We start from the raw sequence: 111,294 nt of genomic DNA, 5'->3' as shown, positions 1-111,294 counted from the left end.
AGCGACGGATGGCGCTCGGCCAGTTCGGGGAAGAGCCCGACGTCCTCGCGCACGTGGTGCCCGTCGAGGGCGGCGCAGAATCCCTTGCAGTAGAGCAGGAGATCTGCCCGCGCCGAGACCGTGTCCCCGGCTTCCAGGGCTTCGCGCGCGAGGCGCAGCGCCTCGCGCAGGCGGCGGTGTGCGGCCTGCAGTTCGATGTTCCAGGCCAGGAGCCTGTTCTTCGCGCTCTCACCCACGGGTGAGGAACGGGGAAAGGGTCATCATGACCACCTTCCGGGTCCGACGCCTCCATGCCTGACGCAGTCCGCCACCGGCACGCGACGCTGTCCGAGACTCTAGACCGCCACCCTCCGGAAGACCAACTCGGCCCGGGCCACGCCCGCGCCGACCCCACACCGGCCCGTCGCGCACTCGCCGGTGTGGCACCCGCTCTTCTCCATGAGGTGGCGAGGGACGCACCTGTCGAAGGCCGCGGCCCCGGCCCTGCGGTTCGCCTCCGACCTGGAGCCGAGGGTGAACGGCACGGCGCTGGTGGACGTCAGCGTCGACGGGCCGGCTGTCCGGGTGGTGGGGCATCGACGACGTGTTCCTCGGCCACCGCACCTGCGAGAAGAAGTAACGCCTCCGGGCCCTGACGCCCCTTCCGGGCGGTCGGAAGGGGCGTCAGGGCCCAGCCGTCACGTCGTTCACCGGGCTGCGCGGGGCCTGCCCGGTCAGGACCCGTACGGCCTCCTCGGCGGCGAAGCGCCGCACGGTCTCGATCGCCTGCTCGGAGTAGTAGGCGGCGTGCGGGGTGACGATCACGTTGGGCAGCGCGAACAGGGGGTTGTCCGGCCGCCAGTCGCGCTGCTTCGCGGGCTCCTCCTCCAGGTCGTCCAGGGCCGCGCCGGCGATCCAGCCCTCGGTGAGCGCCTCGTGGAGCGCCGCGTCCTCGACGATCGGGCCGCGCGCGGTGTTGACGAGAATCGCGGTCGGCTTCATCCTGCGCAGCGTCGCGCGGTCGAAGGTGTGGCGCGTCTCCGGGGTGAGCGGCGCCTGGATCACCAGGTAGTCGGCGCTCTCCACGAGCTCGTCGAACGACACCGGCCGCACGTGGCGGGCCAGCAGCTCGGAGTCGTCCAGGAAGGGGTCGTGAGCGCGGACCTCGACGCCGAAGGCCCGCGCGCGGGCGGCGACGAGCTGGGCGATGGCGCCGAAGGACAGCAGGCCGAAGATCCGTCCACGCAGCCGCGGGATCGGCTCGCCGGTCTGCCAGCGCCAAACGCCGCGGCGGGTGGCGCGGTCGTACTGGCAGATCTTGCGGGCGGCGGCCAGCCAGAGCGCGACGGCGTGGTCGGCGACCTCCTCGGCGCACCACTCGTTCGGCGCGTTGGTGACCTGGATGCCGTGCCGGGTCGCGGCCTCGACGTCGACGATGTCCACGCCGGTGCCGTAGCGGGCGATCACCCGGCACCGGGTGAGGGCGTCGATGGCGCGCGACCCTACCCGGGCGTACTGGGTCAGCACGCCGTCGGCGTCCCGGCCCTTCTCGATCACCTCGTCCTCGCTCTTGCACTGTTCGGCCTGGAGCTCGAACCCGGCGCCCTCCACGATCGCGCGTTCGATGTCCACGTCGCCGAAGTCGGAGTCGGCGATCATGATCGTGCCTCTGGCGTCAGTGCGAGTCACGGGGAATCCCCTTGGTGTGTACGAGGTCCTGGTACGACAGGGCCAGCTCCAGGCAGCCCCCGCTGTCGAGCTGCCCGACCGTGGCCCGGAAGATCTCCTGCCACGGGGTCTGGTTCTCCAGCGCCGGCGGGGTGTGGCGGGCCCACCGCTCGGCGATCTCCTCCTCGGTCAGCAGCACGTCGACGCGCGCGTTGTCCACGTCGACGCGGATGAGGTCGCCGGTGCGCAGGATGGCGAGGTTGCCGCCGGCGGCGGCCTCGGGGCTGGCGTTGAGGATGGACGGCGCGTCGGAGGTGCCGCTCTGGCGGCCGTCGCCCAGCGTGGGCAGCGTGGTGATGCCCAGCCGCAGCAGCGCGGACGGCACCTCCATGTTCACCACCTCGGCCGACCCCGGGTAGCCGATCGGCCCGGTGTAGCGGATGACGAGGATGCAGCTCTCGTCCACGCCGAGGGCGGGGTCCTGGATGCGGGCGTGGTAGTCCTCGGGCCCCTCGAAGACGATGGCCCGATAGTCCGACACCGCGCGGAACTCGTCGGTCAGGACCGAGGTCTTCATGACCGCGGAGTCGAACAGGTTGCCCGTCATGATGAGCAACCCGCCGTGCGCGTCCAGCGGATCGTCGTACGGGCGGATGACCACGGGGTCGGCGGGCGGGGCGTCGGCCAGGTTCTCGGCCACGGTGCGGCCCGTGACGGTCACGGCGTCGCCGTGCAGGCGCCCGGCCTCCAGCAGCGACCGCATGACGGCCGGGACGCCGCCGGCGCGGTAGAAGTCCTCGCCGAGGAACTCCCCGGCCGGGGCGACGTCGGCCAGCACCGGGACGTCGGCCCCGACGCGCTGCCAGTCGTGGATGGTCAGCGGCACCCCGGTGTGCCGGGCGATGGCGTTGATGTGGATGGGCACGTTGGTGGAGGCGGCGATGGCCGAGGCGACCACGATCGCGTTCTCGAAGGCCCGCATGGTCATGATCTTGCGTGGGGTGAGGTCCTCGCGCACCAGCTCCACCGCCCGCAGGCCGGTGTCGTAGGCCATCTGCGCCCTGCGGCGGTAGGGCGCGGGGATCGCCGCGCAGCACGGCAGCGACATGCCCAGCGCCTCGGCCAGGCTGTTCATCGACAGCGCGGTGCCCATCACGTTGCAGTGGCCGACGCTGGGCGCGGAGGCGGCCACGCGCGCCATGAACTCGTCGTAGTCGATCTCGCCGGTGGCCAGCAGCCGCTTCGACTGCCAGATCACCAGCCCCGACCCGGAGGCGGCCATCCGCTGCCCCTGGTGGTAGCCGTTGACCATCGGCCCGCCGGACAGGACGATCGCCGGCAGGTTCACCGTCGCCGCCGCGGCCAGGCACGCCGGTGTGGTCTTGTCGCAGCCCGTCGTCAGGACGACCCCGTCGAGCGGGTATCCGTAGAGCACCTCGACCAGCCCGAGGTAGGCGAGGTTGCGGTCCAGCGCGGCGGTCGGGCGTTTGCCGGTCTCCTGAAGCGGGTGGACGGGGAACTCGAACGGGATGCCGCCGCCGTCGCGGATGCCGTCCCTGACCCGGTCGGCGAGGGCCAGATGGTGGCGGTTGCAGGGCACGAGGTCGCTGCCCGTCTGGGCGATGCCGATGATCGGCCGGCCGGACTGGAGCTCCTTCGGGGTGAGCCCGAAGTTGAGGAAGCGTTCGAGGTAGAGCGCTGTCATCTCCGGATTGCCGGCGTTGTCCCACCACGCCTGGCTGCGCAGGCCGCCGTCCTCGGGGTGCCCGGTCGGACGCATCGGCCGCTCCTCACTCACGCGGGACCCCGCCGCATCCGGCCGGGTGACGTCGTACGGCGCGCCGCCCGGCGGACCGATCTCCTGGCGTGGCCTACCCCGCCATCGTCAGCGCGTAACGCCTCAGATCATCGCCGCCATCACCTGCTCGACGGTGGTGACCTCGGGAAACTCCACCAGCCACCAGGTGGCGCCGGCGTCCTCGTAGGGGCCGGGGTGCTGCCCCGGCGGGACGCCGACCGCGACCTCGAAGCCGGACAGCCCGCCGCGGTGCCGGGCGACGACCTCCAGCATCTCCCGGAGCCCGGCCGGGGTGGTCTCGGGGCAGAGCCCGTCGAAGCGGGCGGCGCGCCGCAGCGGGGCCTGCTTGACCGACTGGGCGGCGACCCAGACGGGGATGCGGGGCCGCTGCACGGGCTGGGGCTGGAAGGCCAGGCCGTCGACGCGGTAGTGGCGGCCCTGGTGGTGGACGGGCAGGCCGGTCCAGAGCCGGCAGATGACGTCGAGGCTCTCGTCGAGCATCTCCGCCCGGACGCGGGGGTCGCGGGTCTCGCCGAGTTTGCTCAGCTCCCCGCCGTTGTCGGAGCCCAGCCCGACGCCGAGCACCATCCGGCCGCCGCTGAGGTGGTCGAGGGCGGCGGCCTGCCTGGCCACGTCGTGCGGCCTGCGCCGCGACAGCGGCGTGACCCTGGTGCCGATGCGGACGCGGTCGGTGGCGGCGGCGATCGCGGCCAGCGCGGTCCAGGCGTCGCAGACGGGCAGGTCGGGGCTCTGCGGGCGCACGACGTGGTCCCACAGGAAGACGCCGTCGAACCCGGCGTCCTCGGCGCGGGCGGCCAGGTCGGCGAGCACGCGCGGGTCGGCCAGCTCCCCGAACGGCGGCAGGTAGAGCGCGCGGCGCATCACAGCAGGCCCTTCAGGTGCGGAGCGGTACGGCTGCGCGGGCTGGCGGCGACCTGCGCCGGCGTGCCCGCGGCCACCACCGTGCCCCCGGCCGCCCCGCCGCCGGGCCCCAGGTCGATGACGTGGCCGGCGGTCGCCACCACCCGCATGTCGTGCTCGGCGACCACGACCGTGCCGCCGCCGGCGACCAGGTCGTGGAGCCGGTCCATGAGGACGTCGGTGTCGTGCGGGTGCAGGCCGGTGGACGGCTCGTCGAGCAGGTAGATCGTGGACTCGGCGCGGCGGCCCTGCAACTCGGCGGACAGCTTGATGCGCTGGGCCTCGCCGCCCGACAGCTCGGTGGCGGGCTGCCCCAGCCGCAGGTAGCCGAGCCCGACCTCGTGCAGCGTCTCCAGCGGGCGGAGCACGGCGGGGACGTCGCCGAAGAAGGCGGTGGCCTCGTCGACCGTCAGGTCCAGGATCTGGGCGATCGTGCGGTCGCGGTAGGTCACCCGCAGCGTGTCCGGGTTGTAGCGGGCGCCGCCGCAGTCGGGGCAGGGCGCGTACGTGGTGGGCAGGAACAGCAGCTCGACGGCGACGTAGCCCTCGCCCTGGCAGGTCTCGCAGCGCCCGCCGGGCACGTTGAAGGAGAACCGCGCGGGGCCGTAGCCGTGGGCACGCGCGCCGTCGGTGGCGGCGAACAGCTTGCGCACGGTGTCGAACAGGCCGGTGTAGGTGGCCAGGTTGGAGCGCGGGGTGCGGCCGATGGGCTGCTGGTTCACCCAGACCACCCGGCGGTCACCGCCGGCCGCCTCGGCGACGGCCGCCAGCAGGCTGCTCTTGCCCGCGCCCGACACGCCCGTGACGGCGGTGAACGCGCCCAGCGGCACGTCGACGTCGACGCCGCGCAGGTTGTTGCGGGTGAGCCCGCGCAGCTCCAGCAGGCCCGCCGGCCGGTGGGCCGGACGCCGCGGCACGACGGACTCGAACAGGTAGCGGCGGGTCACCGACCCGGCGACCTCGCGCAGCCCCGGAACCGGCCCGCTGTACAGGACGCGCCCGCCGTCGCCGCCCGCGCCGGGGCCCACGTCGACCACCCAGTCGGCCTGGCGCACGACGTCCATGTCGTGCTCGACGAGGCAGACGGTGTTGCCGCTGTCGCGCAGGCGGCGCAGCAGCTCCGACAGCGCGGCGGAGTCGGCGGGGTGCAGGCCGGCCGACGGCTCGTCGAGGACGTAGACGACCCCGAACAGCCCGGCGCGGAGCTGGGTCGCCAGCCGGATGCGCTGCAACTCGCCGCCGGACAGGGTGGGCGCGGGCCGGGCCACGCTCAGGTAGCCCAGCCCGAGCTCGTCGAGGACCTCGATGCGGTCGAGGATGTCGCGGGTGAGCGCCCCCGCCGGGCCCGGCTCGCCCCGGTGCGGGCGCAGCACGCCGGCCAGCTCACCCATCGGCATCGCGGCCAGCTCGACCACGGTGCGGCCCGCGTACGTGACCGCCAGCGCCTCGGGACGCAGCCGCCGCCCCTCGCAGACCGGGCACGTGCGGGCGGTCATGAACCGCTCGGCGCGCTGCCGGCTCTTCTCGCTGGCCGACGACGCGTACGCCTTGAGCACCAGCCGCCGCGCGCTGGCGTACTTCCCCTGGTAGGGGCGGTGGATCCGGCCCGCCTCGCGTACGGGGTGCACGGTGACGACCGGCTCCTCGTCGGTGAACAGGATCCACTCGCGCTCCTCGCGCGGCAGGCTCTGCCAGGGCGCGTGGATGTCGTGGCCCAGCGTCGCCAGGATGTCGCGCTGGTTCTTGCCCTGCCAGGCGCCGGGCCAGGAGGCGATCGCCCCCTCGGCGATGGACAGCGACGGGTCGGGGACGAGCGAGTCCTCGGTGACCTCGTGCAACACCCCCTGCCCCTGGCACTCCGGGCACGCGCCGGCGACGGTGTTGGGCGAGAACGCGTCGGAGTCGAGCCGCTCGGCGCCCTCGGGGTAGGCGCCGGCGCGGGACATCAGCATCCGCAGCGAGTTGGACACCCGGCTCAGCGTGCCGACCGTGGACCGCGCGGACGGCACCGAGCGCCGCTGGCCGAGCGCGACCGCGGGCGGCAGGCCGGTGATGTCGTCGACGTCGGGCATGGGCAGTTGCTGCAGCAGCCGCCGCGCGTAGGGCGCGACCGACTCCAGGTAGCGGTGCTGCGACTCGGCGAAGATCGTGCCGAACGCCAGGGACGACTTGCCCGACCCCGAGATCCCCGTGAACGCGACGAGCGCGTCGCGCGGGATCGAGACGTCGACGTCGCGCAGGTTGTGCACCCGCGCGCCGCGCACCCGGATGCCGCTGCCCACCTCATCTTCCACTCTGCGCAATCTACCCGTCGCCCGCTGTGGACCCCCGCGCCGGGATCACGCCCTCAGCGGACGCAGCGCGGAGCCCCAGGCCAGGACCTGGTCGAGGACGGCGTTCAGCCGGTCCTCGTGGGTGGCGGCGGGCTTGAAGCCGTCGGCGAAGTCGGTGTGGATCGACAGCCCGACCTGGTTGGACACGGTGGCCACGCCGAGCAGGCCGAGGACGTGCCGCAGGTGCGAGATCGCCCGGGGCGCGCCGTCCACGCCGTAGCCGACGAACCCGGCCGCCTTGTTGGTCCATTCCGCGTACAGGAAGTCGAGGGCGTTCTTGAGCGCGCCCGGGTAGGAGTTGTTGTACTCCGGGGTCACGATCACGAACGCGTCCAGCGCCGAGACGGTGGCCGACCAGCGTCTGGTGTGCTCGTGCTGGTAGTTGCCCATGGCGGGGTGCTCGGGTTCGTCCAGGTTGCCCAGGTCGTAGTCCTTCAGGTCGACGAGCTGGTACTCGGCGTCGCCGCGCTTGGCCGCCAGGTCGCGGACCCAGTGCGCCACGGCCTCGCCGTTGCGGCCGGGACGGGTGCTGCCAAGGATGATGCCTACCTTCAGCATGTGCGTGCTCCCTCAGTTCGGTTACGGGAACCACCGTAGGAAGTACGGCTGAGATACTGAATGCGCTGCTATCCACCATTTATACGCCAGCGTCTCAGCGCTTAGACTCAATGCCCATGGACGTGCTGAGCGACGTGATGGCCTTCATGCGCTGCGGGCGCGCCACCTCCTCCCGCATCTCCTGGCGGGCGCCCTGGGGGGTGGCCTTCCACTCGGTGCCGGGGTCGGCGGGCTTCCAGGTGGTGCTGCGCGGGTCGTGCTGGCTCATCCCGCCGGACGGCGAGCCCGTCCCGCTGAGCGTGGGCGACGTGGTGTTCCTTCCGCACGGCGACCGTTTCGGGCTGGCCGACGACCCCGCCCGGCCGCTGGTCGAGTCGGACTGCGAGCCGCACTCCGAGCTGTTCGCCTCGGCCGGGTTCGGCGGAACGGGGGCCGAGACGGTCGTCCTGTCCTGCGGCTACCGTCTCGACCTCGACCGCACCCACCCGATCCTGGGCTCGCTGCCCGGCGTGATCCACCTGCCCGCGACGCTGGGCAGCCACCCGGAGCTGCGGGCCGCCGTCGAGCTGCTGGCCGCCGAGATCGACAGCCTGCGGCCCGGCACCGACACCGTCGTGTCGTCCCTGCTCGACATGTTGCAGCTGTACGTCCTGCGGGCCTACTTCGAGACCCAGGACGAGCCCTGCACGGTGTCCGGCTGGGCCTCCGCGCTGGCCGACCCCGTCGTCGGCCGCGCGCTGGACGCCATCCATCGCGACCCGGCCCGCCGCTGGACCGTCGAGTCACTGGGCGCCCACGCGGGCATGTCCAGGGCCGGGTTCGCCCGCCGCTTCACCGGGCTGGTGGGGCAGCCGCCGCTGGCGTACCTGACGTGGTGGCGGCTGATGAGCGCGGCCCGCCTGCTGCGCGAGTCCGACGCGTCGGTGGCGCGGGTGGCCGAGCAGGTGGGGTACGGGTCGGAATTCGCCTTCGGCAACGCCTTCAAGCGCGAGTTCGGCGTCGCCCCCGGCCGCTACCGCCGCCGGACGACGGCGGCCTGACCCCGCGACCCCGCGGCGGCGGTCAGGGGCCCGCCACTCCTGGGCGTACGGGCGGCGGTCAGGGGCCCCAGCGTTCCTGGGCGTACGGGCGGCGGACCCCGGCCGACTCGCCGATCCGGGTCCAGGAGCGGCCGTCCTTGCGGGCCGCGCGCACCGCGGCGTCCAGGTGCCCCTGGGCCCGGCGCACGGCCTCGGCGGCCTGGCGGACCGCGACGAGGCTCGGCGGGTCGAGGTGGGTCTCCCACTCGGCGCGGATCGCGACGGCCACGTCGTCCGGGGCGGCGCCGGACAGCAGGCACTCGCTCAGCGCGTAGATGCGCCGGGACGCGAAGTCGTGGCGCATCTGGGCCACGCGTTCCCACAGCGGCCCCTGCCATCCGCAGGCGCAGTGGCCGCGCCAGCCGATCGCGGTCCGGCCGTCCACGACGTCGCCACGGTCGTAGCCGATGCGGCCGTCCGCGCCGATCGGGTGCACTCTGGCCCCGCCGTCGGCCGGGCCGGTGGAGACCCGCCCGTCCGGGAAGACGGCGGCGTCCCAGCCTTCGTGGCGCCTGTCGTCGCCCTCCCACCACCTCATGGCCCGCCCTTCCAGAGATCGTCCGGATCACCTGGCGCTTCCATGGTGGCAGGCGATCCCGGCCCTTGCGAGGGCCCGATTACGGTGCCGCGCCGGCGGGATATCGGACCCGGCGCGGCCGGCCGACTGGATCGGTCCACGGGCTGACCAGGTCGTGCCTTCCGTCGGGCCCGCTCGTCCCGCCAGGCTGAGGGGCGTGACCAGCGCCCTCGTCGTCATCGACGTCCAGAACTCCTTCCTGCACATTCCCGACTGGCGGTACACGTCGAGGCCGGACATCGTCCCGCAGGTCAACCGCCTGGTCGACGCCGCCAGGGACGCCGGGGACGCGGTGGTGTGGGTGCTGGCGACGCGCCCCGGAGCGGGCACGGTCTTCGACCCGGCCCTCGGGTACGTCCAGTTGATGGACGGCCTGGAGCCCCTGACCGGCGAGCCCGTCATCACCAAGACCGCGCACAACGCCTTCACCACCACCAACCTTCAGCAGTACCTCACCCGGCACGGCGTCAGGCGGCTGACCGTGTGCGGGATCAGGACCGAGCAGTGCTGCGAGACCACCGCGCGCCTCGCCTCCGACCTGGGCTTCGAGGTCGACTTCGCCATCGACGCCACCGCCACCACGCCGGTCCCGCACCGCGACGCCCCGGACGACGTCCCGTTCGACGAGCTCGTGCGGGACCCGCGCACGCTCGGCGTGGACGAGATCCTCGCCCGTACCGAATACGCTTTGTCCGGCCGTTTCGCCACGATCAGGACCGTGGACGAACTCACCGGGAACTAGGAGGCGCCGGCCGTGTCCCGTGTCGTCTTCCTGCTCGTCCCGCGGGTGCACCTGCTCGACGTAGCCGGGCCCGCCCAGGTGTTCTCCACCGCCACCGACCTCGGGCGGCCGTACATCCTGCACTACGTCGCCGAGGACCGCGAGGTCGCCAGCGTGCAGGGGCTGCCCCTGCGCGCGGAGATCGGGTGGCCGTCCCTGACGCCCGACGATCTGATCGTCGTGCCGGGCTGGCGGGGGCCGGCCCGGCCGTTGAGCGCGGGGACGTTGCACCGGCTGCGCGAACACCACGCCTCGGGCGGCACGGTGGCCGGCGTGTGCGCCGGGGCCGACGCGCTGGGCCGCGCCGGGCTGCTCGACGGGCGCCGGTGCACCACCCACCACTCCGTCCAGGACGAGCTGGCCCGTCTCTATCCGCGGGCGAAGGTCGCCAGGGACGTGCTGTACGTCGAGGACGACCGGATCGTCACCTCGGCGGGCGTGGCCGGCGGCATCGACGTGGCGCTGCACCTGGTGACCACCCGGCACGGCCCGTACGCCGGGGGGCTGGTGGCCCGCGCGATGCTCGTCCAGGGCCGTCGCGACGGCACGGCGGAGCAGGTCAGCCCGCTGTTGCGGCGGCGCTCGCACGTGGACGAGACGGTTCACCGCCTCCAGGACCTGATCGAGACCCGGTTCACCGAGCGGCTGCCGCTGAGCCTGCTGGCCGGGACCGCCGGATGCAGCGAGCGGACGGTGACCCGGCTGTTCCGGCGCGCGACCGGGCTCACCCCGCTGGCCTACCAGTCCGCCCTGCGGCTGGAGCGCGCCGAGCACCTCCTGGGCCGCGGCGCGACCGCCGAGGTCGCCGCGCGCGAGGTGGGCTTCGCCGACGCGCGGATGTTGCGCCGGCTGCGCGCCCACGCGACGGGGTCGTGACCGAGGGCGCGGGCCGGGGTCGTGTCAGGCATTCTGCCACCCGGCGGAAAACGGGCCCGTCACCCCTACAGGGACCCCCGAAAGTGGATAATCCGGGTCATGGGAAAGACCTATGACCGGATCGACGGCCGGTTGCGCACGTTCATCGAGTCACAGCCGGTCTTCTTCACGGCGACCGCTCCCCTGTCCGGCGACGGCACGGTCAACCTCTCGCCCAAGGGGCTGAAGGGCTCCTTCGCCGTCCTGGACGACCACACCGTGGCCTACCTCGACTTCGCCGGCAGCAACGCCGAGACGATCGCCCACCTGCGCGAGAACGGCCGGGTCACGCTGATGTGGTGCGCCTTCGACGGCCCGCCGAACATCGTGCGCGTGCACGGCACCGGCGAGCCGGTCTTCCGCGACGACCCCCGCTGGGCCGGGCTGATGCGGCACTTCCCGGACATCGACCCCACCCTGCACGGCCTGCGCGCGATCATCGTCGTGACCGCCCGGCTGATCCGCGACACCTGCGGGTACGCCGTCCCGTTCATGACCTACGACGCCGACCGCCCGCTGCACGCCTCCCGCTTCGCCCGCGAGGACGACGACTCGCTCGACGCGTACTTCCACAAGAAGGAGCACGTCGCGTCCAGCATCGACGGCCTTCCGGGGCTGCCGCTCCCGCTGCCCCCGCTCCCCCGCGACGCCTGACGGGACGAACCGCCGTTCAGGGGACGGCGAGGGCCTTGGCGATGTTCCACTCGGCCAGTTCCAGCATCCAGTCGCGGCCGGGGAAGTCGGTGCCGGCGATCCGCAGCGGCCCCTCGATCAGCGAGAGCACCTGCGCGTACCGGTAGAGCTCCAGCCTGTGGGGGTCGAGGTCGACCGGGCACAGCGCGGGGTAGGCGTCCTCGAAGCGCATCCGCAGCCAGGCGTGCTCCCACTCGACGTCGAAGTACGTCAGGCCCTCGAAGTCGATCAGGACGGGTTCGCCCTCCGGCGTGACGAGCACGTGGTCCGGCCCGAGTTCGCCGTGCACGAGCCCGTACCGGCGGCGTGGGGCGACCTCGGCGCGCAGGCGGCGCACGTGGGCGGCGACGCGGTCGTGGGCCCGGCCCATCCGGGCGTCGCGGGTGGCGACGGCGGCGAGATGGGCGAGCGCCCGGTCGGTGACGACGTCCTCGGCGGGCCGGGGCCGGTCCCGGCCGCCGGACAGGTCGGCGAGCCGGCCGTAGGAGGGGCCGAGGGTGGTGTGCATGCGGCGCAGGGCGTCGCCGAGCGCGGACAGCGGCCGGTCGGCGGCGGCCGGGTCGCGCTCCATCAGCGCCTCCAGGGTCGTGGCGCCCGCGTCCTCGACCAGGGCGAGGTCGGCGCCGAGGTGACGGCCGTCGCGGTCGAGCATCAGCAGCCGGGGGACGCGCACGCCCGCCGCGGTCAGGGCCGCGTGGTTCACGGCGAACAGGCCGGCCCCGGAGGCGTCGGTGAAGGGATCGTCCTCGACCGCCGGGGACGGCGGCCAGTAGTTCTCGGCGGTGGCCCAGACGTAGAGGATCACGCTGGTCGCGTCGTCCAGCCGGAGCCGGTAGACGCCCTTCTTGCTGCCGCCGGTCAGCCGGTCGAGCGCGGCCGGCCGCCGGTCGGCGCCGAACTGCTCGGCGACCAGGTCGCGGACGTCGTCGGGTCGCAGGAACGCTCGGGTCATGATCGCTTTCTACCACCCGCCCCGGGGGTGGAGAAAACTACAGGAAGAGTCGAGAGTCAGCCGCAATGGCCGCCGCCGCGCGATCCGCGAGGCTCCTGGGCATGGCAAACACCTACCTCGCCGGCGGCCGGCGAAGATACGGCTGGCTGGCCGCGGGGATCGCACTCGGGCTGGTCGGCACGAACAGCGAATGGGCGGTCCCGCTCGCCGGATGGTTGTTCTCCATCGGACTCATGCGGTTCACCCGCAGCTCGGGCGTGCCGGCCGGGCTCGCGTGCGTGGGCCTGTCGGCCACCGCGACGACGGTGGTCCATGTCGCGGCGGCGGGGCAGCTCGGCGTCCCGCCGATCCTGCTCGGCTGCCTGCTGCTGAGCCTGGTCCTGAGCCTTCCGCTGCTGGCCGACCGGCTGCTCTTCCGGCGGCTGAGCCCGTTCCTGGGCACGCTGGTCTTCCCGGCCGCCCGGGTGACGGTCGAGTTCCTGGTCGCCGCGATCAGCCCGCTCGGCACGATCTTCGGCCCCCTGGCCGCGACGCAGTCGGCGAACCTGCCGCTGCTCCAGACGGCGTCCGTCACCGGCATCTACGGGATCAGCTTCCTGATGGCGTGGGCGGCGCCCGTCGTCAACCTCGCGCTGGAACACCGGCCGGCCTGGCCGCCGGTGCGGGCCGTCACGCTGGCGTACGTCTCGGTGCTCGTCTCGGTCCTGCTCGGCGGCGGCCTGCGGCTGGCGACCGCGGCGACCGCGCCGGAGCTGGTGCGCGTCGCCGGGATCAGCGCGTCGCTGGCGGCCGAGCAGCGCATGCGGGAGATCGACAACTTCCACACGCCGCAGGTCCTGCCCGAGCAGAAGCCGACGCTGCGCAAGGCGTTCGCGGTGCTGGACGACGACCTGTTCGCCCGTACCAGGACCGAGGCCGACGGCGGCGCGAGGATCGTGGCGTGGGCGGAGACCGCCGCGGTCGTGCTCGGCGAGGACTACCCCGCCTTCCTGCGCAAGGCCCAGGAACTGGCCAAGGAGAAGCGCATCTATCTGGACATGGGCGTCGCCGTCGTCCTCGACGGGCGGCCGCGCTCCCGCGACCTCGCCGTGCTGGTGACCCCCGAGGGCCGGGTGGCGTCGGTCTTCGACAAGGCCCATCCCGTGCCCGGCATGGAGGACCTGCGGCCGGGCGACGGGGTCGTGCCGGTGACGGGCACGCCGTACGGGCGGCTGGCCCACGTCATCTGCTTCGACGCCGACTTCCCCGCGACGCTGCGCACGCGCGCCGACATCATGTTCGTCCCGGCCAACGACTGGAAGGGCATCGAGCGCACGCACGCCGCCAACGCGGTGTTCCGCGCCGTCGAGAACGGCTACAGCCTCGTCCGGCAGACCAGCAACGGCCTGGCGATCACCGTCGACCCCTACGGCACGCCCCTGGCCAGGACGAACTACTTCAGCACGGCGCAGCAGAGCATGATCGTCTCCGTGCCGACGCGCGGCACCTGGACGCTGTACGGCCTGGTCGGCGACCTGTTCGCCGGGCTGTGCGCCGCGGCGGTCGCCGCCCTGGCCGGGGTCGCCGTGCTCCGGCGTGCCCCGTACCGGGGCTGACCATGGGATTTCCGGAGGAAGGTGCGATGATGCCACGGGCGCGGAACAGGAAGACGAGCACGACGGGGAGACGCGGAGTGAAGGCGAGACTGGCGACGCCGGTGCTGGCGCCGGCCATGATCGGCCTGTCGGTGGCCGGGGTCGTGGCGGCCGTCCTGGTCGTGATCAGCGCGGTGCCGGCGGTGGCCGGCGTCGGCCGGTGGGTGTTCCCGCCGGCGGTGTCGCTGCTGCGGACGGTCGCGGACGCGGCCCGGCGGCTGGCGGGCCGGGTCGGCGTACGCGTCGAACGTCCCTACGGCCCCGGGACGGACCAGGCCGCGCTGCTGAGGGACCCGGCGACCTGGCGGGACGTCCTCTGGGGGGTCCTCGACCCGCTCATGGGCACGTGGGCGTCGGCGCTGGCGCTCGGCATGCCGCTCTACGGGCTGTACGGCGTGGCCGTGCAGCCGTTCGTGTGGGAGGCCAACCTGCGGGCCGGCGGCGCCAACGCCTACGGCCTCATCCACGTCACCTCGACGGCCGCCGCGCTGGCGGCGATCCCCGTCGGGCTCGCGCTCATCGCGCTCGGCCTGTACATCGGTCCGCCGCTGCTGCGCCTGCGCGCCCGGTGGGCCGGCGCGCTGCTCGGGCCGTCGCGGACGTCGGCGCTGGAGCAGCGGGTCGAGACGCTGGTGGAGACGCGCGCGGGCAGCGTGGACGCGCAGGCCGCCGAGCTGCGCCGGATCGAGCGCGACCTGCACGACGGCGCGCAGGCCCGGCTGGTCGCCCTGGGCATGGGGCTGGGCAACGCCGAGCGGCTGTTCGACGAGGACCCGGAGGCGGCCCGCGCCCTGCTGGCCACGGCCCGCGAGTCCTCCTCCAAGGCCCTGGACGAGCTGCGCGACCTGGTGCGCGGCGTGCATCCGCCGGTCCTGGCCGACCGCGGCCTCGCCGACGCGATCCGGGCCCTGGCGCTGGACTGCCTGCTCGACGTCGAGGTGTCGTCCGACCTGGCCGGGCGGCCCGCGCCGCCGGTGGAGTCGGCCGTCTACTTCGCCGTCAACGAGCTGCTGGCGAACACGACCAAGCACGCCGGCGCGGCGACCGTGCAGATCACGCTCGGCTACCGGCACGGGATCCTGAGCTGCGACGTCGTGGACGACGGCGGCGGCGGCGTCGATCCGGCCGACGGCACCGGGCTGCGCGGCATCCAGAGCCGGCTGGCCGTCTTCGACGGGACGATCGCCGTCGACAGCCCGCCCGGCGGGCCCACCCGGGTGCATCTGGAGGTGCCGTGCGCGATCAGGTCCGAGTAGTCGTCGCCGAGGACCTGTTCCTCATCCGGGACGCGCTGGTCCGCATGCTGACCGAGCACGGCTTCACCGTCGTGGCCGCCGTCGACAACGGGCCGTCGCTGCGCAAGGCGCTGGCCGACGAGCGGCCGGACGTGGCGGTCGTCGACGTGCGGCTGCCACCGTCGTTCACCGACGAGGGGTTGCAGGCTGCGATCCAGGCGCGGCGCGAACGGCCCGGCTTCCCGGTGCTCGTGCTGTCGCAGTACGTGGAGCAGCTCTACGCCCGCGAGCTGCTGGCCGACGGCGCCGGGGCGGTCGGCTACCTGCTGAAGGACAGGGTGGCCAACTCCGGGCAGTTCATCGACGCGGTCACCTCGGTGACCAGGGGCGGCACGGCGATGGACGCGCAGGTCATCGCCAAGCTGCTGACCCGGGGGGACGCGCGCGGCCGTACCGGCGAGCTGAGCCCTCGCGAGCGGGAGGTGCTGAGCCTGATCGCCGCCGGGCGTTCCAACACGGCGATCGCGCACCAGCTCGTGATCTCCGCCAGCGCGGTCAACAAGCACATCTCCAGCATCTTCGGCAAGCTCCAGCTGCCCGAGTCGGAGGACGACAACCGCCGGGTCCTGGCCGTCCTCGCCTACCTCAACCGCTGATCCGGCCGCCCGGCCTCACAAACCGGGCGGCTGTCCTGTCGATCACTGTGAGGGCGCCGGCTTTCCCGCCGGGCGTCCCGTCACGAGTGAGGAGACACGACATGCCGTCGACCGAGGAAGCCCGCAACAGGGAGACGTACCGGCGCTTCCACGACGCCGTCAACAGCGGCGACCTGGAGGTGATCGTCAAGGCCGCCGAGGAGTTCATCCACCCGGACGCGCGGTTCCACGTGACGGGCGGCGCCCTGCCCGCCGTGCAGGCCCAGAGACGGGTCTGGGACGTGCTGCTGCGGGCCTTCCCCGACATTCACGTGTCGGTCGAGGACCTGCTCGTCTCGGAGGACAAGATCGTCGTCCGGCAGAGGGTCACGGGGACCCACACCGGCGAGTACCGGGGCAGGCCCGCGACCGGCCGGGCGGTGACGTACGACGAGATCTTCATCGCCCGGTTCGCCGACGGCCTGATCATCGACCTCTGGGGGGTCGTGGACCTCCACGCCCAGCTCCGGCAGCTCGGCTTCGTCGAGGAGTAGGCGCCGGGCCGGGCGCCACGGCGCCCGGCCCGGCGCGGGTCAGCGGCGGGCGTAGTCGCCGATGGCGGGAACCAGCAGGTCGTAGGCCTGCCGAGCGGTACGGCCGAGGGCCGCGAAGATCTGCTCGGACTCCTCGCCGGCCAGGACCCGGCGCTGGCCCTCGTCGAACAGCAGCCGTTCCACCCCGGCGAGGGCGGCGGCCACCACGCGGGGCGTGATGCCGGGATCGCCGGTCTCCTCCGCCAGCAGGGCGGCGAGCCCGGCCTCGGCCTGGTCGTGGAGCTGGCGCAGGCGGGCCCGCAGCACCGGCGTGTCGCGGACCATGCGCTGCCAGTCGGCGCCCGCGTCGGGGATCCCGCTGTCGCGGCGGCGCAGCCGTTCGTCGTAGTCGCGGCGCGCCGCGTCGAGCGCCGACTCGCCGGGGCCGCGCTGCGACACGGCCCTGGCCAGGCCGTTGACCATCTCCTCGTGCCGGTCGAGGATGAGGTCCTCCTTCAGCGGGAAGTGGTTGGTGACGGTCATCTTGGCCACGCCCGCGGCGGCCGCGACGTCGGCGATGGTGACGTCGTCGTAGCCGCGTTCGAGGAACAGGCCGGTCGCGACGTCGGAGATGAGCTGCCGGGTCTGGTGTTTCTGGCGCTCCCGCAAGCCCTTGGATCGTTCGGTCACGAGCTCTGCCCTTCCGCACGCTGATTAGGTTTGACCTAATGATTAGGTCGGACCTAGTGTTTGGAGTCGTCCCAGTCGATCGATCCTAAGGGTGTGCGATGACCGTCACCTCTCCGTCGGGGGCCGCCCGCGACCGGCTCGACCCGCGACTGCTGCGCATGGGGATCGTCCTGATCGCGGCCCCGATCCTGGCCACGATCGACGCCACCGCCGTGGGCATCGCGGCCGACGCCATGGCGGCGCACTTCCGCACGTCGCTGACCGACGTGCAGTGGGTGGCGGCCGGCTACCTGCTCGCGATCGCGGTGGTCATGCCCCTGTCGGGGTGGCTGAGCCGGCGGTACGGGGCCAGGCGCATGTGGATGGCCGCCGTCGCGGTCTTCACGGCCGGTTCGGCCCTGTGCGGGCTGGCCTGGTCGTTGCCGGCCCTCATCGCCTTCCGGCTCGTGCAGGCCGTCGGCGGCGGTCTGATGAACCCCATCGGGCAGACGATCCTGGCCCAGGCGGCCGGGCCGTCCCGGATCGGGCGGGCCATGAGCGTGCTGACGATCCCCGTCATGTTCGCCCCGGTGCTCGGCCCGATCGTGGGCGGGCTGGTCGTCCAGCAGCTCGACTGGCGCTGGATCTTCTACCTCAACCTGCCCATCTGCCTGGTCGTCCTGCCGGTGGCCACCCGCGTCCTGACCGGGGACGAGACCGCTCCGGGCACGTCCCGGCTCGACCTGCTCGGCCTGGTGCTGCTCTCCCCCGGCCTGGCGGCGGTGGTCTACGGGCTGACCATGGCCGGCGGCCGCGAGGGGGCGGGCGCGCCGGCCGTCCTGGCCACCGTGGGCGCCGGGCTGGCGCTGGTCGCCGGCTACCTCGTGCACGCGCTGCGCACCCGCCGCGAGCCGCTGATCGACGTGCGCCTGTTCGCCCGGGGCCGCTTCGCCGCCGCCTGCGTGGCGTTGTTCCTGCTCGGGGCCTCGCTCTACAGCTCCATGATCCTGCTGCCGCTGTTCTTCCAGCACGACCGGCAGGCGAGCACCCTCTGGACCGGCCTGCTGCTCACCCCGCAGGCGCTCGGGGCCGCCGTGGGCTCGTTCGCCGCCGGACGGCTGGCCGACCGGCACGGCCCGCGCGCCGTCGTAACCGCCGGGCTCGTGCTCTCGCTCGCCGGGCTGCTCGTCTTCACCCAGGCGCCCGCCCGTCCGGGCACCTGGCTGCTGGCCGCCTGCCTGGTCCTTTACGGCCTGGGCATCGGCGGCGTCTCGGCGCCCACCATGGCGGCGGCGTACGGGGCCGTGGACAAGCACCAGACGCCGGGCGCCGCGGGCGCGCTGAACGTCGTCAACCGGCTCGGCGGCTCGCTGGGCACCGCCATCCTCACGACCGTCCTGGACAGCCGGCTGCGCCAGGGCGCCGACCCGGCGCACGCCTACGGCACCGCCTTCTGGTGGGCCCTCGGGTTGTGCCTGATCACGCTGGTCCCGGTGGCGCTCTTCCGGTCGGCGCGACGACCGCGGACCTCGCCCGCGTGACTCGGCCGCCCGCCTCGTCGACACCGTCGGGGCCGGGTCACACGGGGTGGCCGCCGTGGTGCTCGGCCAGGCGGGTGAGCAGGTCGATCAACTGGCGGCGGTCGGCGGGGGGCAGCGGGGCGAGGAACTCGTCCTGGGCGCGGGCCAGCAGGCGGTCGAGCTCGTCCAGCCGTTCGCGGCCCTCCGCCGTGATGGTGACGACGTTGCGTCGGCGGTCCTCGGGGTCGGGCGCGCGTTCGACGAGGTCGCGTCCGGCCAGGTCGTTGACGGTCGCCACCACGTCGCTGCGGTCGATGCCGGTACGCCGGCCGAGGTCGGCCTGGCTGGCCGGGCCGTACTCCTCCAGAGCGGCCAGCAGCGCGTAGTGGTAGCGCCGGAGATGGGCCTGGGCGAACGCCTGGTCCACGATCCGGTTGGCGGTCAGCGCCGCATGGTTGGTCAGCCTGCTCGGCAGCGCGCGCAGCCGCTCCGGCGGCCTCGTCTCCGGGGTGTTCACAGAGGCAATCTAACAAGTCGTTGGCACAACCCACGATTGTCTGTATTGTTGGCCGCGCCAACGTTGGCACGACCAACTATCAAGGGAGACGGAACCGACATGCCGAACACCCCGACCGACGACCGGACGACCCCCGTCACGACCGTGTCCGCCCCCGGCGGCGCGGACGCGCACGACCTGACGGGCCTGGACGCGCGGATCCGGGGCCGCACACTCCACCCGGGCGACGACGGCTTCGAGGACGCCTGCTCGGGCTGGCTGCTGACGGTCGAGCACCGGCCCGCGGTCGTCGTGCTCGCCGCCGACGCCGACGACGTGGCCACCGCCGTCCGGTACGCGGCCCGGACCGGACGGCCGGTCGCGGTGCAGTCCACCGGGCACGGCAAGTCGGTGCCGGCCGACGGAGCCGTGTTCATCGCCACCGGCGGGCTGCGCGAGCTGTCGGTGGACCCGGACGCCGCCACCGCGCGGATCGGCGCGGGGCTGCGCTGGAGCGAGGTGATCACCGCGGCGGCCGGGCACGGGCTCGCGCCGCTGTGCGGATCGTCCGGCGAGGTCGGCGTGATGGGCTTCCTGACCGGCGGCGGCCTCCCGCTGGCCGCCCGCACGTACGGCTTCGCCGCCGACCGCGTCCGCTCGCTCGACGTCGTCACCGCCGACGGCCTGCTGCGGACCGTCTCGCCCGACCGGGAGCCCGACCTGTTCTGGGCGGTGCGGGGCGGCAAGAGCAACTTCGGCGTCGTCGTCGCGGCCGAGATCGAGCTGCTGCCGCTGCGCACCGTCCACGGCGGCGAGCTGTACTACCCGGGCGAGGACCCCGTGCACACCGCCCGCCTGCTCCGCTCCTACTTTGCCTGGGCCAGGGAGCAGCCGGAGGAGATGTCGTCCTCCGTGACGCTCGTGCGCTTCCCCGACGTGCCGCAGTTGCCGGAGGCGTTCCGGGGCCGCTCGATGGTGCAGGTGCGGACGCTCTGCGTCGGGGGCGAGGAGCTGGGCGCCCGCCTGGTGGCGCCGTTGCGCGCGCTCGGCCCGGAGAAGGACACCTGCGCGGCCATGCCGTACCCGAGCGTCACCGGGATCTACCAGGACCCCCGGCACCCGGTCTCGGCTCACCTGCGCAGCGCGTTGCTGCGCGACCTGGACGACGACGCCGCGGCGGAGCTGGCCTCGTTCATCGACCCCGCGCGGGCGGACGGCCCGTCCCCCGGCATCCAGCTCCGTCACCTGGGCGGGGCACTCGATCGTCCGCCGGGCCGTCCGCACCCGGTCGGCACCCGGGGCGCGGCCTATCTGCTGTGGATGCGGCTGCCGGCCCCGCCCGGACAGGCCGGGGCCGCGCGCGAGGCCGCCGACGAGGTGCTGGACCGGCTGCGGCCCTGGGACACCGGCGCCATGCTGCCGGGGTTCCTGTTCGACCACGACTCGGCCCCGGAGCGGGTCAGGCGGGCCTACTCCGAGGAGGACCACCGGCGGCTGGCCGCGCTCAAGGCCCGGTACGACCCGGCCCAGCTCTTCCGCGTCAACCACAACATCCCGCCGGCCACGTCCGGACGCGAGGCCGGCCGGACGGCCCCGGGGCGGCCTCGCGGACGCCCGGCCCGGTCACACGGGCCGGAAGTACCACAACTGCTGGCCGGCGTATTCGTCGCAGGTCCACTGCTGGATGTTGGCGCCGTTGTGGGTCCAGCCGTGGTCGACGTCGAGGCACTTGCCGCTCTTCTGGTTCTCCAGGAAGTAGAAGGTGTTCCACCACGCGTCGGTGTAGGCGTACTTCCAGCGCCACAACTGCTGCGGGACGTCGACGCACTGCCACTGCTTCACGTTGGCGCCGTCGAAGGTGTAGCCGTTGTCGACGTCGAGGCACTTGCCGCTGTGCTGGGCGCGCAGGAAGAACCACTCGCTCCCGGGCGCCGCCCGCTGGTACTGCCAGTGCTGCTGCGGGACGTCGACGCACTCCCACTGCTTCACGTTGGCGCCGTCGAAGGTGTAGCCGTTGTCGACGTCCACGCATTTCTCCGGCGCGGGGAAGCGCCGGCGGATCTCGAACAGGTAGGACCAGGGCTCGGCGAGCGTCCGCTCGCGTGCCGCCACGGCTCCGGAGGCCGGCGCCGCCGCCGACCACACGGGCACGGCGACCGACACGACCATGATCACCGCCAGCAGCGCCCTGCGGCCGATCCGCCGATGATGTACGCCCTCACGCATCGCCTGCTCCCTTCCGTCGTGCGTTCCGTCCCTTGAAGGCTGCGCCCTGGGCGGCGGGAGGGCATGAGTACCGCCCTACTCAGACGGGACGGGTTGCGGAATCCCGCAACGGGCTGGCCCGCGAGGGGTGCGAGCGTCCATGATCGGTTCATGCTCAGCACCAGTGAAAGCACGCCCGCGAGCGCCTACCTGACCCGCCGGCCACTGCTCGCCGGGGCCAACCCGTACGTCACCCTGTACGACGGCGACACCCCCACCGGGTACGCCTCCCTGTGGCAGGTGGACTGGTCCACGCACGGCGCCGGGGCCGTCCTGGTGGTGTGGACGCCCGCCGGGCTGCGCGTCGTCGGCGACGACCTCCGGCTGGGGACGTGGATCGAGGAGCACTTCGTCCGGCACTTCGACGAGGCCACGGCGCTGCCGTCCTGGCCCGTCGCGCGGGTGGAACGGGCGGACGTGGAGCTGCGCGTCGACCCCGCCACGGGCGCGCACGCCACGGCGGCCGGGCTGGCGGTCGCCATCACCGGGCCGCTGGACGCCAGGCCGTTCGCGATGGCCGACTTCCCGCTGCTGGGCGTCAGCCACGGGCTGTCGATGCAGATCATCCCCTGCGAGCACGCCTCGATCACCGTCGACGGCGTGCCCGTGCCGGGCGCTCCGGCCGTCACGCGGCCCGGCGGGCGGCCCGTCTCCTCGGCCGTCACCACGATCCACGAGGCGTGGAGCATGTGAGAATGAGCCCGTGCTCGTTCCGGCCGGACCTCAGGTGCGGCGCGTCCCCGCCGGTCAGGTGGCCGCGCGGGAGCGCGAGCTGCCGGCGCGGGCCCGCGCCCGTCCCCCCGCCCGACGGCGCCCGGATCCGCCTGTCCCCCGATCCGAGCCACGCCGCGTGGGCCAAGCACGCGCCGGTGGAGGCGTTCGGAGAGCTGATCGCGGGCCGGGGCCCCAACCACGCGCCGGGCGACGACGCGGCGGCGGCGGCGGTCGCCCTGGTCGAAGCCGCCTACGAGTCAGCCCGGACGGGACGACCCGTCACCGTCCCTCCGCGCCCCCGCTTCCGGTAGACCGGCGGGCCAGCAGGGCGAAGCGGTGGGCGTACGCCGTCAGGGGGCGGCCGTCTGCCATCCGCTCGTGCAGGGCGCGCAGGCGGTGGCCGTACCGGACGGCGTCGAAGCCGGGGACCTGCCAGGGCACCATCCGCAGGAACAGCACGAGCGCCCCGACGTCGTGGAACACCGTCCGCACCCGCGCCTGCGCGCTCCACGTCACGGTGAGCCCCGCCTCGGCCAGACCGGCGGCGGCACGGGCGAGGCCCCACCCGCGGTACGCGAGCGGCGGCGCGTCCAGGGCCCGGTTGAGGTCTTCGAGGTCGCGGCCGCCCACCTGCTGGGTGACGAAGACCCCGTCCTCGGCCAGTACGCGGCGGACCTCGCGCGGGTCGTACGACTCGTGCCGGTTCGCCACCACGTCGAACGCCCGGCCGGGGAACGGCAGCACGTCGTCCTCCCGGACCACGGCCACCTCGACGCCCAGCGGCTCCAGACGGCGGCGGGCGACCGGCAGGTTGGGCGGGTGGCCCTCCGTGGCCGCGGTGCGCGGCGGCAGCGGCCCGAGCCCGGACAGGAACTCGCCGCCGCCGGTCCCCAGGTCCAGCAGCGAGCCCGCGCCGGGCAGCCGTTCCCGCAGCAGCCGCTCGTAGCTCCAGGGCAGCGGCTCCTCGACGACCCGGCCGCGCAGGGAGGCGAAGTCCCAGCCCTCGATCGCCGCCGACGACGCCTCCGCCACCAGCTCGTCATACCCCATGACCATGATCGTCCCCGACGCCGACGGCGCCCGTCACGTGGTTTTCCCGACGGAGGGCCTGGCCGATGCGGGACTTTCGGCCCTGACCGGGGCGGCGTCCCGCCGGGAAGGGTGGAGGCCAGGGCGGCCTGAGGAGCAGGACGCGCAGGTGTGCGCTCCGGCTGTCGTCCTCGGCAAGCAACCCTCCTGTAAGGACGTGACCATGTGCAATTACTGCGGCTGCCGGGAGTTTCCGCTGATCGGCCGCCTGTCCCAGGAGCATTGGGACATCCAGGAGTGCGCTGGGGCGCTGCGCCGCGCCATCGGGGAGCTGCGTCACGGCCAGGCCGTGTCACTGCTGGAGGAGCTGATGGCCGGGCTCGTCCCGCACACCGACGCCGAGGAGAGCGGGCTGTTCGCCGAGCTGCGCGCCGAAGGGTCGCTGGCCGAGGAGGTGGAGCGGCTGTGCGCCGAGCACGCCGACATCCACGGCATCCTCGGCGCGGTCGACCCGGCCGCGCCCGACTGGCCCGCCGTGCTGGACGCCCTCGACCGTCTCCACTGGCACATCGACCACGAGGAGCACGGCCTGTTCCCGGCGGCCGTCATCATGCTGCCGATGGCCGCCTGGGACCGCATCACGCCCGGCCCGTCGCCCGCGACGACCGGCTGACCGGCGCGCGCCTCCGGAGCGGGTCAGTCCCGCTGCCGGCCGTGCCGCCGTCAGGGACCAAAGTCCCTTTCCGTACGTCCGATCGGCCATGATCAGGTGGCGGGCAGCGCGGCGGCCAGCAGGACCACGCCGATCGACCCCGCCAGCGCGCTGACAGCCATCGCGCGGGCCAGGCGGGGGCGGGCGTGGGCCGCGGCCCAGCCGTGCAGCGCGGCGGCGGCCATGACGGCGCAGAAGAGCAGCAGTTTGGCGGCCAGGACGCGGCCGTAGCCGGGTTCGGTGAGCGAGGCCCAGGTGACGCCCTTGTGCCAGGCGATGGCCAGGCCGGTGGCGAGCTGGAGGGGCAGGAACAGGGCGGCGGTGAGCAGGCCGAAACGGCGTCCGACGGCGTCGAGCATCCGGGCGCGGCGCTCCTCGTCGAGCAGGCGGCGGGCCAGGGGCAGCAGCACGAGGGAGACCGCGAGCTGGCCGCCGACCCACAGCGCGGCCCCGAGCACGTGCAGGAAACGCACCACCGACCACCAGGTCATCGCGCGCCCACCCGCTCTCCGGCGGCCTGGCGGCGGGGGATGCCGGTCGCGCCGAGGTGGAGGCGGGCGTAGAAGTCCTCCAGGGCGGCCAGGGTGCTGTTGATCGTGCTGGCGGCGTAGCGGCCGTCCAGCTCGCCGTGGTAGGCGTGCGCGGTGCGGACGGCCTCGGTCGTGTCGGCCAGCGGCTCGCCCGCCAGCAGGCCGCGGGCCGAGGCGGCGGCGACCCACGTCAGGTAGCGGCCGACCCGGCGCAGGTAGCTGGCCCGGCTGGAGGCGGCCAGCGGCGAGCCGGCCAGCGCGGCGGCGTACGCGGCCAGCATCGTGTCGTAGGGCGCGGCCAGCCCGCCGGCCCTTCTCCTCTCAAACATGGGCGGCCGGTTCCTTCTGGCAGGGGAAGCTGCCCGGCTCGTAGGCGCACCACGGCTCCTCGCCGAGCACGTCGCCGGAGCAGGCGTAGGCGCGTGAGCGGGAGCCGCCGCAGATCGTGCGGAACTCGCACGCCCCGCACCGCCCGCCCAGCCGGTCGGGGTCGCGCAGCGCGGTGAACGGCGGCGGGGGCGCGCCGAAGTCCGCCACCTGGCGCACGAGCCGGTACGCCTCCTCCGTGCCCAGCTCCGCCGGGTTCCGGTCGGGCACGGCCTCGGCGCGGCAGTGCAGGCAGGCCGGCGCGCAGGCGCGGGTGGCCTCCCAGATCACGATGAACGGGCTCGCGGCGACGTCGCGCCGGACCCGGCGCAGCGGCCCGCGGCCGGGTGGGGCGGTCATGCGGGTGCTCCTCGCAGGAGGTGGTCCACGACGTCGGCGGCCGAGTGGTCGTCGGGCAGGCCGTCCAGGAAGCCGAGGTCCTGGCCCAGGGTGAGCAGGGCGGGCTCGTGGTAGCCGTCGGCGCGGCGCTGGCCCAGGCCGATGGCGGCGGTCAGCCCGTTGCACAGGCACTGGCGGCCCTCGGCCTCCTCGGCGGGCCGGCCCTTGCGGACGTAGGCGTCCACGGGTTCGGCGGGGCAGCGGTAGCCGATCGCGCCGCCGGGCCTGGCGTACGGGGTGCGCAGGTAGCCCAGGTCGCACAGCCGCGGACGCCGGTCGTGCACCTCGGGCTCCGACAGGGTGCCGGGCAGGCTCGCGACCTTGAACGGGAAGCCGGTGGGCGAGGCACGCGGGTCGTTGCGGACCTCCAGCGCGCCCCGGCGTGCCCGGCTGAGCATGCGCCGCCGCAGGCCGTCGTCCAGGCCCGATTCCCGGCACAGGGCGAACGCCGTCCCGACCTGGATGCCGGTGGCCCCGGTGGCCCGCGCTCCGGCCGCGCCGCCGGGGACGGCGTACCCGCCGGCCAGCCAGAACGGCAGCCCGAGCGCGGCGACCTTGGCGGTGTCGGCCTCGTCGCGCGGCCCGTAGACGGGTTCGCCGCGCTCGTCCAGCAGCAGCCGGCCGCGCGGCGGCGCGCTGTGCCCGCCGGCCACCGGCGACTCCAGGACGAACCCGTCGGGCCTGGTCACGGGCGAGCGGGCCAGGTAGAGGGCCAGCACGTGGGAGGAGACGATCGCCAGCAGTTTGGGGCGCCGCAGCGGCTCGGCGGGCGCGGGCCACAGCGCGGCCGGGTCGAGTCCGGTCGTGTGGCGGGCCTCTCCCGCCTCGGCGACCGTGACGGTGATCTCGGCCGGGCGGTGCGCGGCGAAGGCGTCGAGCAGCGCGGGGATCTCCGCCGGGATGCCGGCGCCCATCAGCACGTAGTCGACGCCGGCCAGCATCGCGCCGTACGCGGCGGCGGGCGTGGCGAGCTGGATCTTCTCCAGGTAGTTGACGCCGACCGGCCCGTCGTGGCCCTGCTTGGCCAGGAAGACCTCGGCGAAGTTGGCGACCACGGCCAGCTCGTCGCGGGCCCTGCTGGGCCGCAGCCCGAGCCGGGGCACCGGCCGGTACGGAGTGCCGGGCGCGATCCCGCCGGGCACGAAGTAGCGTCCGAGCACCCGTTCGGCGATCCCGGGGATGGGGAAGCAGGCCAGCGCCCGGCGCAGGTGGCCGCCGGGGTCGCCGCGCTGCAAATGGCGGGCCAGGGTGACGTCCAGGGCGGTGCCCGACACCACGCCGAGCTGCCCGGTACGGGCCACCGCGCGCGCCAGCCGCCATCCGGACACCCCGACGCCCATGCCGCCCTGGATCAGGACGGGGAGCGCGGCCTCGGTCACGGCCTCGGTCACGGCCTCAGACACGTCGCGCCCGCAGCGTCCCGGCCCAGGTGAGCACGTCGGCGTTGATCTCCCTGGCCACCTCGCGGGTCGCCAGGATGTGCACGACGTCGTCCTCGGGCAGCGTCTCGACCATGAGGGACAGGCCGTCGCAGTCGCCGACGTGCGGCAGGATCTCCCGGACCAGGGCGATGCCCCAGGCGGCCTGGTTCTCGTCGAGCTCGCCCAGGCCGTCGATCGCGGCCAGGTCGGCCAGCTCGGTCAGCTCGCGGATGTTGCGGATCGTGTCGTCGTGATCGCTGAGCAGTTTGTCCACGTAGTGCGCGCCGAAGACGGATCTCAGGCCGGGATACATGGCTTCTTCCTCGTAGCGGAAGTGCGGCCCGACGGCCGCCGACAGGGCCTCCACCAGCTCCCCGACCCGCGCCGCCGCGCCGGTCCGGAAGGCGTCGATCAGCGCGAGCAGCAGGTCCCTGACCTCGCGGTGCTCGGCGTGGAAGGTCTCGGTGAAGTGATGGCCGATGGACAGCACACAGTCCTCCAGCTGTGTCGTTCCGGACGTCGCCGGTCGCATGGTCCGCCTCCCCCTCACTCGTCGCCGGCGAGGGTGGCGCCGGTGGCCAGCAGGGCGGCGCCGGTGACGGTCAGCAGCCCGCCCAGGCCGATGACCAGGTTGCCGAGCTGCCAGGCCTGGTAGGCGTTGAGCAGGGAGGCGCGCAACATCTGGCCGGTGAAGGCGGTCTGCCGCAGGCTCTCCAGCTCGGCGTCCTCGTCGCCCGCCGCGAACAGCTCGGCGCTGACCTGCGCGTACGTCCGGCCGCCGGTGGCGGTCAGCACGTTGCGGCCGATCACCTGGGCGTAGGCCCTGGCCTGCGGGCCGGTCAGCACGTCGCGGCCCTGGTGGGCGGCGAGCTCGGCGGGCAGTCCCTTGCCGGGGAAGCTGATGGCCTGGCGGCGCAGCTCGTCCCGGATCTCGCCGCGTGCCTGGAGGCCCCGGGCGGCCATGACGGGCCCGGCGGCCACCATCGCGGCGCCGGCGGCGCCCAGCAGCGCCCTCGCCGCGCCTCGGACAGCGCTCATGTCAATGCTCCTCACGTGGATCGAGGGTGGATCGAGGGTGGATCGCGGGTTGATCGCCGGGGGCGTCAGCCGGCGGCCAGCCACAGGTCGGGGCCGAAGACCTCGTAGCGCACGTCGCGCGCCGCCACGCCCGCCCTCAGCAGCGCGGCGCGCGCCTCGCGCATGAACGGCAGCGGCCCGCACAGGTAGGCCACCGCGCCCTGCGGGATCGGGACGTCGCCGAGGTCCATCAGGCCGTCGCGGTCGGCGACCTGGGCGCCGTGCTCGTACCAGAAGACGTGCTCGGGGGCCAGGCGGGCCATGTCCTCGCGCAGCGCGTGCCGGTCGGGCGAGCGGTCGGCGTGCAGGGTCAGGACGCGGCGGCGCGAGCCGGTGGCGGCCAGGTGGTCGAGCATGGCCACCATGGGGGTGCAGCCGATGCCTGCGCTCACCAGGACCAGGGGCGCCTCGGAGTCGTCCAGCGTCACGTCGCCGAAGGGCGCCGACAGGGTGAGCTCGTCGCCCTGGCGCACGGTGGCGTGCAGCAGGGTGGACACCTCGCCCGCGGGGTCGTCGTCCACGCGCTTGACGGTGATCCTGCGCAGGCCGTCGCCGGCGTTGGACAGCGTGTACTGGCGGAGCTGGCGCACGCCGTCGGGCATCTCGACCTGGACGCTGACGTACTGGCCGGGGCGGGCGGGCGGCGGCGGCTCCTCGCCGATCGGGCTGAGCAGGAAGGAGGCGACGTCGGGCGTCTCCTCGCGGCGACCGGCCACCCGCCAGCGCCGCCACGTGCGGCCTTCGACGGCGCCGGCCTCGGCGTAGATGCGGGCCTCCATCGCGATCAGGGCGCCGACCATCAGCCAGTAGACCTCGTCCCAGGCGGCGGCGACCTGCGGGGTGACGGCCTCGCCCAGCACCTCGGCGATCGCGCCGAACAGGTACTTGTGGACGATCACGTACTGGTCGTCGGTGACGCCGACCGCGGTGTGCTTGTGCGCGATGCGCGCGAGCAGGTGGTCGGGGCGCTGGCCGGGGTGGTCCAGGAGCATGGTGGCGAAGGCGGCGACGGAGGCCGCCAGCGCCTTGCGCTGCTCGCCGCTGGCCTGGTTGCCGCGGTTGAACAGGCCGTCCAGCAGTTCGGGCCGGTCGGCGAACATCGTCGCGTAGAACCGCTCGGTGATGGCGTCGAGCGAGGCGCCGACGACGGGCAGCGTGGCGCGGACGACGGCGGCGGATTCCGGGGACAACATGTGACCTCCACAGTCCCAGGGGGAACGTACCCGCGATCGCGGGCCGGATCTCAGGCTAGGAGCGCGGCCGGGCCGTTCACCGGGGCGAACGTCCGCAGTTGAAGGGCCGAAGGTCCCGGACGGGACATCCGGGCGCGTGCGGCCGAGGGCCGGCCTGCGGTGGAAGATGGGACTTTCGTCCCTGCCGGGGGCGGGGGCCGGACCGGGATCCTGGAGACCATGCGGCTCGACTCGTCCGGACTTCAGGTGCTCTCCGAGGAGGAGTGCTTCCTGCTGCCGTCCTCGGTGCCCATCGGGCGGATCGTGTTCACCGAGCGCGCCCTGCCCGCCGTCCAGCCGGTGAACTTCTGTCTCGACGGGCGGTCCATCGTGATCCGTACCGCGACCGGGTCGAAACTGGCGGCGGCGACCCGGCGGGCCGTGGTGGCCTTCGAGGCCGACGACTTCGACGCCGCCCGCGCGGCCGCCCGCTGAGGCGGTCCGCGCCGCCCCCGATCCAGGGCGGCGCGGTCCGGGGGCGGCGCGGTGGTCAGCCTTCGTGCGCCGTGGTGACCAGGCCGTGGTCGCCGTCGTCACGGCGGTAGAGCAGGCAGCCCGCTCCGGTTCCGGCGTCGGCGTAGAAGACGAACGGGAAGCCGGTCAGCTCCAGCCGGTCGAGGGCCTGCCCGGTGGTGAGGCGGGGGGCGGGCAGCGGGCTGACCGAGATCGCCGCGCAGGTCGGCGTCGGCAGGCCGGGCCCGGGGTCGAGCTGGGCGAGCCGGTAGCCGTCCTCGGTGCGGTAGATCACGCTGTCCTGGCCGGTCGCGGTCTCGGTGAACAGCAGGAAGTCGTAGTCGAGGTCCTCCATGTCCACCGCCGCCTCGTCGGGCACGGCGCGGGCGGCCGTGAAAGTGCGCACGATCCGGCGTTCCCCGGCGGGCGGGGCGGGGTGAGGCGGCCGGGGGTGGCGTCCGCGCCGGTTCTCCCAGTCCCTGCTGGTCTCCAGCAGCCGCGTCCGCAGCCGGTCGCCCAGCAGGTGGATGGCCGCGCGGGTGGAGTCGGCGCCGGCCCGGGCCCTGACGAGCCGGCCCTGGACGTCCACCACGGCCTCGGCGGTACGCCGCTCACCCGCGACCTCCGTTGTGGCGGCGAGCTTGACCGTCGCCCCGAGCACCGGCTCGTGGGCGAGCCGGGTCAGGTCGGCCACGGTGTGCCGGGCACGCCGCACGTCGGCCGCGCGCACGCCGCCGCCGCGGATCCTGACCTGAACGTCGTCGGCGTCAAGGGCGATGGGCCTGTGCCTCATTCGTGAACACCTTCTTCGCATCCGGTGGTGATGCACCCAGCCTCCGGCCTGCGCGGATGCGGCTGCCAGAGCCGTAGGTCCCATCGCGCGGGGACCTACGGCCCGCCACGGGCCGGGGCGGGCGTCAGGAGCGGCGGTAGCCGGGGTGCACGCCGGGGGTCAGGCCCTGGTCGGCGGCGATCAGCTCCAGCAGGGCGAGCAGCTGCCCGCGCTGGTCGGGGCTGAGGGCGGAGGTCACGTCGGCCTCGTGCGCCATCGCGGTCCTCTTGATGTCCTCCATGACCCGCGCGCCCTGCTCGGTCAGGTGCAGCTCGTGGTTGCGACGGTCGCCGGCCGACCGGCGCCGCTCCACCAGGCCCGCCCGGTCCAGCGGGTCGAGCAGCGCGGTGACCCGGCTCGGCACGACGCCGAGATCGGCGGCGAGCGACTGCTGGCTGCGGCCGGGCTGGAAGGCGATCATCCGCAGCAGCCCGACGTCGGACGGCGACAGGCCGAGCTCGGCGACCCGTGCGGCGAAGCGGCCGGCGGCGTGCGCGCCGAGCTGCGCGAGCAGGAAGGCGACGCCCATCGGGCGGTTGCGGGACGCGGACACAGCGCATACTGTACTCCGCACAGAACCTTTCACAAGAGTGAACCTTTCTCTAGAGAGAAGCAATATGCGATGGCTACCGAGATGACCACCGATCGGACCGACTGGCCCAGGCATCCAGGACTGGAGGGCAAGGTCGCCCTCGTCACCGGCGGTTCGCGCGGCATCGGCGCGGCCACGTGCCACGCGCTGGCCGCCAACGGCGTCAAGGTCGCGGTCACCGGCCGCGACACCGAGGCGGTGGCCCACGTCGTCGCCTCGATCACCGGCGAGGGCGGCCAGGCGCTGGCCGCGCCCGGCGACGTGACCGACACCGCCGTCCTGGCCCGCATCCGCGCCGAGGTCGAGGCCGCGCTGGGGCCGGTGGAGATCCTCGCGCCGTTCGCCGGAGGGCAGGGCGCGCCCGCGCCGACCGCCGGGCTCGACCCGGGCCGCTGGCGCGCCGTCCTGGAGTCCGACCTGACCTCGGTGTTCCTCACCGTCCACGAGTTCCTGCCGGGCATGCTGGAGCGGCGCGCCGGGTCGATCATCCTGATGTCGTCCACCGCGGGCCGCCGGCCCGGGGGCGCCAACGCCGCCTACGCGGCGGCCAAGGCGGGCGTCGTCATGTTCGCCCGGCATCTGGCCGCCGAGGTGGGCGGCGACGGCGTCCGGGTCAACTGCCTGGCGCCCTCGGCCGTGCTCAACGACAAGCTCGCCGCCCTGCCCGCCGAGCGGCTCGCCCAGCTCGCCGCGACGTTCCCGCTCGGCCGCGTCGGCCACCCCGCCGACGTCGCCCAGGCCGTCCTCTACCTCGCCTCGCCCGCCGCCGCCTGGGTGACCGGTGCGACCCTCGACCTCACCGGCGGACGGGTCTCCGGATGAACGCCGCGCTCCTCCCGTCCCTCGCACCCACCGTCCAGACGGAGGCCATGTCATGATCGACCCGATGACCGAGCGGCTCGTCCGGTTCCAGCGGCCCGGCGCCCTGCCCTACCTGATCGGCGCGGACGAGGCCCGCGTCGCCGCCCTGTTCGGCCTGGACGCCGACGCCTACCGCTCCCTGCTGGACGGCTTCGACCGCCAGGCCCGGCAGGCCGCCGCGACGCTGCTGGCCCGGCCCGGCCTCGCCGACGCCGTCGACCGGCTGCCCCTGCACGCCGAGGGCGCCGACGGCCCCCGGGACGCCTTCCACGTCGTCGCCATCGGCGAGAGCACCACCGCCGACCGCCTGTCCTGGTTCGAGATCCTGGGCCGGCTCGTCGCGCTGTGCCGCCCCGGCGACGCCGTCCGCTTCACCAATCTGGCGATCACCGGCAGCACCACCACCCAGGCGCTCACCCAGCTCCCCGCCCTCGGCTTCCAGCGGCCCGACCTGGTGCTGTGCATGATCGGCGCCAACGACGCCCAGCACCTGGCCCCCGGCGCGCCGACCCTGGTCAGCGCCGCCGAGACCGAACGCAACCTGGCCATGCTGCACGACCTGGCCCAGGAGCGGGGGCCCGTCCGCTGGGTCTGGCTCACCCCCAGCCCCGTCGACGAGCCGCGCGCCGCCGCCTACCCGCACTTCCGGCGGGCCGGCATCAGCTGGGCCGCCAAGGATCTCGACGTCACCTCCGACCACCTGCTGGGCCGTCCCGAGCTCACCGTGGACACCAGGCTCGCCGTCTCCGAGGACCACCACTTCCTCGACGACGGCGTGCACCTGAGCATCGAGGGCCAGCGCGAGATCACCGCGGCGGTCGTACGGGCGCTGGCCGGTGCGGCATGAAGCTCATGGTCCTCGGCGCGACCGGCGGCACCGGACGCCAGGTGGTCGAGCAGGCGGTCGCCGCCGGGCACGACGTCACCGTCCTGGCCCGTGACCCCGCCCGCGTCCCTTCGGCCGATCGGGTGCGGGTGATCGGCGGCGACGTGCTCGCCCCCGGCCCCTGGCGGGCGGCCGTCGCCGGGAACGAGGCCGTGCTGTCGTGCCTGGGCAGCACCGACCGCGGCAATCCCACCACCGTCTACTCCCAGGGCACCGCCAACGTCGTCGCCGCCATGCGCGAGGGCGGGGTGCGCCGTCTGCTGTGCCTGTCGTCGGCGGGCCTGGAGATCCCGCCGGGCACGCCGCTGGGCCGCCGCCTGGTCACCCGCTTCGTCATCCAGCGCCTCTACCGGCACGGCTACGCCGACATGGAACGCATGGAGGCCGCCGTCACCGCCGCCCACGACATCGACTGGACGATCGTGCGCCCGCCGATGCTCACCGACGGCCCCCTGACCGGCCGCTACCGAACCGCCCTGAACGGCCCCTTGGCCAAGGCGAGCTCGATCTCCCGCGCCGACCTGGCCCACTACCTGCTCACCCACGTCACCGACGAACACCACCGCCACGCCGTCGTGGAGATCGCCGGCGGCCCCTGACCCACCCTTCCCACGCCGCAGAACGACACGCCGAGGTCCCGGCGGGCCGGGAGCAACGATCACCAGGCCGCAACGGGATTCGGGGGCCGCCCGGCGGACGGCCTCCCGTCGTACGGAGGCTCAGCGCAGCCGGTCGGCGAGGAAGCGCAGGGCGTCGTCGAGCTCGAAGTCCGGTACGTCGCCGTGCCCGCCGGGGTTGGCGTGCAGCGTCTTCTCGGCCGAGGACAGCGCGTCGAACAGGGCCAGGGCCTCGGCCCGGGGCACCCGTTCGTCGTCCCACTGGAGGAGGAACCGCACCGGGACGGTGATCCCGGCGGCGGCCTCGGCCGAGGCAAGCGAGGTGCCGCTCAGGCCCAGCACCGCCGCGCCGATCCGCGGCTCGGCGGCCACCAGCGGCATCCCCAGGGCGCAGCCCAGCGACAAGCCCCAGTAACCCACCGGCCCCTGGTCGCCGAGCGCGTCCAGGACCGAGCGCCACTCCGGGACGGTCTGGGCGGCCAGCGACGTGTGGAGCTCGGCCAGCAGCGGGGTGGGGTCGCCCCCGCCGGCCATCCGGTCCCGCATCGCGGTGATGACGCGCTCGTGCTCGGCGCTCCTGGGCCTGTCGCCGTGGGCCGGCGCGTCGATGGCCGCCGCCGCGAAGCCGCGTTCGGCCGCCAGCCGGTGGGCGCGTCCGACGACGCCCGGGGCCTGCTTGTGCTGCCCGCCACCGTGCCCGATCAGGACCAGGCCGCGGGGTTCGGCGTGCCGCGGGGTCCACAGCACGCCGGGGATCTCGCCGAGGGTGAAGGATCGTGCGGTGACGCCGTCGGACGACGTCTGAGAGGTGAAACGCATGCGCGTCGAAAGCCTTTCGGGGGGCCTCGTGCGGGCGCTCCCTAGGCGATGCGCGCGAGGGAGCCCCGACCTGTCACAACGTTGATCGGTCTCACCTCCTCGGGTCGATGCGCCAGAAAACGTACCACACCAGCAGATCGCGGTCAGCCGTGCAGCAGATCGAGGATGTGCGGCCAGGCGTCGGCGCCGAGCCGGGCGTCGGCGGCCGGGTCGCCGCCGTAGAGGAAGTCGGGTGACTCGGGAGCGGGCCCCTCCCCCGGCAGGCGCGGACGGTGACCGGCCTCGGCCCGGCTGACCAGCCGGACCGTACGACCGGCGGCACGACGGCGGGCGGCCAGCCGCCCGGCGAACGGCACGGACGGCCACATGGCGTCATCGCCGCCCGCCACCAGCAGCACGTCGGCCGCCGCCTCCTCGATCGGGATCGCCGCGGCCGGCAGCAGGCCGGCGAACGTGCGCTCGCTGAGCTCGTACAGGGCGCGCAGGGCCAGCGGGCCGTGCTCCGGCTCGACCTCGGCCCAGTCGTCGTCGTACGGGACGAACGGCAGCGGGCTCCCCCGCCACGTCCAGGACGACCGGTAGGGACGCTTCTCCCCGTCGGACCCCGGCCCGACGTTCCCCCACACGACCGAGGTCGGCGACAGCGCCACCACCCCGCCGACCCGCCGGTCCCGGACGGCGGTCAGCAGCGCGGCCTCGGCCCCCTTCGACATGCCCAGCACGCAGATCCGCCGGACCCCGGTGGATTCCAGCAGATCGACGGCCGACACGAACGTCTCCAGCGGGATCTCGCAGATGCCGGGCGACTGCCCCGGGCCCCCGAACCACCGGATCGACAGCGCGGTCATCCCCTCCCCGGCGAGGAGGCGGGCCCGGTCACGCTCGATCCGCCCGCTCGACCCCGCCAGCACGAGGACGCCCGTACGGCCGGCCGAACCCGGAGTGACCAGGACCCCTTCCCAAGGGGAGCTCAGTTCGCGCTCGTCCATCTGCACTCCTCGACACTACTGAGAACAGCCCCCGCACTGGAACGGCGAACCGCCATCAATGGGACACTAAGGCCGCAACGTGCCACGACGGAGGGAGAACGCCATGTCGTTCCAGGCGTATCTGGACAACATCGAAGAGAAGACCGGGCTGACGCCCCGCCAGTTCATCGCGCTGGCCCAGGAACGTGGCTTCGACGCCCCCTCCACCAAGGCCGGGACGATCATCGACTGGCTCAAGCAGGACTACGACCTCGGCCGCGGCCACGCCATGGCCCTCGTCCACGTGATCAAGAAGGGCCCGAAGATCGACGCCAAGCACGTCGGCACCGACGGCTCCCACCGCGACGAGTCCGACACCCTCTGGCTGGACGGCAAGGCCACCCGCCCCGAGACCACCTAACCCCGGGCGGCTTTGGACCGCGTCAGCCACAGGCCGGTGAACACCGCGCAGACCACTGTGACGACGCCGGCCACGACGAAGGCGCCGCCGAGCCCGGCCTCGAACGACGCGCCGCCGGACTCCCGCGTGCGGACGACCGCGCCCAGCACCGCCACGCCGAGCACCGCGCCGATCTGCCGGGTGGTGCTGCTGACGCCCGAGGCCAGGCCGCCCTCCTGCGGGCCGACCGCCTGGATGGCGGCCCCGGTCAGCGGGGACATGGTCAGGGCGAACCCGACGCCGGCGACGGCCAGCCGCCACCACACGTTGCCGTAGCCGGTGTCGGCGTGCACGAAGCCCAGCGCCACCAGCCCGAGCCCGGCCAGCGCCAGGCCGGTGGTGACCACGATCCGGAAGCCGTACCTGGCGGCGAGCCGGCCCGCGTACGGGCTGACGACCACCATGGCCAGGGTCGCGGGCAGGGTCTGCACGCCGGCGCGCAGGATCGAACTGCCCTGGACGTGGACGAAGAACTGGGAGAAGAAGAAGGACGAGCCCATGAGCGCGAACCCCACCACGGCCATCGCCGTGTTGGAGACCGTGAACAGCCGCTGACGGAACAGCCGCAGCGGCAACATCGGCGCCGGACCGCGTCCTTCGACGACGACGAACGCGGCCAGCAGCACCACCGCGACGGCGAAGCCGCCCAGGATCACCGGCGAGGTCCAGCCGCGGGAGCCGCCCTCGATGAGCGCGAAGGTCAGCGCCCCCACACCGAGGACGGACAGGACCGTGCCCGGGACGTCGATCCCCGGCGCGGCCGGGTTGCGCGACTCGTCCAGCACCCGCAGCCCGGCGACCAGCAGCACCGCGCCGACGGGCACGTTGACGAGGAAGATCGACGGCCAGCCGAAGGCGTCCACCAGGACGCCGCCGGCCAGCGGTCCGGCGGCCAGGCCGATGCCGCTGAACCCGGCCCACATGCCGATCGCCCGCACCCGTTCCTGCGGGACCGGGTACGCGGCGCCGATCAGGGCCAGCGAGGCGGGGCTCAGCGCCGCGGCCCCGACGCCCTGCAGCACCCGTCCGGCGATCAGCCAGCCGAGCGAGGGCGCGACGGAGCACACCACGGACGCGGCGGTGAACACCACGACGCCGGTCAGGAACAGCCGCCTGCGGCCGAACCGGTCGGCGAACACGCCGCCGGACAGCAGCAGCATGGCCACCAGCAGCACGTAGGCGTCGACGATCCACTGCAACCCGCTGAGCTGGGTGTGCAGGCGAATCTGCATGTCGGGCAGCGCCGCCCCGACGATCGTGCTGTCGAGCAGCACCATGAACTGGCCCAGACAGGCCACCGCGAGCAACACGGTCCGGTTCGGTGGGACGCCCGCGGCGCCGGGCGTCATCGTGCTTTCGGGTGCGGTCACCGCAGTGCTCCCTCTCGTCAGGCCGTCGTGAAGCGACGCTGATCGCACACCATAGTTCGATATTTCGGAAAAGTCGAAGTATTGGTAGTATGGAGGCATGCGACCGCTTCCCGAACCGGCCCGCGAGTCCCTGACCCTCGCGCCGCTGCTCCACGCGCTCGGCGACCCGGTCCGCCTGGAGCTCGTGCGCCGCGCCTGGGCCACCTCCGAGTCCACCTGCTCCGCGCTCGCCGACGGCATGGGCGTGCCGGTGTCGACGTTGTCCAACCACTTCCGGATCATGCGGGAGGCCGGGCTGATCAGCATGACCGTCGACGGCCGTCACCGGCGGGTCCGGGCACGCGCCCGCGACCTGAGCGACCGCTTCCCCGGCCTGCTCGACCCGATCCTGCGGTTCGCCTCCGCCGTCGAGGACGCGCAGGCCCGGCGGGGGTGAACCCCCGCCGGGCCTGCGCACCACGTGGAGCCGTCAGAAGTCGGCGTCGAAGCTGACCGAGCCGGTCACCCCCACCTGGTACGCCGACACCCGCCGCTCGAAGAAGTTCGACAGCTCCTGCACGTCCTGCAGCTCCATGAACGCGAACGGGTTCTTCGACCCGTACAGCGGCTCGATGCCGAGCTGGGCCAGCCGCCGGTCGGCCACGTGCTCCAGGTAGGACCGCATGTCAGCGGTCGACATGCCCGGCACGCCCTGCCCGAGCAGGTCCTCGGCGAACTGGGCCTCGCACTCCACCGCCTCGGCCAGCATCTCCCTGACCTGACGGGCCATCTCCTCGTCGAAGAGGTCCGGCTCCTCCTGCCGTACGACGTCGACCACGTCGAAGGCGAAGGCCATGTGCATGGACTCGTCGCGGAACACCCAGTTGGTGCCCGAGGCCAGCCCGTTCAGCAGGCCGCGCGAGCGCAGGAAGTAGACGTAGGCGAAGGCGCCGTAGAAGAACAGGCCCTCGATGCAGGCGGCGAAGCAGATCAGGTTGAGCAGGAACGCCCGCCGGTCGTCGCGGGTCTCCAGCCGCTGGAGGCTGCCGATGGAGTCGATCCAGCGGAAGCAGAACTCGGCCTTGCGCCGGATGGACGGGATGTTCTCCACCGCCGCGAACGCCGCGAACCGCTCCTCCTCGTCCGGCACGTAGGTGTCCAGCAGGTTCAGGTAGAACTGGACGTGCACCGCCTCCTCGAACAGCTGCCTGCTCAGGTAGAGGCGCGCCTCGGGCGCGTTGACGTGCTGGTAGAGGTTGAGCACCAGGTTGTTGGCCACGATCGTGTCGCCGGTGGCGAAGAAGGCGACCAGCCGGCTGACCAGGTGGCGCTCGGCCGCCGACAACCTGGCCAGGTCCTTCAGGTCGGAGTGCAGGTCCACCTCCTCGACGGTCCAGGTGTTCTTGATCGCGTCGCGGTAGCGGTCGAAGAAGAGGGGGTAGCGCATGGGCCGCAGGGTCAGGCTCATGCCCGGGTCGAGCAACATCACGTTCTCCTCGGGGGTCACTGGCAGGCTTCGCACGACTCGGGGTTCTCCAGGGAGCACACCAGGGCCTCCTCGGACTTGTTCATGAGGGGCGCGGGGGGCGCGGGGGGCGCGAGGGGCACGGTGGCCTGCTGGATCCGGGTGGCCGGGCGCGAGCGCAGGTAGTAGGTGGTCTTCAGGCCGGACTTCCAGGCGTACAGGTACATCGAGGAGAGCTTGTCGATCGTCGGGGCGCTCATGAACAGGTTGAGCGACTGGCTCTGGTCGATGTACGGCGAGCGCGCGGCGGCCATGTCGATCAGCGCGCGCTGGGGCAGCTCCCAGGCGGTGCGGAACAGCCGGCGCACGTCCTCCGGCAGCTCGGCGATGCCCTGCACCGACCCCTCGGCCTGCTTGATGGCGGCCCGGACGCGCTCGTTCCACAGCCCGCGCGACTTGAGCTCGGCCACCAGCGCGTTGTTGATCTGGAGGAACTCGCCGCTCAGCGTCTCGCGCTTGAACAGGTTGGACACCTGCGGCTCGACGCACTCGTAGCAGCCGACGATCGAGGCGATGGTGGCGGTCGGCGCGATCGCGATCAGCAGCGAGTTGCGCAGGCCGTGGGCGGCGATCCGCGCGCGCACCGCGTCCCAGCGCTCGGCCTGGGTGCCGCTCTCCCCCCACAGGTCGTGCTGGAGCCTGCCGCGTGCCGCCCACGTCTGGTCGTAGGCCGGGTGGGCGCCGAAGCGCTCGGCCAGGCCGGCGGAGGTCTCCAGCGCCGACAGGTAGATCTCCTCGGCGAGCCGGGTGGACAGCTCCTTGGCCTCGGCCGAGTCGAACGGCAGCCGCAGGGCGAAGAAGACGTCCTGAAGGCCCATCACGCCCAGGCCGACCGGACGCCAGCGCGGGTTGCTGGCCGCGGCCTGCTCGCTCGGGTAGTAGTTGATGTCGATCACGCGGTCGAGGAACGTGACCGCCGTGCGGACGGTGGCGCGCAGCCGCTCCCAGTCGATGCCGTCGCCGGTCAGGTGGGCGGCGAGGTTGACCGAGCCCAGGTTGCAGACCGCGGTCTCGGCGTCGCTGGACACCTCGATGATCTCGGTGCACAGGTTGGACAGGTGCACCACGTTGCCGGGCTCGGCGGCCTGGTTGCACAGGCGGTTGGCGGCGTCCTTGAAGGTCATCCAGCCGTTGCCGGTCTGGGCGAGGGTGCGCATCATCTTGGCGTACAGGTCGCGGGCCTTGATCTGCCGGACGTACCGCCCGGCGCGCTCGGCGGCGCGGTAGGCGTCCTCGAACGCCTCCCCCCACAGGTCGGGCAGCTCCGGGACCTCGTCGGGGTCGAACAACGACCACGGCTCGTCGGCCTCGACGCGGCGCATGAACTCGTCGGGGATCCAGTTGGCCAGGTTGAGGTTGTGGGTGCGGCGGGCGTCCTCGCCAGTGTTGTCGCGCAGCTCCAGGAACTCCTCGACGTCCGGATGCCAGGGCTCCAGGTAGACGCAGGCCGCGCCCTTGCGGCGGCCGCCCTGGTTGACGGCGGCCACGGACGCGTCGAGCGTGCGCAGCCACGGGACGATGCCGTTGGAGTGCCCGTTCGTGCCGCGGATCAGCGCGCCGCGCGAGCGCACCCGCGACCAGGAGATGCCGATCCCGCCGGCGAACTTCGACAGCTGCGCCACCTGGGCGTAGCGGTCGTAGATGGAGCCGATCTCGTCCCGGGGCGAGTCGACCAGGTAGCAGGAGGACATCTGGGTGTGCCGGGTTCCGGAGTTGAACAGCGTCGGCGAGCTGGGCAGGTAGGCCAGCGACGACATGAGCCGGTAGAACCCGACGGCCTCGGCGGGCGTCTCGGCCAGCCCGCAGGCCACGCGCAGCAGCCAGTACTGCGGCGTCTCCACCACCAGCCGGGTGGACGGGTGGCGCAGCAGGTAGCGGTCGTAGACCGTGCGCAGCCCGAAGTACTCGAACCGCAGGTCGGCGGTGACGTCGATGGCGTCGTCGAGCTTGCGGGCGTTGGCGTTGACGAACTCGGCGGTCTCGTCGCCGACGAGCCCCTCGGCGTGGCCCAGCCGGATCGCCTGGCTGAAGGAGGCCACGCCCTGCCCGCGGACCTCCTTGTCGATGTAGCCCGACAGCAGCCGCGCGGCCAGGCGCGAGTACTGCGGCTCCTCGCCGATCATCTCGGCGGCCGTCTGGATGGACAGCCGGTCCAGCTCGGCGGTGGTGGCCCCGTCGTAGAGCCCGCTGATCGTCTTGGTGGCCACCCGCATCGGGTCGATGTCCGTCAGATCGGTCGCCCAGTGCTCCACCGCGCGTACGATCTTGTTGACGTCGACCGGCTCGGCGGTGCCGTTGCGCTTGCGCACCTGCATCTGGACGCGCCGCGGCGCGGGCCTCCCGTCGTCCGCCCCCGCCGCCTCGGCCAGGTCCGTCATCGGGTCCCCTGTGACCGTCACTTCGCTCTCCCCTCGTGAACTCGGTCAGGTGCCGAGAACACGCGCAGGAGGCAGACGGCGAGGCGCCACAGCCCTCTCGCCGGTACCGTCCGCCGTCCCGCGCGGCCTCGGAGCAGCCACGCACGCATGATCGTGCGCGGCGCGCCGGCAGGTCTTCGGACTCGTGGGCATGCTGTCGCTGCCTACTGGCCGTCGCTTCCCGGGCCCATGGCCCAGTGCGTCTGACGGCGGTCGTTCCCACTCACCGCTGCGGGGCAGTCCCGGATTTCCACCAGGTTCCCTCTTGCCTCGGCCACCCTGGCTGGGCGGGCCGAACCGGCTGCGGGAGACACCATATATAGGGCGGATCAAAAAGTCACACCCAACATGTCGTGTTGCAAAGAGGAAGGCGCCCGCCCGGGGCGGGCTAGCCGGCGCGTTCGACGATGCCGTGGGCCAGGCGGGTCAGGGCGGCGGTGATCTGTTCCGGGGTGAGCCCCCGCCTGCGCTGCTCGGCATAGACGTCGGGCCCCAGCGGGGCGAGGAGGATGTCGGCCAGCGCGTCGGGCTCCGGGATCGCCGCCTCGGTCAGCAGCACCCGTACGTGCGCCCGCCAGAACCCGTAGGCGCCGGTGGCGTACCGCGTCGCGCCCTGCTCGGCGCCCAGGACGAGCGAGATGTGCTCGTCCAGCAGCTCGACCATCGCGGCGTAGAAGGCGGCGAGCCGGTCGGCGGGAGGCGCGCCGGGGCCGAGCGGCGGGTCGCCGCGCAGGAGGCGTTCCTGCAACACGCGCTCGTGCTCGTCGAGCAGGGCCTGCGCGATCGAGACGGTGTCGGGGTAGCGGCGGTAGAGCGTGCCCCGGCCCACGCCGGCGGCCTTGGCGATGTCGTCCATCGTCACGCCGCGCGGGTCTCGGGCGGCGAACAGCTCGGCCGCCGCGGCGAGCACCTTGGCGCGGTTACGTGCGGCGTCGGCGCGCTCGCGCGGGCGGCCCGCCTCCTCCACGGGACGTCCGGTCAGCAACTCGGTACGGGACTCCATGGCGGCGACTCTAACCCACACTCCGATAAGTGGACAACGTGCCCGCTTAGTTGCTACGGTCGTACCGACCCCCAAAGCGGACGCAATGTCCACTTATTTCGAGGAGCCCCTCATGACCGTTCTGCTCCACCTGGACGCCAGCGCCCGACGCCGCTCGATCAGCCGCGAGCTCGGCGACGCCTTCGCCGAGGCGTGGCGGTCCGCCCACCCCGAGGGCACCTACGTCCACCGCGACCTGGCGGCCGAGCCCGTGCCGCACATCGGGGAGGCCTGGACGGAGCTGTGCGACTACGTCATGGCCAACCGGATCACCGACATCGGCCGCTACCACGAGGCCGCCCGCACCCCGGAGCAGGCCGCGGCCTGGGCGGTCATCGAGCCGCTGCTGGCCGAACTGGTGGCCGCGGACGTGGTGCTGATCGCCACCCCGATGTACAACTACTCGATCCCGTCGGCGCTGAAGGCGTGGCTCGACCAGGTGACCTTCCCCAAGATGTCCCTCGCCGGGCGGCGTTTCGTGGTCACCACGGCGCGCGGCGGGGCCTACTCGCCCGGCGCCCCCAAGGCCAAGTTCGACTACCAGGAGCGCTACCTGCGGGACTTCTTCGCCGGCCACTTCGCCGTCGAGGACACCACCGTGGTCACCGCCGAGCTGGCCAACTCCCGCGTCGACCCCGACCTGGCCCACCTGCGCTCCCGGCACGACGAGCTGTACGCCGCCGCGCTGCGCGGCGCCCGCGACCTGGGCAAGGAGTTCTGACGATGAGCTGGCTCGTCCTCGGGCTGGCCGGGCTGGTCGAGATCGCCTGGGCGCAGAGCATCAAGCCCACCCAGGGGTTCACCAGGCCGCTGCCCACCCTGCTCTGCTTCGTCCTCATGGTGGCGGCGGTCTGGCTGCTGTCGTACTCGATGAAGACCCTGCCGGTCGGCACCGCGTACGCGGTCTTCACCGGCATCGGGGCGGTCGGCGCGATCGCGCTGGGCGTCGTCGTCCACAAGGACCCGATGTCGATCGGGCGGATGGCCGCGCTGGCGCTGATCGTCGGCGGCATCGTCCTGGCGCGGATCACCAGCCCGGAGTGACCTCGTCAGGCGGGGGTCGCGGCCCGTCGAGGACGATCCCCGAACCAGCGGGTGAGGGCCGCCTCCAGGCCGTCGGGGTCGGCGCCCGCCCAGGCGACGTAACCGTCCGGCCGGACGAGCAGCGCAGGGGCGGGGGCGCCGGCGGCGGTCGCGGCCACGTGGCGCACCCGGTCGAGCCAGGGCGCGGCGGTGGCGGCGAGGGCGTCGCGTCCGGTCAGGTCCAGGAGCAGGGGGCGGGCGTCACGCAGCAGCTCGGCCAGGCGCCCCGGCCGCCCGTCGCCGGCGGTCAGGGCGAAAGACGGCGCGAACCACCCGGTGGGCGCGGCGGGCCGCTCCTCCCCCATGTCGTACCGGACGTCGCTGCCCGCCATCAGGCCGGCGACCAGGCGCAGGTTCTCCGTACGGCCCAGGAGCTCGCCGAACAGCCGGCGCAGCGCCGTGACCTCGGCCCCGGGCGCCAGCAGGGCGGTCGCGGCCAGGGTGTGGGTGACCACGCGCTCGGCGCACGCGCGGCGCTCGGCCTCGTAGCTGTCCAGGAGCCCTTCGGGGGCCTGTCCGCGCAGCGCGGCGGCGAGCTTCCAGGCCAGGTTGGCGGCGTCCTGGAGCGCCAGGTTCAGGGTGGGCCCGTGGCTGACCTGGGCGGCGTCGCCGGCGATGAAGACCCGTCCGGCGCGGTAGCGGTCGGCGAGCCGGGTGTTGCGCCCGCACAGGCGGCGCAACATCGACGGTGCGCCCTCGGGCGGCGGGCTCAGGGGCAGGCGCACGCCGAGGACGCGTTCGACGCTCTTCTCCATCTCGGCCAGCGTCATCGGCGCGCCCGGCCCCGGGAAGCTGCCCGCCGGGTGGTCCTCCCACTCGGCCGTGTTGATCAGCGGCCGTCTCGGGTCGTGGGCCAGGAGGGTGAAGACGCCGCGATCGGTGCGGTGGAAGTGCGCGGGGATCTCGCCGAGGCCGTCGATCAGGACGCGCCCTCCGGGCAGCATCCGGAAGTGCTCGCCCGGCCCGACGAGGGCCGAGCGGTCGACGACGTGGTCGTCGCTGACGCCGGGGAAGGCGATGCCCGCCGCCTTCCTGACCATGCTGTGGCCGCCGTCGCAGCCGACCAGGTAGCGGGCCGTGAGGGTCGTCGCGACGCCGCCGGGGCCGCGGGTCACGACCTCGACCCGGTCGTCGTCCTGGGCGAGGGAGAGCACCTCCCAGCCGCGCCGCACGTCCGCGCCGAGTTCGGCCGCGCGTTCGCCGAGCACCCGTTCGAGGTCGCGCTGGTCGCAGGGCAGGAGGTGCATCGGGTTCTCCGCGCCGAGCTCGTGCAGCGGCAACGGCATCCCGCCGAAGAAGAAGCCCGGCGCGGGCGCCGGGACGCCCCGGCCGCCGCAGCGTTCGTACAGGCCGCGGTGGTCCAGGAGCCGGACGACCTGACCGGCCAGGCCGTGGGCCTTGTCCGACAGGTCCGGCTCCGGACGCCGTTCCAGGACCAGCGGCCGGGCGCCCGCCAGGCGCAGCTCGCAGGCGAGGAAGAGGCCGGCCGGGCCGCCGCCGACGACGATGACGTCGAACATCATGTGACGTTCCTTAAAGTACAGGGCTGTATCTAATTCAGGTCACCGTAGGGCGCCGCGATAAGATACGCAAGTGAATCTCAAGCACCGTGCCCCCGGCGGCGCCTCCCGCCGGCGCGGCTCCGCGCTGGCGGACGCGATCCTCGACGCCGCCTGGGACGTGCTGGTCGAGCACGGCTATCACGGCTTCACCTACGAAGCCGTCGCCGCCCGCGCCGGCACCAGCCGCCCGGTGCTCTACCGGCGCTGGCCGCGGCGCGACGACCTGCTGCTGGCCACCCTCGCCAAGTTCTGGCGGCTGATCGACGTGCCCGACACCGGCAGCCTGCGCGACGACGCGATCGGGTTCCTGCGCAACGCCGGCGCCGACCGCGCGGGCATGCTGACGCTGATGAGCGTGCAGCTCGCCGACTACTTCCGCGACAGCGGCACCAGCCTGACCGAGCTGCGCGACACCCTGCTCCCGCCCGGCCACGCGACCGCCTTCGAGACGATCGTGGGCCGCGCGGTCGAGCGCGGCGAGCTGCCCGGCGTGCCGCGCTCGTCCAGGGTGGTGAACCTGCCGCTGGACCTGCTGCGGCACGACATGCTGGTGACGATGCGCGGGGTGCCCGAGGAGTCGATCATCGAGATCGTGGACGAGGTCTGGCTGCCCCTCCTGGGCACGTCCACCGCCTGACCGGCGGCCACCAGGGGACGGCCTCCCCGCGCGGGCGGCCGCCCGGGTCAGCTCACGTAGTAGTCGCGGATCTCCCAGAACCGGGAGGGGTGGCCGTCGCAGGTGAACTGGACGGCCTCCAGGTTGTTGGCGGGGCTCACCCCTCCGGCGATCGTCAGGCACTTGCCGGTCTGGACGTTGCGGAACTCGACGTACTGGCCGACGCGGTTGCCGAGCGCCCAGTAGCGCGAGGGGTGGGTGTCGCAGTTGTACTGGAGGGCGACGACGTTGTTCTCGGTGCTGACGCCCCCGGCGATGGTCAGGCACTTGCCGGTCTGGCGGTTCCTGACCTGCAGGGCCGCGCTGGAGTAGCCCCAGACGTCCCAGCGGCGGGAGGGGTGGCTGTCGCAGTCGTACTGGACGGCGTGGACGTTGTTCTCGGTGCTGACGCCCCCGGCGATGGTCAGGCACTTGCCGGTCTGCCGGTTCACGAGCTGGACGTTGGACGCGGCCCACACGGCCGAGGCCGACGCGGGCGCCGGGGCGGTGACGAGACCGAGGGCGAGGAGCGGGGCGACGACGGCCGCCGGGCGAAGGATGTGTGTCTTCATGCGACCAAGCCTGCGGTCGCCGGGCCCGTTGGGCCTGAGTAGCGCGTACTCAATGTGCGCCGCCGGGGTTGCCACCCCGGACGATCATGAATCAGGATCGGTTCCATGACATCACCACGGATACAAGGAAGGGTCTTCGGCGAGGTCGCCGACGAGTACGACAGGGTCCGGCCCGGCTACCCGGCGCAGCTGGCGGCCGACGTGCTGGCCTACGCCGGGGCCCCGGCGCTGGAGGTGGGCGCGGGCACCGGGAAGGCCACGGAGCTGTTCGCGGCGAGCGGCGTCGACATCGTGGCCACCGAGCCCGATCCGGCGATGGCCGCCGTGCTGGCCCGGCGGTCCGCCGGGCTGCCGAACGTGACGGTCACCGTCTCCACGTTCGAGGAGTACGTCCCGGAGCGGGCCTTCGGCCTGCTGTACTGCGCCCAGGCGTGGCACTGGGTCGACAAGGAGGTGCGCTGGCAGCGCGCCGCCGCGGCGCTCGCCCCCGGCGGCGGGCTCGCCCTGTTCTGGAACATCGACTGGCCCGCCGACGACGGGGTGACCGCGAGGCTGCTGGCCGCGCACGAGAGGTTCGCCCCGCACATCAGGCCCAACACCGGCCCGATCGCCAGGCCGATCGGCGAGGAGGCCGGGGCCCGCGAGTGGGCCGCGGAGATGGGGCTGCCGCCCGAGTTCGGGGACCTCGGCACCCGGCTCTACCGGTCGGAACGCACGCTCCCGGTGGCCGACTACGTCACCCTGCTGTCCACCCAGTCGTCCTACCGCATCCTGGACGCGGACGTGCGAGAGAGGCTGTTCGGCACGCTCCTCGACACGCTCGGCGCGCACGTGACGGTGAACGTCGAGACGGCCCTCTACCTGGCCCGCCACCTCCCCTGACCGGCGGCACGGCACGGACGGGCACACCCCGTCACGGCTGGGCCCTGCCGGTCGCCCACGCCCAGGCCGCGATCATGACCCGGTTCCTGGCGCCGATCTTGCGCTGGACCGCGGCGATGTGGTTCTTCACCGTCCCGGGCGACAGGAAGAGCTCGGCGGCGATCTCGGCGTTGGTCCGCCCCTGAGCCACCAGGACCACGATCTCGTCCTCCCTCTCGGTGAGCACCACGTCCGAGACCTCCCGTCGCGGGCCGCTCCCGCGCAGCAGCCGGACGGTGAGCTGCGGGCTGATGAGCATGTCGCCGTTCATGGCCGCCCGGACGGCCTCCACGAGCAGCGCGGGGCCCGAGCGTTTGAGCACGAAACCGGCCGCGCCGTGCCGCAGGGCCGCCTGGACGTACTCCTCCAGCCCGAACGTGGTGACGACCACGACCTGGATGCCGGTGCCGGACAGGGCGCGGGTCACCTCGATGCCGTCGGCGCCGGGCATGCGGATGTCGGCGAGCACGACGTCCGGCCGGACGGCGAGGGCGGTGTCGATCGCGGTGCGCCCGTCGGCCGCCTCGGCCACCACGGTCATGTCGGGCTGGGCGTCGAGGATCAGGCGGAAGGCGTCGCGAATGCCCTCCTGGTCGTCGGCGACGAGAATGCGGGTGCTCACCCGGGAGATTGTCGCAGCGGCAGCCGCGCCGTCAGCGACCACCCGTCCGGTACGGCCCGCGCGGCCAGCTCGCCCCCCTGCTCCGCCAGGAGCGCGGCCAGCGCGGGCAGCCCCGATCCGCCGCGGCGGCGGCGGGCCGCGCCGGTCACCCCGTCGTTGGTCAGGGTGATCTCCAGGACGTCGCCCGGCGTCGTGACGGACAGCTCGACGCGCCCGGCGCGCGGCGCGTGCCGCCGGATGTTGGTCAGCCCTTCGATGACGATCCGGTAGGCCAGCGCCGCCGTCTCCGCCGGGACGGCCGCGACGGGGTCGATCCGCACGCCGATCCGCGCCGGCCCGGCGGCGGAGAAGCGGTCGGCGGCCTCGGCGATGCCGCCCAGGTCGCCGACGGGACCCAGGGGCCGGTCGTGGTGGAGCGTGTCGAGCGTGCGGTCGAGCGTGGACAGCGCCCGCAGGCCCGCCGCCTCGACGCGTTCCAGCGCCCGCAGCGGATCGCCCGCGACGGTGCCCGCCTGGGCGTGCGCGACCATCTCGCTGATGTCGTGGGCCAGGAAGTCGTGCAGGTCGCCGGCCAGCCGCAGCCGCAGGACGGTCCGGGTGTCGGCCACCGCCCGGTCCTTCCGTACGTCGAGCAGGCGCAGGTAGCCGCCCACGGCGGCGGCCGCCAGCACGCCCGTCCCCCAGAACGCGCACGCCCCCAGCGCCTCCAGCGGCGAGGCCGGCGCGAAGACGCGCAGCAGCCAGGTGGCCGCGGCGAGCCCCGCCAGGATCGCCGCCGGCGCGGCCCGGCGGACGGGCGCGTACCGGATGACCAGGCCGGTCGTGACCGCCAGCGCCACGCTCTCGATCATGCCCAGCGCGCCGCCGGCCGGGGTGGACGGCCCTCCGGCGGCCGGCCACCCGGCCGTGACCGCCAGGGACAGGCCCGCGGCCGGCAGCGTCAGCACGGGCAGCCACCCGGCCCTGCCTCCGGCCAGGAACAACCCGATGGCCGCCACGGCGACGGCGACCGCCGCCGGCACGGTGGCGGCGACCATCCACAACACGTTCACCCGGGAAACGATATGCGCCCGCGCCGGCCCGCCCCACGTGCCGAACGGCACCGCCGCGGCCTCCAGGAGGTGCCGAACGGCATCTGCCCGCCGTGCGCCCGCGCTGGAAGGCTCGTCGGCATGACGATCTTCACTTCCGTCCGGTACGGACACGCGGCGGCGCTGTGGGCGGTCGCCTACGGCCTGCTCGGCGCGGCCTGGGCGCTCGGGGCGCCCGGTTACCCCTGGGGATCGAACGATCCCGACCCCGACGGCGCGCTGTCGATCCTGGCCGGCACCGCGCCGGCCTTCGGCTGGTGGATCGCGGCCTTCTCGGCCCTCACGGCGGCGACCGCGCTGCTCCTGACCCGCCCCGGCGACGCCCGTGGCGGGGGGCGGCGGCCGGGCGGGCCGCTGGGGCGGGTGGCCGTTCTGGTGGCGTGGCCGGTCGCGGCGCTGCTGGTGCTGGTGGTGCCCGACTCGCGGCTGATGATGGGCGTCGCCTACACGCCGCTGCTGCTGGTCGCCCCCGTCTTCGGCTGGGGGCTGGGCGGCGCGACGTTCGCCGACGCCTGGCCGTGGCCGGTGCTCAACCAGCTCGTGTGCGTGCTGGGCGGCCTGCTGCTGGCCGCCGCCGCCCGGGAGCACGGACGCGGCCGGGCGAGCTGGTTCACCCCGGCGCGCGGCCGGATCGCGGTGTACGTGGCGGTCGCGGTGCCGCTGGTCTACTGCGCCACCCGGTGGGCCTGGGCACTGGGCATCCCGCTCGGCGTGAGCGCGGAGTTCCTGGCCGAGGGCGAGGACGGGCTGTGGCTGGCGGGGGCGTACCTGGCGACGTTCGGGGCGTTGGGCGGCGTGCTCACCCTCGGGCTGGTCCAGCGGTGGGGCGAGGTCTTCCCGCGCTGGATCCCGGGGCTGCGCGGCCGGCGGGTGCCGCCGCTGCTGGCGGTCGTCCCGGCCGCGTTCGTCTCGATCATCGTCACGGTGGCCGGGCTCACCTACATCCGCTGGACCGTGGCCGGCCGGTTCACCCTGGAGGAGTGGGGCGCCTGGCTGCCGGAGTGCTTCTGGCCGGTCTGGGGCGCCGCGCTGGCCACCGCCGCCGCCTGCTACCACCGGCGCCGCCGGGAGACGCCGTCCGGGACGGCGCGGCTCAGCCCGCGCTCTGCCGGTCGGGCTCGATGACCAGCACCACGCGCTCCTCCTCGCGCGAGTAGGGCCCGCCGATGTACTTCTCCGCGATCCGGTCGACGATCTCCCAGCCCGCCTCGCCCTCGATCCACTCCACGACCCGGCCCCTGATGAGCACCGGCTGGAACGGGTTGCCCACCGGGGTCAGCGAGAGCGCTACCCGGGGGTCGCGCCGCAGGTTGAGGGCCTTGCGGGAGCGCGGGCCGGTGAGGATCACGACGCGGTCGCCGTGCGTGCCGATCCAGACCGGGACGGAGTGGGGTGCGCCGTCGGGGAGGAGGGTGGCGAGGTGGGCGATGGGGGTGCCGTCGAGCACGCCGCGCACGTCGGGGTCGAGCTTCATGGTTCTCTCCGGTCTGACGAAGTTCCTTGAGGAGACTCTGTTACCGTAGCACCTGAAGTTCCCTCAGGGAACCCCGAAGAGGTAGACTGCCGCCATGCAACGCACGAACTTCGCGGAGATGGCCTGCTCCATCGCACGCACCCTCGACGTGATCGGGGAGCCGTGGTCGCCGCTGATCCTGCGGGACGTATGGGCCGGGGTGCGACGGTTCGACCAGCTCCAGGCCGACCTGGGCATCTCCCGCAAGGTGCTGACCGAGCGGCTCAATCACCTCGTCGACCAGGGCGTGCTCGAACGCCGCCCCTATGATCAGCGGCCACGTCACGAGTACCACCTGACGGCCAAGGGCGCCGAGCTGGTCGACCTGCTCATGGTCATGGCCGGCTGGGGGGACAAATGGCTCGCCGGGGAGGCCGGGCCGCCCGTGCTCTACCGCCATCACGCCTGCGGCGAGATCAGCGCGGTGGACCTGCGCTGCGCCCACTGCGGCGCCCCGATGCACGCGGGCGACGTCGAGCTGCTGCCCGGCCCCGGCGCGGCCGATCGGCCGAACGGCGCGGAGGATCACACTTTCGGCTGATCCCGGCCCCCGGCGCCGATCAAGAAGATCTCCCGTGACCATCGACGTCACGCAGGGAGTTCGACATGAGATCGACCGGATGGCGGCGGGCGCTGGCGCCCGCCGCCGCCTTTTGCCTGATCCTGACCGCCGCGGCCCAGCCCGCGGCGGCGGCGGCGGGAACACGCGCCGACGCCGGGAGCTGGACGGCGACCTGGGGCAGCGCGATGCAGCGTCCCACCAAGGGCACCGCCGACACCGGCCCGAACTGGTCGCTGTCCGGGTTCGGCGACCACACGCTCCGGCAGGTGATCAGGGTGACGGCGGCGGCCCCCGAACTGCGGGTACGCCTGTCCAACCGGTACGGCACCAAGCCGCTCAAGCTCTCCGGCGCCACGGTCGGCAGGTCGGCCGGCGGCGCGGCGGTGTGGCCGGGCACCTCGCGCGCGCTGCGCTTCGGCGGCCGGACGCGGACCGAGATCCCGCCCGGCGGCCAGGCCGTCAGCGACCCGGTCGCGCTGCCCACCTCGCCGCTGGAACGATTGGCCGTGACGCTGCGCCTGCCCGAGGCGACCGGCCCGGCCACCTTCCACCGGTTCACCACCGCGACCTCCTACCGGGCCGCCGGCGACCGGCTGTCGGATCTGGGCGGCAGGGCGTTCACCGAGTCCACCGCCGCCTGGTACTACCTGACCGGGGTGGAGGTCGCCGCCGCCGCACCCGCCGTGGTGGTCTTCGGCGACTCCCTCGTCGACGGCGTCGGCTCCACTCCGGGCGCCGAGACCAGGTTCACCGACCAGCTCGCCGAACGTCTCGTCGCCGCGGGCGGCCCGGCCTCGGTCGTCAACGCCGGGATCGCCGGCGGCAGGCTGCTGAACGACTCCCCCTGCTTCGGCGACCGGGCCCTGGACCGTCTGGGACGTGACGTGCTGGACCGTCCGGGCGTCAAGGCCGTGGTCGTCCACCTGGGCGCGAACGACCTGGCCTATCCGGGGCTCGACGACCCGTGCGCCAAGCCCGATCCGAAGGTGGGCGTGGAGGAGCTCATCGCGGGCCACCGGCGGCTCATCGCCGCCGCCCGCGCCCGCGGGATCAGGACGGTCGGCGTCACGGTCATCCCGCTGCGAGGGGCGCTGTTCCCGTTCTGGACGAAGGAGATCGAGGCGGCCCGGGCGGCGCTCAACCACTGGATCCGGACGAGCGGCGCCTATGACGTCGTCCTGGACGCCGACCGCGCGATGTCCGACCCGGCCGCGCCGGACCGGCCCAGACCCGGCTACGTCTTCATGGACGGCCTCCACCCGGACGACGCGGGCGCCCACGCCATCGCCGCCGCCCTCGACCTGCGCCGCCTGCTCTGACGGACGGTGATCCAATGGCCGGCGCCACGGACGCCCTGCCAACCTGAACCATGCCCCCCACGGAACCGACCACGTACCGAGCCGGCTGATCGCCGCCCATGCGGCGTTCGACGTGCGGTTCGCCGGATGCGGCAGGTTCCCCGGCGTGCTCTACCTCGCGCCCGGGCCGGAGCGGCCGTTCCGGGAGCTGACGGAGGCGGTCGCCGCCCGGTGGCCCGAGGCCCCGCCTTACGAAGGCCGGTTCGCCTCGATCGTCCCCCACCTCACGGTCGCCGACCGGCAGGAGCCGGAGCTGCTCGACCACGTGGAGGCCGAACCGGCCGCCGGGCTGCCTCTGACGGCCCGGGTGCGGGAGGTGCGCCTGCTGGTCAGCGACGGCCGCCGCCGGCGCTAAGAGCGGGCCTTCCCGCTCGGAAAGGTTCGTCACTGACCGTGATTTTGTCATTCCTTGGCGTTACGATCCGGGGAGGTCGTCCTCCCCTGATCGATCATGGAGTGCCGCATGGAGCGAACGGTTCTGGCCGCCGTCACCGAACACCCCGACGCCGACTCGGCGCTCGCCGAGCAGATCCGCCGGGTGTGCGCCGAGATGGGCGAGCTCGGGCTGCAGGTGCGCTGGACCCACCGCACGGCCGACGCCCTGGCGGTGGTCGGGTCCGACGCCTCGCTCACGGCGATCCTGGCGGCCTGGGACGCCCCCGGCGCCGACGACCTGCTGACCGCGGTGGCCAGGCGCTTCCGCGGCCTGCCGGTCTTCCTGATCACCCAGGACCAGGAGCTCCCCCTGTGGGTGTACGAGGTCATCCAGGGCTACGTCTTCCCGCTGGAGGACACCCCGCAGTTCATCGCCGGGCGCATCGCGCACGCCGCCGACCAGTACGCCGAGCAGCTCCTGCCGCCGTTCTTCCGCGCGCTGCTGCACCTGGAGGACCACCACCCCTACTCCTGGCACACCCCGGCCCACGCGGGCGGCGTGGCGTTTCTGAAGTCGCCCGTGGGCCGGGCGTTCTTCGACTTCTACGGCGAGCGGCTGCTTCGCACCGACCTGTCGATCTCCGTCACCGAGCTGGGGTCGCCGCTCGACCACACCGGGCCGATCGGCGAGGCCGAGCACAACGCCGCCCGCGTCTTCGGCGCCGAGCGCACGTTCTTCGTGGTCAACGGCAACTCCACCGCCAACCGCATCGTCGGGCACCACGCGATCGCCCGCGGCGACACCGTCCTGGTCGACCGCAACTGCCACAAGTCGATCCAGCACGCGCTGGCGATCAGCGGCGCGCGGCCGGTCCACCTGGTTCCCGAGCGCAACGGGCTGGGGCTGGCCGGGCCGATCCCGGCCGCCGCGCTGGAGGCGTCCGCCGTCCGGGCGCGGCTGGCCGCCCATCCTCTCGCGGCGGGCGACCCGTCGTACGCGGTCGTCACGAACTCCACCTACGACGGCGTCTGCCACGACGCGGTCCGGGTCGCCGAGCTGCTGGGCGCCAGCGTGCCGCGGCTGCACTTCGACGAGGCGTGGTTCGCCTACGGCCGGTTCAACCCGCTCTACGCCCGCCGGTACGCCATGTCGGTCGACGAGCGCACGCTGCCCGGCCCGGAGCGTCCCACGGTGTTCGCCACGCAGTCCACGCACAAGCTGCTGGCGGCACTTTCCCAGTCGGCGATGTTGCACGTCCGGCCCTCGCCGCGGGCGCCGGTCGACTACGACGCGTTCAACGAGACGTACCTCATGCACGCCTCGACCTCGCCGCTGTACCCGATGATCGCGTCGCTCGACGTGGCCGCGGCGATGATGGACGGCCCGTCGGGGGCCTTCCTGACCGGGGAGGCGATCGTCGAGGCGGTCCGGTTCCGGCAGGCGATGACCCGGCTGGCCGCCCGCGTCCGCGAGGACGGCCGGCGGCCCGAGTGGTTCTTCGGCCTCTGGCAGCCGTCGTCGGTGATCGACCCGCGCACCGGCACGGCCGTGCCGTTCGCCGACGCCGACCCGGCGCTGCTGTGCGCCGAGCCGCGCTGCTGGGTGCTGGAGCCCGGGGCCGCCTGGCACGGGTTCGACGGGATGACCGACTCCTACGCCATGCTCGACCCGGTCAAGGTGACGATCACCTGCCCCGGCGCCGACGCGGCCAGGGGCACCCTGGAGTGGGGCATCCCGGCCAAGGTCGTGGCCGCCTACCTCCAGCGGCGCGGCATCGTGGTGGAGAAGACCGGCGACCACACGCTGCTGGTGCTGTTCTCGATGGGGATCACCAAGGGCAAGTGGGGCACGTTGATCGACGCGCTCACCGACTTCAAGAACGCCTACGACGACGACAAACCGCTGGCGGACGTGCTGCCCGGGTTCGGGCCGTCCGGGGTGTCGTTGCGCGCGTTCTGCGCCGAGGTCCACGCCAGGCTGCGTGACTCGGAGGTGGGCGCGCTGCTCGACCAGGTCTTCACCGCGCTGCCGGTGCCGGTCTCGACGCCCGCCGACGTCTACCAGGCCATGATCCGCTCCCGTACCGAGCGGGTCCCGCTGGCCCGGCTCGCCGGGCGGGTCGTGGCGGCGACCGTGGTGGTCACCCCGCCCGGGATCCCCATGCTGATGCCCGGCGAGGCGACCGGCGAGGCCGACGGGCCGCTGATGAGGTACCTGCGGGCCCTGGAGGACTTCGACCGGGCCTTCCCCGACCTGGCCACCGACATCCACGGCGCCCACCGCGACGGCGAGGGCCGCTACTGGGTGGAGGTCGTCCGCGACTGACGGCCGGCCCCGGGCCGAGCCCCTGAGCCGGGGCTCCGAGCCGAGTCCCCGTGCCGGGCCCCCGCGCCGGCTCGGGGCAGGGTCAGGCAGGGTCAGGGCAGGGCTGGTACGGCGGGCCGGGAGTCGGTCCAGCCGACCTCGGCCAGGGTCGTGACGTACGCCTTCCCCGGCTGCTTGCCGCCACGCCGCTCCTCCGACAGCAGGGCCATCCTGCCGGTGTCGACGATCAGCCGGGTGGTCTCCGGCACGGCCGCCTTGCCCGTCCCGTTCACCGTGTCGATCACGACGGCGGCGCCCGACCGGCCCAGCTCGTCCTTGGCGACGCCGTCTGCGCGCACGCCCGGCATGGTGAGCATCCCCTCGTAGGCGGCGTTGCGCACCTCCTTCGGCGCGGGCAGGACGTGCAGGAGCTGGGGCAACGTCTGGGCGACCCAGCCGGGCAGGGCGGTCTCGGGGATCTGGGCGACCCGGCCCGCCCTGGTGAGCCAGTCCTTCAGCAGGGCGGGGTCGGCGGGCAGGCGCTGGATCTCGTCGTAGGTCAGCCACTGCCCGGCCAGCTCGAACTGGTTGCGCTCGCGCACACTCCCCAGGTGGCCCTTGGTCGGCTCGGTGGACAACCGCACGGTCTGCCCGTCGATCGACTTGCCCCACCTGCTGGGTGAGCCGTCACGCTGCCACGCCTTCTTGTCGGCCGCGCTGCCCGGTGTCGTCCCGAGTTCGCGGTAGGCGTACCAGGCCCGGCCGTCGGGGGTGGTCCACCGTTCGATGATCTGCCGTTTGACCAGCGAGTACGAGTGGGAGCTGGTGCCGAACAGGCGGGGCTGCGGCATGGTGAGCAGTTCCTTGACGTGCCAGTAGGCGCCCTCCGGCGGGGCCGCCGCGACGGGCGCGGGCGTGCCCAGGGCGGCGCCCACGGCCAGGCCGGCGCCCAAGATGATCAGTCGGCGGAACGTCACCGTCCCTGCCCGTGAATGCGAAGTCATGCCCCTCCATACGCCTGAGCCCCCCGAACGGTTGCCCGCCGCATTCTCCTGCCCCCGTGGGCAACCGCCGCGAAAGCCCAGGCGTATAAGGAAGCGTGAATTCGGACAGACAGCCATGAGCGCCTCGGAACACGACTTCGGCGCCTTCGTGGCCGCACGTGCCACGAGCCTGCTGCGGGTCGCCTACCTCGCCTGCGGCGACGAGGCCGAGGCCGAGGACCTGCTGCAGACCGCGCTGGAGCGCACCTACCGGAACTGGGACCGGGTCCGCCACGACAGCCTCGAACCGTACGTGCGCCGGGTCATCGTCAACGCCGCCATCAGCCGGGCCCGCCGCCGGGCGATCCTGCGGATCATCCCGATGCACAGCCCGCCGGACACACCGGATCGCGCGACGGACACCGACCTGCGCCAGGTGCTCATGGACGCGTTGCGCGCCCTGCCGCCACGGCAGCGGGCGGTGATCGTCCTGCGGTACTGGGAGGACCTCAGCGAGGCGCAGACCGCCGAGGTCCTCGGTTGCTCGACCGGCACGGTCAAGAGTCAGGCGTCCAAGGCGATGGCCAAGCTTCGGTCGGCCCTCGGACGGGAGACAGTGGAAGGAGTGATCAGGAATGCCCACGCTTGAGGAGGAGCTCCTCCGGCTCATGACGGAGGAGACCGCGCGCCTGCACGCCGCGCCCGACCTGGTGGAGCGGGTGGTGCGCGGGTCCCGGCGCAGGAGGACGCGGAGCCGGATCGCGGCGTTGTCGGCGTCCGTGGCCGTCGTGGCCGCGCCGGTCGCGTACCTGGGGATGGGCGCGGCCACGACGACGGGTGGCGAGGTCACGATCTCCGCGACGCCGGAGCCGCCCGCCATCGACGACGTCCCGCCCCAGTCGTCCGAACCGCCGACCCTCGGCGACCTGGGCGACGGCAAGGCGTTCGGGCACGTCAAGGTGGGGTACCTGCCCGAGCGGCTGATCTGGTCCCGCTGGTCGGTGAACTTCGGCGACAAGTACTCGACTGCCTACGGTTACGAGGGCGACGACTCGGGCTTCTACCGCGTGCAGATCTACATGTACGAGCAGGCGACCGTCGAGGAGGTCGCCGACCGCATCGCGGCCCACCGCGACGAGGGGGAGGGCGAGGAGGTGACCGTCGGCGACCGCACCGGATACCTGGTCGTCCAGGACGTCGGCGAGGACGGCATGAAGGGCACGCCGACGCTGTTCCTCAAGATGGGCGAGCGGCAGTGGGCGGAGATCATGATCAGCCCGGTGTACGCCGGTGACCTGGGCGACGCCGATGCCGTCACCGCCGAGCTGAGGAGGATCGCCGAAGGGCTCACCTCCACCCTGTGACCGCCTCCGTCCCGCCGGCGGCCGGGCGTGCGCGGCACAATACCTCGGGGGGTATATTGGCGGTGGAGGTGGAGCGAGTGGACATGGACGCGGCCGTCCTGGCCGACGCGCTCACCCGGCTCAAGCGGGCCCACGGCCAGCTCGGCGGGGTGATCGCCATGATCGAGAACGGCGACGACTGCGAGCGGGTGCTGACCCAGCTCGCGGCGGTCTCCAAGGCCCTGGACAGGGCGGGATTCAAGATCATCTCAACCGGCCTGCAGCAGTGTCAGATGGCGCGTGAGCGCGGCGAGGAGCCGTCGATCACGCCGGAGCGGTTGGAGAAGCTGTTCCTGGCCCTGTCCTGATCCCACCCAAGGGCATCCGAAGGCGACGGCGGGGGCCGTACGCCGGAGTATGCCCTTTTTTTGCCTGACGCATACCCCCTAGGGTATCGCCGGTTAGAAACGTCCCCGACCGGGAACCGACCGTGACGACACGAAGGCGGCGAAGACGATGAGCACGATCCACATCGAGGTGGTGGCGACCTCCTCCCTGGGCGACCGCAGCTACCTGGCCCACGACGGAGACGTCGCCCTGGTCGTGGACCCGCAGCGCGACATCGACCGGATCCTCGCCCTGGCCGGACGTCTCGGCGTGCGCATCACCCACGTGGCCGAGACCCACCTGCACAACGACTACGTCTCGGGCGGCCTGGCCCTGGCCAGGGTGACCGGCGCCGCCTATCTGGTGGCCGCCGACGAGAGCGTGCGGTTCGACCGCCGACCGATCTCCGACGGCGAGGAGGTCACGCTGTCCGGCGCGATGACCGTCCGGGCGGTGGCCACCCCCGGTCACACCTTCCACCACCTGTCGTACATCCTGACCGGCCCGGACGGGCCCGAGGGCGTCTTCACCGGCGGCTCGCTGCTCTTCGGCACCACCGGGCGCACCGACCTGCTCGGCGCCGAGCACGCCCACACCCTGGCCCACAGCCAGCACAGCTCCGCGCGCCGCCTGGCCGACCTGCTGCCCGACGGCGCCCAGGTGTGGCCCACCCACGGCTTCGGCAGCTTCTGCTCGGCGACGCAGGCCGACGCCCCGGCCTCCACGATCGGCCGTGAAAGGCAGGCCAACCCGGCGCTGCGCCTGGAGGCCGACGACTTCGTCGCCCAGACCCTCGCCGGTCTCGACGCCTACCCCGCGTACTACGCCCACATGGGCCCGCGCAACTCCGAGGGCGGCGACCCGATCGACCTCACGCCCGTCCGGGCCGCCGACCCCGAGGAGCTCAGGAAGCGCATCGAGGCCGGCGAATGGGTGGTCGACCTGCGCTCCCGCAAGGCGTTCGCCAGCCGCCACCTGACCGGCACCCTCAGCTTCGGCCTGGACGGCCCCATGTCCACCTGGCTCGCCTGGATGGCTCCCTGGGGCGCGCCGATCACCCTCCTGGGCGAGGACGCCGGGCAGGTCGCCGCCGCCCAGCGCGAGCTGGCCCGCATCGGCGTCGACCGCCCGGCAGCCGCCGCGACCGGCGACCCGGATCAGTGGGCCGGCGGCCACGACGACCGGCTGGGCGAGCTGGCGGTGGCCACGTTCGCCGATCTGGCCGCCGTCCGGGCCGGGCGCGCCCCCGCGCACCTGCCCGCCCCGGACGTCGTGCTGGACGTGCGCATGACCAACGAATGGCGGGCCGGCCACGTCGAGGGCGCCATCCACATCCCCCTGCCCGACCTGCCGCACCGCCTCGCCGACGTGCCCGCCGGCACGGTGTGGACGCACTGCGGCTCCGGCTACCGGGCCGCCGCCGCGACCAGCCTGCTCGCCCGCGCCGGACACCGCGTCGTGCACATCGACGACGCCTACGCGGCGGCCGCCGAAGCGGGCCTGACCATCACCGAGGCCGACGACTGACCAGGCACCGGCACGTCCGGCGCGGCGGTCAGGAGTGGGCGTGGCGGTCGATGCCGAGGGTGGCGATCAGGTCCTCGTGCAGCTCGAACCAGACGCGGTGGCAGGAGTCGACGTCGGTGCGGTCGACCCAGGCGCCCTCCCCGTTGCGGGCCCGGGCCAGGGCGGCGGCGAAGCGGGTATCGTACCCGCCGAACCGGGTCAGGACGCCGGTGAGCCGTTCGGCGAGCGGCTGGAGCGCGCGGCCGACGACGGAGAGCTCGTGCAGGATCCGGGCGTCCCAGGCGGGGTCGGAGTGGTCGTTGGCGGCGAGCCGGTCGCGGCCGTCCGGGCGCAGCTGCCAGTCGGTGCACGCCTTCAGCAGGAGGGCGTTCAGCGGGAGGAACTCGCGGTAGACGCCGTGGACCTCCTCGGCGCCGCCGACGAGTTCGAGCTCGGCGGCGAGCCGCCGCTCACCCTCGGCCCGGCCGGACTCGGTCAGCGACCAGCCGCCGGTGCCGGCGAACGCGGTGTGGCTCACCCAGCCGCGCGCCTCGGCGTCGCGCAGCTCCTCTTCGGTCTCGGCCACGCCGAGCGCGTACCGCCGGGCGAGCACGGGGGTGTCGGCGAAGCCGGTGACGCGTACGGCGTGCAGCACCAGCAGGTCGGGCGCGGAGTTCCTGGTCATGCGCCGGCCTCCGTACGGGCGGTCAGGCGGGTGTAGTGCTGCTGGCACGCCTGCGGCGAGTTGAACCCCATCGCCTCGGCCATCTGCGCCCAGGTCAGCCCGGCGCTGCGGGCGGTGAACAGCAGGGCGGACTCGATCGCCTCGACCTCGGCGCGCGCGGCGGGCAGCAGGGCGAGCGCGCTCAGGGCGTCCTGCTGGTCCAGGTCGGCGTTGCGCCAGACGGCGAACCGGGCCAGGTCGACCGCCGACGGCGGGACGGGCGGCGGTTGCCAGGGACGGGGTTCGAGCCGGTCGGCGCCCAGGTCCAGGAGACGCCGGCGCGCCTCCCTCTCCCTCTGGGCCTGGAGATGGTCGGCCCGCGTGGTGTGAGCCTGGTCGTGGTTGCGTTCCATGCGGGACATGATTCACAATCGGCAGGACATCGTCAACATTTTGTTGAAAGGCGGGGCGGATGACCGTACCCCTCAAGGAGGCCGTGGCCGACACCTGCGGGGGCAAGGGCGGCGCGCTCGGCGCGCTGATCCGGGCCGGGCTGCCGGTTCCCGGCGGCTTCGTGCTCCCGTTCGCCGCCTACCTCGCCGCGGTCGGCGACCTGGACCTCGCGCGGCACGCCGCCGGACCGGACGGGCTCGCCGCGGCGCGGCAGGCGATCGAGGGCCGGCCGGTCCCCGCCGGGGTGGTGGCGGCGCTGGCGGACGGGCTGCGCGCGCTCGGCGACCCGCCGGTGGCCGTGCGGTCGTCGGCGGCCGACGAGGACACCGGCCTGACCTCCGCGGCCGGCAGGTACGAGAGCTTCCTCGCCGTACGGGGGGTCGCCGGGGTCACCGAGGCCGTGCGCGCCTGCTGGGCCTCGCTGTTCTCGCCCCGCGCCGCCGTCGGCGACCGGTCGGGCGGCGACCCGATGATGGCCGTCGTCGTCCAGCGGCACCTGGACGCCGAGGTGTCCGGGGTGATGTTCACCCCCGGCGGGCCGGACGAGCCCACCAGGATCGAGGCCTCCTGGGGGCTCGGGCCCAGCGTCGTGGGCGGCACGGTCACCCCCGACTCCTACCGCGTCGCCGGGGACGGATCGGTCGAACGCGCCGTCGCCGACAAACGCACCCGGCTCGACCGGGAGGGCGCGCGGCTCGTCGTCCGTGACGTGCCGGCCGGCGTCCGGGGGCGGGCGGCGATCGACGACGCGACCGCCGTCCGGCTCGCCGGGCTGGGCGCGGAGATCGCCGCCCTGCGCGGCGGGCCGCAGGACGTCGAGTGGGCCGTCGCCGACGGCCGCGTCTGGATCCTCCAGGCCCGCCCGGTCACCGCCGCTCCCCCGCTCGCCGACCCGCTCACCCGCGCCGCGGACGGACCGGCCGGGGCGCTCGTCGGGACGCCGGGCAGCCGGGGCGCCGTGACCGGCATCGCGCGGATCGTGCGCGGACCGGCCGACTTCGCCCGCGTGCTGCCGGGCGACGTGCTCGTCTGCCCCTTCACCGACCCCGCCTGGACGCCGCTGCTGCGCATGGCCGCCGGCGTCGTCACCGAGACCGGCGGCGTGCTCTCCCACGCCGCGATCGTGGCCCGGGAGCACGCCATCCCGGCCGTCCTGGGCGTCCCGGACGCGACCGGCAGGCTCCTGGACGGCACGCTCATCACCGTCGACGGCACCGCCGGCACCGTCACCGCCGCCTGACCGAACACCTGAGAGGAGAGGGGAGCCGGCCCCGCGGGGCGCGCTTCCCGGACATCGATGACGACGCGACACCTCTACCTGGCCCGCCACGGCGCGGCCGACGCGTTCGGGCAGCTCACCGACGCGGGACGGCGGCAGTCGGCCCTGCTGGGCGACCGGCTGGCGGGCATGCCGATCGACGCCGTGTGGCACTCACCGCTGGCGCGCGCCGCCGAGAGCACGCGCGAGCTGGCCCGGCGCCTTCCGGACGTCCCCGTGGCCGAGGCCGCCGAGCTCGTCGACCACGTGCCGTACGTCCCCGCGCCCGCCGAGACGCCCGCTTCCTGGGCCGGCTACTTCGACGGCTTCGACCGGGCGGAGGCGGCCTCGGGGCGGGCGCTCGCCGACGCCCTGGTCGCCCGCTTCGCCCACGCCCCCGACGGGCCCGCCTCCGACGTGCACGAGGTGCTGGTGACGCACGCCGGTCAGATCGCGTGGCTGGTACGGCACGCGCTGGACGCGCCGTTGCCCCGCTGGCTCGGCCTGAACAGCGCCAACACCGGGCTGACGATCATCGAGTACCGCACCGGACTGCCGCCCACGATGGTGATGTACAACGACCTGAGCCACCTGCCGGCCGACCTCCGCTGGACCGACTTCCCCCAGGACATGTGGCCCTGACCCCTCCGGTTCCGCCGGTCGGCCCACCTCCGGACGCGGACCGGCCCGCCGCGGCGACGTGCGACGGGCCGGTCCGGTGGCCGATGGGCCGATGGGCGTCAGGAGATGCTGCGGCCTTCCACGGCGTCCAGCACCAGCGGGCTGGAGCCGGGGTCGCCGCGGACGCCGAAGCCGTAGCGGTAACCGGCCCTGACCTCCGGGTCCGACAGCGCCGGCAGGTGTTCCAGCGTGGCCGCGGTCACCAGCTCCCAGCCGGAGCCGGTGTCGGCGTACATGGCGGCCCGCTCGCCCACCAGCGACAGCGCGAAGCGGCCGCCGTCGGGGACGGTCACGCCCTGCTTGACGCCGAAGACCGCGAGCCCGCCCGGCACCTGCGGGCCGCGCACCTCGAAACCGGCGAACTTCTGGCTGTTGACGTAGAACGCCACCACGTCCGTCTTGCCGTCCTTGACCAGGCCCGTGTAGACGGTGTCCATGTCGGCGGAGTCGCCCTGGAACTTCCTGATCGTGATCGCCGTGGCGAACGCCGGGTTGCGCGGCGAGACGCCCGACGACATCAGCCCGAACCAGGACGCTGACGGGTGCCCGGCCGACAGCGCGCCGTCCGCGTACGTCACCTGCGGCAGCTCCTTGTCCTCCGGCAGCACCCGGTGCGCCTGGTAGTCGCCCGCCCGGTCGAAGCCGTCGGCCAGCTCCTGGTTGGCGAAGGCGTCGGGGGCCGGCGGCACGTACGCGGCCTGCGGCGGCAGCCGGAACGTCACCCGGTCCGTGTGCCCGAGGTAGGACGCGCACACGACCGGATACTCCTGGTTCGCGGGCGTGTACGCCGTCAGCGCGGTCTCGAACGTGCGGCTCTCGCCGGTGCGCAGGCCGGTCACCCGCAGCGCGGCCGGATCGACGCCCACGCCGTCGCAGGCCGACAGCGTGACCCGTCCGGCCATCGGCAGCACGTCCCGGTTGGTGACGGTGAAGGTGACCTTGGAGCCGGTCCTGCCGCGTTCGGCGGTGGACGCGCTCACCTCGACGTTGCGCCGGGCGAGACCGGGCACCGCGGCCGCGGCGAGGCTCAGCCGGTCGATGTCGTACGAGCCCGCCCAGTCGGAGCCGACCGAGCCGCGTACCCACACCTTGACGCGGGAGATCGCGGCGCGCGGGGCCCAGCGGGACAGGTCCAGCGTGAGCCGGTTCCAGCCGAGCGCGGGGTCGATCGTGCCGACGCCCTCCGCCACCGCGCCGCCGCGCCCGTACGCGCGGACCTTGGCGGTGAAGACGTTGCCCGGCTTGAAGCCGTCGTCGGCCTCGGCCGGCACCCGGATCGACACCGACAGCGACGGCGTGCGCGAGGCGTCGAGCGGCTTGTCGAACAGCACGTCGGCGCCCTTGTACGACTTGGCGTACCGCGACCAGCCGGGCAGGTCGCGGTCGAAGCGCACGCGCAGCGCGTGCCCGCCGTCCACGGCCGTGCGCTCGACGGCGGCGGCGTTGTCCGAGGGCCGCCAGCCGCCGGTGTCGGTCTCGAAGCCGGAGATCACCCGCTCGGCCACCGGCTTGGCGTCGAGCTGCGTGCCGGCCACGGCGGGCGGCTTCCTGACGGCCAGCTCGGCGGGGTCGAAGCCGGGGATGACGTCCTTCCAGTCGGAGATGCCGATGATCTTCTTGGCGAACTCGGTCACCTCCAGCGACCGGTCGGTGTCGATGCCGGCGAACACCTCGTGCAGCGGCTTGCGCTCGCCCGCGTTGGAGGGCGCGCTGTGCTCCTCGTCCCACGTCCACAGGCCGAGCCGGAGGCCGCCCTCCTGCTTGTGGTCGACGTGCCGGTGCAGGATGAAGGAGTCGATGCCGTCGGCGAAGGCGATCTTGTAGTAGGCGTAGGCGTAGGCCGCGGCCTGCAGCTCCAGCTCCTTGGCGGAGTAGTCCTGGGAGTTCAGGCCCTGTTCGGAGAGGATCACCCGCCGCCGTTGCCCGTTGTAGGTCAGCTGGTCCTGGGCGAGGTAGCGCGGCAGCAGCTCGATGTTCTTGAACGTGATCCGCAGGGTGTCGAAGCTGTCGGTGGCGGTCTTGTCGTTCCAGAACGCCGGGTTGAACAGGTTCTCCGGGTAGGGGTGGTAGGCGATGTTCCAGTCGAAGTCGCCCTGGCGCTTGGTGAGGGCGTTGAGCCCGTCCACCACGTCGCGGCCCTTGTAGGTGTACTTGGGGTCGTCGTTGGCGGCGCCCGTCCAGAAGTGCGTCAGCGACGTGTAGACGCGGGCGGCGGCGTCGGCCTTGCGCACGGCCTGCCAGGTCAGCCGCATGGCGCGGGCGTACTGGTCGAGGAACACGTCGCGGTCCTGGCGGCCCATGTTGTACCAGAACTGCTGGGCGTCGATCTCGTTGCCGACGATCCAGCCCCACGCCCGGCCGTAGCGGCCGTCGGCCTGGCTGTAGCGCTGGGCGAAGAACTCCATCGCGGCGGTGAAGTGCGCCTCGCCCTCGGCCGTCTTGGTGTTGAACGCGTACACCGTGCCCTTGCCCAGCTCGGCGTCGGGGTGGATGAGCGTGCGGGCGGCGGAGTTGGGGGCGCCGCTGTTGTAGACCAGCACGATCATGTTGACCAGGACGCCGTTGTCCGACAGCGGCTTGACCTGGGCGTCGAGCCCGGCGACGGCGCCGCGGTCGAAGTAGTACGTCTTGCCCTGCGAGACGAACTCGATGGTGTTGCCCGGGGCGCCCGGCCCGGCCATCATGACCGAGTCGAGGGCCAGGTTGATGCCGGCGTGCTGGACGCCGATCTCCTCGGCGTCGTCGGTCATCTGAACCTGCAACCCCTTTTTGCCCGACATTTCGGGATAAGGGGTTTGGTTGGCCGACGCGAAGCTCAGTTCGTCGGCGTAGTGCACCTCTCCCAGTGGGCCGTCCGCGCCCACCGCGAGGAACTTGTCGTAGAGCCGGTCCTGGTCCCCGTCCATCCGGGGCACCTCGACGCGGAACGGGCCCGCCTCGACGGTCGCGACCGGCCGCTCCCCCGTGGTCGAGTCCTGCCAGGTGTCCAGCGCGTACAGCTCGGCCGGGCCCGGGGCGACCCCGGTGACGGTGATCGTGCTCCCGCCGACCTCGACGCCGCTCACCCCACCGGCCGCCGCCGCACGCGCGGGCAGGGCCTGCGCCGGGACGGCCAGCATCGGGACGGCCAGCGCCAGAGCCATCAACAATCGCATGTCATCTCCTCCTACTTGGCCCAGTCCTCGTCGCCCCAGGCGTTCTTCTTGATCCCGGCCTCGATGCCGCGCTTCCACCACTTGTCCAGGTCGGCCAGCTCCTCCTCCAGGGACCGCCGGCCGAGCAGGTAGCCGTCGAAGACGTCGCGGAAGGAGGTGCCCTCCGGGCCGCCCGGCAGCGCCACCACCCGGAACGGCTTGCCCCACTCGCCCTCCAGCAGCCCGGCGGTCTCGGCCGACGGCTGCACGCCCTCGACGGCGGGCAGGCCGCCGGTCGCGTCCAGCCAGGGCTTGATCGCCGGCGAGCTCATGTACTGCAGGAACTTCACCGCCGCCGCGTACTTCTCGCCCTTGACGGTCGAGGGGATCATGTAGCTGGTGCCGCCGATCGAGGCGCCGTAACGGGCCGGGGCCTCCGACGACAGCGGCGTGCTGTCCTTGGTGATCGTCGGGAACGGCATCGTGCCGAGCGCGAACTTGGCGTCCGTCTTCAGCGCCTCGACGGCGAAGTCGGTGCCCCACGACATGGCGGCCTTGCCCGAGACGAAGTCGCGGTAGCCCACGGTCGCGCCGCCGTCGGCCACGCCCGTCCAGTTGGGGGTGCCGCAGTCGAAGAACTCCTTGTAGATCTTCAGGGACTCGGCGACCTCCGGCGTCTTGGTGGTGAGCGTGCCTTCCTTGATGGCCTTGCTCATCGACTTCTCGGTCACGGTCGGCGCCGTGCCCGGCTTGCCGGTGGCGTCGAAGAAGTTCCAGTCGTCGTGGTACTTGTCGATGAGCTGGGTGCTGACCGCCTCCCACGTCCAGCCGGTGGCCAGGCCGCCCTTGTCGAGGGCGACGGGGTCGAAGCCGGCCGCCTTGAGCTTGGCGCAGGCGCCCTTGAAGTCCGCCCAGGTGGCCGGGGGTTTGTCGAGGCCCGCCTTGGCGAAGGCGTCCTTGTTGTAGAACAGGCCGATGGCGACCAGGTTGAAGGGAATGTACTCCAGCTTGCCGCTCTCCTTGCTCAACGCCTTGGAGACGGCGGGGCCGTAGTACTCCTTCCTGAACACGTCGATCCAGCGCTGGTTGCCCGGCACGTACGGGTTGGGCTTCTGCAACTCGTCGTCGAGCGCGTGCACCTCGTGGGCCTTGTGCGGCGGCTGGTTGAAGACCAGTTCGGGCGCGGTGCCGGCGGCGAGCTGGGTGGTGATCGTCTGCATGAAGCCGTCGAGGGGCAGGACCTGCGTCTTGACCTCGATGCCGGGCTCGCGCTTCTCGAAGGCGTCGACCAGCGCCTCCCAGGCAGGTCCGAAGCTGCTGCCGCTGGCGTTCCACTGGTTGGGGCCGGCCAGGGTGATCGTCACCTTGCCGCCGCCGTCCTGGGCGGACGTGCCGCCGGTGCCGAGCAGGCCGCAGCCTGTCAGCGCGAGCAGCATGGCCGAGGCCGCCAGCCCGCTCTTGGGGGGTGTTCTCATCGGGGTAGGGGTCCTTTCCTTATTGATACGTTTCAATCGCGGCGGCGGCTCACTTGCCGGACACGATGCCGCCCTGGATGCCCGCCAGGAACCACTTGGACAGGAACGTGAACAGCACCACCAAGGGGAGACTGGCCAGGACGTAACCGGCGAACAGCGGGCCCCACTGCTGCACGTTCTGGTTGGCGAAGAAGGCCAGCCCCGCCGGGATCGTCCGGTAGGCATCGGTCTGCACGGTGAGCAGCGGCCAGAAGTAGTCGTTCCACACGCCCAGCACCGTCATCAGCGCCACCGTGCCGATCACCGGCCGGGCCAGCGGCAGCATGAAGCCCGCGAACAGCCGGACGCCGCCGGCCCCGTCCACCCGCGCCGCCTCGAAGATCTCCTCGGGGATCTGCGCCATGTACGTGCGCATGACGACGATCCCGAAGACCGTGTTCGCGGTGACGTGCGGGACGATCAGCACCAGCCGGCTGTCCAGGATGCCGAGGTCGCGCATCAGCACGAACAGCGGGATCAGGCTGGTGATCGAGGGCACCATGAGCAGCGCCGCGACCAGCCCGAACAGCGCGTTGCGCCCCGGGAAGCGGTAGCGGGCGAACACGAACGCCGCCGCCGGGGCCAGCAGCATCGTGCCGGCGATGGCCAGCGCCGCCACCACGAACGAGGTGAACAGGTACGGGCTGACCTGCTCCCAGGCCGCCGCGTAGTTGTCCAGGTGGACCGGCCAGGCCGGAGACCAGTAGCTGGCGAAGAACTGCTCGTTGTCCTTGAGCGACGCGGCGAGCATGAACAGGTACGGGAACAGCCCGGCGAAGGCCAGCACCGCCAGCACGCCGCCGGCCACGAGATCGGTCCTGCGGGTCCGGTTCACGACGCCGACCTCCTGCCGAGCGCCAGCGCGACCAGGCTCACCCCGAGGGTCAGCGCGAACAGCACGGTGCCGAGCGCGGCCGCGTACCCCCAGCTGGTGTCCACGAAGGCGGCGTCCAGCATGCGCAGCACCGGCACCTGCGTGGCGTTGTCGGGGCCGCCCTTGGTCATGATGTGGGCCTGCATGCCGTACTGGAGCACCGAGATCACCGCCAGCACGAACAGCAGCTTGACGTCGCGGAACATCATCGGCAGGTCGATGCTCCAGAAGCGGCGCAGCCGGCCGGCGCCGTCCACCTCGGCGGCCTGGTAGATCTCGGCCGGCACGTTCTGCAGCGCCGACAGGAAGACCAGGAACGGCAGGCTCGCCACCCACGGGAAGCCGATCGTCATCAGCGCGGCCAGCGCCGTGGCGGGGTCGCCGATCCAGTTGCCCGCCAGCCCGTCCAGGCCGAGCGCGCGCAGCAGGCTGTTGACGACGCCGTCGCGCGGGTCGTACATGAACTGCCACAGCAGCACGTTGACCACGGCAGGGAAGGCCAGCGGCAGGATGAGCAGGGTGCGGAAGACGAACCGCAGCCGCTCGCTGGACAGCGACATCACCAGCTCGGCGGCCAGCAGCGGGAAGACCCACATGAGCGTGACGGCCCAGACGAAGATGATCCCGGCGTTGCGGAAGGAGGCCCACCACAGGTCGTCGCCGAGCATCGTGAGGTAGTTCTCCAGGCCGACGAACGGCGACTGGAAGCCCGGCCGCCACTCGTAGAGCGAGTGCAGCATGCCGTTGAGCGCGGGGTAGTAGGCGAACGCCGCGAGCAGGGCGAAGGTGGGAAGGAGGACGAGGTAGACGCCCCACGGGATCCGGCGGCGCGCTTTTGTGCTGGTCACGATCGTCAATGCCTCTCAGCCGTCACAGGGTGCGGAACGCGTACGAGCCCGAGCCGACCCGGTAGACCGCGGCCCCGTCGTCGAGGCGGTCGAAGGTTACGCCCTCCGCCTCGCCCGCCGGCCGGCCGCCCTCGGTCACCCGCTCCGGCGGCGCGGGCACGTGCACCTCGGCGCGGGTGTTGGGCGGCACGACGACGTCCAGGGCGAAGCCGCCGTCGGCGAGCCGCCAGGAGATCTCCACCTGGCCGTGCCGGGTGCGGTGGGCGGTCCGCGCCCAGCCGATCCCGCCGCCGGGGCGGGGGCGCACGACGATGTCGGCGTAGCCGGGCGAGCCGGGGGCCAGCCCGCCGACCGTCCGGTACATCCAGTCGCCGACGGCGCCGTAGGCGTAGTGGTTGAAGGAGTTCATGCCGGGGTCGTGCAGCCCGCGGTGGTGGCTCCAGGAGTCCCAGCGCTCCCACATGGTCGTCGCGTCGCCGTGCACGACCGGGTAGAGCCAGGACGGGAAGGTGTCCTGGGTCAGCAGCCGGTAGGCCACGTCCAGCCGTCCGGTCGAGGTGAGCGCGTCCAGCAGGTACGGCGTGCCGAGGAACCCGGTCGACAGGTGGCCGCCGCGCGCCTCGACGTCCCCGGCCAGCCGGGCCGCGGCCCTGGGCAGCTCGTGCTCCTCCAGCAGCCCGGCCGTCACGGCCAGCACGTACGCGGTCTGCGTGCCGCTCGCCACCACGCCGGGACCCTCGACGAAGGCCGCGCGGAAGGCCCGGCGCACGCGTTCGTACAGCTCCAGGCAGGTGCGTTCGTCGGCGTCGCGGCCGAGCGCGGCGGCGAGCCCGGCGAGCTGCCGGGCCGACAGCGCGAAGATCGCCGTGCCGACGAGCCGCTTGGGGGTCTCGGCGCCGATCGACAGCCAGTCGCCGAACCCCTCCTCGGGGAAGATGCCGCCGTCGGAGCGCTGGTCCAGGTAGGCCAGCCAGCGCAGCATCGGCTCGAAGCAGGCCGCGACCACGCCGGCGTCGCCGCGCAGCCGGTGCAGCGCCCACGGCAGCATGATCAGCGCGTCGCCCCAGCCGGGCGAGCCGGCCTCCTTGGGGTTGGGCGACAGGCCGCGGCCCGACAGCACGTCGGGCACCACGTGGGTGACCGCGCCGTCGTCGCCCTGGGCGTCGACCACGTCGGTCAGCCAGCTCCGCAGGAACGCGGCGGCGTCGTAGTTGAACAGCGCGGTCGGGGCGAAGGCCCAGATGTCGCCGGTCCAGCCGAGCCGCTCGTCCCGCTGCGGGCAGTCGGTGGGGACGGCCAGGAAGTTGCCGCGCTGCCCCCACACGATGTTGCGCTGCAACCGGTCGAGCCGCTCGTCGGAGCAGGTGAACTCGCCGGCCGGCTCCATCGCGGCGTGGGCCACCCTGGCCGTGATCGACTCCGGGGCGGCGCGCAGGCCCGACACCTCGGCGTACCGGAAGCCGTGGAAGGTGAACCTGGGCTCGAACGTCTCTGCCTGCTCGCCGCGCGGCAGGAACTCGTCCGTGGCGCGGGCCGAGCGCAGGTTGGCCAGGTGCAGGCCGCCCTCGTGGTCGAGGACCTCGGCGTGCCGCAGCACCACCGGGCGGTCGCGGCCGGCGCGGCCGGTGAGCCGGACCCAGCCGACCAGGTTCTGGCCGAAGTCGGCGATCCACACGCCGGGCCGGGACTCCCACACCGCCACCGGCTCCACCTCCTCGTGCACCCGGATCGGCGGCGCGACGGAGGCGGTCACCCGGCCCGCCGGGGGGCTCACCGGCACCGCGGGCGCCCATCCCGAGTCGTCGAACCCGGCGGCCGTCCAGCCGAGCGGCTCGGCGGCCAGGTCCTGGCGTTCGCCGTTCTGCAGGTCGGCGTAGCGGATCGCGCCGGAGCCCGCGCGCCAGTCGGCGTCGGTGCGCAGCCGGGTGCGGGAGCCGTCCTCGTGCAGGATCTCCAGCTCGGCGCGGAAGGCCAGGCGGCGGCCGTACTGGAAGGAGCCGAACCAGCTGATGTTGCCGGCGTACCAGCCGTCGGCGAGGACCGCGCCGATCGCGTTGCGCCCCTCCGACACCAGCGCCGTCACGTCATAGGTCTGGTACGCGACGCGGTGACGGTAGTCGGTCCAGCCGGGCGCCAGATGGTCGGCGCCGACCCGCGCGCCGTTGAGGTGGATCTCGTAGACGCCGAGCGCGGTGGCGTACAGCCTGGCCCGGCGCACCGGCGACGGCACGCCGAACTCGCGCCGCAGGTACGGGCTCGGCCGGTCGCCGACCGGCTCGCGGCCCAGCGGCGGGTCACCGTGCAGCCCGACCTCCTCGGCCAGCCGCCAGCCCGCGTCGTCGTGGCCGGGCTGCTCGAAGCCCTCGACCGGCCCGTCCTCGGCCCGCCACCGGCCGCCGGAGGTGACGGTCACCGTGCCCTCGCCCGCCACGGGGACGAGCTGCGGCAGCGCGGGCCGTCCCTCGACCACGACCTCCAGCCGCACGCACAGCCCGGACCCGGCGGCCCTGATCGCGAGCACGTTCTCCCCCGAGGCCACCAGGTCGCCCGCGTCGGCCACGAACGCCCCCTCCCGGAGCTCCCCGGCGACCCGCACCCCGTTGACGTACGCCTCGACCCCGTCGCCGCCGCCGATCACCAGCCACGCCGACAGCGGCCTGGCCCCGCCCGGCACCGAGAACCGCGTCCGGAACGCGCCCACCGGCGACGCCGACGGGCCGAGCGGGCCGGCGACCCAGATGCGCGGCACGTTCTCCAGGGACGGCAACCGCTCGGAGCCGGGCACCACGGGGGTGCCGATCCAGCCCGCCATCCATCCGCCGGCCTCGCCGAGCCCGGTCTCGAACCAGTGCGCGGGGCTCCAACCGGACCACTGGCCGCTCTCGTCGGCCACCTTGACCCGCCACTGGTAGCGCGTCCGGGGCCGCAGCCCGGCGCCGCCGTAGGGGACGTCGAAGGTCGCCGCGGAGGGGACCACGCCGCTGTCCCAGACCAGCTCGGCCTCGTCACCGGCCGGATCGCACTCCCGGGCCACGACCAGCCGGTACGCGCTCTGCGACCGTCCTCGCCCGGCACCGGTGATCCGCCAGGAGAACTCCGGCGCGCTCACGTCGAGGCCCAGCGGTTCGGCCAGTCCTTCGACACGCAGGTCGGTCACGGCGAGATGCATCAAGGGGGCTCCAAGCTAGTTGAAACATTTCAAGCAATGCGCACGGTAGGCACCCCGAGGTACTTCCGTCAATGCCTCTGTTCCAGATGTGCAGGCCAGGGTCGTTTGGCTGAAACATTTCAACCAGTAGACTGGCTCTCTCTGCCAGGTGACCAGAAGGGCTGCCCACCGGTGACCGACATCCACAAGCCGGCCGAGCGCCGGCGGCTCAGCATGGTCGACGTCGCGGCCCATGCCGGCGTGTCCGTGGGAACGGTCTCCAACGTGCTCAACCGGCCCGAACTGGTGGCCGAGCGCACGTTGCGCCGGGTGCGCGCCTCGATCAAGGCGCTCGGCTTCGTGCCCAGCGCGCCCGCCCGGCAGCTTCGCGGCGGCTCCGGCCGCTCGGTGGGCGTCCTGGTGCGCGACATCGGCAACCCGTTCTTCACCGAGGTGCTGCCGGGCATCGAGAACCGGCTGTCGCAGGAGCAGCTGCTGCTGGTGTTGTGCAGCTCCGGCGACTCGGCCGAGAAGGAGGCCCACTACCTGCAGATCCTGGAGCAGCACCGGGTGCCCGGCATCCTCATCACGCCCGCCGGGCCCGACATCTCCCATCTGGTGGAGCTGCGCAGGCGCGGGGTCGGCATGGTGCTGCTCGACCGGCCGGGCGCCGACGCCCAGCTCTGCGCGGTGGCGGTCGACAACGTCAGGGGCGGCGAGCTGGCCGGCGCCCACCTGCTGGGGCTCGGCCACCGGCGCATCGCCTTCCTCAACGGGCCGCACATCGTGCGCCAGTGCGCCGACCGGCGGGAGGGGCTGACCAGGGCGGTACGGGCCGCCGGGCTCGACCCCGACGAGGTGATCACCGAGGTCACGCTGCCCGCGCTGACCCCGCGCGAGGGCGAGGCGGCGCTGGGGCGGCTGCCCGCGCGCAAGGGGCCGACGGCGCTGTTCTGCGTCAACGACACGGTGGCGCTGGGCGCGCTGCGCGGGCTGGAGCGGCGCGGTGTGCGCGTCCCGCACGACATGGCGGTGATGGGCTACGACGACGTCGAGTTCGCCGAGCTGCTGTCGCCGTCGCTGACCTCGGTCCGCCAGCCCAAGCACCAGCTCGGCCAGGCGGCCGCGGAGCTGCTGCTCACCGACGCCCGGGGCGACGTCAACCACTGGCACCAGGAGATCGTCTTTCAGCCGGAGCTCATGGTCAGGGCGTCGACCGTCCCTCAGTGACGTTTCAATTGGGCCTACCGCAGGAAATCGGGTCTTGCCTGGCCGCCTTCTGGGCCTCATTGTTGAGACGTTTAAATCCCAGGAGGTCCCATGCGTTGGGTTGCCCGTCTCACCACCGTCCTGTTACTTCTCCTCCCAGCCGCGCCGGCCGTCGCCGCCGCGGCGGCCGCTCTGCCGTACCCGGTCAGGTCCGACTACCGCATCAAGGGCCTGCAACCGGACTTCTGGCCCGACAAGAACGAGATCGCCGGCAACAACGCCGGCGGCGTCGCCATGAACCTCATCTGGGCCGAGTGGGAGCCCAGCGTGAAGACGCCGCCGTGCGCGGCGGGCGCGCAGGAGTTCGACGGCCACTGCTTCACCGTCGGCTCCGCCGTCGACGCCGCCATCAAGGACTGGACCGCCCGCGGTCTCGTCGTCACCGCCGTCGTCTACGGCACCCCGGCCTGGGCCCGCGGCGCCCGTCCCTGCACGCCCGCCGCCGCCGGGTTCGAGAAGTTCTGCGTCCCCGACAACCCCGCCGACTACGGCCGCTTCGCCGGCATGCTGGCCCAGCGCTACGACGGGCAGCACGGCAACGGCCGCATCGCCGACTTCGTCGTCATGAACGAGGTCAACAGCAACACCTGGTTCGACATCGGCTGCGGCCAGGGCACGGCGTGCGGCACGACCGCCTGGCTGGACGCGATCGCCGCCAACTACAACGCCGCCTACGACGCGGTCACGGCCCAGCAGCCCACCGCGAAGGTGCTCACCTCGCTCGACCACCACTTCGGCACCGCCTACGACCAGCCGGCCGCCTCCGACGCGATGTTGTCGGGCATGACCGTGCTCAAGGGCCTGGCGGCGCGGGCCGGCAACCGGGCCTGGCGGGTGGCCTATCACCCCTACCCGCCGAACCTGCTGGCGCCGCAGTTCTCCGCCGACGACTTCCCGAAGGTCACCTACGGCAACATCGGCGTGCTGGTCGGGTGGCTGCGCCAGCAGTTCCCGAACACGCCGTCGGCCTGGCAGGTGCAGCTCACCGAGAGCGGCGTGAACTCGTTGTCGCCCTCGTCCGAGGCCGCGCAGGCGTCGCAGTTGTGCAACTCCTTCCGCAACGTCCTCGGCACGCCGGGCATCGAGAGCTACGTCTGGCACCGCATGAGCGACCACCCGGACGAGACGGCCGCCGGTCTCGGCGTGGGGCTGCGCCGTACCGACGGCTCGGCCAAGCCGGCCTGGTCGACGTGGGCGCTGGCCAACCGCAACGACCTGTCGCCCCCGCAGTTGTCGTGCGGCTTCGAGCTGCTGCCCCACACCCAGCTCCGGCGCGGCTACCAGGCGAGCAAGGGGCACGTGGCCAGCTCCCGGCTGCTGCCGCCCGGCTTCACCCAGGAACGCGTCTGGAAGCTGCTGCGCAACCAGGCGTCCGGCACCGTGCCCCTGTACGAGTGCAAGGTCGGCGCGCACACCTTGCTCACCCGCGACCCGGGCTGCGAGGGGCAGTTCCCGATGGGCCCGGTCGGCCACATCTACACCAGCCAGGTGCCCGGCTCGGTCGCGCTGCACCGGTGCCGCGCCGCGAGCGGCGACCACCTCGTCACGGACCAGGCCGGCTGCGAGGGCCTGATCCACGAGCAGGTCCTCGGCTACGCGCTGACCTGACCCCGGCCTGAACTGACCTGACCGGGCCGGTGGCCGTCCCCCATGGTGGCCACCGGCCCGGCGGCTATCCGGCGGCCCGTCCGGTCTTCTTCCCGGCCGGGCCGCGGACCAGGGTGAAGTCGTCGACGTCGAAGTTCGCGCCGGTGAACACCAGGTACAGCCGGGCCGCGCCGGAGGGGACGCCCGTCAGCGCCGTGGAGACGTCGGCGTAGGACTCCCAGCCGCCGGTGTTCGGGACGGTGACCGCGCCGAGCACCGGCCCGGTCGGCGAACCGGAACGGACCTCGAAGCCGCCCGACGGCCCCGGCGAGGCGACCCGGGCTTTGAACGCGGTGACCCCGGTGAGGTCCACGTCGTAGGCCGCCCAGTCGCCCGGGTTGACGTAGCCGAGCACGGTGCCGCCGTGCGCGGGGGTGTGCGGGTAGGTGGCCACGCCGGACGCCTGCGTCCAGGTCTCCGCCTGGACGACGGAGTCCCCGGTGGGCGGCCCGAGGTCCTTGACGCGGATGTTGCGGAAGGACACCTCGTCGCCGTCGCTGTGGTTCTGGAGGCCGATGTGCCCGTTCTTCAGCGAGCGGGCGGGGTCGGTGTTGGTGAAGTCGTTGATCTTCACGCCGTTGAGGAAGACCTGCAGGCGTTCGCCCTCGACCCGGATCTCGTAGGTGTTCCACTCCCCCGGCGGGTTCAGCGCGGCGTCGCGGGCGGCGGTGTCGGCGGCCTTGAAGCCGTAGACCGAGCCGGTGGTCTTCTCCGGGGCGTCGGTGGCGTCGATCTGGATCTCGTAGCCGTTGTTCACCGCCGAGGACGGGTCGGTCGAGGGCGGGAAGCCGACGAAGACGCCGGAGTTGTCGTCGCCGGCCAGCTTCCAGTCGAGCTTGAGCGAGTAGGAGGAGGTGTACTCCTTGGCCTTGTACCAGAACAGGCCCATGCCGCCCTGCGAGGTCAGCGTGCCGCCGGAGTTGGCGAACCCGCCCGGCCCGGCCTGCTCCCAGCCGGTGGTCGAGCCGTTGTAGAGGGTGGTGTAGCCGGTCTCGGGGCGGCAGTCGGCCTTGGCCTGGCCCGTGGCGTAGGCGAGGCCGCCGCGCAGGTGCTGCCGGAAGGCGGGCTCGGCGAAGGACTCCGCGGTGTGCCCGCCACCGGTGTAGAAGGAGCGTCCCCCGTCGTACGGCTTGCACCAGGCGATCGGGTGGTCGGCGCCCATCGTGCCGCCCGAGTACGTCGACTCGTCCAGGGTCGCCAGGACGTGGGCGCCGGTCCTGGCGTTGGTCCGGTAGTCGTACCACTCGTCGGTGCGCGGCCAGGAGGTGTCCAGGTGGGCGGTGGCCGGGTGCGCCCGGTCCTCGACCTTGACCGTGGCCTTCTGCACCGCCGGGTGGGCGGCGAACCAGGCGCCGACGAGGCCGCCGTACCAGGGCCAGTCGTACTCGGTGTCGGCCGCCGCGTGGATGCCGGCGTAGCCGCCGCCCGCCTTGACGTACGCCTCGAACGCGGCCTGCTGCGTGGCGTCGAGCACGTCGCCGGTGGTGTTGAGGAAGACGACCGCCTTGTAGGCGGCCAGGTTCGCCGCGGTGAACGCCGCCGGGTCCTCGGTGGCGGTCACGGCGAACCCGAGGTCCCTGATCGCCTGGACGCCCGCCGCGATCGAGTCGTGCCGGAACCCGGCCGTCCGGGAGAAGACCAGGACGGCGGAGCCGCCGGCGGCCGGGGTGGCCGTGGTGAACCTCTGCGCCGCGCCGCCGTTGCACGTCCGGATGACGAGCTGGGCCGGGTCGGTGGCGTCGAGGCACTTGCCGAGCGCCTTCAGCGCGCCGCCCTCGGCGGTCCACTTCTGCGCGCCGGTGCCGTTGCAGGTGTAGATCTGCACCTTGGTGCCGTCCGCGCTGTCGGCCCCGGCCACGTCCAGGCACTTGCCGAGCGCCTTGACGGTCTGGCCGTCGATGGTCCAGTTCTGGGCGTTCGTACCGTTGCAGGAGTAGAGCTGGACCTTGGTGCCGTCGGCGGTGGCGGCTCCGGCAACGTCCACGCATCTGCCGTCGGCGGCGTGGATCGGGCCGGTGGCGATCGCCTCCTTGGCCAGGGTGAAGTCGTCGAGGTCGAACAGCGCCCCGGCGCCACCGGTGAAGACCAGGTAGAGCGTGGTGGTCGCGGCCGTCGCGCCGGTCAGCGGGGCCTGCACGTCGGTGAAGGTCTCCCAGCCGCCCGTCACCGGGACGGCGGCCTTGCCGAGCAGCGGCCCGGTCGGCGAGCCGGCGCGTACCTCGATGGAGCCGCCGACGCCGCCGGAGGAGACCCGGGCCCGGAACGTCCTGGCGTCGTCGAGCCGGTAGGGCCTGAAGGCGATCCAGTCGCCGTTGTGCACGTCGCCGACCGTCCTGCCGCCGTGGGCGGCCGCCTTGGAGATCTGCGAGACGCCGGACATCGTCGTGTAGTGCTCGGCCTGGCGGTGGCGCGGTTGCAGGACGTTCTGGGTGTGGGTGGTCAGGCCGCCCTTGTCGGTGTACTCGGCGCCGAAGACGGCGAAGATGTTGGCCGCGTCGTCGTGCTCGCCGTCGACCGGGATCGTCAGCTCGCCCGCGCAGCCGTTCTTGGAGGTGATCTGGTGGCCGTGGCTGTCGTGGCCGAGCACGTACGTCATCCGGACCTTGGCGCAGTCGATCGTGGTGTCCTCGGGGTCGGTCACCCCGATCGTGAAGGGCACGGTGTCGCCCCAGGTGAACAGCGTCCCGGCGGCGGGCGCGCCGATGGTCACGGTGGGGGCGGTGTTGCCGGCCGTGACGACCACGCCGGCCGTGCCGGAGTTGCCCTGGGGGTCGCGCACGGTGAGCGTGGCGGAGAACTGTCCCTCGGCGGTGTAGGTCTTGGTGGGGTTCGGGGCGGTGGAGGTGGTGCCGTCGCCGAAGTCCCAGGCGTAGGTGAGCGCGCCGCCCTCGGGGTCGGCGGAGCCGGCGCTGGAGAAGGCCACGGTGAGCGGAAGTTTCCCGGACGTCCTGTCGGCCGTGGCGACCGCGACCGGCGAGCGGTTCCTGTCCTTGATGTACTCGACGCGGTAGAGGGCGGAGTTGGCGTCGCCGCCGAAGTAGCCGGAGCCGTAGTCGAGGACGTAGAGGGCGCCGTCGGGGCCGAACGCCAGGTCCATGACCTGCGTGCCGGTCCAGGGGAAGGCGGCGATCTCGCCGCGGGTGCCGTCGGCGGCCAGGTCGATCGCCTTGATCCACTTGCGGCCGAACTCGCCGGCGAAGAAGTGCCCGTCGAGGTCCTGCGGGAACTTGACGGCGGAGTTCAGGGCGGCGTCGTAGCGGTAGACCGGGCCGCCCATCGGCGACTCCGAGCCGCTGCCGAACTCCGGCGGCGAGCCGGCGTCGCCGCCGTACCTGATCCAGGCGGGCTTGGCGGGCGGGAGCTTGGCCAGGCCGGTGTTGCGCGGCGAGTCGTTGGCCGGGCCGCCGGCGGCGCAGTCGTACTTCTGGCCGGAGGGCCCTGAGGGGAAGGCGTACTCGTTGTAGGTCTCGGCCAGGGTGTTGGTCCCGGTGCAGTACGGCCAGCCGTAGTTGCCGGGGCCGGTGACGCGGTCGAACTCGACCTGCCCGGCGGGCCCGCGGCCCGGGTCGCTGCTGCCGGCGTCGGGGCCGTAGTCGCCGACGTAGACGACGCCGGTGGCCTTGTCCACGGTCATCCTGAACGGGTTGCGGAAGCCCATGGCGTAGATCTCGGGCCTGGTCCTCGCGGTGCCCGGCGGGAAGAGGTTGCCCGAGGGGATCGTGTAGGTGCCGTCCGCCGGATCGACCTTGATGCGCAGGATCTTGCCGCGCAGGTCGTTGGTGTTGCCGGCGCTGCGCTGGGCGTCGTAGACGGGGTTGCGGTCGGGCCGTTCGTCGATGGGGGCGTAGCCGGAGGAGTCGAAGGGGTTGGAGTCGTCGCCGGTGGACAGGTAGAGGTTGCCCTGGGCGTCGAAGTCCATGTCGCCGCCGACGTGGCAGCACATGCCGCGGTCGGCGGCCACGTCGAGCACGGTCCGCTGCGAGGCCAGGTCGAGCGTCCAGTCGGGCTTGACGGTGAACCTGGCCAGGCGGTTGACGCCCTGCCAGGCCGACCAGTCGGTGCCGGTCGCGGGCGCGTCGCCGGACGGCGTGCTCAGGCGGGGGGCGTAGTAGAGGTAGATGGTCCGGTTGGTGGCGAAGCCGGGGTCCACGGCGACGCCCTGTAACCCCTCCTCGTCGTGGGTGTAGACGGACAGCGTGCCGACCACGCCGGTCTGTCCCCGCGCGTCGGTGCGGCGCAGCGTGCCGTCGCGCGCGGTGTGCAGCACCGACAGGTCGGGCAGCACCGCCATGGTCATCGGCTCGCCCATCTCGGCGACGCCCTTGGCCAGCTCGACGCGCTGGTAGTCGGCGGGGTCGATGGCGGCGTGGGCCTGGGCGGGCGGGGCGGCCACGGTGAGCACGACCGTGCCCGACATGGCCAGGATCAGGGCGCTGGTCCGCGCCGTCCATCGGGACAGGCGGGTGGATCCGCTGGGGGGCATCGCGGAGGTTCCCTTTCCGTGGGGGGTGGGCCGGGAAGGAGGGTTCCATTGGCGGACGATCGAAGAACCTTCGTAGCTCGGGACATTAGATCTCACTTTTGATGATTGTCAACGAAAGTCTGTTAAGTCCTAGACGTAACGAGTTGACGCCCTGGCCGGAACGGCGAAGCCCCGCCCTGCGCGACGGACGCGGGGCGGGGCTTCGGGCGTGGACGTCAGCCGGCGAGGGCGCTGTCCACCGCCTCCGGGGCCAGGACGTGCTCCAGCACCATGACGGCCGCCCCGATGACGCCGGCCCGGTCGCCCAGCTCGCTGACCTGGATGCGCAGGTGCTGGGTGGCCAGCGGGAGCGAACGTTTGTAGATGGCCTCGCGGACGCCCGCGAGCAGGTGCTCACCGGCGTCGGCCAGGTCGCCGCCGATCACGATGGCGGCCGGGTTGAAGAAGTTCACGATCGTGGCCAGCACGTCGCCGATCTCCCGCCCGGCCTGCCGGACGAGCTGGGCGGCGTCGCGGTTGCCCGCGCGCAGCAGCGCGACGACGTCCCGGCCGCCGGTGGCGGGCACGCCCGTCGCGGCGATCCGGGCGGCCAGCGCGGCCCCGCCCGCCAGGGCCTCCAGGCAGCCCACGTTGCCGCAGTGGCACAGCACGTCGTCGTCGGCGGTGGCGACGCGGATGTGCCCGATGTCGCCCGCCGCGCCCTGGGCGCCCCGGTGGAGGCGGCCGTCGGAGATCACGCCGCAGCCGATGCCCGTGCCGATCTTGACGAAGACGAGCTGGCCGGTCTGCTGCCGCCCGGCGCGGTGCTCGCCGAGCGCCATGATGTTGACGTCGTTGTCCACCAGGACCGGCACGCCCAGCCGCTCCCCCAGCCACTCCGGCACCGGGAAGCGGTCCCAGCCGGGCATGAGCGGCGGGTTGACCGGGCGCCCGGTCGAGTACTCGACCGGGCCCGGCAGTCCGATGCCCGCCCCGCACACGTCGGCCAGGTCGCGCCCGCTCTCGTCGAGCAGGTCGGTGAACGTCCGGGCGAGCCGCCCGAGCGCCGCCTCCGGGCCCCGGTCGATCGGCGCGTCGGCGGTGCGCTCGGCCAGCACCGTGCCGCCGAGGTCGGTGATCGCGACCCGCTCGTGCATGACGCCCAGGTCGGCGGCGAGGACGAGCCGCGCGGTGCGGTTGAAGGCGAACATGGCCGCCGGCCGCCCGCCCGAGGAGACGACGTCGTCGGCGGGCAGCACCCAGCGGTGCCGCAGCAGCGCGTCGAGGCGCAGGGACACGGTGGACCTGGCCAGGCCGGTGAGCTGGACCAGCTCGGTCCGGGTGCGCGGAGGCCCTTCCCGCAGCAGGGAGAGCAGCGCGCCGGCCCCCGCCGTCGCGCCGTTGAGCGTGTCCAGAGTCAACACCAGCCTCTCCGCCGATGACGGCAGCCACTTCAGAGGACCCCAAGTCTATCTTCGACGGCTGGAGACTGACTTATGACCGCGCGTCGGCATAAGTCCTGGGGCCCGGCGGACGGTCAGGTCGCCAGCGGGAGCCTCAGGACGAAGCGGGCGCCGCCCTGATGGTCGGCCACGAAGAGGTCGCCTCCGTAGGCGTGGGCGATCTCGCGGGCGATGGGCAGGCCGAAGCCGGAGCCGCCGGCGTCCAGCGAGCGCGCCTGCTCCTCGCGGTACAGCCGGTGGAAGATGCGTTCCCGCTCCTCGGGCGGGATGCCGGGCCCGTCGTCGAGCACCTCCAGGACGGCGTACGGCGGCGCGGCGGCGACCACGAACTCGATCCTGCTGGTGGTGTGGCGCTCGGCGTTGGCCACCAGGTTGGACAGCAGCCGGGCCAGCCGCACCCGCGAGGCGCGGACCACCACGTTCTCCTCCAGCCGCGTCAGGACGGACGCGCTCGGCGGGTGGGCGTCCAGCTCCTCCACGACCAGGCGGGCGAGGTCGACGAGGTCGGCGCCGGGCGGCGGGGCCGTGTAGAGGCGGGCCAGGGCGAGCAGGTCGCCGACGATGTCGTTGAGGCGTTCGGCGTCGCGGTGCAGGCTGTGCAGAGTGCGGCGGAGGTCGGCGCCGGGGTCGGACAGGGCCTCCTCCAGCTCGGTCAGCAGGCCGGCGATCGGGTTGCGCAGGTCGTGGGCGGCGTCGAAGACGAACCGCTGCTGGTGCTCGATCGTCTCGTGCAGCATCGAGACCTTCTGCTGCTCCTGGCGGTAGGCCTGGTGGAGCAGCGCGTTGGGCTTCAGCGGCCCGGAGACCCGGCCGCCGGTGGGGCCCGGCGCGGCACGCCGGGATTCGAGCGGGCCGCCGACCTCCCCGAAGACGACGACGATCTCCTTCACGTCCCCCGACGGGTCGAGCACCGGGGCCTGCGTGAGGCGCCAGTGGCGCTGGTCGGGCGGGTCCCAGTCGTCCCGCAGCAGCGGCACGACGTCGCCGACGCCGGCCCCGGCCACCCGCTCCAGCGAAGCACGCACCTTCGCCGCCCCGGACGCGCTCAGGTCCGCCAGGACCGGGGCCTCGCCCAGCAGGGCGCGGCCGATGACCTCCGTCCGGTCCTGGCCGGTCATCCGCAGGTAGGCGTCGTTGACGGCGAGCACGACCTGGCCGCGGGTGAGCACCATGCAGGGGCACGGCAGTGCCTCGAATGCCGCCTGGTAGTCGACCGACGCTCCCATCACGGGTCCCCCTCAGCCGCCATCTACCCCCACCGGGCCTGTGACATGCGGAAACGCGCCAGAGTTGTCATTCTCATTCTCGATAGTGATAACGTCTCGCGTGTGACGACCTCGACAGAGCGCTGGGCCGAGCTGGCGCTGCATCCCGTGCGGATCCGCCTCCTGCGCGCCGTCGCCGGGGGCCGCCGTACGGCCTCCGACCTGGCGGGCCTGCTGCCCGACGTGCCGCAGGCGACGCTCTACCGGCAGATCGCGACGCTGGCCAAGGCCGGGATGCTGGAGGTGGTCGAGGAGCACAAGGTCGGCGGAGCGACCGAACGGGTGTACGCGGTGCCCGAGGGCGGCCTGACGCCGTCCCCCGAGGCGCTGGCGACGGCGACGGCGGAGGACCACGCCCGGTGGTTCACCGCGTTCGCCGGGAGCCTGCTGTCGGAGTTCTCCCGCTATCTCGACCGGGAGCGCGTCGATCTGGCCGCCGACGGCGCCGGCTACCAGCAGATGGTGCTCCACCTGGACGACGAGGAGTTCGTCGCCTTCGCCCAGGGATTCGCCGAACTGGTGCGGCCCCTGCTGGCGAACGAGCCGGGAGGGGGGCGTACGCCGCGCTTGCTGGCGACGGTCCTGCTCCCCCTGAAGGAAGGCTGAGCTGTGGCAACGGTAATGGTCAACGAGGGTCTGGTCACGATCGTCTTCGGTCCCTGGGAGCGGTTCCTCACCGGTCACGGCCGGTACACGTTCCCGCTCGCGTCCGTGCGGGAGGTGCGGGTCGCCGGTGAGCCGTTGCGCGTCCCGCGCGGCGCGCGGAAGGGGCTGAGCGTGGCGGGCCACGTCAAGATCGGGGTGTGGGGGCTGTTCGGGGGGCGGCGGCAGCTCGTGTCGGTCACCCGTGACACGCCTGCGGTGCACCTGCTGCTGGACCGCGCGGGGGCCGGCGGCGAGTTCGACGAGGTGGTCGTCTCGGTCCCCGACGCCGGACGGGTCGCCGCCGCCGTACAGGCCGTGGTCACGTGACCGGCGTCGAGGTCAGCGGCCTGACCAAGCGGTACGGCGAGCTGACCGCCGTCGACGACCTCAGCTTCACGGTCAGGCCGGGCGCGGTCACCGCGTTCCTCGGCCTCAACGGCGCCGGGAAGACCACGACGATGCGCATGATGGTCGGCCACGTCACCCCCACCCGCGGCGTCGTGACGATCGGCGGCCGGCGCTACCGCGACCTCCCGCGCCCGACCACCGTGGTGGGCGCGACGTTCGACGCCGCCTCCTTCCATCCCCGGCACTCGGTCAGGGACCACCTGCGGATCTACGCCGCGATGGGCGGCCATCCCGATCGCCGGGTCGGCGACCTGCTGGGCCTGGTGGGCCTGGCGGGGGCCGCCGGGCGGGCGACCGGCGCCCTGTCCACCGGGATGCGGCAGCGGCTCAACCTGGCCACCGCCCTGCTCGGCGACCCCCGCGTGCTGCTGCTGGACGAGCCGGGCAACGGCCTGGACCCCGAGGGCGCGGCGTGGCTGCGCTCGTTCCTGCGCGGCATGGCCGCCGAGGGCCGTGCCGTCCTGGTCTCCAGTCACGTGCTGGCCGAGGTGGAGCAGGTCGCCGACGACGTGGTGGTCATCGGGCGGGGGCGGCTGCTGGCCGCCGGCCGCCTGCGCGAGCTGTGCGGCGCCGAGCCGGACGTGCTGGTGCGCACCCCCGACGCCGCCGCCCTGCGCGCGGTCCTGGCGGGCGAGGCCGAACTGGTGGAGCCGGCCGGGCCGCACGACCTGCGGGTCCGCGGCCTCGATCCGGCGCGGGTCGCCGCCCTGGCCGCGGCCCACGGCCTGCCGGTCCACGGCCTGACCACCGAACGCCCGACCCTGGAACGTCTCTTCCTCGGACTCACCGGCGAGGGGGCGCGGGAGCGGGCGGACGGGAGCGAGGGGACAGGCCCAGGAGAGCGGGCCGGCGGAAGCGACAGGGCGGTCCCGGGAGAGCGGGGCGTGAGTGGGAGGGCAGGCGTGTGAGGGGTTTCGTGCGGGCCGAGTTCCGCCGGTTGCTGGCCACGCGGATGTGGTGGGGCATGCCGCTGGTGGCCGTCCTGCTCGGCGGCGGGCTGATCGGGCTGCTGGCCGTGGTCGGGCCGGAGAACTTCGAGCCACCGATGCCGGGGCTGGACACCGAGGCGGGGGTGCGGGCCGTCCTGGGGTTCCTGGGGTTCACGGCCTTCGTGCCGGCCGCCGCCGGGACGCTCGCCGTCACGTCGGAGTACCGGCATCGCACGGTGAACTTCACGTTCCTGTTCGCGCCGGACCGCTGGCGGGTGCTGGTGGCCAAGCTCGCCGCCCACGCCGTGGCGGGCCTGGCGTACGGGCTGGTGCTGGCCCTCACGGCGGGGGCGGCGCTGTTCGGCGTGGCCGCGGCCCGCGGCGTCGAGCTGGGGCTGCCTGCCGGGACGATCGTGGCGCTGCTGGCCCGGCTGGGGGTGGCGATGGCGGTCTACGTGGTGCTCGGCGTGGGCCTGGGCGCGCTGATCCGCAACCAGGTCGCCGCGCTGTGCGTGGTCATCGGCTACCTGTACGGCGGCGAACTGGCGCTGATCATGATCCCCGGGGTGCGGGAGCTGTACCCGTGGCTGCCCGGCGGCGCCACCTCGGCGCTGACCGACTTCACCGCCGTGGCCGACGCGCTGGCCGCGCAGTTGTCCAGCGAGCCGGTCCGGCTGCTGTCACCGGCCGCCGGGGCGCTGGTCCTGCTGGCGTACGCGGCGCTGGCGAGCACGGCCGCCGTCCTGAGACCGCTGCGCCGGGACGTGGCCTGACCGCGACCGCCCGAACCCCGCCTGATCGCGAACCGGCCGAGACCCCGCCGGACGGCCAACCGGCCGGGACCCCGCCTTACCGGGAACATTCGTACAAGCCTGCGGGATGGGCGGGCGGGGACAGTGTCGCCATGACGACTTCCCAACAGGTCCACTCCCCCGCCGCCCGGACGGGCGGGCGGCGCGCGGGAGGCCGCCGGCGGCGCCGTTCCGTCGTGGCCGCCGTGCTGCTCGCGGTGGCCGTGCTGCTCCTGGTGAACGCGCTGGTGGTGTCGAGGCAGGAGGCCGCGGGCGAGTCGATCGTGCCCCTCGACGGCGGCGGCCTGTACGTCCGCCAGGACGGCCCCGCGGACGCCCCGGCGCTCGTGCTGATCCACGGCCTGGCCGGATCGACCCGCTGGTGGGACCAGGTGGTCCCGGCGCTGGCACGGTCGCACCGCGTCATCCGCATCGACCTGCTCGGGCACGGCCGGTCGGCCAAACCGGCCGGCGGCGGCTACACGATCGCCGAGCAGGGACGGCGGGTCGGCGCGGCGCTGGACCGGCTCGGCGTGCGGCACGCGGTCGTGGCCGGTCATTCCACCGGCGGCTCGGTCGCCACCGCGCTCGCCGAGCAACGCGGCGACCTGGTGACCGCGCTCGCCCTCGTCGACTCCGGGCCCCGCCTGGACGCCTTCATCTCCGACGGGTTCGTCGGCGAGTTGCTGTTCGTCCCCGTCGTGGGGCAGGCGCTGTGGCGGTTCCGCACCGACGGCCTTCTTCTGCGGGGGCTGGAGACCGCGTTCAGCCGCCCCGGCTACCGGATCCCGCCGCAGCTCGTGGACGACGTGCGCGGCCTCACCTACCACTCGCTCACCACGACCTCGAAGGCCGCGGAGGAGTATCTGCGGCAGCGCCCGCTGCCCGGCCGGCTGGCCGGGCTCGGCAAGCCGCTGCTGGTGCTCTTCGGCCGGGACGACCGGAGGTGGCGCTCGTCCTCGGCCGCCGACTACCGGACGGTCCCGGGCGCGACCGTCGAACTGCTGCCTGGGACCGGGCACTCCCCCATGCTGGAGGACCCGGCCCGGACGGCTGCGTCCCTGCTCGCCTTCGCCTCGGCCCACGACGGGCCGCGGGCCGCGACGGCGGGGTGAGCCCTGGGCGCGAGGGCCGGATGCGGTCCGCGCGCCCAGGGCCCGGGGTCAGAACAGGCCGCCCAGGAAGTCGTCCAGGCCGCTCTGGTCGATCCAGCGGGTGACGCGGGCGCCGGTCTCGGCGATCGTGCCCGTCCGGGTGTTCTCCGGCTCGATCTTCTCCGGTCTGAAGATCTGCTTCTCAGCCTGCCCCGAGCCGCCGGGCCTGGTCAGGCTGGGCGGCGGCGGCCCGTCCGGGTACATCTTGCCGTCGCGGTAGACGGAGTAGGACTGGGTCGGCTGCCTGGTGCCGTCGTTCCGGTAGACGTGGCTGGGTCTCGGCTGCGCCGGCTGCCTGGTGGCCTTCGGCGGCGACTGGCGTTGGACCGCCCTGTGGCTGGTCGGCCGGCTCGCCGGTCGGCGCGCGGCCTGGGCGCGCCGGGCCTGGGCCGCCCGGTAGCGGTTGCGCGCCCTGGCGGCTTCCGTGGCCCGTCGCTTGGCCGCCGCCTCGGCGGCCTTCTTGCGTGCCTCTCTCCTGGCCGCCGCGGCGGCCCGTCGCTTGGCCGCCGCGGCGGCCGCCTTCCTGGCCTTCTCCGCCGCCTTCTTCTTGGCCGCGGCCAGTGCCCTGCGTTTGGCCGCCGCCGCGGCCTTCTTCTTGGCCGCCTCCAGCGCCTTCTTCCTGGCCAGCGCCGCCGCCCGCCGCTTGGCCGCCGCGATGGCCGCACGCCGCGCCGCCGCCCGCGCCGCCGCGAGCGCCGCCCGCCGGGCCGCCGCCTGCGCCAGCTTCCTGGCGATGATCCGCGCCGCGATCCGCGCCGCGATGCCGACCACGATCCAGAACAGCTGGCCGTCGGGGTCGCTCATGCTGACGGGGCTGTTGTTGGCGTAGGCGTAGGCGTTGAGCTGCTGCGGGTCCTCCTCGTCGATGATGGGGTCGACCGACAGGAAGCGGCCGTTCTTCGGGTCGTACTCGCGGGCGCCCAGGTGGACGAGCCCGGTCGGGTCCTTGGTGCCACCGACGAAGGACCGCTGTCCCGGCCACCATGGCGGTGGCGACCCCCGGTCCTCGCCGAACGGCGTCATCCGCCGTACGGCCAGCTCCCCGGTGCCGCCGTTCACGGCCGCCTGCGCGGTGCCCTGGTGGTCGGCGGCCAGGAAGTAGACCTGGTTGTCGGGCGTGCGGACCGCGATCGGCTCGCCGTTGATCGTGTAGTAGCGGGTCTGCTCGACGGCGTCCTTGGCGAAGTCGAAGCGCAGCTCCATGTCGTCCACGTACAGCGTGGCGTCCGTGGGGGTCTTGCGCAGCAGCCGGGCGCCGTCGGCGTCGTAGACGAACGACGTCGTCTTGCCCGCCTCCGTGACCGACTCCAGGTTGCCTTCGGCGTCCCAGACGAGGGCCTGGTCGGAGGTGCCGACCTTGCGCCGGGTGGTGTTGCCGGTCTCGTCGTAGGTGAACAGGTCGGCCCCGACGCTCTGCAGCGCGTGCGGCTGCTTGCCGCCGGCCGCCGGGTAGACGGAGGTGCGCACGCTCTCGGGCGCGCCGCCCCAGGCCGGCTTGGTCTCCTTGACCCGGTTGCCGGTGGCGTCGTAGGCGTAGCTGACCGCGTACGGGGCCACGCCGCCGATCTTGTCCGAGGCCGGCGTGCCGCTCGCGCAGTCGTCCGTGGCCGTCCACGCCGAGCTCATCCGGCGCAGGTGGTCGTAGGTGAAGCACTGCGTGTCGCGGCCGCCCGCCTTCTCGGCGATCTTGGTGATGTTGCCGGCGGCGTCGTAGGAGTAGTTGAGGTCGAGGTCGGTCGCGGCGGCGCCCTCCCGGTCCAGCCTCATCCTGGTCAGCCTGCGGGTGGACTCGTCATGGGTGTAGGTGAGCCAGGTCTTCTTACCGCCGGAGCCCAGCTCGTACTGGAGGGTCTCGCCGAGCTTGGAGTAGCGGGTCGCGGTCACGTACGACGACAGCCCGGTGACCTTGGTCGGCTGGCTGAGCTCGTCGTAGGAGTAGACCACCGACTCGGCCTCCAGCCCGCCCGCGGCCGGGAAGCTGACCGACTGCACCTGGTCGTCGAGGGTGTAGCGGGTGTTGAGCACGTACGACCCGGCGAGCTTGCCCTCCCGCTCGGGGATGGTCACGGTCTCGCGCAGGCTGCGGTAGTCGGAGTCGATCGCGTTGATCTCCGCTTTGTACGCCTGCCCGCCCGCGTACCGGATGGTGGCGTTCATGTGGCCCTTGGCCAGCCCGTCGTACTTCCACTCGGCCAGCAGCGTGCCGGTGGCCGAGCCGTCGCGCAGCTCCTTCTTGCGTCCGAGGTCGTCGTAGACGTACCAGAGGGTCTTGCCGCGGGCGTCGGTCGTGCTGACCAGCTCGTCGGCGTCGTTGTACGTCATCGTGGTGACGCCCTTGTCGGGGTCCTCCGACTTGGTCTCCCGGCCGCGCACGTCGTAGGTGTGCCGCCACACGTTGCCCGCGGGGTCGGTCACCGTGGCCAGGCGCCCGGCCGGATCGTAGGTGTACTTGGTGGACTCGTACGCGCCCGTCGGGGTGGCGCCCTTGTACTGGCGCAGCTCGATGAGCCGGTCGTCGGCGTCGCCGATGCGGGTCGTCGCGGTGCCGCCGGGCGGCGGCGTCACGTTGACGCGGTCGCCCTGCTGGGTGGCCGAGACCCGGTACTTCTCCACGCCCTTGGCCTTGAGGATCTGGGCGTTGACCTCGCCCGCGCCGTCGAAGACCGACACGACCTGGGTGGGCACGTCGGTGTCGGCGACCGCGAGCAGCTCGGTGGTGGGCGTGCCGGTGGCGAAGTAGCCGGTGTTGGACTTGCTCACCTCGCCGAGCGAGTTGTAGTAGGTGTCGGTGATGGTGCGCCCGTCGCGCAGCGCCGGGTCCTGCGTCTGGTCGTCGCGGGGGGCCGGTTCCTGCGTCTGGCGTTCGCGCATCAGGCCGTCGTACAGCTCGTGGCTGGTGGTGTAGCCGCCGTCGGCGCGCAGCGTCTTGGTGGTGACGATGCTGGGTCCGTCGGTGCGCATGGTGTAGGCGTACTCGGTGCTGGGCGACTGGCCGGCGGCCTTGCTGCGGTCCGGCTGCCAGACCTTGACCAGGCGGCCCAGCGCGTCGTGCTCCATGTCGACGCGCCGGCCGTTGGCGTCGATCTCGGCGACGGGCTCGCCCCAGGCGGGCTCGATGAGGGTGCGCTCGACGTGGCCGAGCTGGTTGGTCTCGACGATCTCCGTGGCCGGGGCGCCGGTGGCCGGACTGTAGGTGGTGATGGACTTCGTCCCGGCCGGGTCGCTCTCGCTGGTCTCACGGCCGTAGACGTCGTAGGTGTGGACGCTGTCGGTGATCGTCGAGCCGTCGGCCGCGCCGAGCTGCTGGACGGTGGTCACGTCGCCCTTGGTGGGCGCCTGGCCGTAGGCCTTGTTGTCGTACTGGACCCGCTCGTCGGAGATGACCTCGCCGGCGGCCAGGGCCGAGACGGCGGTGCCGCAGCCCGCGGCGACCTTCTGGACCCTGCTGGCGTAGTCGAGCATCCAGGCGGTGTCGTTGCGGGCGTAGGTGTAGCGGGTGCACTGGTCGTCGTCGGCGGTGGCCAGGTCGCCCTTCTCCTCCACCTGGGTGAGCAGGCCCTTGGCGTCGTACGAGCGCTCCTCGCCGGTACGCCGCCACGCGCCCGCCGCCAGCGCCGTGCGGGTCACCATCGACTTGGGCTCGACCACGTACGCGGTCTTGGTGACGCCGCCCTGCGTGGACTCGGCGGTCTTGAGCGACCACGGCTCCTCGGCGGTCGCGGTCAGCACCGTGGCGCTGTCGCCGTCGTAGAGGATCTCCTCCCGTTCGAAGCCGGAGAGCTGGTCGAGGTCGTCCAGCTTGCCGCCTTCGGTGTCGACGACCTGCGCGGTGCGCTTGGAGCCGTCGGCCTGCTTGTCGCCGTGCATGCCGCGGAAGTACCTGAACTCGGTGAGCGTGCGCCTGGTGTCCTGGCCGTCGCCCTCGCGGACCCGTACGCGGCCGAACCCGCGCCATTCCGACCATGTGCGGTGCTCGGGCTTGACGAGGATGTTGTCGGCGTAGTGCCAGGCCCCGCCGTCGAGGTACTCGTAGTCGGTGACCACGTTCGGCGAGCCGGCGACGCGGTCCACCTCGACGGTCTGGGTGACGACGTACTTGTGGAACCAGTCGGTGACCTCGCCCTCGGCGGGCGGCGCCCAGCGCTGCGGGAAGCACAGCCGGTTGTTCTTGTCGGCCGCGGCCGGCACGTCGCCGGGCTTGCAGTCGGCCGCGGCGTAGTTGATCCGCAGCTCGCCGCCGGTCTCGTTGTTCACGGCCTGCACGCGCCACTTGACCAGCGGGGCGCGTCCCTCGTTGGCGTCCACCCGGTTGGGCAGCTGCACGCCGCTGAAGGTGATCTTCGGCATGGTGAGGGTGCCGCCCACGTGGCCGCTCTGCTGGACCGCGGCCAGCCACAACGACGGGCTCAGGCCGTCGCCGGTGGCGGGGAACTGGTGGGTCAGCGTCCAGGAGTCCACCGGGCTGTACTGGCCGGAGGCGTTCAGGATCTGCGTGGTGACCTTGGCCAGGCGCTTGCGCGAGAAGAACGTCGGCGACAGCCGGTCGGTGCACTTGACGCCGGAGTCGCAGATCTGGTCGAACGGCACGTCCGGCCAGGACGCCGCGGTCTCCTTCTTGAGCTGGTCGGCGGCGCAGGTGACGGTGCCGGACGGCAGGCAGCGCTCGGCCACGTCGAAGACCACCCGGGAGGCCGGGGCCTTGGTGAACAGCTCGTTGCTCAGGTAGCCGTAGTCGATGCGGGTGAGGTAGGCGCCGCGCACGTACACGGTGCCCTGCTCGGGCTTCATGCTGCGGCCGTAGTAGTTCTTCTCGTTCTCGTACCAGTACGTGGTGGCGTTGCCGTGGGTGTCGACCGCGTAGTCGAGGTTCCACCGGTAGGCCTGCTGGCACCAGGCGTCGGCCGGGGTGCTGGAGTAGCACGGCTCGCCGCTGTTGTTGCCGAACACCGGCACGGTCTGCACCGACTTGGTCTCGGCCTTGCCGGTCGCCCAGCCGGGCAGGCGGTTCAGGCCGAAGGTGTACTGGGTGCCGTCGGCGGTCGTGACCCGCCAGTACTCGCCGTTGTTGTCACCGTTCGTGGCGCCGGTGAGGTACTCGATGCGGGTGCCGTCGTCGCGCTTGGGCCGCCACTGCTTGGTGGTGGCGTCCTTGACCAGCTCGACGGCGGAGTTGCCGAGCGACAGGGTCGCGTTGTCCTGGTCCCAGCACAGGTCGCCGGTCTTCTTGCCGTCGATCATGCAGGCCTTGTAGCGGCGTTCGACGTAGCCGCTGGGGTTCAGGTCGAAGCCCTCCCCCACCCAGGACGGCTGGTTGTTGGTGGAGACGGTGCGGCCGTCCACGCTCTGGGAGGAGTAGTCGATGGACAGGTCGGGCTCGTCGCCGCCCAGGGCGGGCGGCATGCGCAGGTCGTAGCTCCAGGAGAAGTCGCCGGACTGGTTGCCGACGCTCCAGCTCGCCGAGGGGGCCAGCGAGGTGGCGGCGTGGTCGCCCGACGGGCCGGAGGCGGCGGCGGTCACGGCGTACAGGCCGGTGGTCTCGACCTCGGCGGTCAGCGTGCCGGCCTTGGCGTCGTTGTCGCTCTTGACCGGCTGCGGCGCGGCGCAGGCGGTGGCCTGGGCGTCGAGCGCGCACTCGTCGAGCTTGACCATGCGCAGCCGGGCGCCGTAGTCGCCGCCGAAGGCGTAGCGGAAGCCGGAGTAGTCGACCTCCAACCGGGTCTTCCCGGACGCCTTGGCCGCCGCGACGCCCTGGCCGGGCGACACGCGCATCGCGACGCCGAGCAGGTCGGTCTTGAGCAGCTCGACCTTGACCGGGGTGGCGTCGGCCGCGGCCACGCCCTTGTCGGCGCTCTTGTCGGCGGGGGCCAGGCGCACCGGGAACCCGGCGGCCAGCGTGCTGACGCCGCCGCCCAGCTCGGCCGTCCGCGGCGCGGGCCAGGCGACCGCGGGCGGGGCCTTCCACGCCTGTTCGGCCGCGGGATCGGCGAGCGGCGGCAGGACGGGCACCTTCCCGCCCTTGACCGGCGTCTCCTTCTGCACCGCGGGCGCCTTGCGGGGCGCGGCCGAGGCGGGCAACGCGTACGCCATGGGCGCCAGGAGCACGACCGAGAGCACGGTCGCCAGCCTGCGCGGCCAGGCGCTCTCGGGCTTGGCGCCCTCGAAGCGGTTCCAGCGGGGGTCGGGGGCGTCGGGTTCCTCGGCGGGTTGCTGAAAACGATTCCAGTTGGGCTCTGGCAGATCTAACTCACTGTCCATGGTTTCTCCCAGGGAGGGGCTACTGGGCGGCTAGCTGGGCTATCTGCTCGGCGCTGAGTACGCCGTCATAGGTGCGGACGTCGTCGACGGTCCCCGGCCAGTAGCCGGTGAAGACGCCCGCGGATTTCGTCCGGCCCAGTTGCAGGGGGCCGGTGGCGGTCCAGGTGCTCACGTGGGGGGTGACGGTGGTGGCCGACAGACGGCCGTTGACGTAGACGCGCAGCTCGCCGGCGAGGGCGTCGTACACGCCGGCGACGTGCGTCCATTCCAGCGGGGCGGGGATGGCGTCGGAGCGGGTGCGGACGAGGGCGGCGGTGTCGGTGTCGGCGGCGGCCATGCCGAGGGTCCACCGCCCCTGTTCCTTGTCGAAGCCGAGCTGGAACCCGGCCGCCCTGGCGCCCGGCTGGGCGACGGCGGCGGTGTCCTTGGCGGGCAGGTAGTCGAGCTGGGTCCAGACGGCGACGGTGTAGCCGGAGCCGGTGGCGACCGCGGGCCCGGCGGCCTGGGCGTAGCCGGTGGCGCCGTCGAGGGCGAGGGCGCCGTCCAGCCAGCCGTCGGTCCAGGTGGCGGCGCCGGCCAGGGTGGCGGGCGTGGCGCGGCCCGAGGAGTCGGCGGCCGACAGCCCGCCCTCATCGTCCAGCTTCCAGTGGCCGACCAGCGTGGCGGCGCTGTTGACCAGGTCGGCGACCTCGTCGGCGAACATGGCCCGGCCGTAGAGCCGCACGTCGTCCACGTCGCCGGGCCAGAAGTCGGCCGCCGCGCCGCCGGTCCTGCCGCGGCCGATGGTCAGCGGGCCGGTGGCGTTCCACGGCGCGGGGACGGCGACCGTGGACTCCGCCCGGCCGTTGACGTAGAGGGAGATCTGGCCGGCCGCCGAGTCGTAGACGCCCGTCAGGTGGGTCCACTCGTTCAGCCGGGGCGCGGCGGCCGACAGCGCGCGCACGGTGGTGGCCGCGTCGGCGTCGGCGCTCGTGACGGCCAGCGCCCAGCGGTTGTCGGCCTTGCTGTACTGCAGGGAGAACGCGCCGGTCCTGCCGCCCTCCTGGGTGACGGCGGTGGCGGAGGCGGCGGTGCCGGTCAGCCGGACCCAGGCGCTGACGGCGAAGTTGCGGCCGGTGTCGGCGACCGGGCCGCCGGTCTGGGCGTAGGCGTTGGCCAGCCTCAGTGCGCCGCCGGTGCGGCCCGAGGTCCAGGTGGCGCCGTACAGGGTGGCGGGGTGGGTGCCGGCGGCGTCGGCGGCGGTGGCGCCCTGGCCCTCGTTCAGCGGCCAGTGACCGGCCGGTCCCCGTCCGGCGTTGACGTTGAAGACGTAGGTGCGGATCGGGCCGAGTTGTCCGGCGCGGTCCTTGCTGCGCACCGACAGGACGTTCGGGCCGTCGTGGCGCGGGGTGAGCGTGATCGCGGCCGTGCCGTCCTGGGCCGGCGGGACCTCGGTCTTGGGGGTGGTGTCCAGGCCGTAGACGTAGGAGGCGACGTCGGTGACGCCGTTGGGGGCGAAGGTGAACCCGCCGGCCAGGCCGACTCCGTCGCTCCAGGCGTTCTCGGTGAACCGTTCGGAGGACACCTCGGGCTCCCGGCCGGGGGCGGTGGCGTCCACGGTCGCCTCGCACCAGGGGCTCCACGCGCTGTTGGCCTTGCCGTCCTCGGCGCGGACCCGCCAGCGAAGCAGCGCGCCGTCGGCGTACAGGCTCTGCGGGACGAGGGCTGAGAAGGCCGTGCCGGTCGAGCCCACGGGGGTCAGGTACTCCCCGGCCTTGGTCCCGTCGGCCCGGTACCACTCGAAGCGGCCCCTGACGGAGTTGTCGACGTCCTTGAGCCGGGCCCAGAGCTTGGGCGTGGGGGTGCTGATGACCGGCCGGCCGTCGCCGGAGACGCACGGGCCGCCCGGGTCGGACCAGGCGTCGGCCGCCACCGGGTCGGCGGGCAGCGAGTTGTACTCGATGACCAGGCTCGGGTTGTTGCGGAACTTCTTCCAGGCGTACTGGTCGGTCTCGCTGGTGGCGCGGAGGCCGACGGTGATGTTGGCCCACTTGTTGGCGGCGGCGTCCGCGACCTGCGAGGTGACGTCGAACTCGACGCCGCCGGGCAGGCAGGACGCGCCCCAGCCCTTGGCAACGTTCACGGTGGAGAGCTTCTTGACCCACTTGGGCTGGTTGCTCCAGGTGGTGCTCTTGCTGATCGTGTTGGTGGACCACGCCTCGACCTGGCGGGCGCTGCACGAGTAGGACCACGTCTCGTACGTGCGCAGCGTGCCCTTGATGATCTGCTTGCCGTGGATCGTGGAGCCGGTGTTCATCTGGAAGAACGAGCGGTTGGTCTGCGAGTTGACGTGCCCGACGCGGGCGACGTCGCTGGAGTTGAGGTAGTTGGAGCTGGGCCAGTTGCTCCACACGGCGGTCCAGGCGCCCCGGGCGGCCGAGAAGTACGGGTCCAGGAACACCGGGTACCGCGTCTTCGGGTCGTTCATCATCGCCCGGTCCGGCCGCAGCCGCAGCTTCCTGCCTTCGAGCGAGACGCCCATCGTGGCCTGGCGGGCCTCGGGCGCGCGGCCCTCCTTGACCGCGGCCTGGGTGGTGGCGCCCGTCGAGTCCCACATCGTGGGGGTGGGCGCGATGAAGATCGTGCCGCCGGTGCGGTCGACCGCCTCCAGATTGCCCGCCTTGTCGGAGCTGAGCGACAGGCCGCTGACCGACAGCGGGAAGTCCAGGTCGGGCAGCGCGCTCGCGGCGGCCCGCGTCTTGACCACCAGGACGTGGGAGAACCCGTCCACGTCGGCGGTGACCCGCAGGTCCACGCCCGGCAGCACCTCGGGGTAGGTGGCGGTGTCGCCGTCGAGGGTGGGCGTGGGCAGCGTGCCCGGCCAGGCCAGTTCCAGGGCCTTGCCGCCGCGCGACAGGCGGGCGAGCGGCCCGCCGCCTCCGCCGGAGAAGGTCAGCCCGGCCGCCGTCGCGACCGGCTCCACCGCGCCGTCGGGGCGCAGGCGCAGGGTGGTGTCGACGGGCACCCAGCCGGTGGCCTGGCGGACGCGGACGGGGCGGGCGTTCAGTTCGAGGGCGAAGGTGCCGTCCGGGCGGGCGAAGACCTGGCGGGTCTCGCTGCGCATCGACTCGATCTCGACCGGTTTCCCGGTACGCCTGGCCAGCGTGGTGGCGGCCGTCTCCGACATGGGGGGCGCGCTCGCCGCCGGAGGCGCGCCTGCCTCCGGCGGCTCCGCGCCGGCGGGCGGCACCGCCGGGATCGTGAATGCCAAGACGGCCGCGACCAGCCCACGCACAACCCGCATCGGTCCTCGCATGTCGACCAGAGGTCCGCGCGGGACCAGGCGATCTTCGATTGACGAACGGATTGTCACCCGCGTAATCCCGTACGTCTAGATCTTCTGGCGAATTTCGCCACAAGTTGGGACATGTATGGAAGGAACCGCCGTAAGTCGCCGTCGGAACCCGTCGCGCGGCGCCCGGAGCGTCGGCGCGCCAGGCCGCGAGGTCCAGAAGCGGGTCCGCCCAGGAGTGGAAGCGCTATTGTCCTCTCTCATGTCGGGCAGTAGCAGTTCGGCCGAGCTGACGGCCAGGATGCGTACGATGATCGACCGGCTGTCGCCCGGCGACCGCCTGCCGGGCAGCCGGGAGCTGATCCGGCGCTTCAAGGTCGGCCCCGCCACCGTGGCGCGGGCGATCGCCGCACTCGCCGCCGAGGGCCTGGTGGTCACCCGTCCCGGCAGCGGCACGTACGTCGCGGCCCGGACGCGGCGGCGCGATGACGTCGCCGGCACCGCGTGGCAGAGCGTCACCCTCGCCGACCGGACCGTGGACACCCGCGACCTGGCCGGCGTGGTCCCCGAGGGCACGATCCGGCTGGACGGCGGCCCCCCGCACCCGTCGCTCCGGCCCACCCGCGTCCTGACCGCGGCGCTGGCCCGCGCGGCCCGCCGCCCCGGCGCCTGGGACCGCGCCCCGGCCGACGGCCTGGCCGCCCTGCGCGGCGTGTTCGCCACGATGGCGGGCGGCGGCGTGGGCGCCGGCGACATCCTGGTCACCGACGGCGGGCGCAGCGCCCTGTCCATGGTGTTCCGGGCGATCGCCGGGCCGGGCGACCCCGTCCTGATGGAGTCGCCCACCAGCGCGGGGGCGATCGCCGCCGCCAGGGCGGCGGGCCTGCGCCCGGTGCCGGTGCCGACGGACGCCGACGGCCTCGACCCCGGCCTGCTGGCCGACGCCTTCGCCATGACCCGCGCCCGCCTGCTCCACTGCCGGCCGACCTACCACGACCCCACCGGGGCGGTGCTGGCCCCGGGGCGTCGGCGGCAGGTGCTCGACACGGCCCGCGCGGCGGGCGCGTTCGTGATCGAGAACGACCTCGCCCGGCTCCTCGGCCACGGCGCTCCGGTGCCGCCGCCGCTGCTGGCCGACGACCGCGACGGCACCGTCGTGCACCTGTCCTCCCTCACCGCGCCGGCCGCGCCGAGCCTGCGCGTCGGCGCCCTGGCCGCCCGGGGCCCCGTGCTGGCACGCCTGCGCGCCGCCCGGCTGGTCGACGACTTCCTCGTGGCCCGCCCGCTGCAGGAGGCGGCGCTCGACCTGCTCGACTCGCCCGCGTGGGAGCGGCACGTCCGGTCGCTGGGGGCGGCGTTGCGGGAGCGTTGCGCGACGCTGGCCGCCGCCGTCGTGGACGAGCTTCCCGGCTGGACCCTCGACCGCGTCCCCGCAGGTGGGCTGCATCTTTGGGCCCGGCTGCCCGGCGGCGGCGACGACGCCGCGGTGGCCGGCGCCGCCCGCCGTGCCGGCGTCGGCGTCGGCGCCGGGAGCCGCCACTTCCCCACCGAGGTCCCGGCGGCCTTCCTGCGCCTCGGCTTCGCGGCCGCCGCCGATCACGCGGAGCTGGCCGAGGCCGTGCGGCGGCTCGCGGAGGTGGACCGCGCGCTCAGGCTGTCCCGGTAGCGCTTCTGGTCTAGCCCCGGGCCCAGGCGGTGGCCGACCAGGTCAGCGCGTGCGTGGCGGCGGACTTGCGGAGCAGCTTGAGATGGACGACCTGGTGGTCGTCGGTGACGACGCACAGGCCCATCCCGACCCGCATGTGGGCGAAGGTCAGCGAGGATCCCAGCGGGTTCAGGTTCACGGCGTCCACGCAGGCGGCCGGGTCCGGGGTGCCGTCGAAGAGGGCCTCCTGGCCGGTGACGTCCCAGACGGTGAGCTTGGGGACCTCGTCGGTGTAGCAGTCGTAGACGAGGTTGCCGTTGCTGTCGACGCCCACCTCGGGGCCGGTGGGGGTCAGGTCGATGCCGTCCTGGAAGTGGAAGCCTTCGGTGCAGGGCGGGCCGCCGGGGAGGGTGAAGCGCACGTTCTCGTACTCCTTCTCGTACTCCGGCAGGGTCGGGGACGGCACGGGGGCGGCGGTCCGCACGGGCGCGGTGGCCGGGATCGTGACGGTCACGGCGGGCGGCGGCGGGGTCGTCGTCACGGGGGTGGGGACGGGGCCGGCAAGCCTGGAGAGCACCAGGGCCGACGTGGTCACGGCGACGGCGGCGGCGCCCGTCCAGAGCGCCAGGGCCGCCCTCGTCCTCCGGGCCCGGACGGGACGCGTCGGCGAGACCCGCACCGGAGCCACCGGCCCCGGCGGCGGCGCGTACGCGTGCAACGTGGACGCCACCGCCGGAGGCAGCCAGGGACCGGCCGCCCCGCCACCCCTCGCCCCCGCGAGCGCGGCGATCTCCGCCGGGGCGGGCCGGTCGGCCGGGTCGCGGCTGAGGCAGCGGGCCAGCGGGCCGTGCAGGGCGGGCGGGCATCCGCCCAGGTCGGGGTCCTCGTTGGTGATGCGGTAGAAGAGCACGTCGGCCGGGCCCTCGCCGAACGCGGGGCGTCCCGTGGCGGCGAAGACGGCGAGCTGGCCCAGCGCGAACACGTCCGTGGCCGAAGTCACCGGCCGACCCCTGACCTGTTCGGGGGTCATGAAGGCCGGGGTTCCGACGCGCATGCCCGTGTGGGTGAGGCAGGTGGCGTCCACGGCGCGGGCGATGCCGAAGTCGATCACCTTGGGCCGGTCCTCGGCCAGCAGCACGTTCGAGGGCTTGAGGTCCCGGTGGACCAGCCCGGCCGCGTGGATGCCGGCCAGCGCCTCGGCTACACCGGCGATCAGCCGCCAGACGGTCGGCAGCGGCAGCGGCCCGTGCTCGGCCACGGCCTGGTGCAGGGACGGGCCGCAGATGTAGGCCGTGGCCAGCCAGGGGACGGCGGCGTCGGGATCGGCGTCCACCACGGGGGCGGTGAAGGCGCCCTGCACCCGCTGCGCCGCCTGGACCTCCTGGCGGAACCGGCGGCGGAACTCCGGGTCGGCGGCGTACTCGGACTTGACGATCTTCAAGGCCAGCAGGCGGCCGCCCGGCGAGACGGACAGGTAGACCTTGCCCATTCCGCCCTCCCCCAGCCGGGCGCGGAGCGGGTACCCGGCCACCGACGCCGGGTCGTCCGGGGAGAGGGGAGGGAACTTCGTGGCCATCGGGACTCCAGGGTCGGTACGGGGTTCGTCCGCGTGGACCCGGGGGCGGCCTTTCGAGCCCGCCCCGGCATGTCGCGTGGGGTCATTGTCGGCCCGGTGGGGGGTGCGGCGCCTGTCCCGTATTCGTCCCACATCGTTTGTGGTGCGGGTGCTCGCAGCGGTCAGCGGACGGTGATGGCCTCCTCCACGAGTGCCACGGCGGCGCGCGGGTCGGCGACCTCGATGACGAGCCGGGCGTAACGTTCGTCGGCCAGCTCGATGACCACCGCCTTGGCGGCGTCGTGCACGTCCCAGAAGACCTTCTCGCCGTTGAGGTGGAAGGTGCCGGCCGTGATGACGCCGGGCAGGTGGGCGCCGGGCGCGCGCACCCCCTTGGGGTCGGCGGCGATCCCCGGGTCGGCGGTGGCGCCGCGGACGTTGGCCAGCGGGATGACCAGCCGGCTCTTCAGCGCCCACAGCTTGTCCAGGCCCTCGATCTCCACGACCAGTGCCTGCTCTTCGATGCTGATCCTCGCCATGTCGTGCTCCTCAGGTGTGGTGGTCGAGCCGGCGGGCCAAGGCGGCGCCGGCCTGGTCGATGTCGGTGCCCGCGGTCCCCGCCCTGGCCCGCATGCGCAGGCCGAGGACGGCCGCGGTGAGTGCGAAGGCCAGGTCGTCCGCCTCGCCCGGGGCGGGGTCCCGTGGGCCGGCCGCCGTCCTGGCCGCCTGGTCGAACGCGGCCAGCACGGCGGCGAGCTGGTCGGCGACCTCGCGGTCCACCGGCGCGCGTTCGACCGCGGCCAGCAGCAGCAGGTTGAGGCCGACCTCGGCGGCGGGCTCGCCGGTGGCGACGCGCAGCGCCTCCGCCAGGTCGCCGGCGCCGGAGACGCGGTCGATCAGGGGGATGACGTCGTGTTCCAGGGACCAGCGCAGCGCGGCCTGGTAGAGACCGCGTTTGCTGCCGAACGTCTTGTACAGGCTGTTGCGGTGGACGCCGAGGTGGGTCACCAGCTCGTCCATGGAGATGCCGTCGTAGGACCTGGTCGAGAACAGCTCTGCCGCCGCCCGCACCACGGTGGCCTCGTCGAAGCCTCTTGGTCGTCCCATGGCTCGACCGTAGAGCATTGAGGAACGTTCAGTCAAGAACGACCGTTCCTAAACTCCTACGACTCGACGGAACCGGGAGGATCGGGTCATGCCCCATGCAGGCCCGGATCCCCGGCCTGGACGTGAGCGTGGCGTTCATCGCCGTCCGCGACGGCACGGACCGCCGGGTGCCGCTTCTCGACGCACTCCTGGACGCGGCGATCCGCACGTCCTGAACCGCCGCACCCACACGACCGGAGGCCGGGCGCGTCACCCCGCTGCGCCCGGATCGGACGGCGCGGTCTTCCGGACGCGGGACGTCTCGGCGGAGAGCGGCGCGCCGTCCTGGCCGAGCGGGTGCAGCCGGGGCAGCTCCCGCCCCTGGCCGTCGAGCAGGACGGAGTGCGGCTCGTCCGGGGCGAAGGCGTGGCGCTCGCCCCATTGACGCAGGGCGACGACGGCCGTGAAGAGGTCCTGCCCGGCTTCGGTGAGCCGGTAGGTGTGCCGCCGGCCGTCGGCGGCGGCGCGCCGGTCGAGGATGCCGTGCTCGACCAGCCTGCGGAGCCGGTCGGTGAGGATGTTGCGGGCGATGCCCAGCCGCTGGTGGAACTCGGTGAAGGTGGTCGCGCCGTCCATCGCGTCGCGGACGATCAGCAGGCTCCACCGGTCGCCCACCAGGTCGACGGCCCGTGCGACCGGGCACGCCGGGTCGGTCCAGGCGCTTCCCGCAGCGAGTGTGACGTCCACCGGGCCCCTCCCAGGTCAGTTGCAATCTGAAACCATTATGCCCTAACCTCCGATCGGTTGCATATTGAAACTTATCGGAGAGTGACATGTCCTCAGGAATGACCGGAAGACAACGGATCGTGCTCGCGCTGGTGTGCGCGGTGGCCGTGTCGCCCGTGTACGGCATCCAGCCGGTCCTCCAGGCCGCGGGCCGGGACCTCGGGCTGGCGGACGGATCGCTGGGCTGGCTGGTCGCCGCCGGCCAGATCGGCTACCTGGCCGGGTTGGTGCTGCTGGTCCCGCTCGGTGACCTGTTCGACCGGCGCAAGCTCATCACGGTGCACCTGCTGCTGACGGCCGCGGGCGCCGGGGTGGCCGCCGTCGCACCCGGCGCCGGGTTCGCGATCGCGGGCCTGGCCCTGGCGGGGCTGTTCGCCGTGGTCGTCCAGATCGCGGTGGCCTACGTCGCCGCCGTCTCACCGCCCGGCGAACGCGGCCGCAACATCGGCACGGTCACCTCGGGGGTGGTCGCCGGGATCCTCCTGGTCCGGGTGGTGGCGGGCCTGCTGGGCGAGCTGGCCGACTGGCGCGCGGTCTACCTCGTCATCGCCGTGCTGTGCGTGCTGCTCGCGCCGGCCGTCCGCGTCACCCTCGACGCCGACGTCCCGCGTTCCCGGGACTCCTACGGCCGGCTGCTGGCGTCGCTGGGCCGGCTGGTCACGAGCGACCGGCTGCTGCTCAGCCGGGGGCTGGTCGCGTTCTTCCTGTTCGCATCCTTCGGCACGTTGTGGAGCGGGCTGGCGCTGCCCCTCGGCGCCGCGCCGTGGCACCTGGGCACCACCGAGATCGGACTGTTCGGGCTCGCCGGTCTCACCGGGGCGCTGGGCGCGGCCCGGGCCGGCCGATGGGCCGACCGGGGCCTGGCGTTCTCGGTCACCGTCTGGTCGCTGCTGCTGCTCGCGGCCTCGTGGCTGCTGATCGCCCAGGTGGGGTCGTCGTTGTGGCTGCTGATCGTCGGCGTCGTCGTGCTGGACTTCGCCGTGCAGGCCGTGCACGTCAGCAGCCAGCATCTGCTCACCACCGCGCGGCCCGACCGGAGCAGCGGAGTCATCGGCGCGTACATGGCCTGCTACTCCCTCGGCTCCGCGCTCGGCGCGATCACCACCACCTGGGCCTACAGCGTCGCGGGCTGGTGGGGCGCCTGCCTGCTCGGCGCGGTCTACGCCCTGCTCGGGCTCGTCGTCGCCGTCTCGACCCGGCGTCTCACCGTCCCGCGGGCGAGCACGTCCGTCCCGGCCTGAACGGGCTCAGGCGAGGTCGAGGATCGGCACGAGCTGCTCCTCCTCGTACGTCAGGTGCGCTTCGAGCTCGTCGGTCAGCCGCTCGATCTCCGCGCGCACCTTCACCGGGTCCTCACCCGACAGGGCCTCCTTCAGCTCCGCCACGAGCACGGCGATGCGCTCGTGCTCCCCGGCCAGCCGCTCGATGACCGGGGCGAGCTCGGGATGCCGCTCGGCCAGCGCCGGGAACATCATCGTGTCCTCGCCGGTGTGATGGTTGTGCAGCCCCTGGCACATGGTCAGGCAGTTGATCCGCAGCTGCACGCCCAGGCCGGGGCGGCCGCCGGCGGTCAGCTCCTTGCGGATCAGCGCCAGCTCGCGCCGGAAGCCGTCGTGCACCAGCTTGAGGTACGCCCCGCCGGAGGGCGCGCTCGACCGGGGCGGGCCCGGCACGATGTTCAGCGCGACGACCGGGATGACGCGGGCCGTCTTGGCCTGGTAGTCCGCCCAGCCGGGATCGCCGTCCACGGCACGGGCGAAGGCGGCGTCCCGCTCGGCCCCCTCCAGGATCTCCGCCTGGACGTCGAAGACGAAGACGCCGCTCTCGACGGTCGCGCGGGGCTCGGCCCGCAGGTTGTGGTACCAGGCGGGGTTCTTCGGCGCTCCCCCGGCGGAGGCGATGACCAGCATGCGCTCGCCGCCGTCCGGCAGGTAGCCGAGCGGGGTCGTGTGCGGCTTTCCCGAACGCGCGCCGGTCGTGGTGAGCAGGAGCAGTCTCGCTCCTTCGAAATAGCCCCCGACCTGGCCGTTGTTGGCGCGGAACTCGTCGATGACCTGCTTGTTGAAATCCACTCTTCTCCATGGGTGATGGTCTCTGCTCTGACGTGCTGAGAGGGAGAAGAGGAAGCGGCGGGCCGCGCGCCCGCCGGGCGGTCACGCCAGGGCCGGGCTGCTCTCTGGTTCGTGGCCCAAGGCCGACCCGGCAGTCACGGGGGCGACGCTACTTCATCACAACAATCTTCGCAAAGCGGCCGTATGACGCGGCCGGCGCGGCGAGGTCCGGCGTCGGCGCCGGACCTCGCCGCCTCCACGGGAGGCGTCCGACGCGGCTACTCGGCGTACGGCTGGTCCTCGCCCTGGTCGCTGTAACCCAGGCTCCAGACGTAGCCGTCGGGGTCGGCGAAGGTGCCGCCGTAGCCGCCCCACGGCAGGGCGCCGGCGGGCTTGAGGATCGTGGCGCCGGCCTTCTCCGCCTCTTCCATGATCTCGTCGACCCGGGCCTCGCTGCGGACGACATAGGTGAGGACGACCCCGCTGAAACCGCTGCCTTCCGGGCTCAGCCCGACCAGGCCGGCCAGACCTTCGCGGCCGTAGAAACCGACGGGCGAGGCGCCGTCCGACTCGAAGAACACCGAGATGCCGTAGTCGTTCTGGATCTTCCAGCCGAGCCCCTCGGTGTAGAACCGCTTGGCCCGGTCCATGTCCTGGACGGCGAGCAGGATCGAGCTGACGTGCGCTTTCATGCCTTGTCTCCTTGACGCTTCAGACGTTCTGACGATGAGAGCCACGCTACGGAAGGCCCCTCTCCGGGCGCTTCTCGATTCCTGACCGGTTGCCCCACCGGCCCCGCACGACGACTTGACGAGCCCCCACCAATTGTACGAGTATCCCGAACTGTACGTTTTTCCCGAACTATCGTATGAAGGTGCACCCGTGAGACGCCGCCCCGGCCTGATCCTCGCCCTGCTGGCCCTTTCCCAGCTCATCACCTCGCTCGACTTCAACATCGTCTTCGTCGCCCTCCCCCGGATCGGCGCCGAGCTGGACTTCTCCCCGCAGACCCTGCAATGGGTGGCCAGCGCCTACGCCGTCGCGTACGGCGGGTTCCTGCTGCTCGGCGGCCGGGCGGCCGACCTGCTCGGGCACCGCAGGATGTTCGTGGGCGCGCTGGCGCTGTTCGCGATCGCCTCCCTGGCCGGCGGGCTGGCGCAGAGCCCCGGGACCCTCGTGGCCGCGCGGGCCGTGCAGGGGCTGGGCGGCGCGCTGCTGTTCCCGGCGACGCTGGCGCTGGTCAACACCGGGTTCGCCGAGGGGAGCGCGCGCAACAGGGCGCTGGCGGTCTGGAGCGGCGCGGGCGCCGGCGGCCTGGCGCTCGGCTCGTTGCTCGGCGGCCTGCTGACCGGCGCGTGGGGCTGGGAGGCGGTCTTCTACGTCAACGTGCCGCTCGCCGTCGTCGCGATCGCGGGCGCCTGGCTGCTGCTGCCGGCCGACGGAGCCCGCGCGCGGGGCCGCCGGTTCGACGTCCCGGGCGCGGTGCTGGCCACCGGCGGCGTCAGCCTGCTCGCCTACGCCCTCATCCAGGGCCCCGAGTCCGGGTGGAGCTCACCGCTCATCACCGGCGGGTTCGTGCTGGCCGCCGTGCTGCTGGGCGCGTTCGTCGCGGTCGAGAGGGCGGGCGCCGACCCGCTCATGCCGCTGCGGCTGTTCGGCAACCGCAGCCTCGGCTCGGCCATCGCGCTCATCCTGGTCTTCGGCGCCACCTTCAACGCGCTGCCGTACTTCCTGACCCTCTACTTCCAGACCGTGCTCGGGTACGGCGCCGTGGCGACCGGGCTGGCGTTCCTGGTGCCGTCCCTGCTGATCGCGCTCGGCACCCAGCTCGGCGGGCGGCTGGCCGGGCGGATCGGGATGCGGGTCACCCTGCTCATCGGGACCGTCGGCGGGGCGGCGGGCACCGCGCTGCTGGCGCTGGGGATCAGCGCCGACGGGTCGTACTGGGGGGTGCTGCCCGGCATCGTCGTCTCGGGCGTCAGCCAGGGCCTCACCTGGACCGGGATGTGGATCGCCTCGGCCGCCGGCGTGGTGGCCGGCGAGCAGGGGATCGCGTCCGGCATGGCCTCGACCGCGCTCCAGGTCGGCGCGGCGCTCGGGCTCGCGGTGCTGGTCGCGGCCGGCGGGGTGGGCGAGGCCACCGGGCCCGCGCTCGCCGCCGGGATGCGTACGGCGGTGCTCGTCGCGGCCGCGGGCATGCTGCTCGGGACCGTCGTCGCCCTCACCTTCGCCAGGCACCGCGCCACCGCCCCGCTCCCCGCCTGACCCCGCCTGACCACCGGCCCCGGTCCGCTCCCCCGCCTGCCTTCCGGCGCCGGGGCGCTGCCCCGCCCCGGCGCTCACCCCTGGCGGAGGCGGTCGTAGAGCAGGCAGATCGCGCCCGAGTCGGTGGTCGACAGGTCGGTGAGCGACCAGTGCGAGGCGGGCAGACCGTCCTCCAGCAGCCGGGCGCCGCCGCCGGCCACCTCCGGGCAGAGCGTGATGCTGAGCCGGTCCAGCGCGTCCGCCGCCAGCAGGGCCTTGATGACGCTGCCGCTGGCCAGGACGATGATGTCGCCCCCGGCCTGCCCCCGCAGCCGCTCGACCACCTCGGCGGGACCGGCCTCGGCCAGGCGGGAGTTCTGCCACGGCGCGTCCGTCAGGGTCGAGGAGAAGACGATCTTCTCGGTCTCGTCGAGCCACTGGGCGAAGGCCCGGTCGCGGGGATCGGCGTCCTCGTCCTTGGCGACCGCCGGCCAGAAGGAGCCGAAGCCCTCGTAGTTCTTCCGGCCGAGCAGGGCGGTGGTGGCGGCGCCCGTCACCCGGATCATGTGGTCGCGGGCGCCGTCGCTGACGGCGTGCGGGACGATCCAGCTCATGTCGTACTCGCCGCCCTGGCCGCTGACCCGGCCGTCGAGGGACAGCGAGATGTTGCCGACGACCCTGCGGCCCTGGACGTTGCCGTGCTGCGTCATTTCCGACTCTCCTTGGAAGTGCTTTCCCGATGTGCACGATCCTGCCGTTCGGGCAGGCCGGGAACATCGGCCACCTGGCAGAGATGTCGCCCAATCCCTGGCTTATTTGCTGGCATACTTCGGGCGATGTCTGGTTTTCGTCATGCTCCGGCGGAGTTGTCGTCGTTCGTGGGCCGGGTCGAGGAGCTGGCGGCGGTCGGCGCGGCGGTGGTGTCCGGGCGGGTGCTGACCTTGACCGGTCCGGGCGGGTGCGGGAAGACCCGGCTGGCGATGCGCCTGTGCCAGGCGGCGGCCGGGGAGTGGCCGGACGGCGTCTTCTGGGTCGGCCTGGAGCAGGAGACCGACGGCGGCCAGGTCGGCCACCGGATGGCCGCCGCGCTGGACGTCCTGCTGCCCGCCGGGCGCGACCCGGTGGCGGTGCTGGCCGCCGCGCTGCGGGAGCGCGAGCTCCTGATCGTCCTCGACAACTGCGAGCACGTGCTGGACGACGCGGCCGGGGTCGTCGCGGCGGTGCTGGCGGCGTGCCCGCGCGTGGCGGTGGTCGCCACCAGCCGGTCCAGGCTCGGCGTGCCCGGCGAGCGGGTGTGGCCGGTGCCGCCGATGAGCCTGGCCGACGCCCTGGAGCTGTTCCTCGAACGCGTCGACTCGCCGCCCGCGGCGTCCCCCGCGGACGATACGGCGGCCCGCGCGGCCGGGTCGCAGGCCAGGCGGATCTGCGACCGGCTCGACCGGCTGCCCCTCGCGCTGGAGCTGGCGGCCGGCTGGGCGGGCGCCCTGTCGCTGACGCAGATCGCGGACTCCCTGAGCGCCCCCTTCGACCTCCTGGACGGCGGCACGCGCACCACCCCCTTCCGCCAGCGCACACTGCAGGCGTCGATGACCTGGAGCCACGACCTGCTGGACGACGACGAGCGGGTGCTGTTCCGGCGCGCGGGGGTGTTCGAGCCGGGCTTCACCGCCGACGCCGTGGCCCGCCTGGCCGAGCTCGGCGGGCCCGGCCGCGGGCGCCTGCTCAAGGCGTTGCGGGGGCTGATCGACAAGTCGCTGGTCGTGGCCGACACGACGGGCGCGGTGGCCCGGTACCGGATGCTGGGGGTGGTGCGGGCGTACGCGCTGGACCGCCTGGCGGAGGCGCAGGAGGACACGGCCGCGCGCGACCTGCACCTGGACCTGCACGTGTCGTTGCTGGAGGGCCTGGCGCCGCTGCTGGAGACCGGCAAGGACGCCTGGCGGGCGCAGGTCGGCGCCGCCTACCCCAACGTGCGCGCCGCGATCGAGTGGGGGCTGTCGCGTCCGGACACGGCGCGGGGGCGGCGCCTGGCCGCGGACTGCGCGTGGCTGTGGCACCTGGAGGGACGCGGCGCCGAGGGCGTCGCGCTGCTGCGCCGGGCCGCGGCACTCGGCGCCGGCGAGCGCGGCCCGCTCCAGGCCCGGGTCCTGGCGGCGCTGGCGTTCGTGCTCAACACCACCGAGCCGGGCATGGAGGCGTTCGAGGTGGCGCGGGCGGCGCGGGAGCTGGCGCGGGCGGCCGGCGCTCCTGAGGCGGCCCGTCCGGCCGGGCCGCTGATCGCGATCGGCCTGCTGGCGACGGGCCTCCCCGAGGCGCTGGCGGAGGCCCGCGCGGTGCGGGACGAGGCCGTCCAGGCCGGGGACGGGTTCGTCGCCGACTGCGCGGAGGCGTTCGTCGCCCTGGTGCACGTGCTCGGCGACGATTACCGGCAGGCGATCGCGTGCTTCGAGCCGGTCGTGGAACGGCTGCTCCGGCGCGGCGACCGCGGCGTGGCCTCCTTCGCGCTGGGCTGGTGGGCGCTGGCCGCCGCCCGGTCGGGCACGCTGGAGCGGGCGGCGGAGCTGGCCGGACGGGCCGTCGCGACGGCGGAACCGCTGCGCGACCTGCATTGGACCGGCTCGGCGCGGGTCGTCCTGGCGGAGATCCGCATCCTTCAGGGCCGCCTGCAGGAGGCCGCCGCCGCGCTGGAGCCCATGGAGCGCCTGTTCGACGCGGCGGGACGGCTGCCGTTCATCACCGGGTGGGAACGCACCCAGGCGATGCTCGCGCTCGGCCACGACCGCCCGCGCGAGGCGGTGGAGTGGTGCTGGCAGGAGGTGCGCTGGCAGGACGAGCCCGACGCGGCGTGGCTCGCGCCCGACACCCAGATCGTGCTGGCCGCGGCGCTGCGGCGGTCCGGCGAGGAGGCGTCGGCGGCGCGGGTGCTGGACGTGCTGGCGCGGTCGCCGGTGACCGGACGGATGCCGCGCGTGCGCGCCGGCGTGCTGGACGAGCAGGCGCTGCTCGCCCACGAGAGCGACCCCGAACGCGCGCTGCGGCTGCACCACGAGGCCCTGCGCCTCCGCGTCGAGCACGACCTGGTCTTCGACCGCGTGGCCAGCCTGGAGGCCCTGGCGCTGCTCAACCTGCGTCGCGGCGCCGTCGAGGCGGCCGGGGTGCTGGCCGGGGCCGCCGGGCGCGCCCGCGCCGACCTCGGGGCCGCGCCCCGCCCCCTCCCGTCCGCCGACGGCGAGGACGGCGAGACCCTGCGTACGGCCGCCGAACGGGGACGCGCGATGGACCTGGACGCGGCCGTCGCCTACGCCACCCGCGCCCGGGGGCCGCGCCGCCGGCCCGGATCCGGATGGGAGAGCCTGACCCCGGCCGAGCGGTCGGTGGCCGGGCTCGCCGCCGAAGGGCTGTCCAACCCGGAGATCGCCGCCCGGCTGTTCGTCAGCCGGGGCACGGTCAAGACCCACCTGGCGCACGTCTACGCCAAGCTCCAGGTCGCCAACCGCACCGAACTCGCCCGCGCGACGTCCGCCCGCGACGGGGAGGACGCGACGCGTACGGGGTGAGCGCCCGTCCGGACGCCGGTGACGTCAGTGGGCGGGAACGAGGTCGCGGCGGATGGCCTGGCTCGCCGCGCGGTGCTCGGCCGCCGCGGCCGGGTCGGTCTCGTCGAGCACGGCCGCGATGCCCTCGTGGGCCAGGACCTCCTTGTGCCGCGCGCCCACCTTGGGAGCCAGTTCGAGAGCCTGGCGGTGCAGGCGCAGCGCCTCCTCGGGCAGGCCGGCCAATCGGCACGTCTCGCCGTAGCCGTAGAGGAAGTGCACCTTCCAGTGCTCCTCGAACAGCTCGTCCAGCAGGGCGAACGCCTGCCGGTGGCTGTCCAGCGCCTCCTCGTGACGGCCCGTCTGGCGCAGGGCGACGCCCAGGCAGTTGAGGCACCACGCCTCGTTGTGCTTGTGGCCGTCCTCGCGGGCCAGCTCCAGGGCCTGGCGCAGGTGCCCGGCGGCCTCGTCGGGCTGCTCGTGCACGATGGCCAGGCCGAGGGTGATCCGGGCGGTCAGCGTGGCCGGCCAGCCGGGCTCGCCGTGCGTCAGGGCCAGCACCTCGCGGGCCAGCCGGGCCGCCTCCTCCCGGCGTCCCAGTTGCAACATCGCCCACGCCTCGTCGGCCGCGGCGTGGGCCGCGCCCATCGGGCAGCCGGCGTCGTCGTAGAGCCGGGCCGCCTGCCGGAAGAGGTCGAGCGGCTCCTCGACGTGGCCCTCGTCCCAGCTCAGGTAGCCGCGGCGCATCATCAGGTCCGCCGCGGAGCGGGCGTCGCCGGCCTGGGACACCAGGGGCGCCGCCGCCTCGTACGCGGCTCCGGCCTCGGCCATGCGGCCCGCGTTGTAGCGGGCGAAGCCCAGGTCGCTGTGCGCCTCGGCGAGCTGCCACGGGTCGCCCAGGCGTTCCGCGGCCGCCAGCGACCGTTCGAAGAGCATGTTGAGGTGGGTCGTGCCGCAGCGCCGGGCGAAGAACGCGCGCATGAAGCGGGGCAGCTCGCACGCGTGCGCGTCGGCCCCGATGGCGACCGCCAGCTCGAAGGCGCCCATCAGGTTGCCGTACTCGGCGACGAACCAGCCCAGAGCCGCGTGCTTGCTGCCGAACGCCGGCAGATCGGCCGGAGGGCTGCCCGCCGACGCGGCACGGCTGCCCGACTCGTACGGCATCGCGGCGTCGGCGGCGGCCGCCGCGTGCACGTAGTAGTCGAGCACCCGGCCCAGCGCCTGCTCCCGCTCGGCCGGCGAGTCCTGCTCCTCGGCGGCCCGGCGCGCGTGCTGGTGGACGAGGTCGTGCAGCGTGTACCGGCCGGGCGAGGGCTGCTGGACGAGGTGGGCGTCGAGCAGGTCCTCCAGCATCGCCCGCGCGCTGCGCAGCGGCACGCCGGCCAGCGCGGCGGCCACGTAGTCGTCGAAGGAGGACCCGGACAGCAGGCCCAGCAGCCGGAACAGGCGGCGCTGGGCCCGGTCGAGCTGCCGTACGGACATGGCGAAGGCGGTGTCGAACTCGCTCGGGCCCTCGGCCATGCGCTCGACCAGGATGCCGGCGGTCCAGCCGGGCCGGTGCCGCAGCCGGGCCCCGGCCAGCCGCAGGGCCAGCGGCAGGTGGCCGCACAGCCGCAGCACCTCGGCCGCCGCCTCGGGGTCGCGGGCCAGCCGCCCGTCGGGGCCGCCGGGTTCGCCGCTGGCGCGGGCCAGCAGGCGCGCGCTCTCCTCCGGGGTGAGCACGTCCAGCGAGACGGGCGGCACCTCCTCCAGGCCGACCAGCCGGTTGCGGCTGGTGATCAGCGTGACGGTCTCGCCCGCGCCGGGCAGCAGCATGCGGACCTGGTCGGCCCCGGCGGCGTTGTCGAGCACCACGACGGCCCGCCGTCCGGCCAGCTCCGCCCGCCAGCACGCGGCCAGCGGCTCGATGCCGCCCTCCTGCGGGATCTTCTCCGAGGGGACGTCGAGCGCGGCGAGCAGGGTCCGCAGCGCGGGGTCGGGGTCGAGCGGTTCGCGCCCTTCGGTGAACCCGTGCAGGTCCAGGTAGAGCTGGGCGTCGGGGTAGTCGGCGGCGAGCCGGTGAGCGGCGTGCACGGCCAGGCAGGTCTTGCCGACGCCCGCCATGCCGTCCACGGCCACCACCCGGTTCTCGGCGACCGCGGCGAGCACGGCGTCGAGCTGGGCCTCGCGCCCGGTGAAGTCCGGCACGTCGCGCGGCAGGTCGTTGCGCGGCGGACGGGGGGCGCCGGCGGGCGGCGAGGGCGGCTGCACCTGGCGGCTCGCCTTCGGGGGCGCCGGCAGGGGGTTGGTCGCCCGCTCCCACAGGGGACGCAACGGGCGGGGGTCGCGCTTGACCAGGCGGCACAGCTCGATCACCGCGGCCCATGGCGGCACCGACTGGCCGCTGAGATAGCGCGACAGCGAGGACGAGCTGAGGCCCGTCTCGCGGGCGAGCGCCCGTACGCCGTGCCCGGAGAGCTCCTGGAGCAGGCGTAGCCGGTTGGCCAGCTCGTCCTGGGGGTCCGCCGTCTGCTGTCGTGTCACCTGTTTCTGCCTTTCTGTCCCGTCGCGAAAGAAACTTACCTGGACGAATCACCGCAGGCCAACGGCGTTCCGGCTGTCCCACGGTGTCCCACGGGCATCGTCGTGGCGCACCGGCTCGGCTGAGATGGAGTCACGCCCCGGGGGACGGGGCGCCGACCAGGACAAGCACCCCGAAAAGGGAGAACCATCATGCAGTCTCGTATGCAGAACCCGGCCGTCGTTCTGTCCGGCGCGATGCAGCCCATCCAGGACCTGTTCAAGGCGGTGCACTCCGGCGGGGTGGACGCCCAGACGCTGGAGCTGGTGCACCTTCGGGTCAGCCAGATCAACGGGTGCAGCGCCTGCGTCGACGCGGGCGTCAAGACCGGGCGCAAGTCCGGGGTGAGCGAGGAGCGGCTGGCCACGGTCGTCGCCTGGCGGGAGGCCCCGTACTTCAGCGAGGAGGAGCGGGCGGCGCTGGAGCTGGCCGAGGCCGCCACGCGGCTGGCCGACCGGTCCGACGCGGTCAGCGACGAGGTCTGGGACAGGGCCGCCACCTACTACGACGAGAAGCAGCTCGCCGCGATCGTGCTGATGGTCGGCGTGACCAACCTGTTCAACCGGCTCAACGCCACCACCCGGCAGATCGCCGGCGCCTGGGGCTGAACCGCACCACCCATAAAACGGTCAGTACTAACATCCAACCCACAAAGAAGGAGATTTCACCATGAGCACCACGAAGAAGACCGGCGCGGACACCAAGGGTTTCGAGGGTTTCAGCGAGGACGAGCGCGCGGCGATGAAGGCGCACTCCAGCGAGCTGAAGAAGGCCGCGCGGCGCGGCGGGAAGGCGACGGCGGCCGACGGCGACCGCGACATCCTGGAGAAGATCGCCGAGATGGCCGAGGACGACCGCGTCCTGGCCGAGGCGGTGCACGCCATCATCAGGTCCGCCGCGCCGGACCTCACCCCGAAGACCTGGTACGGGATGCCGGCCTACGCCAAGGACGGCAGCGTCGTGTGCTTCTTCAAGCCCGCGGCGAAGTTCAAGTCCCGGTACGCCACCCTCGACTTCAACGACGGGGCGACCCTTGAGGACGGCGCCATGTGGCCGAGCGCCTTCGCGCTGAAGGAGCTGACCCCCGAGACCGAGGCGCGCATCGCCGCCCTCGTGCAGCGGGCCGCGGGCTGAGGTCCGGGAACCCGCCGGGTTCTGCTCCACCGCGGCGGGCCGGACCCTGCTCCGGCCCGGCCCGCCGCAGTGGAGCACGTGACCGTCAGACCTCTTCCACGCTGCTCGGCTCACGCCGGGACAGATCGATACCGAGTTCCTCCGCCGCGCGGAAGACGTCCTCGTCGGTGTCGCGCATCTCGATGGA

Annotated in this window: 99 protein-coding genes, 1 pseudogene and 1 riboswitch (1 of these 101 only partly in view); of the genes and pseudogenes, 47 read left to right on the top strand and 53 right to left on the bottom strand. The window is 73.5% G+C overall.

All coding sequences use genetic code 11. From position 1 onward, the window contains the following. The 6 genes from ACWCSU_RS45570 to ACWCSU_RS45545 form a co-directional block, all read right to left on the bottom strand. Positions 1-236: the 5' portion of a hemerythrin domain-containing protein gene (locus ACWCSU_RS45570; protein WP_449942607.1), read on the bottom strand. It extends 232 nt beyond the left edge of the window; 236 of the gene's 468 nt are visible here — the first part of the coding sequence; it begins with the start codon at positions 234-236; the stop codon falls past the left edge of the window. A 427-nt stretch (positions 237-663) separates the two neighbouring features. Continuing rightward, on the bottom strand, positions 664-1,668 hold the full coding sequence (locus ACWCSU_RS45565) for a C-terminal binding protein (RefSeq protein ID WP_364102837.1): 1,005 nt from the start codon (positions 1,666-1,668) through the stop codon (positions 664-666). After that, entirely contained in the window at positions 1,655-3,427 is a 1,773-nt protein-coding gene (locus tag ACWCSU_RS45560) for an IlvD/Edd family dehydratase (protein ID WP_449942606.1), read from the bottom strand. Before ACWCSU_RS45560 ends, ACWCSU_RS45565 begins: the two co-directional genes overlap by 14 nt. Before the next feature lie 120 nt (positions 3,428-3,547). Then, positions 3,548-4,327 (bottom strand): LLM class flavin-dependent oxidoreductase, encoded by a 780-nt coding sequence (locus tag ACWCSU_RS45555; RefSeq protein ID WP_364102843.1) that lies wholly within the window; start codon positions 4,325-4,327, stop codon positions 3,548-3,550. Then, positions 4,327-6,660, bottom strand: a complete 2,334-nt coding sequence (locus ACWCSU_RS45550; protein ID WP_357709841.1) for an excinuclease ABC subunit UvrA — start codon at positions 6,658-6,660, stop codon at positions 4,327-4,329. The genes ACWCSU_RS45555 and ACWCSU_RS45550 overlap by 1 nt, the downstream gene beginning before the upstream one ends. Before the next feature lie 45 nt (positions 6,661-6,705). After that, positions 6,706-7,257: an NADPH-dependent FMN reductase gene (locus ACWCSU_RS45545; RefSeq protein ID WP_357709844.1), complete on the bottom strand. Its 552-nt coding sequence runs from the start codon at positions 7,255-7,257 to the stop codon at positions 6,706-6,708. Positions 7,258-7,373: 116 nt separating this feature from the next. Here ACWCSU_RS45545 and ACWCSU_RS45540 point away from each other — a divergent pair, with 116 nt between their 5' ends. Next, entirely contained in the window at positions 7,374-8,297 is a 924-nt protein-coding gene (locus ACWCSU_RS45540; protein ID WP_449942605.1) for an AraC family transcriptional regulator, read from the top strand. A gap of 58 nt (positions 8,298-8,355) precedes the next feature. Here ACWCSU_RS45540 and ACWCSU_RS45535 read toward each other — a convergent pair whose 3' ends face one another. Continuing rightward, positions 8,356-8,874: a hypothetical protein gene (locus tag ACWCSU_RS45535; protein ID WP_364102850.1), complete on the bottom strand. Its 519-nt coding sequence runs from the start codon at positions 8,872-8,874 to the stop codon at positions 8,356-8,358. A gap of 196 nt (positions 8,875-9,070) precedes the next feature. Between ACWCSU_RS45535 and ACWCSU_RS45530 the strand changes: the two genes are divergently transcribed. The 3 genes from ACWCSU_RS45530 (at position 9,071) to ACWCSU_RS45520 (ending at position 11,263) form a co-directional block, all read left to right on the top strand. After that, entirely contained in the window at positions 9,071-9,655 is a 585-nt protein-coding gene (locus ACWCSU_RS45530) for a cysteine hydrolase family protein (RefSeq protein WP_364102853.1), read from the top strand. A gap of 12 nt (positions 9,656-9,667) precedes the next feature. Beyond that, positions 9,668-10,570, top strand: a complete 903-nt coding sequence (locus tag ACWCSU_RS45525) for a GlxA family transcriptional regulator (RefSeq protein ID WP_449942604.1) — start codon at positions 9,668-9,670, stop codon at positions 10,568-10,570. 99 nt (positions 10,571-10,669) lie between these two features. Beyond that, positions 10,670-11,263, top strand: coding sequence for a pyridoxamine 5'-phosphate oxidase family protein (locus ACWCSU_RS45520; RefSeq protein WP_357709855.1), 594 nt, complete (start codon positions 10,670-10,672; stop codon positions 11,261-11,263). A 16-nt stretch (positions 11,264-11,279) separates the two neighbouring features. Here ACWCSU_RS45520 and ACWCSU_RS45515 read toward each other — a convergent pair whose 3' ends face one another. Beyond that, positions 11,280-12,254 (bottom strand): phosphotransferase family protein, encoded by a 975-nt coding sequence (locus ACWCSU_RS45515; RefSeq protein ID WP_449942603.1) that lies wholly within the window; start codon positions 12,252-12,254, stop codon positions 11,280-11,282. A 101-nt stretch (positions 12,255-12,355) separates the two neighbouring features. Between ACWCSU_RS45515 and ACWCSU_RS45510 the strand changes: the two genes are divergently transcribed. The 4 genes from ACWCSU_RS45510 to ACWCSU_RS45495 all read left to right on the top strand — a co-directional run bounded on the left by ACWCSU_RS45510 (position 12,356) and on the right by ACWCSU_RS45495 (position 16,312). Continuing rightward, a complete protein-coding gene (locus ACWCSU_RS45510; protein ID WP_449942602.1) occupies positions 12,356-13,849 on the top strand; it encodes a nitrilase-related carbon-nitrogen hydrolase in 1,494 nt (497 codons plus the stop codon). 77 nt (positions 13,850-13,926) lie between these two features. Continuing rightward, the gene (locus tag ACWCSU_RS45505) at positions 13,927-15,144 is read left to right on the top strand and encodes a sensor histidine kinase (protein ID WP_449942601.1); all 1,218 of its coding nucleotides are present in this window, start codon (positions 13,927-13,929) and stop codon (positions 15,142-15,144) included. Between the two features lie 44 nt (positions 15,145-15,188). After that, positions 15,189-15,779, top strand: coding sequence for a LuxR C-terminal-related transcriptional regulator (locus ACWCSU_RS45500; protein WP_449942614.1), 591 nt, complete (start codon positions 15,189-15,191; stop codon positions 15,777-15,779). A 101-nt stretch (positions 15,780-15,880) separates the two neighbouring features. Then, positions 15,881-16,312: an ester cyclase gene (locus ACWCSU_RS45495; protein ID WP_449942600.1), complete on the top strand. Its 432-nt coding sequence runs from the start codon at positions 15,881-15,883 to the stop codon at positions 16,310-16,312. Between the two features lie 39 nt (positions 16,313-16,351). Here ACWCSU_RS45495 and ACWCSU_RS45490 read toward each other — a convergent pair whose 3' ends face one another. Then, a complete protein-coding gene (locus ACWCSU_RS45490; RefSeq protein WP_364102871.1) occupies positions 16,352-16,981 on the bottom strand; it encodes a TetR/AcrR family transcriptional regulator in 630 nt (209 codons plus the stop codon). A gap of 98 nt (positions 16,982-17,079) precedes the next feature. Here ACWCSU_RS45490 and ACWCSU_RS45485 point away from each other — a divergent pair, with 98 nt between their 5' ends. Continuing rightward, positions 17,080-18,501, top strand: a complete 1,422-nt coding sequence (locus ACWCSU_RS45485; protein ID WP_449942599.1) for an MDR family MFS transporter — start codon at positions 17,080-17,082, stop codon at positions 18,499-18,501. A 37-nt stretch (positions 18,502-18,538) separates the two neighbouring features. Here ACWCSU_RS45485 and ACWCSU_RS45480 read toward each other — a convergent pair whose 3' ends face one another. Then, entirely contained in the window at positions 18,539-18,997 is a 459-nt protein-coding gene (locus ACWCSU_RS45480) for a MarR family winged helix-turn-helix transcriptional regulator (RefSeq protein WP_364102877.1), read from the bottom strand. On the opposite strand from ACWCSU_RS45480, the pseudogene ACWCSU_RS45475 reads away from it, so the two are divergent. Continuing rightward, positions 18,881-20,521, top strand: a pseudogene (locus ACWCSU_RS45475) (FAD-binding oxidoreductase); the annotation flags it as partial. The gene ACWCSU_RS45480 and the pseudogene ACWCSU_RS45475 overlap by 117 nt on opposite strands. Positions 20,522-20,599: 78 nt before the next feature. On the opposite strand, the gene ACWCSU_RS45470 reads toward ACWCSU_RS45475, so the two are convergent. Then, positions 20,600-21,145 (bottom strand): RICIN domain-containing protein, encoded by a 546-nt coding sequence (locus ACWCSU_RS45470; protein ID WP_449942613.1) that lies wholly within the window; start codon positions 21,143-21,145, stop codon positions 20,600-20,602. A gap of 207 nt (positions 21,146-21,352) precedes the next feature. Here ACWCSU_RS45470 and ACWCSU_RS45465 point away from each other — a divergent pair, with 207 nt between their 5' ends. Together ACWCSU_RS45465 and ACWCSU_RS45460 are read left to right on the top strand one after the other, a co-directional pair. Further along, on the top strand, positions 21,353-21,934 hold the full coding sequence (locus ACWCSU_RS45465; RefSeq protein WP_357709880.1) for a hypothetical protein: 582 nt from the start codon (positions 21,353-21,355) through the stop codon (positions 21,932-21,934). A gap of 2 nt (positions 21,935-21,936) precedes the next feature. Next, on the top strand, positions 21,937-22,266 hold the full coding sequence (locus ACWCSU_RS45460) for a hypothetical protein (RefSeq protein WP_449942598.1): 330 nt from the start codon (positions 21,937-21,939) through the stop codon (positions 22,264-22,266). Here the strand turns inward: ACWCSU_RS45460 and ACWCSU_RS45455 are convergent. Then, positions 22,235-23,005: a class I SAM-dependent methyltransferase gene (locus ACWCSU_RS45455; protein WP_449942597.1), complete on the bottom strand. Its 771-nt coding sequence runs from the start codon at positions 23,003-23,005 to the stop codon at positions 22,235-22,237. The genes ACWCSU_RS45460 and ACWCSU_RS45455 overlap by 32 nt on opposite strands. 202 nt (positions 23,006-23,207) lie before the next feature. On the opposite strand from ACWCSU_RS45455, the gene ACWCSU_RS45450 reads away from it, so the two are divergent. Further along, the gene (locus ACWCSU_RS45450) at positions 23,208-23,657 is read left to right on the top strand and encodes a hemerythrin domain-containing protein (protein WP_449942596.1); all 450 of its coding nucleotides are present in this window, start codon (positions 23,208-23,210) and stop codon (positions 23,655-23,657) included. A 92-nt stretch (positions 23,658-23,749) separates the two neighbouring features. Here ACWCSU_RS45450 and ACWCSU_RS45445 read toward each other — a convergent pair whose 3' ends face one another. From ACWCSU_RS45445 to ACWCSU_RS45415, 7 genes are all read right to left on the bottom strand, one after another. Then, the gene (locus ACWCSU_RS45445) at positions 23,750-24,187 is read right to left on the bottom strand and encodes a hypothetical protein (RefSeq protein ID WP_364102901.1); all 438 of its coding nucleotides are present in this window, start codon (positions 24,185-24,187) and stop codon (positions 23,750-23,752) included. Then, positions 24,184-24,555 (bottom strand): hypothetical protein, encoded by a 372-nt coding sequence (locus tag ACWCSU_RS45440; RefSeq protein WP_357709889.1) that lies wholly within the window; start codon positions 24,553-24,555, stop codon positions 24,184-24,186. Before ACWCSU_RS45440 ends, ACWCSU_RS45445 begins: the two co-directional genes overlap by 4 nt. Next, positions 24,548-24,952 carry a hypothetical protein gene (locus ACWCSU_RS45435; RefSeq protein WP_449942595.1) on the bottom strand — a complete coding sequence of 135 codons (405 nt, stop codon included), beginning with the start codon at positions 24,950-24,952 and terminating at the stop codon, positions 24,548-24,550. Before ACWCSU_RS45435 ends, ACWCSU_RS45440 begins: the two co-directional genes overlap by 8 nt. Then, positions 24,949-26,394 carry a beta/alpha barrel domain-containing protein gene (locus ACWCSU_RS45430; RefSeq protein WP_357709893.1) on the bottom strand — a complete coding sequence of 482 codons (1,446 nt, stop codon included), beginning with the start codon at positions 26,392-26,394 and terminating at the stop codon, positions 24,949-24,951. The genes ACWCSU_RS45435 and ACWCSU_RS45430 overlap by 4 nt, the downstream gene beginning before the upstream one ends. Next, a complete protein-coding gene (locus ACWCSU_RS45425) occupies positions 26,387-26,944 on the bottom strand; it encodes a hemerythrin domain-containing protein (protein WP_449942594.1) in 558 nt (185 codons plus the stop codon). The genes ACWCSU_RS45430 and ACWCSU_RS45425 overlap by 8 nt, the downstream gene beginning before the upstream one ends. Positions 26,945-26,958: 14 nt before the next feature. Further along, entirely contained in the window at positions 26,959-27,450 is a 492-nt protein-coding gene (locus ACWCSU_RS45420) for a hypothetical protein (RefSeq protein ID WP_449942593.1), read from the bottom strand. Positions 27,451-27,515: 65 nt separating this feature from the next. Next, positions 27,516-28,682, bottom strand: coding sequence for a globin domain-containing protein (locus tag ACWCSU_RS45415; protein ID WP_449942592.1), 1,167 nt, complete (start codon positions 28,680-28,682; stop codon positions 27,516-27,518). Between the two features lie 219 nt (positions 28,683-28,901). On the opposite strand from ACWCSU_RS45415, the gene ACWCSU_RS45410 reads away from it, so the two are divergent. Further along, positions 28,902-29,156, top strand: a complete 255-nt coding sequence (locus ACWCSU_RS45410) for a pyridoxamine 5'-phosphate oxidase family protein (RefSeq protein WP_449942591.1) — start codon at positions 28,902-28,904, stop codon at positions 29,154-29,156. A gap of 55 nt (positions 29,157-29,211) precedes the next feature. On the opposite strand, the gene ACWCSU_RS45405 is transcribed toward ACWCSU_RS45410, so the two are convergent. Both ACWCSU_RS45405 and ACWCSU_RS45400 read right to left on the bottom strand, forming a co-directional pair. After that, positions 29,212-29,967, bottom strand: coding sequence for a sigma 54 modulation/S30EA ribosomal C-terminal domain-containing protein (locus ACWCSU_RS45405; RefSeq protein WP_364102925.1), 756 nt, complete (start codon positions 29,965-29,967; stop codon positions 29,212-29,214). 124 nt (positions 29,968-30,091) lie between these two features. Continuing rightward, the gene (locus ACWCSU_RS45400; protein ID WP_364102928.1) at positions 30,092-30,559 is read right to left on the bottom strand and encodes a MarR family winged helix-turn-helix transcriptional regulator; all 468 of its coding nucleotides are present in this window, start codon (positions 30,557-30,559) and stop codon (positions 30,092-30,094) included. Positions 30,560-30,628: 69 nt separating this feature from the next. On the opposite strand from ACWCSU_RS45400, the gene ACWCSU_RS45395 reads away from it, so the two are divergent. From ACWCSU_RS45395 to ACWCSU_RS45385, 3 genes are read left to right on the top strand one after another with little or no spacing between them, the layout of a single operon-like run. Further along, positions 30,629-31,420: an SDR family NAD(P)-dependent oxidoreductase gene (locus ACWCSU_RS45395; RefSeq protein WP_449942590.1), complete on the top strand. Its 792-nt coding sequence runs from the start codon at positions 30,629-30,631 to the stop codon at positions 31,418-31,420. Positions 31,421-31,472: 52 nt separating this feature from the next. Continuing rightward, positions 31,473-32,306 (top strand): SGNH/GDSL hydrolase family protein, encoded by an 834-nt coding sequence (locus tag ACWCSU_RS45390; protein WP_449942589.1) that lies wholly within the window; start codon positions 31,473-31,475, stop codon positions 32,304-32,306. After that, positions 32,303-32,944 (top strand): NAD(P)-dependent oxidoreductase, encoded by a 642-nt coding sequence (locus ACWCSU_RS45385; protein ID WP_357709914.1) that lies wholly within the window; start codon positions 32,303-32,305, stop codon positions 32,942-32,944. The genes ACWCSU_RS45390 and ACWCSU_RS45385 overlap by 4 nt, the downstream gene beginning before the upstream one ends. Positions 32,945-33,064: 120 nt before the next feature. Here ACWCSU_RS45385 and ACWCSU_RS45380 read toward each other — a convergent pair whose 3' ends face one another. Further along, a complete protein-coding gene (locus ACWCSU_RS45380; protein ID WP_449942588.1) occupies positions 33,065-33,781 on the bottom strand; it encodes an alpha/beta hydrolase in 717 nt (238 codons plus the stop codon). Positions 33,782-33,924: 143 nt separating this feature from the next. Beyond that, positions 33,925-34,770 carry an alpha/beta hydrolase gene (locus ACWCSU_RS45375; protein ID WP_397044899.1) on the bottom strand — a complete coding sequence of 282 codons (846 nt, stop codon included), beginning with the start codon at positions 34,768-34,770 and terminating at the stop codon, positions 33,925-33,927. 103 nt (positions 34,771-34,873) lie between these two features. Here ACWCSU_RS45375 and ACWCSU_RS45370 point away from each other — a divergent pair, with 103 nt between their 5' ends. After that, the gene (locus ACWCSU_RS45370; protein ID WP_449942587.1) at positions 34,874-35,170 is read left to right on the top strand and encodes a DUF4287 domain-containing protein; all 297 of its coding nucleotides are present in this window, start codon (positions 34,874-34,876) and stop codon (positions 35,168-35,170) included. Here the strand turns inward: ACWCSU_RS45370 and ACWCSU_RS45365 are convergent. Further along, positions 35,167-36,579, bottom strand: a complete 1,413-nt coding sequence (locus tag ACWCSU_RS45365) for an MFS transporter (RefSeq protein ID WP_449942586.1) — start codon at positions 36,577-36,579, stop codon at positions 35,167-35,169. The genes ACWCSU_RS45370 and ACWCSU_RS45365 overlap by 4 nt on opposite strands. Positions 36,580-36,676: 97 nt before the next feature. Between ACWCSU_RS45365 and ACWCSU_RS45360 the strand changes: the two genes are divergently transcribed. Continuing rightward, the gene (locus ACWCSU_RS45360) at positions 36,677-37,015 is read left to right on the top strand and encodes an ArsR/SmtB family transcription factor (RefSeq protein WP_449942585.1); all 339 of its coding nucleotides are present in this window, start codon (positions 36,677-36,679) and stop codon (positions 37,013-37,015) included. Positions 37,016-37,048: 33 nt separating this feature from the next. Here the strand turns inward: ACWCSU_RS45360 and ACWCSU_RS45355 are convergent, their stop codons facing one another. From ACWCSU_RS45355 to ACWCSU_RS45345, 3 genes are all read right to left on the bottom strand, one after another. Beyond that, positions 37,049-38,080, bottom strand: coding sequence for a ribonucleotide-diphosphate reductase subunit beta (locus tag ACWCSU_RS45355; RefSeq protein ID WP_357708426.1), 1,032 nt, complete (start codon positions 38,078-38,080; stop codon positions 37,049-37,051). Then, positions 38,062-40,482 (bottom strand): ribonucleoside-diphosphate reductase subunit alpha, encoded by a 2,421-nt coding sequence (locus tag ACWCSU_RS45350; RefSeq protein WP_449942584.1) that lies wholly within the window; start codon positions 40,480-40,482, stop codon positions 38,062-38,064. Before ACWCSU_RS45350 ends, ACWCSU_RS45355 begins: the two co-directional genes overlap by 19 nt. Positions 40,483-40,611: 129 nt before the next feature. Continuing rightward, positions 40,612-40,817: riboswitch (cobalamin riboswitch) on the bottom strand. A gap of 71 nt (positions 40,818-40,888) precedes the next feature. Beyond that, positions 40,889-41,503 carry a TetR/AcrR family transcriptional regulator gene (locus ACWCSU_RS45345; protein WP_357708430.1) on the bottom strand — a complete coding sequence of 205 codons (615 nt, stop codon included), beginning with the start codon at positions 41,501-41,503 and terminating at the stop codon, positions 40,889-40,891. A gap of 112 nt (positions 41,504-41,615) precedes the next feature. Here ACWCSU_RS45345 and ACWCSU_RS45340 point away from each other — a divergent pair, with 112 nt between their 5' ends. Both ACWCSU_RS45340 and ACWCSU_RS45335 read left to right on the top strand, forming a co-directional pair. After that, entirely contained in the window at positions 41,616-42,263 is a 648-nt protein-coding gene (locus tag ACWCSU_RS45340) for an FMN-dependent NADH-azoreductase (RefSeq protein ID WP_364102656.1), read from the top strand. Between the two features lie 2 nt (positions 42,264-42,265). Further along, the gene (locus ACWCSU_RS45335) at positions 42,266-42,586 is read left to right on the top strand and encodes a DMT family transporter (RefSeq protein WP_364102659.1); all 321 of its coding nucleotides are present in this window, start codon (positions 42,266-42,268) and stop codon (positions 42,584-42,586) included. A gap of 5 nt (positions 42,587-42,591) precedes the next feature. On the opposite strand, the gene ACWCSU_RS45330 is transcribed toward ACWCSU_RS45335, so the two are convergent. Next, positions 42,592-44,148, bottom strand: a complete 1,557-nt coding sequence (locus ACWCSU_RS45330; protein ID WP_449942583.1) for an FAD-dependent monooxygenase — start codon at positions 44,146-44,148, stop codon at positions 42,592-42,594. A gap of 70 nt (positions 44,149-44,218) precedes the next feature. Between ACWCSU_RS45330 and ACWCSU_RS45325 the strand changes: the two genes are divergently transcribed. Continuing rightward, positions 44,219-44,824: a TetR/AcrR family transcriptional regulator gene (locus ACWCSU_RS45325; protein ID WP_364102665.1), complete on the top strand. Its 606-nt coding sequence runs from the start codon at positions 44,219-44,221 to the stop codon at positions 44,822-44,824. Positions 44,825-44,871: 47 nt separating this feature from the next. On the opposite strand, the gene ACWCSU_RS45320 is transcribed toward ACWCSU_RS45325, so the two are convergent. After that, positions 44,872-45,414: an RICIN domain-containing protein gene (locus tag ACWCSU_RS45320; protein WP_357708438.1), complete on the bottom strand. Its 543-nt coding sequence runs from the start codon at positions 45,412-45,414 to the stop codon at positions 44,872-44,874. 105 nt (positions 45,415-45,519) lie between these two features. Between ACWCSU_RS45320 and ACWCSU_RS45315 the strand changes: the two genes are divergently transcribed. Continuing rightward, a complete protein-coding gene (locus ACWCSU_RS45315; protein ID WP_449942582.1) occupies positions 45,520-46,296 on the top strand; it encodes a class I SAM-dependent methyltransferase in 777 nt (258 codons plus the stop codon). 31 nt (positions 46,297-46,327) lie between these two features. Here the strand turns inward: ACWCSU_RS45315 and ACWCSU_RS45310 are convergent, their stop codons facing one another. Both ACWCSU_RS45310 and ACWCSU_RS45305 read right to left on the bottom strand, forming a co-directional pair. After that, entirely contained in the window at positions 46,328-46,957 is a 630-nt protein-coding gene (locus ACWCSU_RS45310; protein WP_357708442.1) for a response regulator transcription factor, read from the bottom strand. Further along, on the bottom strand, positions 46,954-48,009 hold the full coding sequence (locus ACWCSU_RS45305; protein ID WP_449942581.1) for a sensor histidine kinase: 1,056 nt from the start codon (positions 48,007-48,009) through the stop codon (positions 46,954-46,956). The genes ACWCSU_RS45310 and ACWCSU_RS45305 overlap by 4 nt, the downstream gene beginning before the upstream one ends. Positions 48,010-48,129: 120 nt before the next feature. Between ACWCSU_RS45305 and ACWCSU_RS45300 the strand changes: the two genes are divergently transcribed. Next, positions 48,130-49,173: a hypothetical protein gene (locus ACWCSU_RS45300; RefSeq protein WP_449942580.1), complete on the top strand. Its 1,044-nt coding sequence runs from the start codon at positions 48,130-48,132 to the stop codon at positions 49,171-49,173. On the opposite strand, the gene ACWCSU_RS45295 is transcribed toward ACWCSU_RS45300, so the two are convergent. Beyond that, a complete protein-coding gene (locus ACWCSU_RS45295; protein ID WP_449942579.1) occupies positions 49,142-49,522 on the bottom strand; it encodes a PPOX class F420-dependent oxidoreductase in 381 nt (126 codons plus the stop codon). The genes ACWCSU_RS45300 and ACWCSU_RS45295 overlap by 32 nt on opposite strands. A gap of 94 nt (positions 49,523-49,616) precedes the next feature. Here ACWCSU_RS45295 and ACWCSU_RS45290 point away from each other — a divergent pair, with 94 nt between their 5' ends. The 4 genes from ACWCSU_RS45290 to ACWCSU_RS45275 all read left to right on the top strand — a co-directional run bounded on the left by ACWCSU_RS45290 (position 49,617) and on the right by ACWCSU_RS45275 (position 54,182). Then, positions 49,617-50,102, top strand: coding sequence for a winged helix-turn-helix transcriptional regulator (locus ACWCSU_RS45290; RefSeq protein WP_449942578.1), 486 nt, complete (start codon positions 49,617-49,619; stop codon positions 50,100-50,102). A gap of 65 nt (positions 50,103-50,167) precedes the next feature. Beyond that, positions 50,168-51,442, top strand: coding sequence for a GDSL-type esterase/lipase family protein (locus ACWCSU_RS45285; RefSeq protein WP_449942577.1), 1,275 nt, complete (start codon positions 50,168-50,170; stop codon positions 51,440-51,442). A gap of 43 nt (positions 51,443-51,485) precedes the next feature. After that, positions 51,486-51,836, top strand: coding sequence for a 2'-5' RNA ligase family protein (locus ACWCSU_RS45280; RefSeq protein ID WP_449942612.1), 351 nt, complete (start codon positions 51,486-51,488; stop codon positions 51,834-51,836). Positions 51,837-51,944: 108 nt separating this feature from the next. Further along, positions 51,945-54,182, top strand: coding sequence for an Orn/Lys/Arg family decarboxylase (locus ACWCSU_RS45275; RefSeq protein WP_449942576.1), 2,238 nt, complete (start codon positions 51,945-51,947; stop codon positions 54,180-54,182). A gap of 92 nt (positions 54,183-54,274) precedes the next feature. Here ACWCSU_RS45275 and ACWCSU_RS45270 read toward each other — a convergent pair whose 3' ends face one another. Then, positions 54,275-55,165: a hypothetical protein gene (locus ACWCSU_RS45270; protein ID WP_449942575.1), complete on the bottom strand. Its 891-nt coding sequence runs from the start codon at positions 55,163-55,165 to the stop codon at positions 54,275-54,277. Between the two features lie 115 nt (positions 55,166-55,280). Here ACWCSU_RS45270 and ACWCSU_RS45265 point away from each other — a divergent pair, with 115 nt between their 5' ends. The 4 genes from ACWCSU_RS45265 to ACWCSU_RS45250 all read left to right on the top strand — a co-directional run bounded on the left by ACWCSU_RS45265 (position 55,281) and on the right by ACWCSU_RS45250 (position 58,401). Then, a complete protein-coding gene (locus ACWCSU_RS45265) occupies positions 55,281-55,793 on the top strand; it encodes a SigE family RNA polymerase sigma factor (RefSeq protein ID WP_357708456.1) in 513 nt (170 codons plus the stop codon). After that, on the top strand, positions 55,780-56,508 hold the full coding sequence (locus ACWCSU_RS45260) for a hypothetical protein (protein WP_449942574.1): 729 nt from the start codon (positions 55,780-55,782) through the stop codon (positions 56,506-56,508). Before ACWCSU_RS45265 ends, ACWCSU_RS45260 begins: the two co-directional genes overlap by 14 nt. 83 nt (positions 56,509-56,591) lie before the next feature. Further along, a complete protein-coding gene (locus tag ACWCSU_RS45255) occupies positions 56,592-56,855 on the top strand; it encodes a metal-sensitive transcriptional regulator (RefSeq protein WP_397044985.1) in 264 nt (87 codons plus the stop codon). 148 nt (positions 56,856-57,003) lie between these two features. Then, positions 57,004-58,401, top strand: a complete 1,398-nt coding sequence (locus ACWCSU_RS45250) for an MBL fold metallo-hydrolase (RefSeq protein WP_449942573.1) — start codon at positions 57,004-57,006, stop codon at positions 58,399-58,401. 28 nt (positions 58,402-58,429) lie between these two features. On the opposite strand, the gene ACWCSU_RS45245 is transcribed toward ACWCSU_RS45250, so the two are convergent. Both ACWCSU_RS45245 and ACWCSU_RS45240 read right to left on the bottom strand, forming a co-directional pair. Then, complete coding sequence (locus ACWCSU_RS45245; protein WP_357708460.1) at positions 58,430-59,065, bottom strand: transcriptional regulator; 636 nt, start codon at positions 59,063-59,065, stop codon at positions 58,430-58,432. Then, positions 59,062-59,457 carry a DNA-binding protein gene (locus tag ACWCSU_RS45240; RefSeq protein WP_449942572.1) on the bottom strand — a complete coding sequence of 132 codons (396 nt, stop codon included), beginning with the start codon at positions 59,455-59,457 and terminating at the stop codon, positions 59,062-59,064. The genes ACWCSU_RS45245 and ACWCSU_RS45240 overlap by 4 nt, the downstream gene beginning before the upstream one ends. A 59-nt stretch (positions 59,458-59,516) precedes the next feature. On the opposite strand from ACWCSU_RS45240, the gene ACWCSU_RS45235 reads away from it, so the two are divergent. Both ACWCSU_RS45235 and ACWCSU_RS45230 read left to right on the top strand, forming a co-directional pair. Beyond that, the gene (locus ACWCSU_RS45235; RefSeq protein ID WP_449942571.1) at positions 59,517-60,737 is read left to right on the top strand and encodes a PEP/pyruvate-binding domain-containing protein; all 1,221 of its coding nucleotides are present in this window, start codon (positions 59,517-59,519) and stop codon (positions 60,735-60,737) included. A 57-nt stretch (positions 60,738-60,794) separates the two neighbouring features. After that, a complete protein-coding gene (locus ACWCSU_RS45230) occupies positions 60,795-61,397 on the top strand; it encodes a histidine phosphatase family protein (RefSeq protein ID WP_449942570.1) in 603 nt (200 codons plus the stop codon). 98 nt (positions 61,398-61,495) lie between these two features. Here ACWCSU_RS45230 and ACWCSU_RS45225 read toward each other — a convergent pair whose 3' ends face one another. The 5 genes from ACWCSU_RS45225 to ACWCSU_RS45205 are packed head-to-tail and all read right to left on the bottom strand — an operon-like array spanning position 61,496 to position 70,975. Next, complete coding sequence (locus ACWCSU_RS45225) at positions 61,496-64,591, bottom strand: DUF5722 domain-containing protein (RefSeq protein ID WP_449942569.1); 3,096 nt, start codon at positions 64,589-64,591, stop codon at positions 61,496-61,498. An 11-nt stretch (positions 64,592-64,602) separates the two neighbouring features. Further along, a complete protein-coding gene (locus ACWCSU_RS45220) occupies positions 64,603-66,045 on the bottom strand; it encodes an ABC transporter substrate-binding protein (RefSeq protein WP_449942568.1) in 1,443 nt (480 codons plus the stop codon). Positions 66,046-66,094: 49 nt separating this feature from the next. Beyond that, complete coding sequence (locus ACWCSU_RS45215; RefSeq protein WP_397044940.1) at positions 66,095-66,919, bottom strand: carbohydrate ABC transporter permease; 825 nt, start codon at positions 66,917-66,919, stop codon at positions 66,095-66,097. After that, positions 66,916-67,806 (bottom strand): carbohydrate ABC transporter permease, encoded by an 891-nt coding sequence (locus ACWCSU_RS45210; protein ID WP_357708470.1) that lies wholly within the window; start codon positions 67,804-67,806, stop codon positions 66,916-66,918. The genes ACWCSU_RS45215 and ACWCSU_RS45210 overlap by 4 nt, the downstream gene beginning before the upstream one ends. Positions 67,807-67,828: 22 nt before the next feature. Further along, entirely contained in the window at positions 67,829-70,975 is a 3,147-nt protein-coding gene (locus ACWCSU_RS45205; protein ID WP_449942567.1) for a family 78 glycoside hydrolase catalytic domain, read from the bottom strand. A gap of 171 nt (positions 70,976-71,146) precedes the next feature. On the opposite strand from ACWCSU_RS45205, the gene ACWCSU_RS45200 reads away from it, so the two are divergent. Beyond that, on the top strand, positions 71,147-72,184 hold the full coding sequence (locus ACWCSU_RS45200) for a LacI family DNA-binding transcriptional regulator (RefSeq protein WP_357708474.1): 1,038 nt from the start codon (positions 71,147-71,149) through the stop codon (positions 72,182-72,184). Positions 72,185-72,274: 90 nt separating this feature from the next. Then, positions 72,275-73,831: a DUF5722 domain-containing protein gene (locus ACWCSU_RS45195; protein ID WP_449942566.1), complete on the top strand. Its 1,557-nt coding sequence runs from the start codon at positions 72,275-72,277 to the stop codon at positions 73,829-73,831. Between the two features lie 64 nt (positions 73,832-73,895). Here ACWCSU_RS45195 and ACWCSU_RS45190 read toward each other — a convergent pair whose 3' ends face one another. The 3 genes from ACWCSU_RS45190 to ACWCSU_RS45180 form a co-directional block, all read right to left on the bottom strand. Further along, positions 73,896-78,353 (bottom strand): ThuA domain-containing protein, encoded by a 4,458-nt coding sequence (locus ACWCSU_RS45190; RefSeq protein ID WP_449942565.1) that lies wholly within the window; start codon positions 78,351-78,353, stop codon positions 73,896-73,898. A gap of 215 nt (positions 78,354-78,568) precedes the next feature. Beyond that, positions 78,569-79,756, bottom strand: coding sequence for an ROK family transcriptional regulator (locus tag ACWCSU_RS45185; RefSeq protein ID WP_357708482.1), 1,188 nt, complete (start codon positions 79,754-79,756; stop codon positions 78,569-78,571). A gap of 113 nt (positions 79,757-79,869) precedes the next feature. After that, positions 79,870-81,021: a sensor histidine kinase gene (locus tag ACWCSU_RS45180; protein ID WP_449942611.1), complete on the bottom strand. Its 1,152-nt coding sequence runs from the start codon at positions 81,019-81,021 to the stop codon at positions 79,870-79,872. Between the two features lie 102 nt (positions 81,022-81,123). On the opposite strand from ACWCSU_RS45180, the gene ACWCSU_RS45175 reads away from it, so the two are divergent. The 5 genes from ACWCSU_RS45175 to ACWCSU_RS45155 all read left to right on the top strand — a co-directional run bounded on the left by ACWCSU_RS45175 (position 81,124) and on the right by ACWCSU_RS45155 (position 84,948). Next, entirely contained in the window at positions 81,124-81,666 is a 543-nt protein-coding gene (locus tag ACWCSU_RS45175; protein ID WP_449942564.1) for a helix-turn-helix domain-containing protein, read from the top strand. Between the two features lie 3 nt (positions 81,667-81,669). Next, entirely contained in the window at positions 81,670-82,032 is a 363-nt protein-coding gene (locus ACWCSU_RS45170; RefSeq protein WP_357708486.1) for a hypothetical protein, read from the top strand. After that, positions 82,029-83,021: an ABC transporter ATP-binding protein gene (locus ACWCSU_RS45165; protein WP_449942563.1), complete on the top strand. Its 993-nt coding sequence runs from the start codon at positions 82,029-82,031 to the stop codon at positions 83,019-83,021. The genes ACWCSU_RS45170 and ACWCSU_RS45165 overlap by 4 nt, the downstream gene beginning before the upstream one ends. Beyond that, positions 83,018-83,815 carry an ABC transporter permease gene (locus tag ACWCSU_RS45160; protein WP_357708490.1) on the top strand — a complete coding sequence of 266 codons (798 nt, stop codon included), beginning with the start codon at positions 83,018-83,020 and terminating at the stop codon, positions 83,813-83,815. The genes ACWCSU_RS45165 and ACWCSU_RS45160 overlap by 4 nt, the downstream gene beginning before the upstream one ends. Positions 83,816-83,946: 131 nt before the next feature. Further along, positions 83,947-84,948, top strand: a complete 1,002-nt coding sequence (locus tag ACWCSU_RS45155) for an alpha/beta fold hydrolase (protein WP_449942562.1) — start codon at positions 83,947-83,949, stop codon at positions 84,946-84,948. A 48-nt stretch (positions 84,949-84,996) separates the two neighbouring features. Here the strand turns inward: ACWCSU_RS45155 and ACWCSU_RS45150 are convergent, their stop codons facing one another. Together ACWCSU_RS45150 and ACWCSU_RS45145 are read right to left on the bottom strand one after the other, a co-directional pair. Further along, a complete protein-coding gene (locus tag ACWCSU_RS45150; RefSeq protein WP_449942561.1) occupies positions 84,997-91,242 on the bottom strand; it encodes an RHS repeat domain-containing protein in 6,246 nt (2,081 codons plus the stop codon). 19 nt (positions 91,243-91,261) lie between these two features. Continuing rightward, complete coding sequence (locus ACWCSU_RS45145; RefSeq protein ID WP_449942560.1) at positions 91,262-94,525, bottom strand: LamG-like jellyroll fold domain-containing protein; 3,264 nt, start codon at positions 94,523-94,525, stop codon at positions 91,262-91,264. A gap of 250 nt (positions 94,526-94,775) precedes the next feature. On the opposite strand from ACWCSU_RS45145, the gene ACWCSU_RS45140 reads away from it, so the two are divergent. Beyond that, a complete protein-coding gene (locus ACWCSU_RS45140) occupies positions 94,776-96,179 on the top strand; it encodes an aminotransferase-like domain-containing protein (RefSeq protein WP_449942559.1) in 1,404 nt (467 codons plus the stop codon). A 10-nt stretch (positions 96,180-96,189) separates the two neighbouring features. On the opposite strand, the gene ACWCSU_RS45135 is transcribed toward ACWCSU_RS45140, so the two are convergent. The 4 genes from ACWCSU_RS45135 to ACWCSU_RS45120 form a co-directional block, all read right to left on the bottom strand. Beyond that, entirely contained in the window at positions 96,190-97,734 is a 1,545-nt protein-coding gene (locus ACWCSU_RS45135) for a serine/threonine-protein kinase (RefSeq protein WP_449942558.1), read from the bottom strand. Positions 97,735-97,895: 161 nt separating this feature from the next. Next, on the bottom strand, positions 97,896-98,252 hold the full coding sequence (locus ACWCSU_RS45130) for a hypothetical protein (RefSeq protein ID WP_357708505.1): 357 nt from the start codon (positions 98,250-98,252) through the stop codon (positions 97,896-97,898). A gap of 10 nt (positions 98,253-98,262) precedes the next feature. Beyond that, a complete protein-coding gene (locus tag ACWCSU_RS45125) occupies positions 98,263-98,820 on the bottom strand; it encodes a TetR/AcrR family transcriptional regulator (RefSeq protein WP_397044963.1) in 558 nt (185 codons plus the stop codon). A 249-nt stretch (positions 98,821-99,069) separates the two neighbouring features. Next, positions 99,070-99,546, bottom strand: coding sequence for a winged helix-turn-helix transcriptional regulator (locus ACWCSU_RS45120; protein ID WP_357710811.1), 477 nt, complete (start codon positions 99,544-99,546; stop codon positions 99,070-99,072). A 98-nt stretch (positions 99,547-99,644) separates the two neighbouring features. Between ACWCSU_RS45120 and ACWCSU_RS45115 the strand changes: the two genes are divergently transcribed. Beyond that, complete coding sequence (locus ACWCSU_RS45115) at positions 99,645-100,826, top strand: MFS transporter (RefSeq protein ID WP_357710813.1); 1,182 nt, start codon at positions 99,645-99,647, stop codon at positions 100,824-100,826. A gap of 6 nt (positions 100,827-100,832) precedes the next feature. On the opposite strand, the gene ACWCSU_RS45110 is transcribed toward ACWCSU_RS45115, so the two are convergent. Further along, complete coding sequence (locus tag ACWCSU_RS45110) at positions 100,833-101,657, bottom strand: nitroreductase/quinone reductase family protein (RefSeq protein ID WP_357710815.1); 825 nt, start codon at positions 101,655-101,657, stop codon at positions 100,833-100,835. Positions 101,658-101,914: 257 nt separating this feature from the next. Continuing rightward, positions 101,915-102,328, bottom strand: a complete 414-nt coding sequence (locus ACWCSU_RS45105; RefSeq protein ID WP_357710818.1) for a VOC family protein — start codon at positions 102,326-102,328, stop codon at positions 101,915-101,917. 190 nt (positions 102,329-102,518) lie between these two features. On the opposite strand from ACWCSU_RS45105, the gene ACWCSU_RS45100 reads away from it, so the two are divergent. Further along, positions 102,519-103,901 (top strand): MFS transporter, encoded by a 1,383-nt coding sequence (locus ACWCSU_RS45100; RefSeq protein WP_449942557.1) that lies wholly within the window; start codon positions 102,519-102,521, stop codon positions 103,899-103,901. Positions 103,902-103,975: 74 nt separating this feature from the next. Here ACWCSU_RS45100 and ACWCSU_RS45095 read toward each other — a convergent pair whose 3' ends face one another. Beyond that, a complete protein-coding gene (locus ACWCSU_RS45095; RefSeq protein ID WP_449942556.1) occupies positions 103,976-104,590 on the bottom strand; it encodes a dihydrofolate reductase family protein in 615 nt (204 codons plus the stop codon). A 126-nt stretch (positions 104,591-104,716) separates the two neighbouring features. Here ACWCSU_RS45095 and ACWCSU_RS45090 point away from each other — a divergent pair, with 126 nt between their 5' ends. Beyond that, entirely contained in the window at positions 104,717-107,437 is a 2,721-nt protein-coding gene (locus tag ACWCSU_RS45090) for a helix-turn-helix transcriptional regulator (RefSeq protein WP_449942555.1), read from the top strand. 24 nt (positions 107,438-107,461) lie between these two features. On the opposite strand, the gene ACWCSU_RS45085 is transcribed toward ACWCSU_RS45090, so the two are convergent. Then, positions 107,462-109,936, bottom strand: a complete 2,475-nt coding sequence (locus ACWCSU_RS45085) for a tetratricopeptide repeat protein (RefSeq protein ID WP_449942554.1) — start codon at positions 109,934-109,936, stop codon at positions 107,462-107,464. Positions 109,937-110,125: 189 nt separating this feature from the next. Between ACWCSU_RS45085 and ACWCSU_RS45080 the strand changes: the two genes are divergently transcribed. Together ACWCSU_RS45080 and ACWCSU_RS45075 are read left to right on the top strand one after the other, a co-directional pair. Continuing rightward, a complete protein-coding gene (locus ACWCSU_RS45080) occupies positions 110,126-110,581 on the top strand; it encodes a carboxymuconolactone decarboxylase family protein (protein WP_357710830.1) in 456 nt (151 codons plus the stop codon). 61 nt (positions 110,582-110,642) lie between these two features. Continuing rightward, on the top strand, positions 110,643-111,107 hold the full coding sequence (locus ACWCSU_RS45075) for an iron chaperone (RefSeq protein WP_449942553.1): 465 nt from the start codon (positions 110,643-110,645) through the stop codon (positions 111,105-111,107). Positions 111,108-111,294 lie beyond the last annotated feature (187 nt).

It is taken from the genome of Nonomuraea sp. NPDC001699, from assembly GCF_053596455.1.
This window is presented reverse-complemented; position numbering and strand designations above follow the sequence as displayed.

Excerpts from the sequence above, each read along its gene's own strand:
- ACWCSU_RS45560 (WP_449942606.1), bottom strand. The coding sequence starts at position 3,427 with ATGCGTCCGACCGGGCACCCCGAGGACGGCGGCCTGCGCAGCCAGGCG.
- ACWCSU_RS45555 (WP_364102843.1), bottom strand. The coding sequence starts at position 4,327 with ATGCGCCGCGCGCTCTACCTGCCGCCGTTCGGGGAGCTGGCCGACCCG.
- ACWCSU_RS45545 (WP_357709844.1), bottom strand. The coding sequence starts at position 7,257 with ATGCTGAAGGTAGGCATCATCCTTGGCAGCACCCGTCCCGGCCGCAAC.
- ACWCSU_RS45540 (WP_449942605.1), top strand. The coding sequence starts at position 7,374 with ATGGACGTGCTGAGCGACGTGATGGCCTTCATGCGCTGCGGGCGCGCC.
- ACWCSU_RS45535 (WP_364102850.1), bottom strand. The coding sequence starts at position 8,874 with ATGAGGTGGTGGGAGGGCGACGACAGGCGCCACGAAGGCTGGGACGCC.
- ACWCSU_RS45520 (WP_357709855.1), top strand. The coding sequence starts at position 10,670 with ATGGGAAAGACCTATGACCGGATCGACGGCCGGTTGCGCACGTTCATC.
- ACWCSU_RS45515 (WP_449942603.1), bottom strand. The coding sequence starts at position 12,254 with ATGACCCGAGCGTTCCTGCGACCCGACGACGTCCGCGACCTGGTCGCC.
- ACWCSU_RS45510 (WP_449942602.1), top strand. The coding sequence starts at position 12,356 with ATGGCAAACACCTACCTCGCCGGCGGCCGGCGAAGATACGGCTGGCTG.
- ACWCSU_RS45500 (WP_449942614.1), top strand. The coding sequence starts at position 15,189 with ATGCTGACCGAGCACGGCTTCACCGTCGTGGCCGCCGTCGACAACGGG.
- ACWCSU_RS45495 (WP_449942600.1), top strand. The coding sequence starts at position 15,881 with ATGCCGTCGACCGAGGAAGCCCGCAACAGGGAGACGTACCGGCGCTTC.
- ACWCSU_RS45485 (WP_449942599.1), top strand. The coding sequence starts at position 17,080 with ATGACCGTCACCTCTCCGTCGGGGGCCGCCCGCGACCGGCTCGACCCG.
- ACWCSU_RS45470 (WP_449942613.1), bottom strand. The coding sequence starts at position 21,145 with ATGGTCGTGTCGGTCGCCGTGCCCGTGTGGTCGGCGGCGGCGCCGGCC.
- ACWCSU_RS45465 (WP_357709880.1), top strand. The coding sequence starts at position 21,353 with ATGCTCAGCACCAGTGAAAGCACGCCCGCGAGCGCCTACCTGACCCGC.
- ACWCSU_RS45460 (WP_449942598.1), top strand. The coding sequence starts at position 21,937 with ATGAGCCCGTGCTCGTTCCGGCCGGACCTCAGGTGCGGCGCGTCCCCG.
- ACWCSU_RS45455 (WP_449942597.1), bottom strand. The coding sequence starts at position 23,005 with ATGGGGTATGACGAGCTGGTGGCGGAGGCGTCGTCGGCGGCGATCGAG.
- ACWCSU_RS45450 (WP_449942596.1), top strand. The coding sequence starts at position 23,208 with ATGTGCAATTACTGCGGCTGCCGGGAGTTTCCGCTGATCGGCCGCCTG.
- ACWCSU_RS45445 (WP_364102901.1), bottom strand. The coding sequence starts at position 24,187 with ATGACCTGGTGGTCGGTGGTGCGTTTCCTGCACGTGCTCGGGGCCGCG.
- ACWCSU_RS45440 (WP_357709889.1), bottom strand. The coding sequence starts at position 24,555 with ATGTTTGAGAGGAGAAGGGCCGGCGGGCTGGCCGCGCCCTACGACACG.
- ACWCSU_RS45435 (WP_449942595.1), bottom strand. The coding sequence starts at position 24,952 with ATGACCGCCCCACCCGGCCGCGGGCCGCTGCGCCGGGTCCGGCGCGAC.
- ACWCSU_RS45425 (WP_449942594.1), bottom strand. The coding sequence starts at position 26,944 with ATGCGACCGGCGACGTCCGGAACGACACAGCTGGAGGACTGTGTGCTG.
- ACWCSU_RS45420 (WP_449942593.1), bottom strand. The coding sequence starts at position 27,450 with ATGAGCGCTGTCCGAGGCGCGGCGAGGGCGCTGCTGGGCGCCGCCGGC.
- ACWCSU_RS45415 (WP_449942592.1), bottom strand. The coding sequence starts at position 28,682 with ATGTTGTCCCCGGAATCCGCCGCCGTCGTCCGCGCCACGCTGCCCGTC.
- ACWCSU_RS45410 (WP_449942591.1), top strand. The coding sequence starts at position 28,902 with ATGCGGCTCGACTCGTCCGGACTTCAGGTGCTCTCCGAGGAGGAGTGC.
- ACWCSU_RS45405 (WP_364102925.1), bottom strand. The coding sequence starts at position 29,967 with ATGAGGCACAGGCCCATCGCCCTTGACGCCGACGACGTTCAGGTCAGG.
- ACWCSU_RS45395 (WP_449942590.1), top strand. The coding sequence starts at position 30,629 with ATGGCTACCGAGATGACCACCGATCGGACCGACTGGCCCAGGCATCCA.
- ACWCSU_RS45390 (WP_449942589.1), top strand. The coding sequence starts at position 31,473 with ATGATCGACCCGATGACCGAGCGGCTCGTCCGGTTCCAGCGGCCCGGC.
- ACWCSU_RS45385 (WP_357709914.1), top strand. The coding sequence starts at position 32,303 with ATGAAGCTCATGGTCCTCGGCGCGACCGGCGGCACCGGACGCCAGGTG.
- ACWCSU_RS45380 (WP_449942588.1), bottom strand. The coding sequence starts at position 33,781 with ATGCGTTTCACCTCTCAGACGTCGTCCGACGGCGTCACCGCACGATCC.
- ACWCSU_RS45375 (WP_397044899.1), bottom strand. The coding sequence starts at position 34,770 with ATGGACGAGCGCGAACTGAGCTCCCCTTGGGAAGGGGTCCTGGTCACT.
- ACWCSU_RS45370 (WP_449942587.1), top strand. The coding sequence starts at position 34,874 with ATGTCGTTCCAGGCGTATCTGGACAACATCGAAGAGAAGACCGGGCTG.
- ACWCSU_RS45360 (WP_449942585.1), top strand. The coding sequence starts at position 36,677 with ATGCGACCGCTTCCCGAACCGGCCCGCGAGTCCCTGACCCTCGCGCCG.
- ACWCSU_RS45345 (WP_357708430.1), bottom strand. The coding sequence starts at position 41,503 with ATGGAGTCCCGTACCGAGTTGCTGACCGGACGTCCCGTGGAGGAGGCG.
- ACWCSU_RS45340 (WP_364102656.1), top strand. The coding sequence starts at position 41,616 with ATGACCGTTCTGCTCCACCTGGACGCCAGCGCCCGACGCCGCTCGATC.
- ACWCSU_RS45335 (WP_364102659.1), top strand. The coding sequence starts at position 42,266 with ATGAGCTGGCTCGTCCTCGGGCTGGCCGGGCTGGTCGAGATCGCCTGG.
- ACWCSU_RS45330 (WP_449942583.1), bottom strand. The coding sequence starts at position 44,148 with ATGATGTTCGACGTCATCGTCGTCGGCGGCGGCCCGGCCGGCCTCTTC.
- ACWCSU_RS45320 (WP_357708438.1), bottom strand. The coding sequence starts at position 45,414 with ATGAAGACACACATCCTTCGCCCGGCGGCCGTCGTCGCCCCGCTCCTC.
- ACWCSU_RS45315 (WP_449942582.1), top strand. The coding sequence starts at position 45,520 with ATGACATCACCACGGATACAAGGAAGGGTCTTCGGCGAGGTCGCCGAC.
- ACWCSU_RS45300 (WP_449942580.1), top strand. The coding sequence starts at position 48,130 with ATGACGATCTTCACTTCCGTCCGGTACGGACACGCGGCGGCGCTGTGG.
- ACWCSU_RS45295 (WP_449942579.1), bottom strand. The coding sequence starts at position 49,522 with ATGAAGCTCGACCCCGACGTGCGCGGCGTGCTCGACGGCACCCCCATC.
- ACWCSU_RS45290 (WP_449942578.1), top strand. The coding sequence starts at position 49,617 with ATGCAACGCACGAACTTCGCGGAGATGGCCTGCTCCATCGCACGCACC.
- ACWCSU_RS45285 (WP_449942577.1), top strand. The coding sequence starts at position 50,168 with ATGAGATCGACCGGATGGCGGCGGGCGCTGGCGCCCGCCGCCGCCTTT.
- ACWCSU_RS45275 (WP_449942576.1), top strand. The coding sequence starts at position 51,945 with ATGGAGCGAACGGTTCTGGCCGCCGTCACCGAACACCCCGACGCCGAC.
- ACWCSU_RS45270 (WP_449942575.1), bottom strand. The coding sequence starts at position 55,165 with ATGACTTCGCATTCACGGGCAGGGACGGTGACGTTCCGCCGACTGATC.
- ACWCSU_RS45265 (WP_357708456.1), top strand. The coding sequence starts at position 55,281 with ATGAGCGCCTCGGAACACGACTTCGGCGCCTTCGTGGCCGCACGTGCC.
- ACWCSU_RS45260 (WP_449942574.1), top strand. The coding sequence starts at position 55,780 with ATGCCCACGCTTGAGGAGGAGCTCCTCCGGCTCATGACGGAGGAGACC.
- ACWCSU_RS45255 (WP_397044985.1), top strand. The coding sequence starts at position 56,592 with ATGGACGCGGCCGTCCTGGCCGACGCGCTCACCCGGCTCAAGCGGGCC.
- ACWCSU_RS45250 (WP_449942573.1), top strand. The coding sequence starts at position 57,004 with ATGAGCACGATCCACATCGAGGTGGTGGCGACCTCCTCCCTGGGCGAC.
- ACWCSU_RS45245 (WP_357708460.1), bottom strand. The coding sequence starts at position 59,065 with ATGACCAGGAACTCCGCGCCCGACCTGCTGGTGCTGCACGCCGTACGC.
- ACWCSU_RS45240 (WP_449942572.1), bottom strand. The coding sequence starts at position 59,457 with ATGGAACGCAACCACGACCAGGCTCACACCACGCGGGCCGACCATCTC.
- ACWCSU_RS45235 (WP_449942571.1), top strand. The coding sequence starts at position 59,517 with ATGACCGTACCCCTCAAGGAGGCCGTGGCCGACACCTGCGGGGGCAAG.
- ACWCSU_RS45230 (WP_449942570.1), top strand. The coding sequence starts at position 60,795 with ATGACGACGCGACACCTCTACCTGGCCCGCCACGGCGCGGCCGACGCG.
- ACWCSU_RS45225 (WP_449942569.1), bottom strand. The coding sequence starts at position 64,591 with ATGCGATTGTTGATGGCTCTGGCGCTGGCCGTCCCGATGCTGGCCGTC.
- ACWCSU_RS45220 (WP_449942568.1), bottom strand. The coding sequence starts at position 66,045 with ATGAGAACACCCCCCAAGAGCGGGCTGGCGGCCTCGGCCATGCTGCTC.
- ACWCSU_RS45205 (WP_449942567.1), bottom strand. The coding sequence starts at position 70,975 with ATGCATCTCGCCGTGACCGACCTGCGTGTCGAAGGACTGGCCGAACCG.
- ACWCSU_RS45195 (WP_449942566.1), top strand. The coding sequence starts at position 72,275 with ATGCGTTGGGTTGCCCGTCTCACCACCGTCCTGTTACTTCTCCTCCCA.
- ACWCSU_RS45190 (WP_449942565.1), bottom strand. The coding sequence starts at position 78,353 with ATGCCCCCCAGCGGATCCACCCGCCTGTCCCGATGGACGGCGCGGACC.
- ACWCSU_RS45180 (WP_449942611.1), bottom strand. The coding sequence starts at position 81,021 with ATGGGAGCGTCGGTCGACTACCAGGCGGCATTCGAGGCACTGCCGTGC.
- ACWCSU_RS45155 (WP_449942562.1), top strand. The coding sequence starts at position 83,947 with ATGACGACTTCCCAACAGGTCCACTCCCCCGCCGCCCGGACGGGCGGG.
- ACWCSU_RS45150 (WP_449942561.1), bottom strand. The coding sequence starts at position 91,242 with ATGGACAGTGAGTTAGATCTGCCAGAGCCCAACTGGAATCGTTTTCAG.
- ACWCSU_RS45145 (WP_449942560.1), bottom strand. The coding sequence starts at position 94,525 with ATGCGGGTTGTGCGTGGGCTGGTCGCGGCCGTCTTGGCATTCACGATC.
- ACWCSU_RS45140 (WP_449942559.1), top strand. The coding sequence starts at position 94,776 with ATGTCGGGCAGTAGCAGTTCGGCCGAGCTGACGGCCAGGATGCGTACG.
- ACWCSU_RS45135 (WP_449942558.1), bottom strand. The coding sequence starts at position 97,734 with ATGGCCACGAAGTTCCCTCCCCTCTCCCCGGACGACCCGGCGTCGGTG.
- ACWCSU_RS45130 (WP_357708505.1), bottom strand. The coding sequence starts at position 98,252 with ATGGCGAGGATCAGCATCGAAGAGCAGGCACTGGTCGTGGAGATCGAG.
- ACWCSU_RS45125 (WP_397044963.1), bottom strand. The coding sequence starts at position 98,820 with ATGGGACGACCAAGAGGCTTCGACGAGGCCACCGTGGTGCGGGCGGCG.
- ACWCSU_RS45115 (WP_357710813.1), top strand. The coding sequence starts at position 99,645 with ATGACCGGAAGACAACGGATCGTGCTCGCGCTGGTGTGCGCGGTGGCC.
- ACWCSU_RS45105 (WP_357710818.1), bottom strand. The coding sequence starts at position 102,328 with ATGAAAGCGCACGTCAGCTCGATCCTGCTCGCCGTCCAGGACATGGAC.
- ACWCSU_RS45095 (WP_449942556.1), bottom strand. The coding sequence starts at position 104,590 with ATGACGCAGCACGGCAACGTCCAGGGCCGCAGGGTCGTCGGCAACATC.
- ACWCSU_RS45090 (WP_449942555.1), top strand. The coding sequence starts at position 104,717 with ATGTCTGGTTTTCGTCATGCTCCGGCGGAGTTGTCGTCGTTCGTGGGC.
- ACWCSU_RS45080 (WP_357710830.1), top strand. The coding sequence starts at position 110,126 with ATGCAGTCTCGTATGCAGAACCCGGCCGTCGTTCTGTCCGGCGCGATG.
- ACWCSU_RS45075 (WP_449942553.1), top strand. The coding sequence starts at position 110,643 with ATGAGCACCACGAAGAAGACCGGCGCGGACACCAAGGGTTTCGAGGGT.